The sequence below is a fragment of the Pokkaliibacter plantistimulans genome (genome assembly GCF_003194385.1).
Classification (GTDB): domain Bacteria; phylum Pseudomonadota; class Gammaproteobacteria; order Pseudomonadales; family Balneatricaceae; genus Pokkaliibacter; species Pokkaliibacter plantistimulans.
Genome location: NZ_LAPT01000020.1, coordinates 1 through 102,698, shown reverse-complemented (window position 1 = coordinate 102,698; position 102,698 = coordinate 1). Strand labels below are relative to the sequence as shown.

Here is a 102,698-nt window from a genome sequence, read left to right as displayed (position 1 = left end):
GAAAGCGGAAAGCGGAAAGCGAGCTGCGGTCTCTGGCAGACCGCAGCAGCAAGTGAGGCGGGATTAAATCACACCCAACTCACGCAGACGCTCCTGCAGATAGCTGCCTGCCGTATGGCGCTTGGACAGCACCACATCAGGACGGGGATGCAGGAACAGCGGCAGGGAAATACGTGATTTGGTCATGTCTGCCCCTTCCGGGTTGATGACCCGGTGGGAAGTGGACGGGAAGTAGCCACCCGATGCTTCCTGCAGCATGTCGCCGATATTGATGATCAGGTTGCCGAAGTCGCTGGGGACATCAATCCACTCATCGGCAGTGCCTTTGACCTGCAGGCCGGGCTCATTGGCGGCAGGCAGGATGGTCAGCAGGTTGATGTCTTCATGGGCGGCAGCACGGATAGCACCTGGCTCTTCGTCACCTTTCAGTGGCGGATAGTGCAGGACGCGCAGCAGGGTCTGGTTACTGCCCTGAATCATGCCTGACAGAGGCTCTGAATAGAGTGAGGAAACCTCGACGGGGGAGTGCTTTTCTACCCAGCTCAGCAACTCCGAAGCAAGGCTCGTGGCTTGCTGGTAGTAGTCTTCCAGCTCGGCACGCAGCGGCTCCGGGCACTGGCCCCAGGGATAGAAGTGGAAGTATTCCTTGATGTCCTTGATGGAGAAGCCCTTGGCGGTCTCTGACACGCTGGCAGGGAAGAAGCCATCCTGAGTGCCCTTGTGGTACAGGTACTGGTTTTTCTCGTCACTGTAGAAGAACGCATGCCAGTGGCGATAGATGGATTCGACCAGTTCCTGCTTGATGGGATGGTTTTTCAGCACCCCAAAGCCAGTTGAGCGCAAGGATTCGACAAACAGCTCGGCGGCATTGGGCGCCTGATAATCAACGGCAGTCAGTTTCATTGGCGTTGGAACACTCTTTTGGGAGGTATCGGTGGTGCGCCCCAGCTGCTGAGCATCTGCAGGGCAGTGATTGCCGGTACCTGAAAGTCAGGGAAGACGTGACCGTGGTCTGGTCACAATGCAGCCATTATGGCACCTCGTTAAAATCTGTCCAGACGGTCAAATTGTTCATTTGCTCAGCTGATTTAGCCAACTAAGGAATCGCATTCATGCTTCTCGAATTCTTTCAGGCGGTGTTTCCCGTCATCGTTTGCGCCTGTCTGGGCTGGATGATGAGCCGCAAGACCACGCTGCTGAATAACCCGGCACTGCCTGAGCTGGTAACGCGCATCGGTTTGCCCTGTCTGATCCTCAGCGCCTTTGCCAAGATGGACACCGGCCTGCTGACCATGACCCACACGGTCGCAGCAGCAGTGCTGTTTCTGGCGCTGAGTGCGGCGGTGGCGGCGGTGGGTCTCAAGCTGGCGGGGCTGGAGATACGCTGGTATCTGTCACTGCTGGTTAACCCCAATACCGGCAACCTCGGTATCCCGCTGGTGTTTGCGCTGCTGGGGGAAAAATCGCTGGTGCATGCGGTGGTGATTTCCACGCTGGTGCAGGTCAGTCATTTCACCCTTGGGGTGTGGCTGATGTCAGGCTCGTTCTCACCGAAGAAAATTCTGCTTAACCCTTCCATCATCGCGCTGGTGATCGGCGTATTGTGGACAGCAACCGGCATTGCCACGCCCAAGGCTGTGCTCGGCACCCTGACCATGCTGTCGGGGATGACCCTGCCAATCATGTTGCTGCTGCTCGGGCGCTCGCTCGCCTCCATCGATTTCAAAAGCATGAGCAATCTGTCCGTTATCGGTGGCCTGTCGGTAGCGCGGGTGGTGCTGGGTGTAACGGTGGCCTACGCCGTGGCCTGGCTGCTCAGTCTTGACCCGCTGGTTGCCAAAACGCTGGTTATTCAGGGCACCATGCCGGTGGCGGTTATCACCTATATTCTGGCCAGTCAGTATCAGGGTCCGAAAGATGAGATTGCTGCTGTCATCATGTGTTCAACGGTGCTGTCGTTGCTGACGGTGATGGGGCTCAGTGTGGTGCTGTTGTAACTGTCACTCACTGATAAGTAATAACGGCCCAAGCCAATAGTGCAGGCGATGGGCGCTGCTGCTCAATATCGCTAGACTGGCTGCCTGTCGGGCTTTTTCAGCTTGTCATCCGTCAAGCCTGACAGCTGCTAGTGGCCACATCGTCTGGAAGGAGCGCCTAATGTCTTTTGATCATGCCTATTGGACCGGCCTGCGCCGTGAACTGCATCAGCAGCCTGAGCTGTCCGGAGAAGAAGCCGCTACTGCACAGCGGATACTGGCGCTGTTCCGGCCCTGGCAGGCTGATGAGGTGCACACTGGCCTTGGCAAGGTGGATGGCCAGCCGGGTACAGGCATGGCCTTTGTTTTCAACGGTGCGGAGCCGGGGCCGACGACGCTGATCCGCGGTGAGCTGGATGCTCTGCCGATTCAGGAAAAGGGCCAGTGCCAGCATCAGTCCTGCATACCGGGAGTTGCTCATTTATGTGGCCATGATGGACACATGACCATGGTTGCCAGCCTGGGTGCCACCCTGAGCCGCCAGCGGCCAATCAAAGGCCGGGTCATACTGGCGTTCCAGCCAGCCGAAGAAACCGGTGCCGGTGCGGTCAGCATGGTGCAGGACCCGGACTTTGCCTCATTGCTGCCGGATTATGCCTTCGCCCTGCACAACGTGCCCGGCTTGCCACTGGGTAAAGTGGTGGTCAAGGCTGGCAGCTTCAATTGCGCTTCGCGCGGCATGATTATCCGCCTGACCGGCAAAACCTCTCACGCCGCCCATCCTGAAAATGGCCGCAGCCCGGCGCTGGCGCTGGCGCGGCTGATTCAGTCCTTGAGTGCCTTGCCGCAGCAGCTGGAAGGCTTCAACCGCGTTACCATCATTCATGCCCTGCTCGGCGAGGTGGCCTTTGGTACGTCACCGGGCGATGCCGTGCTGATGGCCACGCTACGCACCGAAACCAATGACGCCATGAACTTTCTGGTCGAAGCGGCCTCCCGGCTGGCGGCGGAGGAAGCCGAACGTGATGGGCTGGAATGGGCGCTGGAGTGGCAGGATGTATTCCGCGCCAGCGTGAATTCAGAAGAGGGCGCGGCTCAGGTCGTGGCGGCCTGCCATCGTAATGGCATTGAGGTGGAAGTCGCTGACAAGGGGTATCGCTGGTCCGAAGATTTCGGCATTTTCACCGAAGTCGCAAAGAATGGCGCCATGTTCGCCCTCGGGGCAGGGGAGCGCAGCCCGCAGCTGCATAACCCGGACTATGACTTCCCTGATGCGTTGCTGCCCATCGGCAATGCGCTGTTTCTCAGTCTGATTCGTCAGATCAACGGCTTGCAGGGAGACTAGGACCCCCTCGGCGTGAACATTTTTTACGCTTGTTGCCAGCAGGTGGCCATGATAGTTTTCCCCCGCCCTGACAGCCGGCATGTCACCCGACGTGGTGGTTGCAGGGGCAGGATAATGCAAAGGATGAGAAGTATTTGCTCGGGAAAATCAGCCAGAAAAGGAAAAGTTCATGGCCTCCACCCAAGCTGCCGTTGCTGCAACGGTAAACAGCAAGGCCCAGACGATCATCGACCTGTGCGAACAGCACTGGGATGCCAACACCCGCAACTGCAGCGGCTTTGTTAAAAGTGTCGCTGCTGACCTCGGTATCCAGCTGACCGGTCAGGCCAATTCCATCATTGATCAGATGCAACGGTCGCCCTGGCGAATCCTGGCCAGCGGTCTGGAAGCGCGCCGCCGTGCCGCCAATGGCGCCCTGGTGCTGGGCGGCCTCAAGGCAGATCCTCATGGTCACGTCGTCATCGTCGTCGATGGACCCCTCAGCCATGGTAAATACCCGACAGCCTACTGGGGCAGTCTGGGAGGTGTGGCCAAGAAAAACACCACCATCAACTGGTCTTGGGGTGCCGCTGATCGTGACAACGTGATCTACGTCTGTCGCGAATGGTAAGGAGACACATCGTGAAGCTTCCAGTGAAATCGCTGCTGTGTTCCTGCCTTGTACTGGCCTCGGTAACGGCATTGAGTGCCTGTGCTGATGAAGCGGCCAGTGCTGCCGGGTCGATAAACGGGCCCCATTGCCCCACCGATAAGGTGCCGTACACCCGGCAGCAGGTTGGTGAATATCAGGTCTATATGTACGAGCCTGACAATGCAGAATCGCCGCAAATCTGGCAGGGGCCGGTGTGCATCGAAGCACAGACGCTGGCCTCGGCTTGTCAGCTGGATCTGGGCCTGATCAAGCAGGTCGGGGCAGGGCAGCAGCCGGGGACGGTCAGCATTACCACCTTCAGTGGTTCCAATGCCACCGAGCATCTGGTGGACCCGGTGAAATGTGCACCCTGATTCAGCAGACCTTCTGAGTGCAGGCTCACCATCTGAGCATCGCCAGCAACACAAAACGCCCTCATCAGGGCGTTTTGTGTTTTTGTTGCCGGCAACCTCTTGCTAATAGCGTCTGGCTGACGGTGCAGCTGCCTAGTTGAGCAGGGCCTTTTTGGCTGCTGCCAGTCCTTCAGCACCATCGGCGGTAGTGACCCCTTTCAGCCAGCTGTCCAGTTGCGCCGGGTTGGCCTTGATCCAGCTGGCGACGGCCTTGTCGGCCGCGGTGCCGTTTTCCAGCACATCAGTCATGACGGTGTTTTCCATGGTCAGGCTGAAGTTGAGATTGCTTAACAGCGCAGCGACGTTGGGGCAGTTATCCTTGAAGCCCTTGCGTGTCAGGGTGAAGACATCGCCAGCACTGCCGAAGTATTTCTCCCCGCCGCTCAGGTAGGCCAGCTCGAAGTTGACGTTCATCGGATGGGGCGTCCAGCCGAGGAAGACGATGCCTTTCTTGCGGTTTACCGCTCGTTTCACTTCTGACAGCATGGCCTGCTCACCGGACTCCACCAGCGTCCAGCCTTTCAGGCCAAACTCATTGTGATCAATCATGGTCTGAATGGACTGGTTTGCTGGTGCACCGGGCTCGATGCCGTAAATCTTGTGATCGAACTCATCGCCATGCTTGGCCAGATCGGCAAAGCTTTTGATGCCTTGCTCGTATACGTATTTGGGGACGGCCAGCGTGAACTCGGTGCCGTGCAGATTCTTGCTCAGCTGCTCGACCTTGCCGGAAGCGACATAGCTGTCGTGGAATTTCTGCTGAGCAGGCATCCAGTTGCCGAGAAAGGCATCCATCTGACCATTGGAAAGACTCTCATAACTCACCGGCACCGACAGCATGGTGATCTTGGCGTCATAACCCAGTGACTTGAGCAGCATGGCGGCTGTGGTGGTCGTGACGTTGCTGTCGGACCAGCCCGGATCGGCCAGATTGACAGTGCTGCATTTGTCAGCGGCATAACCGGCAGTGCTGATCAGTGTTGCGGCGGCCAGTGTCATGGCCCGGGCCAACAGGGAAGTGCGGGTGGTGCTGAGCCAGGAGCGGGAGTGAGAAGTCTTAGTCATCATTTTGCCTCGAATACGTCCGGTTCTAGTGGGGACTGCGGCCAGCAAGCTGGCGCTGTGACCTGCTTACGAGGGTGTGAGCAGGTTCTTCGGTACCGCCTGTGAATGCGTTCACGCTCTGCTGCCCATCGGCTATGCCACGTTGAAGAAAGAATGTGTGGAAATGCCTGTTGGCAGCCCGCAGACGTTGCTTCTTCAGCGCTAGTGCCTTGTCTGGCTTTTGTTCGCGAACACCTTCTTAGTCATTGTTATGTTGCGGTAGACAGGAGCCTGCCGGACCCGCCTTAACACGTTCGGTCAGGGCTGGCAGACTCCCAGGGCGATGTCTTCTATCCAGTTCTGCTGTAAAGCGTTTTCTGCGAGCTGGCTCACTGAGGGCGCGGATAGCGTGCACGCCGCTCCAGATCATCCAGATCAATATGGTTGCGCATATATTGCTGGCTGGCATCGACCAGTGGCTGGTGGTCCCAGCTGGTCAGCTCACCCAGTTTCAGAGCCTCTGCCACAAAGCGACGGCGACGCTGACTGGCCAGCACGGCTGCAGTGATGGCCGGAATATCCCAGGTGGACCGTGCCTCCCGTAGAAACTCCGCCATGACATCCTGATAGTCACTGTGGGTCGCCAGATCGTTCAGCTCCAGCGGGTCATTGACCAGATCGAACAGCATGCAGGCATCCTGTTCGGAGTAGATGAACTTGTAGGGGCCACGGCGGATCATCATCATCGGGCTGATAGTGCCTTCGGCCATGTATTCACCCACAACCCGGTCATGTCCGGTTTCACCGCGTAGATGTGGCAGCAGTGACTGGCCGTCTAAGGGCAAAAGGGGATCCAGCGTGCCGCCTGCCAGTTCCACCAGAGTGGGCAGCAGATCCATGGTCGAGACGCTGGCAGGGATATGCGCCGCAGCGAACTGCTGGGGGGAGTGGATCAGCAGCGGTACGCGGGCTGACATCTCGTACCAGCTCATCTTGTACCACATGCCACGCTCACCGAGCATGTCACCGTGGTCGCCGGAAAATACGATCACGGTGTCATCGGCCAGACCACATTCCTCCAGCGTGGCACGCAAATGGCCGATCTGCTGGTCAACGTAGCTGATAGCGCCAAAGTAGGCGCGGCGGGCCCGGCGAATGGCTTCAGTGGTCAGTGGCTTGTCCCACAGGTCATACACCTTCAGTAGCCGCTGGGACTGCGGGTCCAGAGCATCCTGCGGCAGAGTGACGGTGGGCAGTGGGATGTCTTCATCGTCATACAGATCCCAGTAAGCCTTACCGATGGTGTAGGGATCGTGAGGGTGAGTCATGGAGACAGTCAGGCAGAACGGCTGCTGCTGTTCGCTGCGGGCATAGTCGTACAGGTACTGACGGGCCCTGAACACCACTTCTTCATCAAAATCCAGCTGATTGGTGCGTACGCAGGGGCCAGCCTGCAACACCGAAGACATGTTGTGATACCAGCTCGGGCGCACATCGGCTTCATCCCAGTTGACCGCCCAGCCAAAGTCGGCCGGGTAGATATCGCTGGTCAGGCGCTGTTCAAAGCCATGCAGCTGGTCCGGGCCACAGAAATGCATCTTGCCCGAGAGAGCGGTCTGGTAACCGAGGCGACGCAGATAGTGGGCGAAGGTGGGCGTTTCGGCCGCCAGTTCAGCAGCATTGTCGAAGCCGCCAATTCTGGAAGGCAGCTGCCCGGTCATCAGGGTAAAGCGTGACGGTGCGCAGAGAGGGCTGTTGCAGTAGGCCGAGTCAAATACCACTGCTTGTCGGGCTAGTTCATCAAGATGCGGTGTTTTCAGCTTTTCGCTGCCGAACAGTGCCGCCTTGCCATGCATTGGCAGTATGGGAGCGGCCATCTGATCGGCCATGATGAAGAGGATATGTTTTCCACGCATTTGCTGGTGAATCCTGTCAATCCAAGGGTGACTGAGCTGTTCTGGATATATTCAAATTTGTATCAGTCGGCGTAAACTGGCTGTCACCCTATAACTAAGATAAGCCACACTTATGCCAGATGACTTCCGCCTCAGCTCCCTTGATCTGCTGACTGTGTTCGAGTCGGCTGCCCGCCAGCTCAGTTTTACGGCGGCGGCCAATGAGCTGGGGGCAACGCAGCCTGCGGTCAGCCAGCAGATAAAACGGCTGGAAAAGGAGCTGGGTGTGAGGCTGTTTGATCGTATCTATCGCGGTATTGAACTGACTGAAGCAGGACAGCTGCTGCTTGAACATGCACAGGAAGGGCTGGAGTCGTTTCGCCGGGGCATCAATGAGGTGCGGGCGGGCAGCCAGCACGAAGTAATCAATATCGCCACTGACTTTGCCTTCGCCGCGTACTGGTTAGTGCCCCGCCTGCCGCGCTTTCAGCAGCTGTATCCGGACATTGATGTCAGTCTGGTCACGTCGGAGCGCAACAAGTCGATGCTGCGGGCTGATATTGATATCGCCGTGATCTTTGGTGACGGGCGTTTCCGTCATCTGGAAAGCCATCTGTTGTTCAGCGAAGAAGCCTATCCGCTGGGCAGTCCGCGTCTGCTGGAGGGACGCAACGGGAAGCTGTTTACGCCAGCGGAGCTGGCCAGTCTGCCGATGCTGCACCTGCAACCTGGGGTGCATACCGACTGGTATACCTGGAATTCGTTGCTGGCCGCATGGGGTATACGCGAAGCACCGTCAGTGGCCGGGCTGAGCTTTGACAACTACACCTTGCTGGTGCAGGCGGCGATTGCTGGCAGGGGCATTGCCATTGGCTGGCGTTATCTGACGGATACCCTGCTGGAGCAGGGGTTACTGGCCCGGCTGACCGCCGAAAGTGTTTCCAGCCACTTTGGTTATCATCTGATTCTGCCGGAACGTAAGCGCCGCATCCGGCTGATAGAAGCGTTTGTGCAATGGATTCGTCAGGAAGCCGCCAGTGCGCAGTCACCTGCCTCATCGGGTTCTATCACCCTGACTTACTGATCAGGCAGACTGATGGGCCTGCGCGGGCAGGGCTTCGTCCCAGAAAAAACCGCAGCTGCGGCAGCGAGTCCCCTGCTGCTGTTCACCGGGCGTGGTGCCGAACAGCAGAAACAATACCTGAGTGGTTTTGGCCTGATAGAGCGCAGGTTCAAGCGCGGTGCTACTGCAACGTGGGCAGTGGCAGCTCATGTCTGCCTCCGTGCGCTCCGGCAATTCATCCTGCACGTTTGTTTCTTCGGCCAGGACCCTTAACGCAAGATCCTTGCTTTCCTCCTGAACCTGCACCCGTACTCCGCCTAATGCCTGAGAGTAGATCCAGTGAGTGCTGATGGTGTGCTCATCGGCGATGAAGGCTTCGATTCCGGCATTATCCAGTTTGCCGCGGGCGATATGGGCCTCGTAGGGATAGGTGTAGCGGGCGACGGTAATCCAGCCCATGGCGCCTCCTGTCAGTACTTACCTGTAAATAACGGCTGTCCTGATCAATATTTAGCCATTGAATGCCGCCAGTGCAAATCGCTTCAACGGGTCATACGACGGAGTGGGTGACGGCCTGCTGCGGAAGTTTCTTTCCTAGATGTGTTCAGGCTCAATAATTTCGATTTTTTACATGATCATTGTTGAATGATCTTTTCTTTGAATGGAGAATTGCGCGAATAATCTACCGCCGTAAAAGTTTCCGAGGAAAGATCTGATCATGAGCGACGTGGCCTTTGAGAGGCACAGCTGGCTGGAAGACATTCTGGCCATTGTGCTGGGCACGGTATTTATTGCACTGGGTGCCAATCTGTACCTGAACTGCGGCCTGCTGACGGGCGGTACCGCTGGACTGGCCTTTCTGTTGCACTACCTGTCTGGTTACAGCTTTGGTCTGGTGTTCTTCGTTATCAACCTGCCGTTCTACTATCTGGCCATCAAGCGCATGGGCTGGCAGTTCACCCTGAAAACCTTCTGCTCGGTGGCGCTGCTCTCCGGCTGGACGGAAGTGCTGCCGCATCTGATTCATTTCTCCGATGTGAATGGCGTGTTTGCCACGCTGTTTGGTGGCGGTCTGATGGGGACCGGTTTCCTGATGCTGTTCCGGCATAAGGCCAGTCTCGGCGGTATCAATATTCTGGCGCTGTACGTGCAGGATCGTTACGGCCTGCGTGCTGGCAAGCTGCAGATGGTGGTGGACTGCACCATCGTCCTGCTGTCGCTGCTGGTGGTTGAACCGGAGCGTATTGCCCTGTCAGTGCTCGGTGCGGTGATGCTCAATCTGGTACTAACCGTTAACCACAAACCCGGCCGTTACACCGGAATGAGCTGACATTCCCTCTGCCTGATCTACACTGTCTGACGCCATGCACTGGACATGGCGGGTAACAACAATGATCAGGGAGTGAACCGTATGGCAATTCGTCTTGGCCCCGTGCTGCAGTTTCGTGGATGTACTGGCAGCACCTGGCGCTTCTCTGCACTGATCGTCACTGATATCGGTGACGACATTCCCCCTCTCAAGACCGTCAGCCCGCTGCAACAGGGTAATACCGTTCATCTGGCTGATATTCCCTTCAGTAATCCCAGATATCGTGCCTGGCGCATGGAGCTGAGTGCTGCTCCGGGCAGTGGTGTGGTGACGTTTGAGCTGGCGGGGAGGCGTTATCCTGTGCACATTCCTGCTGTCGGGCAGGCGCCGAAGATGGCCTATGTGTCCTGCAATGGTTTCTCTGACCCCAAGCTGATGAAGTCGGTCACGCATCCCAATGCCAACTGGAGCCGGATGCGGAGCCAGCATGATGAGCAGGGCTATCACCTGCTGCTGATGGGCGGTGATCAGGTGTACTCCGACAGCATCTGGGGCAAGGTCAGTGCACTCAAGGGCTGGCTGGAGAAGTCGGTGGATCAGCGTCAGAAAGTGAAGCTGGCTACTGCCGCGCTCAATCAGATCGACAGCTTTTTTGCCGAGCTGTATATCGAGCGCTGGGCGCAGCAGGAGCCTGCAGCGATGCTGGCAGCCGTACCCACCGTCATGATGTGGGATGACCACGACATTATGGACGGCTGGGGGTCATATCCTGAAAAGCTGCATGGCAGTGACGTGCACAAGGGGATCTTTGCCGCGGCCAGGCGCTACTTCCACCTGTTCCAGCAGCAGCTGAAGGACGGCGGCAACGAGTTTCATCCGGCCAGTATTGACGGCACTATGAACCTGCAGTTTGCCGGTCTGGGGAACGTCAGTATTCTGGCGCTGGATCTGCGCAGCGAACGTCAGCCCAAACCGATGCAGATAATTGCACCAGACAGCTGGGACAAGATCTACGCCTGGCTTGAAGGCTGGCAGCCACAGACCGCCCACGAGCCTGAACCCCAGCATTTGCTGATTCTTTCCAGTATTCCGCTGGCCTATCTTGATCTCAGTTATCTGGAAAGCCTGCTGCAGACGCTACCGGGTCAGCAGGAGCTGGAAGATGACCTGCTCGATCACTGGCGCAGCGAAGCGCATCGTCAGGAGCGTCTGCGTTTCATTCATCGCCTGTTTGATCTGGCCACCGAGAAGCATTGCCGCATTACCTTGCTGTCCGGTGATGTGCATGTGGGGGCATACGCAGTTATTGAGTCGCAACTGGCCCGGCATAGAGAGCAGGGGAAAGCCCTCTATCAGCTGGTCTCATCAGGTGTTGTGCATCCGGTGCCGCCGGCGTTGGTGCGGTATGTGCTGGAAAGCGTGGCCGGGCGTGAGGAGCTGGTGGAGAAAGATATTCGTGCACGTCAGCTACCTCTGACCCGCAAAGGCAACTACCTGCTGGGGCAGCGCAACTGGCTGTCCATCGAACCTGATGAGGAAGCGCAGAAAGGGCGTTTGTGGTGTAAGTGGTATCAGGAAGATGAGGATGAGCCGATCTGTAAAGTGATCAACTGGCGGGAATGAGGGCAGTTCCACAATGACAGTCAGGGGCGCAGTTGCGCCCCTGACTATTTCAGCCAACCGTTAATCTGCTTAGCGGGTTGCCGCAAAACGCTGGCTGACTTCATTCCAGTTGATGACATTCCAGAACGCCTGAATGTAGTCAGGGCGACGGTTCTGATAGTGCAGGTAGTAAGCGTGTTCCCAGACATCCAGGCCCAGAATCGGGGTCAGGCCGTCGGAAATGACGGAGTCCTGGTTGGCAGTGCTGGTGACGACCAGCTGGCCCTGTTTGTCGACAGCCAGCCATGCCCAACCGCTACCGAAACGGGTGGTGGCTGCGGCGTTGAACTTTTCCTTCAGCTGGGCAAAAGAGCCAAAGGTGGCGGTGATGGCATCACCCAGTGCACCGGTGGGCTCACCACCCCCTTCAGGGCTCATGACCAGCCAGAACAGGCTGTGGTTGGCATGACCGCCACCGTGATTACGGATGGCACCACGAATGGCTTCAGGGATGGCATTCATGTCTTCCAGCAGTTTCTCTACTGGCAGAGCTTGCAGATCAGGATAGTCTGACAGGGCCGTGTTCAGACCATTAACGTAAGTCTGATGATGCTTGGAGTGGTGGATCTCCATGGTGCGTGCATCAAGATGAGGTTCCAGAGCGTCGTAGGCGTAAGGCAAGGAAGGAAGAGTATGAGACATGCTGTGCTCCTGCGTGCGAAGGTATCGCTCAGTGAATAGAGGGTCACTGGTGACCCAGTGGCGGTATTGACCGCCGGGCAGGGAAGTATTTAACGCTAATAATAATGATTATCAACTGTTTTATCTGTTTGAATTGAAAGGCGACACGCTGGTGTCAGATTGCGAACGGTGGAGGTCTGAACTGCAGATTTAAAAAAGTCTCAGGGAGAGGAAGAGGTTGATCGGATTGCGAGTCGGGTTCGGGGTGATGCCGAGATTTCGAGGCTGGTTGCCTGTTCTGGTAACCAGCCTGCGGGGAGGGCAATCGCGCTGAGCCGGTTAGGCCAGCACTTTCAAACCGACGACGGAAATGACCAGTAGCAGCAGGCATGCTGCTTTCAGCAGAGTAACGGTTTCGCCCAGCAGCAACATGCTCATCAGTGCCGTTCCGGCGATGCCGACGCCACACCAGACAGCATAAACGGTGCTCAGGGGTAAGTGAGCCATGGCTTTGGTCATTAGCGTGAAGCTCAGACCGGCCATCAGGATAAAGCCAAAGGTCGGCCATATTCTGGTCAGCCCTTCGGACATTTTGAGGAAATAGGTAAAGCCTACCTCGGCCATACCGGCCAGCAGCAAACAGAACCAGGGATTCATTTTTTCTACCTCTGCCCGCGAAAGTAAGCCGGGCCATGACTTCCCGAAGACACCGGAGTGGTGTCTGCCTGAGAATTTGTCTTTCTGGAAAGATATGCTAGCGATAGTTTATCTTTCTGGCAAGATAAATAACCTTTGCAGATTGCAACCTCATGACAGATGAGGTGATTGGCCTGCCCATTTATAGTTGTCCGAGACCAGAAGAGAGAGCACAGATACCTGATGAAGACACATGCACCGGTCGAAACGCTCATTGAGCTGGTGTCGAAATCCTGGCCCCAGGCCCTGCACGCCAAAGCCCCCGGCGTCTGGTCGGTCTATCGTACCTACGACTCACTGATTGCTGCCTATGCCAACGCCATTGCTCCACTGGGGCTGCAGGTCGCCGACGCCGAGGCGCTGGCGGCACTGCGCTCACAGGGTGAGCCTTACATGCTCAGCCCAACCCAACTGTGCTACTTCATGCTGATCAGCTCTGGCGGCCTGACCAAAGTACTCAAACGTCTGGAAGCACAGGAGTGGGTGGAGCGTGTGCCGAACCCTGATGATGGGCGCAGCCAGCTGGTGAAGTTGGCTGCGAAGGGCATTGATGTGCTTGAGGAAGCTGTCATTGCCGTTGCAGCGGTTGAAAAGCAGAGCATGGCCGGTATAACCCAGGAAGAGCATGATCAGTTGCAGCGCCTGCTGGCCAGGATGGCGGCTAATCTCAATCAGGAGCCAACTGGCTGCTAGAAGGTGTGCACGATCGGCTGCGCGTCAGCCAGATCGCGTTGCAAACGCCAGGTATCCTTTATCGCCAGTAATATCATGAGTAAGCGGCGCTTCCTCGGCGCTTTTGCCTTGTCTGGCGCTGGCTTGCGAGAGCGTGAACGTGTTCTGACGTGCGGCAGAACAACAGCAACGAATTTGAAAGCAAGACGCGGAGTGAGTCACCTTCTTGCTATGCGTAGGCTGAAGGGGTGTTTGCCAGAGGATCAATACCATGTCTGCGTCTACTGAAAAATCTCACGCCAGTGTCACCGCCCCTACTGCTGCCGAGCGTCGCTTGCAAAAACGTTTGCAGACCGAGGCGGATCCACGCTGGCAACAGGTAGTGAGTCGCGATAAAGCGGCCGATGGGCAGTTTTACTACAGCGTGGCAACGACCGGCGTCTATTGTCGTCCCAGCTGCGCGGCCCGGACGGCCAGAGCGGAAAACGTTGATTTTTTCCTGACTACCCGTCAGGCAGAGCAGGCTGGCTTTCGCCCCTGCAAGCGCTGCAAGCCTGATCAGCCTTCGCTGGATATGCAGCAGATGGAAAAGGTGGCGCAAGTGTGCCGCCTGATCAAGGAGGCAGAACATGAGCCCTCACTGGACACGCTGGCCGCTACTGTCGGGCTGAGCGTGTTTTACCTGCATCGTCTGTTCAAACGTCTGACTGGCCTGACTCCCAGAGAGTTTGCCGCCGGGGTACGGGCAGAACGTATGCGAACTGCATTACAGGACGAAGCCAGAGTGACGGATGCCATTTATCAGGCGGGTTATCAGTCCAGCAGTCGATTTTATGAACGTGCTGATCAGCTGCTGGGTATGACGCCCAGTCGCTACCGTGCTGGCGGCAAGGATACTCTGATTCGCTTTGCACTGGCCCAGTGTTCGCTGGGTGCCCTGCTGGTGGCGGGCAGTGACAAGGGCCTGTGTGCTATCTGGCTGGGAGATGATGCCGAGCGGCTGCTGTTGCAGCTGCAGGAAGCGTTTCCGGCTGCGGAGCTGATCGGTGCCGATGCCGAGTTCGAGCAGTGGGTGGCACAGGTTGTCGGCATGGTCGAGCAACCAGCGGTCGGCATCAGCTTGCCGCTGGATATTCGCGGCACGGCTTTTCAGCAGCGGGTGTGGCAGGCGTTGCTGCAGATTCCTGTCGGGCAGACCCTGAGTTACAGCGAAGTGGCGCAACGTATCGGTTCACCCAAAGCCGTGCGTGCGGTCGCCAGTGCCTGTGCGGCCAATATGCTGGCCGTGGCCATCCCTTGCCATCGGGTTGTACGTAATGATGGCAGTCTGTCCGGCTATCGCTGGGGGCTGGAGCGCAAAGCCCGGCTGCTGCAGCAAGAGCAACAGGGCAGTGATGTACCCTGACGGCAAGCCAGTTCCTCTCTCCATTTTTCCAGTAAGCAGGTGCCTATGGCGGTGACATCGAACAAACAAGGTGCTGCGATGCAGCTCTGCATGGCATTGCCGGAGAACTTTCGTCGGCAGGACTTTCTGGCCTTTCATCGTCGTGATGCTGATCAGTTGTCGGAGCATGTCACTGAAGACAGCCTGCTGAAAGGCGTAGTCTGGCAGGGGCAACCTGCCTGCCTGAGCCTGTTTTTCACTGAGCGGAATGTCTCCGTCACACTGGATGCCGACACGGCATGGTCTGCCGATGGGCAGCGCACCCTTGAGGCCTGGGTCGGGCATATGCTGGGGCTCACTCAGCCGGTGGCGCATTTCGAGCAGCGTTTTGCTGCTGATCCTGTTGTGGGGTCATTGCTGCAGCGTCAGGCTGGGCTGCGCGTACCGCAATCCGCCAGCGCATTTGAGGCGGTTGCCTGGGCCATCATTGGCCAGCAGATCAGCGTCAGTGTGGCCATTGCTGTACGGCGTAAGCTGATTCAGCACGCCAGCCTGCTGCATGCGTCAGGGTTGTATTGCCATCCTGATGCGCAGACGGTGGCCGGTATGGATGAGGAGCAACTGAAGGCGCTGGGATTCTCCCGCAGCAAGGCGGTGGCCTTGCTGGGTGTAGCCAGAAACGAGGAGCTGGTCGCGCTGCTGGCTCAGCCAGTGGCCACGGCTGAGCAGGCTGAAGCGGTTAGCAGTCGCCTGCTGGCAGTGAAAGGAATTGGCCCCTGGACCGTCAGCTATGCGCTGTTGCGCGGCTTTGGCTGGCTGGATGGTTCGCTGCACGGCGATGTGGCGGTACGGCGCAATCTGCAGCAGTTGCTGCAGCGTCCGGAAAAATTATCCGATAAGGAAACGGCAGAGTGGCTGCGGGCCTTCTCACCGTGGCGCGCCCTGATGGCCGCCCATCTGTGGGCACAGCAGTCCAGTGCCGGATATTGAACTGAACCCCTGCACGCAAAAGCAGAAACAGAATCCCAAAACAAAGAAGCAGTGACCGATTGGCCACTGCTTTTGGCTTCCTGATATGGCTCAGGCGTCGTGGTTGGCGCTGTTAGCCGCCTCCTCACGTCGCCGTTTGACTTCATAGGCGATGGCCAGCAGTACGGTAATACTGATCATGACCAGACCCAGTGCGTTCACCGCAGGGGTGAGCCCGGTTCTGACCTTGGACGCGATATAAACGGTCAGGGTGGTGTCGTAGCCTTTGACGAACAGGGTGGTGTTGTAGTTCTCAAAGGACTGCAGAAAGGCGATGACCGCTGCCGAAATGATCGCGGGCTTGAGATAGGGCAGCATGATACGGCGGAAAATCTGCCAGTGACTGGCTCCCAGACTCAGGGCAGCCTGTTCCAGCGTACGATCAAAACGCTGCAGGCGGGCCAGTACCATCAGCATGATGTAAGCGGCGATAAAGGTCGTCTGGGCGATGACCGTCAAAAAGATACCGCCGGTGACATCCAGACCTTTCCAGAAAATCAGCGTTGAGATACCGATGATGACTCCGGGTGTCAGGAGAGGAGACATCATCAGGGAGTACACAAAGGTTTTGCCTTTACCTTCCACCGTTGACAGAAACAAGGCGCAGGCGACACCGATCGGCAGTGCCACGATCATTACGCCCGCGGCAACCCAGACGCTGTTGCCCAGCGCCTGCCACATACCTTCGTCCTGCCACAGGGCATCGAACCATTTAAGGGTAAAACCCTTCCACGGCATGATGGTGGGGAAACGGCTGTCGTTGAAGGTGGCCGTTGACATGATGATCAGCGGAATAAACAGGTAGATGAAAAACAGGGTCAGGTATGCACGGATACCCCATTTGAGCAGGCTTTGTGAACTCATTTGGCGATGTCCCCCAGACCGACCTTGAACACTTTCATCACCAGTCCGATAAAGCCGATGCAGAGAATCAGCAGCAGGAATGCGTAGGCTGCGCCCTGGTTCCAGTTACCCCCTTCAAAGAACCAGTTGTAGATGATCTGGGTGAACCAGCGGCTGCCCGGTGAACCCAGCAGTGCAGGGACGGCGTAGCTGCCTGCAGCCAGCATGAAGGTCATGATGCAGCCCGTGGCGATACCGGGTTTGGCATGCGGGATGATGATGCGCAGATGGGTTTTGGCCCAGCTGGCGCCGAGATTTCGTGCGGCACGAATCTGATTGGCATCAAGGCTTTCCAGCGCGTTATACAGCGGGAAGATCATGAACAGAATATAGGCATAGACCATCCCCACCATGACGCCGCCATTTCCAGACAGAAAGCGCAATGGCCGGTCGATCAGCCCCAGTGCCTGCAACATGGCGTTGAGTGGTCCGTTGTAGGCAAGAATGATGTACCAGGAGAAGGTACGCAGGATTTCATTGATCCAGAAGGGAATGATTAGCAGCAACAGACACAGTGCCGCTTGTTTGGGGGTCGCCACCTTGGCCAGATAGAACGCCAGTGGGTAACTGACGACCAGCGTCAGTGCGGTGACCATGACACTGGACCAGATGGTCTTGAAGAAGATGCCGAGGTGGATCTTGTTGTTGAACAGGGTGACGTAATTGACCAGCGAATAGCTGTCTTTAGGGCCGCCGATTTCACTGGGCAGCAGGTTGGGGCGGAAAGAGTAGTCCACCATCAGCAGCTGCGGCAGGATCACCAGTGCTATCAGCCACACCAGCAGCAGGGCAGCGATGCCTACGCTGATAGGTGTACCGAAGCGATTGCAGAGTTGCTTAAACATGCGCGCCTCCGACAACGATGGCCTCGCTGGGCTGATAGTTGAAACTGACCTCGGCACCTGGTGTCAGGTCGGCCATATAGGCGTCGGTGTTCAACTGTACCCGCACTCCCTGCTGGTTGGCGTGCAGTCTGGCATCCATCATCACGAACGAGCCTTCAAAGTTCAGCTCATTGATGGTCATACGCAGACTCTGCGGTGTGTCTGCTTCACAGCGACGCAGATACTCCGGGCGCACAAACAGACAGGCTTCTTCACCGACCTTCAGCGACTGGCGAGTGGTGCCTGTCAGCTGGCCAAGCGGGCCGCAATCCAGTGACACGCGGTCATCTTCGACGCTACTGACCTTGCCGGTCAGCTTGTTGTTTTCGCCTACGAACGACGCGGCAAACACGGTTTGCGGATAGCGATACAGCGTCATCGGATCGGCAACCTGTTGCAGCTTGCCCGCCGACATGACGGCGACACGGTCCGACATGGTCAGGGCTTCACCCTGATCGTGGGTGATGTAGATGAAAGTGATACCGGTTTTGCGCTGGATCTCTTTCAGCTCGGTGCGCATGTGCTGACGCAGTTTGAGGTCGAGTGCTGACAGTGGTTCATCCAGCAGCAGTACTCTGGGCTCTACTGCCAGCGCGCGGGCAATGGCGATACGTTGCTTCTGGCCGCCGGACAGCTCAGCCACTTTTTTCTTGCCGCTGTCGGGCAGGGCTACCAGATTGAGCAGGCGATCAGATACCTTTTTGCGTTCACTTCTGGCAACACCACGGACTTCAAGGCCAAATTCGATGTTTTCAGCCACGGTCATCAACGGGAACAGGGCCAGGTTCTGGAAAATCATGGAGGTGGGGCGCTTGTTGGCGGGTACATTACGCATATCCTCGCCACCAATGCGAATGGCACCTTCTGTGGGAGAGAGGAAGCCGCTGACCATATTGAGGATGGTGGTTTTGCCACATCCGGAGGGGCCGAGGAAGCTGAAAAATTCACCTGACTCAATTTTCAGATCAGTGCGGGATACAGCAGTGAAGTCGCCAAAACGCATCACTATCTGATCCAGATGAACACTACTATCCATATTTCCGTTCTCTACTCTCACCAAGGTTGTTGCCAGGGTCGTGTGTGGCAGGTGGGGAACGCTGCCTGACCCGATGTCTAGATCATCCTGTCGCCTGCTGCGGCGAAACCGGGTGTCATGTTGGCAATGCGGCGATGTGAACTATTTCGCCGATGGTTATCTTGTTATGGGCAAAATCATTACAGGTACTGCGAAGTACTCCTCCGCTCGATGAGCAGAGGAGCCGGATGAGGTATCAGATTACGCGGCGGCTGATACCGGGTCAGGCAGATCAGGCTGCCAGATAACGGTCCTGATACTCGTTGCGCAGAGCGACGTACCATGGATCCTGGATGGGCCACCACCACAGGTTCTTCAGATCGGCATCGCTGTAGGAGTCGGTGAAGAATTTCTTGGTGGCTTCTGGCAACAGCTCTGCGGCACCTTTGGAGGTGGAGTTGTAGCCAGTGGACTTGACAAACATGGCACCAGCGTCGGGGGTGTAGTACCAGTTGATGAACTCGTACACGCTATCGACGTTGTTGGCATTTTTGGGAATGACGAAGCCTTCCATCCACGCTAGTGCACCCTCTTTGGGGGCTGCGTAGGCAATGGGCTCACCTTCTGACTGCAGTTTGAAGGCAGTGCTGTCCCAGGTCTGGCCGATGATGGCGCCGTTGGTGCGGAAAGCACCTTGCGCTTCGTTTTCGGTCGACCAGAACTGAGCAATCATGCCTTTGTGTTCGATGGCGACCTTGAGGATCACATCAAAGTTGGCACGCATGGCTTTTTCATTCTTGTACGAGTCCAGCAGCGGGAAGGGCAGTTTTCCGGCCTTTTCCAGCCACAGGCCGATACCTACCAGAGCAGAGTGACCACGGACGGTAACGCCCTGGCCAATCTCGGGATTCCACAGATCACCGTAGCTGATGTTGTTGCGATCGAGCTTGGTTTTCTCGGTGTTGTAGGTGATGGCTTCGGTACCCCAGTCAGACGGAGCGAAGTAACGCTCGCCTTTGACGACTCCACCCACTTCAGAACCGCTGATGGCGCTGTCCAGGCAGCCTTCCCATTTGATGCGTTTGGTGTCCAGTGGCTGGACCAGACCAAAATCAACATAGCCAGGAACACGGTCAACGGTTGGCATGATGATGTCAAAGCCACTGCCATCGGTAGCGCGCAGGCTGTTCATCAGCTCGTCGTTGGTACCGTAGGGAGTGAAAGTAGCGTTGATGCCGGTTTTGGCTTTGAAGTCAGCCAGCATCTCATCAGTGATATAGCCAGCCCAGGCATAGATGCGCAGCTCTTTGGAAGCGGCATAGGATTTGTTGATATAGAAGGGTGCAGAGGCGACTGCACCGGCTGCCAGGGCGCCCTGCACGAAGCGACGACGGGAAATGCTCATACCATACTCCTGTAGAGAAGATTAGTTTTATCGGTCTACAACCACTGACAAGTGGGCCATACGGATTCTGATTCCAAAGCAATACCATGAAGAATGTATGACAGTCCTGAGAAATTACCCATAAAAGTGATGCGTTCGCGCGCTGTTTGGCGCAAATAAATAGATAGGAGTCGCTTTTGAAAATATTTTCCTCGACTTAAAAACCCTGTTTATTTCGTATGAAAATTAGAACAAGGTTTTTAAGTTTCATACGAGTGTTTTTTAATGTGAGTTTTGGCGGCTTTTTGTGGGACTGCGGGTAGCAAAAAAGACGGAAGCGTTCCCTAACCTCTTTCCTGGATGAATAACAGGGCTAGAGTGCTGGCAAAGTGCGGCTCAGGCGCAGTGTCGCCAGAGGATGGGCTGCATATTTATCCTCTGCTTGAAAGTGGTATTGGTTAGAAATGGCATGGGGTAAATACGAAGTGGGCAGAGACGTTTTTAAGGTCAAAAGTACTGAAGTGTGACATAGCGATCACTGTAAATCGTTAAAGTAAGGCCAGTTTGCGCCTATCTGCGGCTAGTCAGATCGAGTTTTTGAATCATTGATAAAAATACTTATAAAAAAGATAATCGTTCTCGTTAACTTTGTTTCAGGCGAGATACGAATCCCCATGATGCTGTTCCCCAGACCTTCTTTGATTGCGCTAGCTGTGCTTGCTGCTCACACTTCTGTTCATGCCGATACCTTGCAACTGGATACGCTCTCTGTGCAGGCCGATGTGGAAGCCAGTTCCACAGTGAAAAGTGCTGCTGGCGATGACAGTCAGGCGTTGACAGTGAATGCCGTTGATCAGAACAAGATCGAAGCCATACAGCCTCGTAATCTGTCTGATGCCATTGATACCCTGCCGGGCATTCAACAAGCGGGGACGAACAACTCTGATTACGTATCACGTGGTTTTGCCCTGACACGCGACAATATGAAGATGGACGGTATGAATGCCTGGGTGCTCAAGGATCAACAGATACCGCTGATTCTTGTGGACCGGGTGGAAGTCCTCAAAGGCGTTGGCTCAATGTACTACGGCAGTCAGGAGCCGGGTGGCGTCGTCAATATCATTACCAAGAAGCCGCAGGCGGAAAGTTACCACGAAATCAATGTGGAAGGGGGTGGCTGGACGTCCTCTTCGACAGGCAAGGGATGGGGAGACAAGAATGTCTCGTTTGACTCGACCGGGACAATCAGTAGCCACCCTTCATTGCTTTACCGGGTGGTGGGGGAGTATGTCGATAGTCAGGGTTTTCGTGACGACGAAAAACGCAGTGGCTATTTCTTCGCGCCAATGCTGACCTGGCAGATTGATGACAAACAGTCGCTGACCGCGCAGGTGGAAGTCACCAGATATCACTACAACTATCAGTCAGGCCTGGTTGCGCCAGGGGCTGATATTCACCGTATTGCTGCCATCACAACTAACTATCTGGGGCCACAGAACTACGCTACTGACGAGGGTATTGCCGCATCTCTGAGCTATGAACGTGAGCTGGCAGCCGGGTGGAAGAATGTCACCAAATGGCGCAGCGTCTGGCACAAGGACGAGCGCGAAAATTTTGACATCAGCAGTGTGAGCGATGATGCCAGCCCGACAGTCGCTCGTTATTACCGCCATCTTTATAACCAGCAGAAGAATCACTCGCTCGATTCTTACTTCACCGGAGAAGTAACAACGGGCCAGCTGTTGCATCGATTGACCCTGGGCGGCACATACGCCTACACGCAAAATGATTTCAATCGCCTGGCGTGGGGCAGTGCCGACAACGCTTTGAGTCTGGATGTCTATCAACCGGCAAAGAGCTATATCGATACCAGTTCCATCAGCAGCGGTGCTGGTTCACATCGTATTTACACCTACGACACATACAGCCTGTATGCACAGGATGTGATTGGGCTGACGGATCGCTGGGATGTGCAGCTAGGTGGGCGTTATGACTGGCAGCACCGAGAGTATGAGAGCCTCGCTTACACCAATGCTAAGGGTAAATATGTAGCTGGTTCATACACTGAGGCTGACAAAGACTATTTCACACCCACGTTGGGCACCAGTTATCGGCTTACCGACAGTATCCGGTTGCATACCTCTTATTCTGAGTCATATGAAACAAGTGCCGTCGATAAGACGGATGTAAACGGCAATAACTTTGAGCCGGAGACTGGTAAGCAGTATGAAGTGGGCTTACATGTGCAGCCTGCTACTAACTGGAATGCGGATCTTGTGCTATTCAATATTGAAAAGCGCAATGTAATTGTGACCGACAGTGATGGTGATGATGCGGCTCTGGGTAAGGTTCGTAGCAGAGGTGCTGAACTGAGCCTGGGCTGGCAGCCTGACCAGAACTGGAATCTGCAGGCGAGTTATACCTTACTGCATACGCGCGTGCTGGAAGGGGATCAGGACACCAGTGACTCGGAAGAGGGGAATGAGTTTATCAACTCGCCTCACCAGCAAATGGTGTTGCAGGCACAGTACCGTGCGAGCAGTGATTTGACTCTGGGAGCACTGTGGCTGGCACAGGGGCGCCGCTATGGTAGTACCGATAACCAGTTGGTGTTGCCAGGTTACAGTAGGCTTGATCTGACCGCGGACTACCAGATCGATAAGAACACCAGCGTGGTGCTATCGGTCAAGAATGCGTTGGATAAGCAATACTACGTTTCTGCTGACAGTGAGACAGCCGTATATGCGGGTGATCCTCGCTATATTTCTGCAAGGCTGAAATACGTGTTCTGATTTTTTGCGTGGGCGACATGCTCTTTGGCAAGGGCATGTCGCACTAAACAGCGCGCAAGGGGTAGATGGCAAGAATCTACTGCAGCTTTCAGATGAGGGTATTTGGGGCGGTTACAACAGCGGGCTTATGACTTCTGGATTGCGAGACTTGAGATATAACAAGGAGAGTTTTCAGCATAGTCCCCCCACCAGGACTCGAACCTGGATCTGCCCCTTAGGAGGGGGCCGTTCTATCCTGTTGAACTATGGGGAGTCAGAACGAGCGCTTTTATATCAATGATTTATATGGCTTTCAAGCCCATACTAGCCAAATGTATCGTGAGGATGCACAGAGCAGGTCGATTCAGACATGAATTACAGAAATGGTGTAGTGGGATAGGTTATTGATTTTGCTGGCAGGTCTGATTCACGCCTTGCCCAGTACATGACTCGCTGCATGATGCGTAGCCTTGCCGCTGGGTGAGTAAACCTGTTTGTCTTGCTGATGACCTTTCAGAATATCGAGGTACTTGGTTGTCACGCTAAGAGTGCGCCCTACAACGGTATTGTTGATATCCGTTTGGCGTTTGCACTCTCCTAAAAGACTTTCCATTGCAGATAACTCTTGCTCGATCGCAGCCTTGTCTTTGAGATCAGCAATCGCTGAAAGAAAGCCGCTACGAGAAAATTCGTTGCCACGATTCTTAACCCAGCTACTTCTGGTGTCGTGGTTTGTTTCCAGACTATGAATAAGTAACTCTTTATGGTCGACGCATTGTGCAAAGGCGTCGAGGTTACGGGCACGCAAATATGATCTTTCCTGAAGCGTTGCTTCCAGAATCTGCTGGAGGAGCGTGTTAGCTTCCTTCATCAACTCAAGTATTTGCATGGTTAAGTAACCTGTCAGCCGAACATGTCGTCAAGGTCAAGCATCTTGTTGGCGATGCTCTGAGAATTAACACTATAGCTGCCATCCGCAATTGCAGATTTGATCCGATCCACTTTCTCCTGATCTACATCAGGTAACTGTCGAACCTGGTCTTCGATGCTCTGCATGGACTTGGCTTCTGAACTGAGCTCAACCTTGTCGCTACTACTTTTCCCTTCGTTATCAACATCTGCAGACTTCTGTTGAGTAGAAGACTGAGACTTGACTCTCGACGTAGTAGCTTGGTTAACACCCAGACCATTGATGTCTATCGACATGATGATCTCCTTAACAAACTAGCATTTACGAATCTGTTATCGACAACGCTATAGAGAACTTTAGAAAAATATTCACGATTTTTGCCCATTCAGTATACCCGATGTCGTCAGGGCAGTAACCCGTCAGTATCCGATGCCAACGGCTTGGGGGCCAATTACTTTGGCTTGAATTTTGCGCTGCGAGGCATTGTTGATGACGGTGATGCTGTCCCCTTCTTGCCCATCACTCAACGCTGTGCCCTGAGTCGTGATCTCGGCTGCACCGGCTTTGGCGCGAATGGTCACGACATCTCCTTTCTTTACTAGCAAAGGCGGTACCAACATCTCTGGACTTAATACCGCATTGGCACTTAGGTGGCGCTTTCCCGTCATGCCAAGCACATCATCAATTTTTTGATAGTACTGTCTTCTGAGGCTGGAAACATCGCGCTCCTCCAGCCGTACATCGTCTTTGGTGACCGGTTGTCCCCTACTGAGATTGCGGCTGAGGATAACGATATCCTGATACAGCTTAATAGTGGCTGGTACGTAGATGGCCCAGGGGGTTGGACCAGGACAGCTTACCTTGACATGCACCCGCCCAATCCAGTCATCTGCATTTGATTCCACCTTCAGTGGCTTGTTGCAGTCAGAGAAGGCCAGGCGTGGATCTATCGTGTCGACAGAGACTTCAATGCGCCCCGTTACCAGAGTGTTTTGTCTCGTCATCTGTTCGCCAATAAAAATCATGACCGCGTTTGATATCTTGTCAGCGCGTACGGCAGCACTGGCTAATGAAGAAAACACCATTGCTACTAAAAACAGAATGTGCACCAGTAGTTGAGAAAATTGCATGTAACTTCCACTTAGGTGTTTATAATTACTGAAATTCTCGCAGATCGTATTCAGGCCAGCAATTTAGGTGCTGCGTCTAAGATCCATCAAGAGGTTGTGGCATGAACCAGAACTCCTATCAAGCACCGGATATGTCGTCGCAGGATTTTGCGGCATTCAAAGACTATCTGGAGAAGGCATGTGGGATCCTGCTCGGAGAGAATAAGCAATACCTGGTCAAAAGCCGCTTGAGTAAATTGATGGCAGAACATCGCTTTGCCAGCTTGGGTGAGTTGTTGAAGCGCTTGCAGAGCAGTGCATTTTCAGGGTTGCGACAGGAAGTCATCAATGCAATGACCACCAATGAAACGTTGTGGTTCAGAGATATTCATCCTTACACTATTATTCAAGAAAGAATTCTGCCTGAATTGGATGAGAAAGGCAGAGGACAGACGTTGAAAATCTGGTCTGCTGCCTGTTCTACAGGGCAAGAGCCTTATTCTCTGAGCATGTTGGTTGATGAGACAAAGCAAAAGCGTCTCGGTAGCTTGCGCGGCGATGTTCGTATCACTGCGACAGATATTTCTACAGCGGTCTTGGAGCAGGCCAAAGCTGGAAAGTACGAGTCTCTGGCACTGGGGCGGGGCTTGTCACCTGAGCGTTTGAAGCGGTTCTTCAGCCAGTGCTCAGACGGCTCATGGGAAGTCAAGCGGGAGATCAAACAGCGCGTTGATTTCAAAACACTCAACCTGAAAGACAGTTATTCGATGTTGGGTCGTTTTGATCTGGTGTTATGCCGAAACGTACTGATCTACTTCTCTCCAGAACTAAAGCAGGACATTCTGCGTCGTATACATAAAACTTTGCAGCCAGGTGGCTACCTCATGGTGGGTGCATCTGAGGCTGTGACTGGCCTGAACGATATTTATGAAATGGTGCAGTGCAGTCCAGGGATTATTTATCGAGCGAAGTAATCTGTTGCCCAAATAATCTAAAGGGCATTCCCTGAAAATACGTATCTCCTTTTCTTCTAAAAGCAGCGCGCTGGTAGTTCAGTGGCTGCTTTTTACATTTTATCTTCCTTCTTTTGGCACATAGTTTGCTCTTTTTAAATCAGTAATGATTGTTGAGAGGTGCAGGTTATGGCTATCGGTTTTGACCAGGCTCTGGGGATTCACGCTGACGCGCTGCTGTATCGCGCCAAGCGAGCCGAAGTATTGGCCAATAATCTCGCCAACGCTGACACTCCAAACTTTAAAGCCCGAGATTTGGACTTCTCGGCGTTCTTAGACCGTGCTAACGAAGCGGCAAGTTCTGTCACACTACGGCAAACCAATGCCATGCACTTTGCCGGTGAGGCCGGATCGATGATGGATGACCAGCTTCTTTATCGTGTGCCGGTGCAGCCTGCGGTCGATGGCAACACGGTTGATCCCGAGGTAGAGAAGTCTAACTTTATGGAGAACGCCATGGATTATCAGGCAAGTTTCATGTTCCTGAATAAGAAATTTGTCGGCCTCAGTAATGCTATTAAGGGAGGTCAATAATCCATGTCGCTGAATAATATTTTCTCGATTGCGGGCTCAGGAATGAGTGCTCAGTCGGTTCGTCTGAATACAACCGCAAGTAATATTGCCAACGCTGACAGTGTCAGCAGTAGTGTTGATCAAACCTATCGGGCGCGTGAACCCGTGTTTGCTGTTGCATTGAATCAGTCTCTTGAAAATCAGGGGTTTGATTATGACAACATGCCTGCCAGCGAAGCGGGCGAGGGTGTAAAGGTATTGGGTATTGTCGAAAGTGAGGCGCCGTTACGTCAGGTCTACAACCCCAATAGTCCAATGGCCAATGAGGATGGCTATGTTTTTTATCCCAACGTCAATGTAGTGGAAGAAATGGCCAACATGATGTCCGCTTCCCGGTCATTCCAGGCCAATGTTGAAATAATGAACACCGCTAAAACAATGATGCAACGCGTATTGACGCTGGGTCAGAGCTAAGGTTGAGGAATAGATTATGAGTAGCAGTGGCGTTAGCGGCCTTGGCAATAGCTTGAGTACAACATCAAGCACCAGCACTAGTAGTAGCTCTGACACGTCGCTTGATTCGGATATGTTCATGCAGCTGATGATTGCTCAGCTGAAGAATCAGGACCCAACCAGTCCGACGGATACGTCAGAATACATGTCACAGCTTGCATCGCTGTCTACGGTGGAGCAGCTGACTAACCTTAATGATTCGGTATCAGAGCTTCAGACGTCATTGCAGTCCAATCTTGCGCTGCAGGCCTCTTCAATGGTTGGGCGGACGGCCTACGTGGAGAGCGACTCTGCTGATCTGGATACTGCCGGCGGAACGGTAAAGGGGATGCTGGATTTGGATAGTTCAGCCTCCGATGTCTCGGTGGGAGTCTATAACTCTTCTGGAGTGCAGGTTGATACCATTGATCTTGGTAATCTGTCTTCCGGCGAGAATGCGTTCACCTGGTCACCTGACACGAGTATTGCAGGTGGGACTTACTACTTCGTGGCTCAGGGTACTGCTGGCTCGACAAGTACCAGCCTGACTACCTACATGGGGCAAAATGTTGATTCAGTCAGCATCAGTAATGGCTCTATGACACTTAACCTTGGCAATGGCGATACCGCCTCCATGTCTGATGTAAAGCGGATATCCTAAGGAGTAACCTATGTCTTTCTCGACTGCTATTACTGGTCTTAAGGCCGCCTCTACAGACCTGGATGTTCGCGGCAACAACATTGCAAACGCCAGCACTACTGGTTTCAAATCGTCCCGTGCCGAATTTGGGGATATATACGCATCCAATGTCGCAGGTGGCGGTTCAACGAACGTTACTGGAAATGGCGTCCGTGTTCAGGACATACAGCAAAGCTTTGCTTCCGGTACCATTGAATCAACCAGCAACAACTTAGACCTGGCCATTGATGGAGAAGGCTTTTTTCAACTTAAAAATAGTGCTGGCCAAGTGACATATACGCGCTCTGGCGCTTTTGAGCTGGTCCCTGAATCGGGAACGTCCAACACGGCAAGTGTAAACAGTGTACTGCGTTCCAACAGTGGTTCTGCTGTTCAAGGGCGTCTCTATAACGATGATGGCGTACTGGTCGGGAGTGAGCAGAATATAACGATTTCTGCCGCTGATAAAACCAGTGCACCTTCAGCGACGTCCAGCGTAGCACTGAGTGTGCAAATCGATTCCAGCCTTGATCCGGATAATCTGCGCACCCCTTACGACCCCACAGATTCATCAACGTATTCATACGGCACTACCCAGACTGTCTACGATAGCCTCGGCAATACCCAGACCCTGGCTTATCAGTTTGTTGAAGTGTCTGATCCTAACGATCCCAGTGCAACTGACGACACGACCTATTACACCGTGCACGTGCTGCGCATAGAAGATGATGGCTCCTACACAGAGCTGCCTGTAGGCATGCAGGATAGCGGAACCACTAATGCGACGACCTATGATCCGAGCTCTAGTAACCTGATTTACGCGTTTGATCGTTCTTCGGGCACATTAACAGGTATTGGTGTTGGTTCTGTTGCCGCTGGCACTACTGGCACTGCACCTGTGTTCACTGATGCAACAGGTCAGGGCATGCAAAGTGCGACTAGTTCGACTTCTCCGCTGGTTTATATCGGTAATGTTGACCCTACCGTTGCGGCGGTAACCACGTTCCCGTCGACGGCTGACATTGATGAACTGGTCTCCTTCGACTCTTCCGGAACAACGCAGTACTCCAGTGACTCTCTGGTGAAAACTACCAGTCAGAATGGATATGCTTCCGGCTCGCTGACAGGAGTCAGCTTTGAAGAGGACGGTGATCTGGTAGCCAGCTATTCAAATGGTCAGTCGAAAAAGATCGCCCAGATTCAAGTTTATACCTTTGATAACCCACAAGGGTTGAAGGCGGCTGGTGATACTGAGTGGGTAGCAACCGCAGATTCTGGTGTGGCAGTGGGTAATCCACCTGGCGTGGGCTTGAACGGTAGCCTGGTCTCTGGCTCTTTGGAGTCATCCAACGTTGATCTGTCTGAGGAACTGGTGGGCCTGATTATCGCCCAGCGTAACTATCAGGCTAACTCCAAGACGCTGGAAACGCAGAACACCATCAACCAGACCATACTCAATATCTAAGTTCAGTCATTCTGGACTTCTTCTGAATAGAGACCCCGGCTTGCCGGGGTTTCTTGTTTCTGGGTCTGCTCATCTGCAGTTACCGCTCGCATCGTTCGACACACCTCTCCTGTTGTAGCCAACCAATAACGCAATTTTGCGCCATTTTTCTCCTTACTCTTGGATTGTTGTGCTTTGAATATTAGTATATTCAAATATTGATATAAGCATATTCCATTTTGTTTTGTTGGAGGTGTCGACGATGAGAGGCCCTGTAGTTACTCCATTTTTTGATGAGTCTACTTTCACCTTTAGTTATCTGGTCAGGGATCCAGACTCCACCAGCTGTGCCATCATTGACTCTGTGCTCGACTTTGACTACGCGGCAGGGCGAACCAGCGTTTCGTCGGTTAAAGCCATGCTGGACTTCGTCAAACTGCATGGATTGAGCGTCGAGTGGATTCTTGAAACCCATGTGCATGCAGATCATCTGTCGGCGGCGCCTTACCTGAAGGAGCATACGGATGGGCGCATAGGGATCGGCAGCCACATTACTGTAGTACAGGAAACCTTCGGTAAAGCGTTCAATGCTGGTGCCGAGTTCACCCGGGATGGCAGCCAGTTTGATCACCTGTTCACTGATGGTGAGTCATTCAAGGTAGGAACTCTGGCAGCGACTGCGCTGCACACCCCTGGCCATACACCGGCCTGCATGACCTACGTCATCGGTGATGCTGCATTTGTCGGTGACACCCTGTTCATGCCTGACTATGGGACCGCGCGCTGTGATTTCCCCGGAGGAGATGCAGCCACTCTGTTTCGCTCCATCAATAAAATATACGCCCTGCCTGCAGATACTCGTCTGTTCATGTGCCATGACTACAAAGCGCCTGGGCGTGAGCACTATGCCTATGAGACAACGGTGCAGGAGCAGCGCGAGAATAATATCCACGTGCACCAGGGAACATCCGAAGCTGATTTTGTCTCAATGCGAACGCAGCGTGATGCCACGTTGAGTATGCCCCGCCTGATTCTGCCTTCTGTGCAGGTCAATATGAGGGCAGGGCATATGCCCCCGGAGGAGAGTAACGGGCAGGTTTATCTGAAAGTGCCAATCAACCTGTTCTGATTGTCTTGAGTCTGTTCGCTCAAGAATAAACAGCAATTTCTCCGGGAGATTCCTATGGATGTTCGTCAGTTAACACCGTTCATCAGCGTTAGTCCGCAGATCAATGTCGCTGATATTGGTCTCGCAGCCTCATTAGGGTTTCGCGCTATCATTGCCAATCGGCCTGAGAAGGAAGGGGAGGACCAGCCTCCCAACGCAGAGCTGGAAGAGGCCTGTCGCATTAATGGGTTGGACTGGCACTACTTGCCTGTCGTGTCAGGGAATATCACTGGTGCTGATGTACAGGCTTTCGCTCATCTGCTGGCCACTATTCAGGGGCCGGTATTAGCTTTTTGCCGTACCGGGACACGCAGTACCACGCTGTGGGCCTTGTCTGAGGCACATCATTTATCTGTTGAGGCTATTCTCAAGACTGCTTCAGCAGCAGGCTACGATCTGTCTGCTCAGCGTGACAGGTTGGGAAGTGCTGCCAGGCAGGAATCGACTCGTCCGAGCGCAATTGTGCGTCACGATGTATTGATTGTCGGGGGCGGTGCGGGCGGGCAGGCCGTTGCAGCGAGTTTGCTCAAGCGCCAGCCGGATCTGGATATCGCCATCATTGAGCCAAATACGCTGCATTATTATCAGCCTGGCTGGACTCTGGTCGGCGGTGGTGTGTTTGAGCGCAAAGATACTGTGCGCAATATGGCCAGTGTGATGCCTGACCGGGTGAAGTGGTATCAGACCGCCGCCAGCCTTTTTCTTCCAGAACACCAGCAAGTCCAACTGGAGGATGGTACGGCGTTGGGCTATCGCACTCTGGTCGTGGCTGCGGGGTTATCGCTTAACTGGCAAGGTATTAAAGGGCTCAAGGAGACGTTGGGGAAGAATGGCGTCACGTCCAACTATCAGTTTGATCTGGCTCCTTACACCTGGGAGTTGGTGCAGAGTACACGTTGCGGCAAGGCTTTGTTCAGTCAGCCACCTATGCCGATTAAGTGTGCAGGTGCGCCGCAGAAAGCCATGTATCTGTCCTGTGATCACTGGTTGCGGCAAGGTCGCCTGAAAGATATCAACGTCGAGTTCTGTACTGCCGGAGCTGCGCTGTTTGGTGTTGCCGACTACGTGCCAGCGTTGATGAAGTATGTAGAGAAATACGGCATTCAGCTCAATTTCCAGCATAACCTGATTGAGGTAGATGGCGCCGCGCGTCGGGCACTGTTCCGCATCACTGCGCCCACGGGGGAAGTGATTGAGGAAGAGAAGCCCTTCGATATGCTGCACGTATGCCCACCTCAACAGGCGCCGGCCTTTATTCGCAACAGCCCCTTGGCTGATGCGGCGGGATGGGTGGACGTTGATACCCAGACACTGAAGCACAAACGCCATGGCGACATCTTTGCGCTGGGCGACTGTGCCAACTCCCCTAACGCCAAAACGGCAGCGGCTGTACGCAAGCAGGCGCCGGTCGTGGCGGAGAACGTGTTAATGGCATTGCAAGGCCAGGCGGCACGCGCCATTTATGATGGTTACGGTTCCTGTCCGTTAACGGTGGAGCGCGGCAAGATCGTGCTGGCTGAGTTTGGTTACGGTGGCAAACTCTTGCCCTCTTTCCCCACATGGCTGCTTGAAGGACGTGAACCCAGCCGCCTGTCATGGTTGCTCAAGGAAAAGATGCTGCCCTGGCTATATTGGGAAGCCATGCTGAAAGGGCGTGAGTGGCTGGCCGCTCCGCAGCTGCTTGAGCACTCTCCTGCCAGCCACAGTTCGCAGCAGGCATGCGACTTTGGCGAACGGAAGTAACGGGTAGAGGAGAATCAGGATGCTAGCCCGCTATCTGCCGATACTCATGTGGCTGAAAACATACAACCGCCACACTCTTACCAGTGATGCTATTGCTGCCGTGATTGTCACCATCATGCTGATACCGCAGTCTTTGGCCTATGCTTTACTGGCAGGGTTGCCCGCTCAGGTGGGGTTGTACGCCAGTATCCTGCCGCTGGTGGCCTATGCGGTCTTTGGTACCAGCCGCACACTGGCGGTGGGGCCGGTCGCTGTGGTTTCGCTGATGACCGCAGCGGCGGCCAGCAATATTGCTCAGCAAGGCTCAGCCGAATACCTGGCAGCGGCGGTTATGCTGGCGGCGCTATCCGGTGCGATGCTGATTGTCATGGGCGTGTTGCGTCTGGGTTTGCTGGCGAACTTTCTCAGTCACCCTGTTATTTCCGGCTTTATTACGGCGTCTGGCCTCATCATTGCTGCCAGTCAGCTCAAGCATTTGCTGGGTATCAAAGCTGACGGTGACACGCTGGTCGACATCCTTGTGCAGTTGTTCGGGCAGCTGCAGCACATTCACTGGCCTACGGTGCTGATTGGGGTTTCTGCCACATTGTTCCTGTTCTGGAGCCGTACCTCTTTAAAGCCATTGCTATTACGCCGTGGTCTGAGCGGTCGTCATGCCGACATTCTGGCGAAAGCGAGCCCGGTGCTGGCAGTGGCATTGACAACACTGGTGACCTGGGGGGGCGGGCTGGACAAGCTGGGGGTGAAGATCGTTGGTGATATCGTGGTTGGCCTGCCCAGTCTGCAATTGCCTGCGTTCACGTCCTCCATGTGGGAGAAGTTACTGGTATCGGCACTGCTGATCAGTATTGTTGGCTTTGTCGAGTCAGTCTCTGTCGCGCAGACACTGGCGGCCAAGCGTCGTCAGCGGATCTCGCCTGATCAGGAGCTGATCGGCCTAGGTGCATCAAACATTGCCTCAGCCGTGTCGGGTGGGTTCCCGGTAACCGGAGGATTCTCCCGGTCCGTCGTTAACTACGATGCCGGTGCAGAAACCCCGGCAGCGGGCGCGTTCACCGCCATCGGCATTGCTCTGGCTGCAGTGCTGCTGACTCCGCTGATTTACTTTCTGCCGAAGGCCACTCTGGCGGCTACTATCATTGTGGCGGTGCTGAGTCTGGTTGATTTCGGCGCGTTGCAGCGTACCTGGAAATACTCCAAAAGCGACTTTGCTGCCATGATGGCAACTATCCTGCTGACGCTGGTCGAGGGTGTGGAGGTGGGTATCATGGCTGGGGTGTCCTTGTCCATTCTGCTCTATCTCTATCGCACTAGTCGTCCGCACAGTGCGATTGTTGGCCGGGTGCCAGGCACCGAGCATTTTCGTAATGTCTGCCGTCATCAAGTGGAGACAGATCCAGCCATTATTACGCTGCGCGTTGATGAAAGCCTCTACTTTGCCAATGCACGCTATTTGGAGGATCTGATTTATGACCTGGTGGCAAGTCAGCCGAAGGTCAGGCATCTGGTGTTGATGTGCCCGGCGGTCAACCTGATTGATGCGTCGGCTCTGGAGAGTCTGGAGGCGATTAATCATCGCCTGCGAGACAGCGGGGTCAGCTTCCACCTGTCAGAAGTGAAGGGGCCGGTCATGGATATGTTGAGGCGCAGTCACTTTCTGGAAGAGCTCAGTGGCCAGGTGTTTCTCAGTCAGTTCGATGCCTGGAAGGCGCTGCATCCTGCTCCATCAGCCGCGAGGACGCTGCACTCTGTGGTCTAGATGACACGCCCGGGCCAGTAACAAGATTGAGAAGTTATCAAGCGAATCAGCCATTTGTGGTAGTGTGCTGATTCGCTGTTTTATTCTCACAAAGTCCATCACTTTGACGTCCATCCCGATTGAATCAGTACTATTTTGCGGCTCATTAGAGTCATCAATAAAAATAGCTGCAAAAAAGTATAGTTTTGCTTTGTCTTTGTACTGGTTAATCTTTGAGCGGGTCCACATAATTCCCTCAGTCATGCACAGACCGAGGGAAGATAATGCATAACAACATTCCCCTGACACCTGAGTTCGAGCTGAAAGACCCCGGTGTCGAAACAATACGCTACCTTGATCATGGGCACCCGAGTCCATTGATTCGCTGGCATGCCCATGATGACTTCGAGCTGCATTTTATTGTAGCCACCAGTGGCAAGGTTTTTGTGGGTGACTATGTGGGTACGTTTGCTCCCGGGCAGCTGATTCTCACCGGCCCCCGCTTGCCTCACAACTGGATATGCCGAAATGACGTTCATGCTGTAGCGGTAAGGGATCGTGCCCTGCAGTTTCCTGAAGAAACCTTTGCCAAAGTGGCTGACATTCTGCCTGAGTTGGGCCAGTTGTCGCCTTTGCTGGAGCGGGCTCGCTCTGGTATTGAGTTCGTTGGAGTTGCCTTTCAGGATGTCCAGCGGCACTTTGACAAGATTCGTGATAGCAGTGGTTTGCATCGGCTTCTGCACTTTCTTGATTTCATGCAGGAGCTGGCGCAATGGAATGACTACCGTTTGCTGTCCACCGTGCAGATGAACAATACCGCCAGTGAGAGCCAGCAGCAGCGTATTAACCAGGTGGTGGAGTACATCAACCAGCATTGTGATCGTCCCATTTCGCTGTTGGAGGTGGCTGAGCTGGTGGGTATGAGTGAAAGTAATTTCTCGCGCTTTTTCCGCAAGGCAACCGGTAATCGCTTTATTGAGTTTCTCAACCGCGTCAGGATCAGCCGTGCCTGCATCATGCTCAGCGAGACCAATGAGCAGATCACCCAGATTTGCTATCAGGCAGGCTTCAACAATATCGCCAACTTCAATCGTCGTTTTCAGGAGTTGAAAGGGGTGACGCCGCGCGAATACCGCCAGCAGGCGCAGCTGCGTTTTACCAGCAAGGTGGCGTGATCAGGTTGTCTGGCTATTCTGCTTCTCGTTCCTTTTTCGTTCCCTTTTCTCTGTGCCATCGGCTAGGTAGCGGGTGGCATAGCTTCATTCCTTTCCCCTTGAGTCAGGGAAAATATCGCTAACTTCATGATTTTGTAAAGCTGGCATTCAAATCGGCACGCCGCTTGCTATCTACTCCGTAGAGATAGTGAAGAGGTGTCCTTATGTCGATGGATAGAGCGTTATACCTGGCCATGTCGGGTGCCAAACAGAACCTTTGGGCACAGGCCATACACTCTAACAACCTGGCTAACGTCACCACTACGGGCTTCAAGCGTGACTTCGAGCAAGCCCGCTCTATGCAGGTGTTCGGCGAATCTTATCCATCGCGCGTGTACAACATGACTGAAAACCCCGGCACAGACTTCACAGAAGGCACGCTGGACCACACCGGACGTGATATGGACGTTGCCATCAGTGGCTCCGGCTTTATCGCTGTCCAGCGTGAGGATGGTACCGAGGCATACACCCGTGAAGGCAACCTGCATACCGATGCCCTTGGTGTACTGCGTAACGGCAAGGGGTTGCCGGTACTCGGCAACGGCGGGCCTGTCGTGTTGCCACCTTCCAGTAAAGTGAATATTGGCTCAGACGGAACAATCTCGGTTGTGGCTCAGGGGGACGAACCTTCTGCCGTAGCTGAAGTGGATCGTCTGCGTCTGGTGAACCCGGATATTCGTGACATGAAAAAAGGTGAAGATGGCCTGTTCACTATGGAGAACGGCACGCCTGCTACGCCTGATGCCAACGTGCAGCTCGCTTCGGGTTATCTGGAAACCAGTAACGTCAATGCTGTGGAGGAGTTCACCAACATTCTCTCTCTATCCCGGCAGTACGAGTTGAATATCAAAATGATGAAGACGGTTGACGACAATGCCAGCGCTGAGAACCAGCTGCTGCAATCGTCTTGATATCCTGTAGCGACATAAGGGGACTTTCATGCTAGCGGCTTTGTGGATCAGCAAGACAGGGTTAAATGCTCAGGATCTGTCACTGTCAACGATTTCCAATAACCTCGCCAACATCAGTACGACAGGCTTCAAGAAAGACCGCGCGAACTTTGAAGACCTGCTCTATCAGATCAAGCGCCAGCCCGGCGGCTTGTCTACTGCGGATACCCGTTTGCCGTCTGGTCTGCAGATCGGTTCCGGTGTGCGTGTGGTGGGTACTGAGAAAATCTTCACCCAGGGCGACATGGATGTAACGGATAACACGCTGGATGTGGCGATTCAGGGAGACGGCTTCTTCCGTGTGCAGATGCCTGATGGCTCTATCGGTTACACTCGCGATGGCAGTTTTCAGCTCGACTCTGACGGCAATATCGTGAACTCTGACGGTTATCTGCTCGACCCGGAGATTAATGTCGCCAACGCTACCCAGATTACCATCGGTACCAACGGTGATGTGGAGGTGGTGCTGAATGGCGACACTGCCAATCCGCAAGTGGCCGGGACCATTCAGATTTCTACCTTTGTGAACCCTGCTGGTCTGCAGGCTGTCGGTAATAACCTGTTCAAGGAAACGGCTGCCAGCGGCGCTCCCAGCGATGGTACGCCCGGGGATGATGGTTTCGGAACGACTTCGCAGGGCATGCTTGAGTCGTCCAACGTCAACGCCGCAGAAGAGCTGGTAAAACTGATCACTACCCAGCGCGCGTATGAAATGAACTCCAAGGTGGTTTCTACCGCCGATGAAATGCTGTCCTATGTGACGCAGCAGCTGTAAGCAGTAAGTGAAGAGAAGTAGGTAGGCAGGTGCAAAAAATGAACGTACGAAAACTCACGCTACCGTTAGGGGTTGTTGTGCTGTCGGTGCTGGCGGGCTGCAATGCGCAGAATGCCAAACCAAATGATCCTGCCTATGCACCCGTGACTTCTCAGGAGATGAACCCTCCGCGAGAGAATAATGGCTCCATCTATCAGCCCGGATATGAAATGGCGTTGTATGGTGATCGCCGTGCTCACCGTGTGGGCGACATTATTGTGATCAACCTGGAAGAAACGACTCAATCATCGAAATCGACGTCCTCCACGGAATCTAAGGCATCATCCGAAACGATCAGTAATCCAACGATTCTGGGGCATGCGTTTGGGGTTGGCGGCCTGAATCTTCAGACGGGGTTGAGCTCCAGTGGCAGCTTCAGTGGCAGTGGTGACGCCAGTCAGCAGAATAACCTTGCAGGTACCATCGCTGTTACCGTATCTGAAGTGATGCCTAATGGCGTGATGCGGATCCGTGGGGAGAAATGGCTGACCCTGACTGAGGGGGATGAATACATCCGTATCACCGGGTTGATTCGCCCAGAGGATGTTTCTCCAAACAACGATATCAGCTCAACCAAGATTGCAGATGCGCGTATTGGCTACAGTGGTAATGGACAGGTACAAAACGCATCCATCATGGGATGGTTGAGTAAGTTCTTTATGAGTGCCTTGTGGCCCCTGTAACGGCATCTTTGAGAGGGTGAGGGCAATGATGAGATTGAAAGATAAAGCACGCCGATTGAGTGTTGTCATGCTGATCATCGGGCTGCTGTTTCCTACTGTCAGTCAGGCTGAGGTAACCCAGCGCCTCAAAGATATCGCCGATGTAGCCGGGGTGCGTACTAACCAGCTGGTCGGGTATGGCCTGATAGTTGGTCTGGATGGTACGGGGGATAAATCCAGTGCCGCCTACACCAGTCAGACGTTCAAGAACATGCTGCAGCAGTTCGGTATTTCCTTAAGTAGTTCGACCACGCCCTCTTCCAAAAATATCGCTGCAGTGGCCGTATCCGCTGATTTACCACCCTTTGCCAAACCCGGCCAGACTATTGACGTGACCGTGTCGTCGTTGGGCGATGCCAAAAGTCTCCGCGGTGGCTCGTTACTATTAACGCCTCTGCGTGGTGCTGACGGTCAGGTCTATGCCATGGCGCAGGGGAATCTTGTGGTAAGTGGCTTTGGTGCCGAAGGCAGTGATGGCTCCAAAATAACGGTGAATGTATTGAATGTTGGCAGGGTTCCTGCAGGTGCTACGGTGGAAAAAGTCGTACCAAGTGGCTTCAATACGGGAGATTCGCTGGTGTTCAACCTGAACCGGCCAGATTTCACTACTGCTAAGCATGTCACCGAGCAGATCAATAATCTGCTGGGCGCTGGTGTGGCCGAAGCCATGGATGCGACGTCTATCCGGGTACGAGCACCGCGTGATCCTTCTCAACGCGTGTCTTACCTCTCGGTACTGGAGAATATGGAAATTGCTCAGGGTGATGAGCGTGCCAAGGTGATTATCAACTCCCGTACCGGCACTATTGTCATCGGCGAGAACGTGCGGGTGTCTCCTGTTGCCATTACACACGGTGCTTTGACTGTCTCTATTACGCAGACTCCACAGGTGAGTCAGCCAAATCCATTATCTGGCGGCAGCACCGTGATTACTCCCCGAGTCGGTATCCAGGTGGATTCTGGCAGTGGTCATATGTTTGAGTTTTCTCCGGCGGGAGCGACGCTGAAAGATATCGTCAACGCAGTGAACAGTGTCGGCGCGGCACCTGGAGACCTGATGGCCATTCTTGAGGCCCTGAAACAGGCAGGTGCGCTCCAGGCTGAGTTGGTCGTGATCTGAGGTCATCATGATTGGGCAGACAACATCTCAGTCTCAAGTCTTTACTGATCTGAATCGACTGCAGTCGCTTCAGCATGAGGTAAAGACCAGTGAGTCTCCTGAAGCCATCAAGAAGGTGGCTCAGCAGTTCGAGTCGTTGTTTGTCAATCAAATGCTCAAGTCCATGCGTGAAGCAAACCAGTCGATCAATCCCGATGGCATTTTTAACAGTTCTGAGATGAATTTCTATCAGGACATGCTTGATCAGCAGATGGGTATCAATATCAGCGAATCAGGTGGTATTGGGTTATCCGACTTTTTAACCCGTCAGCTGACTCACGGCAGCAGCGGTAGTAGTAGCCACAGCGAAAGCAAAAAAGATGTGACTCAGGTAGACAGCAGTATCCGGCACTTTCTGGCTTCTCATGGCAATGCTTCGCCGTCGAGCGGCAATAGTAATCTGGATATGGATGCACTTTATGCCAGTCTGATGGCAAGGCAGGGCGGCAACTCGGTTCAGGGAACCGGCAGTTTTTCTTCTGCCTATTCTTCGGACGGTGGCGACATCGATTCGGCAGATGAGTTTGTACAAGCGCTCTATCCTGAAGCCAAGCAGGTGGCTGATGCGATGGGTGCTGATCCCAAGTACTTACTTGCGCAGGCAGCACTGGAGTCTGGCTGGGGGCAACGAATGATTCTTAACGAGGATGGCAGTAACAGCCATAACCTGTTCGGTATCAAGGCAGACGGCAATTGGGACGGTAAAACCACAGCTACATCCACGCTGGAGTACCGTAATGGCGTGCCCGTCAGAGAGAATGCGTATTTCCGTTCTTATGACACCTACGCAGACAGTTTTGCCGATTACCTGAGCTTCCTGAAGCAGAATGGTCGTTACCAGCAGGCGCTGGCCAATAGCACGAACGGTGAGGCATACGTTCAGGAGTTGCAGAAAGCGGGCTATGCCACCGATCCGAATTACGCCTCCAAAATCAGCCAGATTGCCCGCAGTGATCGTATGAACAGTGCCCTGGGAGGGCTGAATCAGCTGTAATGCGACAGTGCGCTATTGTACTGATGCCATCTGCCGCTAAAGATGTGATTAATACGGCCGCTAAATATGGCACGTATGGAGAGTTGCTATGTCAAGTTCACTGATAAATATTGGGATGCAAGGAGTTCGGGCCAGCCAGGCAGGCTTGGCTGTGACAAGTACCAACATCTCTAATATCAACTCTCAAGGTTACAGCCGGCAAACTGTCACTCAGTACTCAAGCGCTACTTATGGAGTAACGACATCATCTGTCAGTCGTATCGCTGATCAGTATGCGGTGAAAAATTTGCAGACGCAGACGTCGGTCTATCAGGAATCGTCCACCAAGCTGCAGCTTGCTCAGGTGCTGGATGAACTAGTATCCGGCTCCACAACGTCCATCTCTGACTCCATCTCAAGTTTCTTCGCTTCGGTTAATGATGCGATTTCTGACCCCTCCGATAAGACCAGCAGAAGCCTGGTGCTTTCCAATGCGCAGGAGTTGTCGGGTATCTTTAATCAGGTAAACGACACCTTGCTGGGTCAGCAGAGTGACATCAATGACACTATTACCAGCTCCGTAACTTCGATCAACAGCCTGACGACGTCACTGGCTGACTTAAACAGCCAGATCAGTTCTGCCTACAACCAGGGTCAGTCCGTGCCTGATCTTGAAGACCAGCGTGATGAGGTGATTCGTCAGTTGTCTGAGCAGGTGGGCGTACATACGGCTGATGCTGAGAACGGCATGGTCAACGTTTACCTGAATGGGGGCGACGCGCTGGTGGCGGGGGTCACGTCGACCAACCTTAATGTCGTTCAGGGCGAATACGACAAGAACCAGCTGGATATTTCAATCGGCAACTCCACCACCTCGATTTCATCAAAAATTTCAGGGGGGGCGCTGGGAGGGGCGATTGAGTATCGTGATGAAATTCTCAACCCCACCATTAATCAGGTCGGCCAGCTGGCCATGACGTTCTCAGAGAGCGTTAACTCTGTGTTGGAGCAGGGGGTTGACCTTAATGGCAATGCTGGGCAGGCATTATTTGACCCGGCGCTCAGTGGTTCTTATACGGTGAGTAATCGTGTGTTGGCCAGTTCCAACAATGATGGCTCAGCATCGGGAACGCTGACGTTTCCAACAGGGTGGGATCCGTCTACCCTGACATCCAGTGACTACTCTGTACGCTATGACTCCGGTACAGGTGAATACACGATCACGCGCTCCAGTGATGGAAGCGAAGTTGCCTCCGGTGCTGGCCCTGGTTTTACTGTTGATGGCTTTGATCTGTCGTTTTCAGGTACCCCTTCTGATGGCGATACATTTCTGATTCGCCCGACATACAGTTTTGCTGGTGAGCTGAGTACGACAGACATCACCTCGCAAGAGCTGGCGTTTGCCGCGTCAGGTAGTACGACTGATGTAAGTGGTGATAACTCGAACGGGCAGTTACTGGCCGACTTGCAAAACAGCTCCATTGTTGATGGATCTTTAAGTTTTGAAGGGGCTTACTCCCAGATTATTGGTGACGTCGGTGGGTATGCCAGTAAGGCGTCAATGGCAGAAGAAAGTAATGCGACGCTGCTTTCCAGTGCTCAGGATATTCGCGACTCTGTTTCTGCTGTCAGCGAAGACGAAGAGGCGGCTAACCTGATTAAGTTCCAGCAGGCATATCAGGCTGCAGCACAGGTTATTTCTGCTGCTCAGCAAGCATTCAGTACTTTGCTTAGTGCAATTAGTTGAGGGGGATGGTGATGCGTATTTCTTCTCAGCAAATTTATCGTCAAGGGCTTACGTCTCTGCAGAAGAATCAGGAGACAGTATCCCGCGCAAACTTGGAATTAAGCTCAGGCTACAGTGTTATTACGGCAGGTGACGATCCGGCCGCTGCGACACAGGCAAGTCGTATTTCTTCCAAGCTGGCTCAGTCTAGCCAGTATCAGCGCAACAATACCTCTCTTAACAATTCGTTGAGTTATGAGGAAAGTGTGCTGGATAGTGTTGAAACCTCCATGTTAAGGGTTCAGAGCCTGGTGAATGAGGCGGGTAACGGGGCGCTTTCTGACAGTGATCGTGAGGCTATTGCCAAAGAGCTGGAAGATCGCATGACGGAGTTGCAGGATCTGATGAATTCGAAAGACTCATCAGGGAATTATATATTTTCTGGTCACGCGACCAAGACTGAACCATTTACTGCTGATACGACATCTACGACTGGCTATACAACATATTCCTATCAGGGGGATTCAGGAAAAACCAGCATAGATATTTCCAGTTATGTTTCTCTGGCAAAAAATGATCCGGGCGATAGCGTATTCACTTTTGATGAAGTGGATGCAGATGGTAATTCCACAGGGAATAGTACCAATATATTGAATGTGGTGAGTGAGACTATTGATGCACTTCGCAATAGCTCGGGCGATGATATTGATCTGTCAAAGTACCTTAACAATGTTGATGCTGCTTATAACACTGTGCTGGGGACTGTATCTGGGATTGGTGCTAGACAGAATGTGGCAGACAACGTTCAGGCAACTCTGGAGGCGAATGATGTGTCCGATACGGCGCAGCGTGCCAACCTGGTGGAAGCGGACTACTATGAGGCGGTGACCAACCTTACGCAGAGTACCAGTGCTCTGCAAATCGCTCAGGCTTCCTACGTCAAGATCCAGGGGATGAGCCTCTTCGACTATCTCTAATGACATGGACTTCCCAGTCATCACCTGAACTGAAGGGCCGCTTACGCGGCCCTTTGTTTTTCTGGTAAGAAAAAAATAAAAAAATCCTAAAGGAAATAATGGCTGGGTCGATATAAATATTATCAAAGATGCAATATCGCATTTGAAAATTAGAAAGTTTAGGAGAGATTAAAATGGCCTTATATGTAAATACCAACGTGTCTTCATTGAATGCTCAACGTCAATTGAATAGCTCTACCAATGCTCTGGCAACTTCATATGAACGTTTGTCTTCTGGCTATCGTATTAATAGCGCAAAAGATGATGCTGCTGGTTTGCAAATCAGTGATCGTATGACCTCTCAGATCAACGGTCTTAATCAAGCAATTCGTAATGCTAACGATGGTATCTCGGTTGCACAGACCGCTGAAGGTGCGCTGGATGAAACCACTACCGCATTGCAACGTATCCGTACCCTGGCAGTACAGTCACAGAATGGTATTAACTCCAGTGCTGACCGTGCAGCCCTGCAGAAAGAAGTAACAGCGTTGCTGACTGAAGTAAGTCGTATTGCTGTGACTACCCAGTTTGGTGGTACTAACATCCTGACTGGCGGTTACTCTGCCAAGTTCCTGGTCGGCGCCAACGCTGGTCAGACGATTAGCGTGAACATTTCCACTCCTGATGGTTTGAATGGATTCAGTGCAACTGGTCTGGGAATTAGCAGTGTGGATGTGTCCACTGCAGACGGTGCTTCAACCGCTTTGGCTACCATTGATGCTGCAATCTCTGCAATTGGTGGTCAGCGTGCCGATCTCGGTGCGATCCAGAACCGTTTTGATTCAACCATCCGTAACCTGACCAACATTGTTGAGAACGTGAGCGATGCCCGTTCACAGATCAAGGACACAGACTTCGCGTCAGAAACTGCCAGCCTGACGCAGAATCAGATTGTGCAGCAGGCCAGCAGCTCAATTCTCAGCCAGGCTAATTCTCTGCCGCAGATCGCGTTGTCTCTGTTGGGAGGTTAATAAGGGATACAAAAGAATACCCATCAATGAACTTCAGGAGGCTTTGGTGAGAGTTTCTGGGTTCATTGATGGGTTAAGTGGGTCGCTCAATCTCTCCTAAAGTTGAGCTTCATTGGCCAGAGCATTGCTCTGGCCTTTTTCGTTTTATAGTGCAGCACAAAGTGTGCCACAAGCAGGTGTCTGAGTGGTTGGTACGTGGGCACTGATTGAAATATGGCGCCGTAAATTTAAGAGTGCCTTTGTTGCCTACTGTTAAGTTACGCTCTGTAGTTGTTGAGGATAAGAGTTGCCTACTGTGAGGAAATTTTTTGCCTTTAGCGGCAAAAAAAGTCTCAAGTCCTAAAAAGGCCGGTCGATAACCCGAGTAAGGTGAGAGTTTATGTGACGATGTTTCCTTGAAATGTCGTACAGAAAACGACCAGCTTGGTCACCGAGTAGCCGTGTGAGAGTGGCTGCGTTTCTTCAGGAGGCTTAACTATGTCCTTATACGTCAATACAAACGTGTCGTCGTTGAATGCTCAGCGTCAGCTGAACAATTCAACTAATGCGTTGGCTACATCCTACGAGCGCCTGTCCTCAGGCTATCGTATCAACAGTGCGAAAGATGACGCTGCTGGTCTGCAGATCAGTGACCGTATGACTTCGCAGATCAATGGTCTGAACCAGGCCATCCGTAACGCGAATGACGGTATTTCAGTCGCACAGACTGCAGAAGGTGCATTGGATGAAACCACCACTGCCCTGCAGCGTATTCGTACACTTGCTGTACAGTCTCAAAACGGTATCAACTCGAGCTCTGACCGTGCTGCACTTCAGAAAGAAGTGACTGCACTGGTAACTGAGATCAGTCGTATCGCCACAACTACACAGTTTGGTGGTACCAATATCCTGACAGGTGGTTACTCTGCTAAGTTCCTGGTGGGTGCCAACGCTGGCCAGACTATCAGTGTGAATATCTCTGCCCCTGATGGTCTGTCAGGCTTTAGTGCCACTGGCTTGAGTTTGACGAGTGTAGATATCTCTACTGCTACTGGTGCATCTACAGCACTTGCAACTATTGATAATGCAATCTCTGCTATCGGTGGTGCTCGTGCGGATCTTGGTGCGATTCAGAATCGCTTTGACTCAACCATTCGCAACCTCAGCAACATTGTAGAAAATGTGAGCGATGCCAAATCGCAAATCAAAGATACCGACTTTGCGTCAGAGACTGCCTCTTTGACTCAGAATCAGATCGTACAGCAGGCTAGTACGTCAATTCTGAGTCAGGCCAACTCGCTGCCGCAAATCGCGCTGTCGTTGTTAGGGTAAGTTAACCGATAATAGGGCTGGCAGGATATATGCTGGCCCTATTGCAGGAGACTGGTATGGAAATTGATACATCTAAGGCCAATGCTGTTAGTTACCCCTCGTCAATTTCTGTCCAAGGCAGTGATTTCAAGGTGGGAGCAGCAGCTGACGCAAATGACTCCAGTGTCGACAAGGTTGCTGATGCAGGAGCTGAGCAGCAGGCAGAGCCCGCTTCAGTAAGTGACTTGTCAAAATCAGTTGATGACATCAACTCTATCATTCAGGGGCAGAATCGTTCCTTGTCCTTCAGTGTGGATGAAACGAATGGCAAGCAGCCGGTGATCAGTGTTATCGACACGGACACTGGAAATGTGATTCGTGAGATACCATCAGAAGAAGTAAGGAAGTTAGCTACCAGAATTCAGGAGCTTCAGCACGATTTAGGTCAAGCTACCGGAGTAATGGTCGATAACAAGGTTTAGTAAAATATGAGTTATGTACTGGGGGGCTAGAAAATGGCGGTGTCTTCTACACTAGGGGTGGCATCTGGACTGGATTTATCGTCCATTGTTACTCAGCTAGTCTCTGCTCAGTACGACTCCAAGATCAGCGCTAACAAGTCTAGTCAGGATGATGTTCAGGTAAAATTATCTGCGGTTAGTAAGCTGTCATCTGCGCTCAAGACTTTCTCTGATTCCTTGGATACGTTGGCAGATGCTTCAAAGATGGCTGCCAAGAATCCAACCATTACAAACACTGATGATATCGAAGCCTTCACTGCGGATACCACTAACTCCGCGTCGGTGGGGAGCTACGACATTGAGGTGTTGCAGCTGGCGAAAGGCTCAACTGCCACTACGGCAAATGGAACGTTCTCTAGCAGTAGCTCTGTTGTGTCATCAACGGCTGGCGCATTAACGTTCACTGCTGGTAGCAACACGTTCAGTATCAATGTTAAAGCCGGAATGACGGTGGATCAGCTACGTACTGCTGTCAACAGTGCCACTGACAACTTTGGTATCACGGCTAACATTGTTAATACTGGCGACTCTTCTGTTGGCTCTCAATTGGTGTTTTCTTCCAGTATTACTGGTGATACCAGTAATAACCTGGTCATAACCAATAACAATTCAAGCCTTGATAGTGTGTCTACCGTTGCTACCGGAACAGGTACAACAATGTCCGTTACTAATGCGCAAAAGTCGCACATTACTATTGATGGCACCGATGTTTATGGTGACTCCAATGAGTTAGAAGGGGTTATTTCGAACGTCACGTTAAACTTGCTGGCAAAAACAAAAACTGACTCTCCATCAACACTGAAGATTGGTACTGATAAAGAGGATGTACAGGGATATATCGAAGATTTTGTAAAAAACTATAACACCATGATGGGTGTTCTAGATGATTTGGGGAAAACCGGTACTTACACTTCCTCTGGTACTCAGCTTACAGATGGAGGAGATCTCTCCGGCGACTCTCTGATTCGTGGTCTGAAAAGCCAGCTTTCAAAAATTGTTGCCGGCGCAGTCTCTGGTGCAAATCAAAATCTCAATACGCTTTACTCTGTAGGTATATCGATGGATTCAGATGGGAATCTCGAAATTACTGACTCAAATACCTATGGAGGCTCTAGTGGTGAAGACAGGCTGGACAATGCTCTATCAGACCAGTTTGACAATATTGCCTCACTGTTCTCCGGTGACAACGGTATCGCTGGTCAGATGCAAGCATTGCTGAAACAGTATACTCAGAGTGGAAATGGTTTATTAGCAGAGCGCACCACTTCATACAATGATCAGCTAGATCAGTTAATTGATCAATCAAATACTATTTCTGAAAAGCAAACTAGCTATGAGGAGATGCTCACCAAGAAGTACACAGCTCTTGATATAGCTCTTTCTAAAATGACTAGTTCTTCGTCTTATATAACGTCTCTTTTAAGTAGTTTGTGACACCGGGAGTTATCATGTATCAGAATGCTATTCAGGCGTACAAAAAGGTCGGTGTCACTAATGTGGTCGCTGATGCCGATCCTCATCGCGTCATTCAAATGCTGTATCAAGGTCTTTTGGAGAATATGGCCTATGCCAAAGGCTGTATTGAAAGAAAAGATATGGTCGGGAAGGGAAAACACTTATCCAAGTCAATGTCCATTATTTTTGCTCTGCAATCAGCGCTGGATATGGAGGTTGGTGAGATCTCATTGAATCTCTACAATCTCTACGATTATATGCACCGCCAGTTGACCGATGTGCTTGTGCGTAATGATACAAAGAAAATTGATGAGGTTGTCTCGCTGCTGGTACCAATAAAAATGGCATGGGATAAAATTCCTGACGAAGAAAAACAGCGTGGTTATAAGATGCGAGAAGAAAAAGGACAGTTTCGCTCCTCAGCATCTGGCCACGTTTGAAATGTCAGATACATCTGAGGAGTTTCTGGAGAAACTATCCTTGCTGGACGAAGCCATACTTACTTTGCTCAGACAGTTTGATGACTCTAGTGATGATGGTGTTTTTCGACTTTTATCGGAGAGAGACGCCTATATCAGATCAATGCCTCTCGATTTACAGTCAAATAAAGTGTTTCTTCATGCAGAGTCTGAGAAAGAACAGCAATTTATTGAATTACTGCGAGCTAGTAAGAGTGATGTTGAGGGGAGGTTAGGGATGCTAAAAAGAGGGAAAAAAGCTATCAAAGCGTACCGTTCGCGCTGATCTGAACGTTAATATATCTGCGATCCCTTCTGTGGCTTGGTCAGTGATCAGCCTGTCTTCAAGCTCTCCGTCTAGAAGTACTATATAGATTGCATGTCGCTCGTCTTGCCATTAACGTGGCCTTACAACGTGTTTACTCTAGCTAAGGTTGTCGCATGCTAAGGAATATAAGCCAGCAAATTCATCAAGATGGTGAGGCTCAAGAAGCCATCGAGGCTTCACTTGCTCAGACTTTTGCGGAGAGAAAACAACGTAATTTAGCGGCTTTAGCTCAATATTATCCTCAATTATTAGATCATGTGCATGTAGGATTCTCAGAGGATTGCTTGTCAGTTTTCTGTACTAAGGCCGCACAACCCAATCTGGTGGATTTTGCCTCTGGCAGGTGCTGGTACGGCGTTGACGGAGAGGCTGAAGTAGCTCGGGAGGTTGATGCTTATTTAAGCAAGGCATTTAAGATCAATCTGCATGATGATGACGTAATCGCGCCGCAAGAAGCGCTGAGTCATTATGGTGGTACAACTTTTGTGGATGTACGGTCCTGGTGTGATCAGCGAGTCAGTCCAGGCCCTTTACCACATACGGTTCCTCTGATGATTTGCTTCGGTTTAGGGCTGGCCACTTATTTAGACCTGTTTGATAGAGCGCGATCAGTAGAAGCTTACCTTGTCTATGAGCCTTCTGTAGATGTATTTAACACTTCTCTTCAGACTTATGACTGGGCAGGCTTTTTTGAGAGAGCTATTGAACAGGGAAGAAAGGTATATCTTCAAATCGGAAATAATGCCGGGTCATTAGATGACGATTTAAAGTATATAAAATCAGCTCATGATATCGAAGAAGCCTTCGTCTATAGACATAGTTGCCATCCAGAGATGGATGCATGCTATCAGTATTTGATTTCTCGGAACTATCGTTGGGGAGATCTCATAGAGGGTAAGGTTGATTTATACCCATTCCACCATCCTTTGGATGATGTTTCACCTCGTAGTGAAGATGTCTATTATTTATGTCGGCCTTCCTTGAGTATTGAGGAGCAGGAGAAGTGGCGTGAGGCAAAAATGCGCTTCTTCAACAATATTCAGGCATTCATGCAGTACTATCCAAATATTGCTGAAGCGTTCTATAGTTACACTCCTTTAGCATGGCATCTTTTTCTTGATAAGGAAGGATGTTGGAATATCTACAATTCCAGTCGTGGTGTTGCATTATATGGTTACAATGCTAGTGAAGCCGTAGATCATGAAGTAGAGTGGTTCAGGAAGTTTCCGAATAAAGAAGATGCATTGCTTGATAATACCGGCGGAAAGCTTTGGTGGTATAGGCATTTCTTCTATGTGAATCAGTTTAGAAGGATGTGTAAGTCCGATGAGCGCAAGCTCTCTTCAATGCCGGATTATGTACCTGGCCTGATATTGCTTGGGATGGGGCTTGGATACCAGCTTCAGTCACTCAGTCAGCTACACTCTTTGCAAAATATCTATATTTGCGAACCCAATCACGACTTTTTTTACGCATCATTGTACGTTGTTGATTGGGATTCAATACTATCTTCAACCGACAAGAATGGTGGGCGGTGCTATCTTAATTTAGGCGATGATGGTTCCCATTTATCTTCCGATTTGGTTGGTCAGTTTTCTAGAATCGGTGTTTATAACGTTATAAACGCTTACATATATCAATCCTACTATCACCCTGTATTGCAGAAGGCCGCATTTGATCTGCGTAATGAGTTAAAGGTCTTGGTGTCAATGGGTGAGTATTTCGAGCATGCAGCTTATGGTCTTAGTCATATGCAGCATGTTTTCGCTCAAGGGCGCACGTATCTAGCTAGAAGGGATATTGCGTCTCAATGTTCTGATAGCCTGGGTGTTCCAGTTATCGTTGTGGGTAACGGACCATCATTAGATGAAAATATATCTTTTTTGAAATCGAATCGTGATCGGTTTATTGTTGTTTCCTGCGGCACCGCATTAAAACCATTATATAAAAGCGGTATTAAGCCTGATTTTCATGCTGAAGTTGAACAGACTTATTGTACTTATAAATGGATAAGCTCTATCAAGGATGACGATTATCTTTCAGATATTGTGTTGCTGACAATTAATGGTGTTCATCCTGAGACTGCCAAATTGTTTGGTTCTGTCGCTATGGCTCTCAAAGTAGGTGAGGGCTCAACTCATGCCTATGAAAAAAGCGTTTGCCCTGAGTCTGAGTTTCTGTCAGTCGAATATTCATTTCCAACAGTATCGAACTGTGCACTATCTTTACTTTCACATTTCGGTTTTAAAGAAGTTTATTTGATGGGAGTTGATCTAGGTTATATCACTCCCGGCGAACATCACTCCAAACTTTCCGATTATTATGTAGAAACCTCTGAAGGGAGTCGACTGGAGGTTTACGATTTCGCGAAAGCTCATGGAATGATTGCGGTACCCGGAAACTTTCGTGACTATGTTTATTCCAAACATGAGTTTCGTATTTCAGCTCAGATTATTGAGCGCCTGTTGTCTTGCTCGCCACATTTACAATGTTTTAACTGCAGTGACGGTGCGAGAATCAATGGTGCAATGCCGATGAAGGCAGGTGATATTGCCACTTCGGAAGCGTTTGATCGACAGCAGTGGATGTCTGATTTTTTACAGAGAGGCTTTCATCAGCCGGAACGGTCGCTGGGATTGTTTACGGGGTTTAATGAATACTATAACAGCATGATGTTTCACGCAGATGTTAGAGCTTTCCTAAGTTGGCTCAAGCGGCAAGATATCACCTCGAGAAAAGAGCTGGAGCTGTTTTCGGTCAGACAAAGAGAAATTTTTAGCCAGTCCTTGATAAGAAAGCACTCATTGTTCTTCTATTTTTACTGGGGCAGCATGAGTTATATAACCGCTTTGATAATGAAGCTGGGCTATTTGGTAGATGATGAAGCGTTATGTATGGAGAAGGTAAATCAGGGTATTGGTCTATGGATCGCATACGTTGAAGATACGTATCAAAGATATGTGATTTACCCTGAGAAAGTAGAATCTACCAATGTCGTGAATCCCAATTGGTAAGGAGATGACATGTTCAATAATCGGTCTGTCTTAGTCACAGGCGGTACGGGGTCATTTGGACATGCCTTCGTCAAACGACTGCTAGCCAATTATAAGCCTTCAAAAATAGTTGTGTTCTCTCGTGACGAGCTTAAGCAGTTTGAGATGGAACAAACTTTTAATGATCCGCGTATGCGCTATTTCATCGGTGATGTCCGTGACCTTGAGCGCTTACGAACAGCGATGCGTGACATTGATTACGTGGTTCATGCCGCAGCGCTCAAGCAGGTGCCTGCTGCTGAATACAATCCAATGGAATGTATCAAGACCAATATACTGGGTGGGCAGAACGTCGTAGATGCGGCCATCAGTAATGGGGTGAAGCGTGTAATTGCACTTTCTACCGATAAAGCCGCAAACCCTATTAATTTGTACGGAGCGACCAAACTGGCCTCCGATAAATTATTTGTAGCAGGTAATCATATTGCAGGTGGTAAAGGCCCACGTTTTTCTGTTGTTCGTTACGGTAATGTGGCGGGTTCACGTGGATCGGTGGTGCCATTCTTTCAGCAGAAATTAGCACAGGGCTGCCAGGTACTGCCGGTTACCCATCCCGATATGACCCGTTTCTGGATCACCCTTGAACAAGGTGTTGATTTTGTAATCAAGAATTTTGATCGCATGCACGGTGGTGAAATTTTTGTACCGAAAATACCGTCGATGCGTGTTCTTGATCTGGTTGATGCTATGACGGGGAGTCGTGCACACGAATGCGTGGGTATTCGTCCGGGTGAGAAGCTACATGAGATTATGGTGCCAGGCGAAGTGTCTCACCAGGCGCTTGAATTTCATGACCATTATGTAATCCAGCCCACCATTGCCCTGTTTGAAAAAGTCGATTATCGCTTGAATCGCCTTGGCGAAGTGGGGACTCCTGTCGCAGATGGCTTCGAGTACCACTCTGGTACTAATCCAGACTTCCTCAGTGTCGATCAGCTTAAGGCATTACTATGATCCCTTACGGTCGCCATTCGATCGAAGCTGAAGATATCGATAAAGTCGTAGAGGTTCTGCAACATGGGAATCTGACTCAGGGAGATCAGGTACCCGCTCTTGAGCAGGCGTTGGCTGAGTATGTCGATGTGCCTTATGTCTCTATGGTGAATTCAGCGACATCTGCGCTGCATCTTGCTTGTGTGGCGCTTGGCGTTTCCCGGGGCGATATTGTCTGGACATCACCATTATCTTTCGTTGCCAGTGCGAATTGTGCCCGTTATTGCGGTGCTGATGTCGACTTTGTCGATATTGACCCCGAGACACTGAACATCTCCCTCCCACTGCTTGAGAGAAAGCTAGTTCTGGCGGCGTCAGAGCAGCGGCTGCCCAAAGCGATTGTAGTGGTGCATTTCACCGGACTGAGTGTGGATATGCAGGCATTACAGCAGTTGGCTGGTGCTTACAGGGTGGCTCTGATAGAGGATGCCTCCCATGCTTTGGGGGCAGACTATCAGGGCAGGAAGGTGGGCTGTTGTGATTTTGCCGATGCTGTGGTGTTCAGTTTTCACCCAGTCAAAATGATTACTACCGGTGAGGGCGGTGCGGTTCTTACACGTCACTGGCAGCTACATGATCATGTCAGGCGTTTGCGTAGCCATGGCATAGAAAAGAACACGGCGGCTATTCAGTCTGGCGACTGTCCACCCTGGTATTATGAGCAGCATGAGCTCGGATTCAACTATCGCATCACCGATGTGCAGGCGGCTCTTGGGTTAAGCCAGTTGCAGCGTCTGGATGAAATGGTCGCGCGCCGCAGGCAGTTAGCCAGCCGCTATGACCACTTGCTTGGCGATCTGCCTTTGGTGCTTCCCCCGCGTGGTAATGAAGCTAGTCAGAGTAGCTGGCATCTGTATGTGATACAGCTGCAGCAACCTCAACTTCGTGCCGAGTTATATGCGTTTTTGCATGCCCATAACATAGGGGTGCAAGTACATTACATTCCCATTCACTGGCAGCCCTACTATCAGCAGCTGGGTTTCTCCAGAGGACAGTTCCCTCTTGCCGAGGCCTATTATGAGCAATGTCTGACGTTGCCGCTCTTCCCCGGCCTCAGTGACGAGCAGCAGAATGAGATCGCGCGTTTGTTACATCTCTTCTTTAAGCAGTCGAGTGCGGAGTTGAGTCTGTGAGTAGTGCAGTTGCGATTATTCCTGCACGTGGCGGCAGTAAACGCATTCCACGGAAAAACATTCGCCATTTTGCCGGTAAACCTTTAATTGCGTATTCCATTGCAGCGGCACAAGCGAGCGGTGTGTGTGACAGGATCATAGTGTCTACGGATGATGATGAGATCGCAGAGGTCGCCGCGAGTTATGGGGCAGAGGTACCTTTCAAGCGTCCAGCTCAGCTTTCCGATGATTTCACGGGGACCGGCGCCGTCGTGAAACATGCACTGGATTGGCTTGGTGCTGAAGGTGAAAAGCCTGATTTTGTGTGCTGTATCTATGCAACGGCACCTCTGATCAGTGCTGAGAGTATTGCTTCAGGCTATCAGCAATTGGTCTCCCGGCTCGATATGCAGCATGCCTTCAGTGTTGGCCGCTTCAGTTATCCTGTGCAGCGTGGTCTATTGCGAGAAGGGGAAGGCGTCCGCATGATGTTTCCTGAGCATGCCAAAACCCGTTCACAAGATCTGCCCGAGGTGTTCCATGACGCAGGCCAGTTCTACTGGTCTCGCCTGCATAGCGCTTCTGCTGAGCCGATGTTTGGACCGAAATCCATTGCCATATTGCTGCCAGACTGGCGAGTCAAAGATATCGATACTGAAGAAGATTGGCGCCATGCCGAAATACTCTACAAAGTCTTGCAGGCAGAAGAACCCTCTTTATGAATATTCGGATCGGTGATTATCAAATCGGAGCTGGACAGCCTCCTTTCATTATTGCTGAGCTGTCCGGCAATCATGACCAGTCACTGGATAAGGCTCTGGCAATGGTAGATGCGGCTGCCAGGGCGGGCGCTCAGGCAATCAAGCTTCAGACCTACACAGCTGACACCATGACTCTGGATGTTCAGGAAGGCGAATTCCTGATTCAGGATGCTGAGAATCTGTGGAAGGGCAGCAGCCTGTATCAGCTCTACCAAAAAGCACATACACCCTGGCACTGGCATGAAGCTATTTTTGCTCGCGCCAGGCAGCATGGATTAGTGGCTTTCAGTACGCCTTTTGATGCTTCAGCGGTGGAGTTTCTCGAATCCCTGCAGGTGCCCTGTTACAAGATCGCTTCCTTCGAAAATAATGACCTGCCTCTCATTCGTAAGGTTGCGGCCACGGGGAAGCCCATCATCATGTCTACGGGGATGGCAACCGCAGGCGAGTTAGAGGAGGCCGTTGCCTGTGCGCGTGAAGGGGGATGCGAAGAGCTGATCCTGCTCAAATGTACCAGTGCCTATCCGGCACCCGCTGATGAGGCGAACTTGCTCACGATTCCCCACATGAAATCCATGTTCGGTTGTGAGGTCGGGCTGTCGGATCATACCCTGGGGCTTGCGGTGCCCATCGCCGCCGTTACGTTGGGAGCCACTGTTATCGAGAAGCATTTTGTACTGGATCGTAGCGAAGGTGGGGTTGATTCTGCTTTCTCGTTGCAGCCGGAGGAACTGTGCCAGCTGGTTGAGCAAACGCGCATTGCTGCGGCCGCTCTGGGGCGTGTGTGTTATGGCGGTAGTGCCAGTGAACAACCCTCGAAGAAATTCCGAAGATCACTCTATATCGCTAGTGACATCAAAGCGGGCCAGGTCATAACGGCAGAGCATGTCAGGGTGATCCGTCCGGGATCCGGGTTGGCGCCTCGCTATCTGCAGTCTGTCATCGGCAAGCGGGCGCGAGTCGATCTGCTCAAGGGGACGCCCTTGAGTTGGTCCGTTCTGGAGTAGTGCGTTGTGCGTGTACTGTTCCGAGTCGATGCCTCTGATGTGATGGGGGGAGGGCATTGGTTGCGCTGTCTGGTACTGGCAGAGGAAGTTCTGCTGCAGGGTGGCGAGGTACAGTGGTGCTATGTTTCCACTGCCCCTGCACTCCTTCAACGTCTGCAATACCTTGATATTCCGTCTTCGCAGCTGGTGGCCGAGAGGGCCAGCGCTGAAGATGCGCAACAGACACGAGACCTGGCAGAGCAATGGGGTGCTGACTGGCTGATTGTGGATGGTTACCATTTTTCTGCTGACTATCGTGCGCAGTTACGTTCCCTCAACTACCGGTTGATGGTGGTTGACGATCTCAATGATTCTGGCCCGATGCAGGCCGACGCTGTACTCAATACCACGCTGTATGCCTCCGAGCTGGTTTACCAGCCTGCCAGCCTGGACGTTCTGGCAGGCGCGGATTTTGTATTGCTGAGCCGGTCTTATACCCAAACTCATCACATCCCTTTTCAACAGCGGACTCATCTTTTCGTTAACTTTGGGGCATCGGATGCTGCCGGTCTGACCTTGCCTGCTCTGGAGCTGTTGGCTGCCAGTGGTATCAATTTCCCTGTCATGGTCGTCACGGGGCCTGCGATGCAGCAGCATGAGCAGGTGGCTCAGCTCTGTCAGCGCCATGGTTTTGAACACCGGCATGATGTGCCTTCCCTGTATCCCGTGCTCAATCAATGCCGACTGGCGCTTACCGCAGCCGGTTCGACGCTGCATGAGCTGGCCTGTTTGGGTGTGCCCTCGATCTTTATGGTGGTTGCTGACAATCAATTGCGGTCAGCTCAGGCGCATCAGCAGCATGGTTGGTGCCGCTGGTTTGATGGCCGGAGCGCGGGTGGTTTGGATGATGCGGTGGGGATGGTAAAACCCTGGTGGGAAGGCGTTGAGCTCGATCAGCGCTCAGAGAGGGCTCGGCAACTTATCGATGGTCTGGGTGCGGGCCGAGTGGTGCAGTATTTACGCTCTAAAGTGCAGTAGTAGTTTGATCAGACTAGGTCCGATGTATGGATGATATTCACTTTAATCGCTACGGCATCGACCTGACCTCATTGCAGAGTGATGAGATCGAAATGGTGCGTCAGTGGCGGAATGATCCCAAGATTGCCAGTCTGATGCTGGATCAGACTTACATTACGGAAGCGATGCAGCAAGCCTGGTTCATACGTATGCGTCAATCGAGCAACCAGTGCTACATGTTGGCTCGCTTTCGCGGAGAGCCCATAGGTGTCGCATCGTTGACGGCTATCGACATGCAGCAGCGCAGCTGTGAGCCGGGGATGTACATCTACCCCGATCACTACCGCAACAATATCCTGCCGTTTTGCGTGGCCTTTGCCCTCAATGATCTGGCGTTTGAACAGCTGGGTATGCAGCGCCTGTATGGCAAGATATTCGACGAAAACACCGCTTCAGTGCGCTTTCATGAAGCATCGGGGTATATCCGTTATGACGGTAACGAGGCAGGGCTGAGTCTCTATATGCTTGAGCAGGAGCCATATCTGGCTGCGCGTGCTAAGATTGCTCGTTTTATACGTTATTGATTTTAATGATTTTTTCTTGGGCGGTGAGAGATGACACTGGAACAGTTGTTTGCAGAAAGCTTGGGTGTGGCTGTTGATCTGGTCCATGACGATCTGACCTATCAGTCCATCCCGCAATGGGATTCAACGGCGCATATGTTGTTGATTGCCCGTATGGAAGATGAGTTCGGTGTGATGCTGGATACCGATGACATCATTGACATGAGTTCTGTTGCGAAGGCCCGACAGATTCTCGCCAAGTATGATGTGCAGTGCTGAAAACGTACTGAGTTCAAGTGGGGTGTAGCTGACGCGCTGGCCTGAATTGTGAGGTATACCATGAATACTGCGTCCTCCGTATCAGGCATGCTCTCGGGTCAGAAGGTGCTGATTACCGGTGCAGCCAGAGGCATTGGTGCGGCCATTGCTGAACGATTCGCCAGTGCCGGTGCTACGCTCTGGTTGAACGGGAGGGATGGGCCATCTGTCAGTGCTCTGGCAGAACTCCTCAACCAGCGTTATGGCGTCAGCTGCTCACCCCTGATTTTCGACGTCGCTGATGAACAGCAGGTCAAGGCCGGTTTTCGTCAGCTCTTCAGCCAGTCCAAGACACTGGATGTACTGGTGAACAATGCAGGTGTGCTGGATGATGCGCTGCTCGGCATGGTCACCCAGCGTCAGATACAGCAAACCTTCGCGGCCAACACATTCAGCACCCTTTACTGTAGTCAGTATGCCGTACGCATGATGCAGCGTGCGGGTCATGGCAGCATTATCAATCTCAGTTCCATTATTGGCCGGGTCGGCAATAGCGGCCAGGCGGTGTACGGCGGTAGTAAGGCGGCCGTCATTGGCATCACCCAATCCCTGGCGAAGGAGCTGGCGAGTAGCAATATTCGCGTCAATGCGATTGCGCCGGGTTTTATTGATACGGCGATGGCGCATTCGATCGGTGAAGAACGCTTTCAGCAACGTCTCGACAGTATTGCCATGGGGCGAATTGGCAGTGCAGACGAAGTAGCAAAGGTGGCACTGTTTCTTGCCAGTGATTTGTCCAGTTATGTGACCGGTCAGATCATCGGCGTTGATGGGGGAATGCTGATATGACCGTCTCCCAGACGCTTGATGCCAACTGGTCACAATTTCACTCGAATGTTGCTGTGATCAGCGCTGAGGGAGAAAGGCTGACCTATCAACAACTGGCTAGCGAGACTGACGCCATTTTCCCGCCAACGGAGCGCAAGGAACTGGTTCTGCTGGTTACAGACAATTCCCCGGCAAGTCTGATTGTCTATCTTGCTGCGTTGCGGACGGGCAGGGCAGTAATGTTGCAACCTGCCACCATCGCTGCCGATCGCCTTGACGACCTGATCACCTGTTATCAGCCAGACTGGTTATGGAAAGCGGGCAAACTCATCTCATTGCAGTCCAATGTAGCCAGGGGGGCGCCGGTTCACCCTGAGCTTGCCGTGCTGTTGTCAACATCCGGTAGTACCGGCTCACCCAAGCAGGTGCGTCTGAGTTATACCAACATTCATGCGAATGCCCGCAGCATCGCCAGCTATCTCCAGCTGACCCCCCATGAGCGACCGCTGGCTCATTTGCCTATGTCCTATTCCTATGGGTTGTCGGTCATCAACTCTCATCTTCTGGTAGGAGCCACCGTGCTGCTGACAGCTGATTCCATGATGGAGCGTCGATTCTGGCAGTTCTGTCGTGAGCAGCAGGCCACCAGCCTGTCCGGTGTCCCCTATCACTACGAGATGCTGGAGCGACTGCGCTTTCAACGTATGGATTTACCTGCCCTAACCACCCTGACTCAGGCCGGTGGGCGACTGGCCACTGACAAGGTACAAGCCTGGGCTGAATGGAGCCGCAACAATGGTAAGTGCTTCATTCCTATGTACGGTCAAACGGAAGCGACCGCCCGCATAAGTTATCTGCCAGCAGAAATGGTGTTGGAGTTTCCTCAGTGTATTGGTATCGCTATTCCTGATGGGCGACTGCAGCTTCAGGATGAAGACGGCGCTGAAATTACCGCAGCCGATCAGCCCGGGGAGCTTATCTATCAGGGGTCTAATGTGATGATGGGCTATGCCAGTGGTCGTGATGACCTGATGCGTGGTAACGAGACGCCGGCACTATCGACAGGTGATATCGCCTGTCGTAACAGTCGTGGCCTGTACTACATCGTTGGGCGTAAAAAGCGCTTTATCAAACTATTTGGTGTGCGAACCAGTCTGGATGAAGTAGAGCAACGACTACGGCAGCAGTGGGCGGCTACCAATACACTGGGTGTCGAACATATTGCCTGCTGCGGTCAGGATCAGCAGCTGTGTATTGCTGTGGCAGGTAAGGGCATCGCTGCTGATGCGTTGCAGCAGTCAGCCAGCCAGTATCTGGGAGTCCATCCAAGTGTGGTGCAGGTAAAAGTACTTGAAGAGCTGCCTGTGACTGAGGCAGGTAAGATCAACTATGTGCTTCTGCAATCCTGCTTCGATTCAGATGACACTCCTTCAAGGGGTGCGCCACTATGAGCATGGAGCTTGAGCTGGACTTGCCGGTGTATGAATGGGCGGCCACAGAGAAACAGCTGTGGCTGATGCGGCAGCTCAATGCGCTGACCCGGCTGCACCATGAACATTGCCTGCCTTACCAGCGTTTGCTGGACAGCCAGCGGGTGGCTCTTGAGGTTCAGGCCAGAGAGGACTTGTATCCACTGGCGGTAAGACTGTTCAAGCACAATCGTCTGCAGAGTATTGCGGATGAAGACGTCTTCCGCGTGCTGACCTCTTCGGGAACCACTTCGCAGCAACTCTCCCGCATCTATCTGGATAAGCTCACGGCATCGCTGCAATCGCGCGCGCTTGTGCGCATTATGCAGTCCTGGCTGGGTAGAGAGCGGCTGCCGATGCTGATTATCGATCACCCTGGTGTCATTACAGATCGTCAGCAGTTCTCGGCACGAGGAGCAGGCATTCAGGGCATGCTGATTTTCGGACGCCAGCCGGTCTATGCCTTACATGAAGACCTGAGCCCGAACTGGGATGTGCTTGACGCATTTTTTGATAAGTGGCGCGGGAAGCCAGTGCTGTGCTTTGGCTTCACCTTTATGGTGTGGCAACTGATTCAGGCTTTGCAGCTTCAGCAAAAAACACTGCCCTTTAACGAGGGGGTATTAATACACAGCGGTGGCTGGAAAAAGCTGCAAGATCTGGCTGTAGACAACCCGACTTTCAAAAATGCGGTTGCGCAAACGCTGGGTGTTCATCGGGTGCACAATTTCTATGGCATGGTAGAGCAGGTTGGTTCGGTGTTTGTCGAATGTGAACAGGGGCATCTGCATACGCCGGTTTTTGCCGATGTAGTGATCCGTGACATCGTCAATGGTCACGTACTGGGCGTGGGGCAAACGGGTGTAATCGAAGTGCTGTCGGCATTGCCCCGCAGCTATCCCGGTCATGCCTTGTTGACTGAGGATCGTGGCACATTGCTGGGTGAGGATGATTGCCCTTGTGGCCGTAAAGGGCGTTATTTTTCCGTCAATGGACGTATTCCCCGTGCAGAGTTGCGTGGTTGCAGTGATACGGTTGAACCGAAGATGGCTGGCCATATCCCCTCAGTTCTGCCAATACCGCAGCGCAACGGTTGAGCACCAGTTGAGAGCCCCTATGCAGATTGTATTCCCCTGGCAAGCTGGCAATGAGCTGTTGCAGCGACTAGCTCCAGCCACTCCCTTTCATTCTGACTCGACTGCCTTGCTGGAGATGCTGGGGCGGTCATGCCTGCATAGTCAGAGCGCGCCATTGGCGGCACTGGGATTTTGGCTACGGCCTGCTCATCTTAAACAGATGCAGTTGCACGCTGTGCAAAATATCCGGCCACGAGGTCGTGTCGTGCAGATCGCTCCCGGCAATGTCGACACCTTATTCATTTATGTTGCGCTGCTGGCACTGTGGCTAGGCAATGTGGTGGTGGTCAGGCTGTCTTCACGAAGGGGAGAAGATGAAGGTGAGCTGCTGATGCTGCTGGAGGGGTTAAGGCAGCAGCCGCAATACGCTGACGTCTTGAGTCGGCTGGTCTTGCTGCGTTGTGAATATGAGGATCCCGAATGGCTGAAGTGTCTGACCGCTGCAGACATGCGCATATTCTGGGGGAGTGATCAGACCCTGCTAAAACTGGCTAGCCTGCCTAAGGCCCCTCATTGTCAGGATCTGGCTTTTGGCCACAAACATTCTCTGTGCCTGCTCAATGCTGCCGCCATTCTCGCTGATAGAGACGGCGATTGGGCCGGGCGCTTCGTTCGTGACACGCTGGAGTTTGAACAGCAAGGCTGCACCTCGCCCCGGACACTGATCTGGCTGGGCACACCTGCTGCTGTCAGCGAAGCGAAGCAATGTTTCTGGAAGGGCGTGAATACCTTCATACGGTCACAGCCTAAAGAAAGTGCGGCAGCCCGCCGTTATCAACTGAGTGAAGCCGGTGCCATGGAGCGCCTGATTGGCTTGCAACAGTTAGCTTTGGATGGGGCATTGATGGTCGCCAGCCAGCAGCAAGGTCGCTTCGTTACGGTTCCCGTGGATGGATTGAATCTTTCACAAGAGCAGGGCCATCCGGCACAGGGTGTCCTGTTCGAGTGGCAGATTGACAGTTTATCCATGCTGCTGCCTGAGCTACGGCCTCATCATCAGACCCTGGGATTCTATGGTTTCCAGCGGGATGAGCTGGTGGCCTGGGCTGTCAGCCATGCAGCCGCCGGGCTGGATCGGATTGAGCCTTTGGGGCAGGCACTGGTATTTGATCCTATCTGGGATGGGAGCAATTTGATTCAGCAACTGGTAAGACAGCTTCGCTGAATATAGCGCCAGAGATTTGCAGCAGGAGTGATAAGAAAGATGAAAGTCAGTGTGCTGGTGCCGGTCTACAATCTTGAGCGTTTTGTGCTTCCCTGTCTGGAAAGTTTGCTGGCGCAGGAAACGGATTTTGACTTTGAAGTCATTGCCGTCGATGACTGTTCACCAGATAACTCCTATGCACTGATGCTTGAGCTGGCTTCACGCGAGCCGCGTCTCAAGGTGTATCACAATGAGCAAAATCAGGGGCTGGCCAAAACCCAGAAACGGTTGCTGTCGTTGGCCTCCGGAGAGTATCTGGCCTACCTTGATGGCGATGACCTTGCGCTCCCGGGCAAACTGCAGCTACAGGCTGACTATCTCGACAGGCACCCCAGTTGCAGCCTGTGTTACCACGAATCCGAAATGTTTGATGATGAAAGCGGACGCTTTATCAAGCATTTCACCGCTGATTATTACAACGCCAGGTATCTGTCGAATGTCGCCGGAGTGGAGCAGCTGATTAGCTACGGTGCCTCTGTGAATGCCAGCTCCATCATGTTTCGCCGTCACCCGAACCTTGCAGATGCTATTGATGAAGGCTGCAAGATCATTCTTGATCACCCCTGGCATATCCTGATCCTTTGTCTGGGGGGCGGCACTCTGGATTTTATTCCTGAGGTATTGGGCCGCTACCGTGCTCATGCCAACAGTTTTGGTGCCCAGACCTCTCGCTCCTCTGCACGTCGTGAACAGTCTCTGGCAGATCTGATTCGTGCCTGCGACAACGCTGTCAATTACGGTGTGGATGCGCTGCTGGTGGCAAAAGGGCGTGCACATCATTACTACTCAGCAGCACTTTATTTCCTGTTCCGTAACGACGACGTGCGCTTTGTTGAGTTGCTGGAGCGGGCTCGTTCCACACTGCCAGTGACCAGTCAGGACTGGTATTTCGATGCACGCCATCGATTTGCTTTTGAGCATCGTCAGGATGCGGACGCCGTTCGTCGGTTTTTAAAGGCAGGCACCCAATGAAACCCTTTGATGTCATCGTGGTCGGTGCTGGCATTTCCGGTGCCGTCATTGCTGAACGCATGGCCAGCCAGCTTGATCTGAGCGTGTTGGTGATTGATCAGCGCGGCCATATTGGTGGTAACTGTTTTGACGAGCTGGATGCTGATGGCATTCGTATTCACCGATATGGCCCCCACCTTTTTCATACAGATCGTGAAAACGTCTGGCAGTATCTGTCCAGTTTCACCCGCTGGCAGCCTTACGAACACCGTGTGCTATCGAGTATCGATGGCGAGTTGGTGCCGATTCCTTTCAATCTGACCAGTATTGAGCGATGTTTTCCTGAAGAGAAAGCCCGGCTGATGATTGATGCGCTGATCGCGCGATTTGGTGAAGAGGCGCGGGTGCCAATTCTTGAGCTGCGTAAAGAAGCGGATCCGCTTTTGGCAGAGCTGGCGGATTTTATCTATCAGAAAGCCTTTGTGAACTACACCAGTAAACAGTGGGGGGTGGCTCCCGAGGCAATTTCTCCTGCAGTGACAGCGCGTGTTCCCGTCGTTGTCAGTCGTGATGATCGGTATTTCACGGACCCCTGGCAGGCGCTGCCTGCTGAAGGCTATACCGCGATGTTTCGCTCGATGCTTGATCAGCCCACTATCGAGGTGCGCCTGAACACACCGATGAGTGAAGTGTTGCGCTTTGACTGGCAGCACCAGCACATTTATCGGTGTGAGGCAGGAGCGGAGTCGCTCTTTAAGGGTAAGGTGATATACACAGGTATGATCGATCAGCTCTTTGCTGCCGATCAAGGCGCACTTCGTTACCGCTCCCTGCGTTTCAGTTTTGAGCGTAAAGGGCAGTCCTGGTGGCAACCTGCCACGACAGTAAATTACCCCAACGAGCATGAGTACACTCGCATCACCGAGTTTCGTCATCTGATGAAACCAGAGCCTGCTGCACAGGCCACCACGGTTGTCTATGAGTTCCCGAAGGAGTTTGACCCTACGACGGAAGATGAGCCCTATTATCCCGTCTTTACTGAGGAAGGGCAGCGTCGCTTCAAAGACTACGCTGAGCGTGCTCAAGCTATGTCGCAGCTGCACTGTCTGGGGCGCTTGGCTCAGTACAAGTATTTCGATATGGATGATGCCGTGGCCAATGCACTGGAGACATATCATCGATTGAGAATTGAATATGCCTAAGGTTTCTGTTGTTTTACCTGTGTTTAATGCAGCACCCTATCTGAATCAGTGTATTGACAGTATTCTCAATCAAACACTTCAAAATATTGAGCTTGTTATCGTTGATGATGGCTCAACTGACGAGTCTGTTGATATTGCCAGATCTTATCTGGAGAAAGACCGCAGAGTAAGGCTGCTTCAAAATAAGAAGAATATGGGGCTGATTAATATATTGAATAGAGCTCCAGAGATCTGCCAGAGTAAATATATTGCCCGTATGGATGCTGATGACTGGTCAGTACCGGAGCGTCTGTTATTGCAGTGTGATTATCTGGATGCCAATTCCGAGATTGATGTCGTAGGGTCATGGATTAAATTGTTTGGTGGTCGAAACGAGGTTTGGCACTATAGAGCGCAGAATGATTTTATAAAGGCGCTTCTTTTATTTAAAAATAATGGTATGCCAAATAACTCTATTGTTGTTCGCCGTGAACTGTTAGAACAATTTAAGTATGATTCTTCATATATTCATGTTGAAGATGCCGAATTCTGGACTCGTGTAATGATTGAGAGGCCTGATGTTCGATTTGCTAACCTTCCCAAAGTGCTTACCCATTATCGAATTCACAATACTCAGGTGAGTGAAAAGCACAGGGATGTGCAGCAGTTCCAGTATAAAAGAATCGTCAGGCGCCTGGTGGAGTTTGTGGCTGGTTCTGTAACAGAGGATGAGTGGTTGTGCCACTGGTCACTCATTGAGGATACTGGACAGGAACTGGCCGCTATTGCCCGATGGGTTAATAAATTAATTACTGCATACCAAGGGAAGTTTGGATATGGAGAGTATGCGATTGAGGAAAAGTGGCTGAATATTTGTATTAAAAGAAATCGATTGGCTGATGTAAGGTGCTTGGTCAATATGCCAGAAAGGTTCTTTTTTATAAAAGAAAGGGAAGTCATCATTAATGAATGAATCACCATTGGTTCAAGTGCTTCTGCCGGTTTTTAATTCAGAAGATTACATTGAGGCTTGCCTGGACTCTCTGCTTAAGCAGACCTATGTAAAATTTTCCGTATTGATTCTTGATGATTGCTCCACTGATTCGACAGTTAAAAAGATTTTGCCTTATCTCAATGATGGAAGATTTCGCCTTCTGCGTAATGAAAGAAATATAGGAATTATTCCCTCTCGTAATGTCTTGCTTAAAGAGGCGACCGCGGATTTCGTTGCATTCATGGATGCAGATGATATTTGTATGCCTGACAGGTTTGCTGAACAGGTTAATTATATGTTGCGTCATCCCCACATAAGTGTGGTGGGCTGCTGGTATAAACGATTCGGAGCAGTTGACGGAGAGGTGCGCCCGCCAGTAGAGCCATTGAAGATAAAAGCAGCGCTGAGATTGGATAATGTAATCTGTAATCCGTCTGTTTTGATTCGTCGCGAAATAATTGTGGAAGGTGGGTTTTTCTTCGATATAGCGTATCAGGGGGCTGCGGATTATAAGTTTTTTTATGATATTGCTCAGCATCACATGATTGCTAATATTCCCAAGTTTCTGCTTGCATACCGTACACATGCGCAGCAGGAAAGTAGTCTGAATAATGACCGGCAAAAAAAGGCTCATGCAAGGGTGGTTGAAAATGCCTGGGCTGATATGGGCGTCGAGGTAAAGTTCAGTGTGTTGCAGCCCCTGGTATGGCCTCATCAGGCCTCTTCTGCGTCATTACTTTCTGCAGGGCGCTGTGTGGCTAATCTGTTTAAAAAGACGTTAATCACTGATCGGGCGTTAGAGGGCGAAATAAAAGCGTTTATTGAGTTAAGACTCAAGAGTTTCTGCCGACAACATGGTATCAAAGGGCTGATTGCTTACCTGAGAACCCTGGGTTTCAGACAGCTTGTGAAAGGCCGAAATATCGGCCTCAGCTTCACATGCGATTGCATCAAAAAACAATTTCTACATTGAGCTATAAGTATGAAAACTATCGTTTTCGGCGGTGATGGCTTCTGTGGCTGGCCAACCTCTTTATATCTCTCTGAACAGGGCCACGATGTCATGATCGTGGACAACCTCTCCCGTCGTCGCATAGATGAAGAGCTTAACGCCTCTTCATTAACACCTATTGTCTCGTTGGATGATCGTGTAAGCGCTTGGCGCGAGGTGTCGGGGAAGACAATCAGCGTTCAGTATCTCGACCTTGCTGTGGATTATGAAAAGGTTGTCAGCCTGCTGAAAGAGTGGCGGCCTGATGCTGTTGTGCATTTTGCAGAGCAACGTGCAGCACCTTACTCAATGAAAAGTCCACGACATAAGATCTATACCGTTAACAACAACCTGAATGCTACTCACAACCTGTGTAATGCTATCGTCGAGTCCGGTCAGGATATCCATCTGGTGCACCTGGGCACTATGGGCGTATACGGATATGGCACAGCAGGGATGAAAATCCCCGAAGGATACCTGCAGGTCGAGCTGGCGAACGGTGCAACTGCAGAGTTCCTGTATCCGGCCAATCCCGGCAGCATCTATCACATGACTAAATGCCAGGATCAGCTGTTTTTCTTCTATTACAACAAGAACGACAAACTCCGGGTTACTGACCTTCATCAGGGTATTGTCTGGGGAACTCAGACAGAGCAAACAAAACGGGATGAGCGTCTGATTAACCGTTTTGATTACGACGGTGACTACGGAACGGTGCTGAATCGTTTTCTGATGCAAAGTTCTGCAGGCTATCCGTTAACAGTTCATGGCACCGGAGGGCAGACCCGTGCGTTTATCCACATCCGTGACACGGTGCGCTGCGTTGAGATTGCACTGTCTCATCCGCCGGTAAAAGGCGAGCGGGTCAAGGTCTATAACCAGTTGACGGAAACGCATCGTGTTCGGGACCTGGCTCAGATGATTTCGCATATGACTGGAGCTGAGATCAGCTATCTTCACAATCCGCGCAATGAAGCACCTGAAAATGATTTGTATGCCTCCAACGACTGCTTTCTGCGTGATGGCCTGAAGCCAACCTTACTGAGTGAAGGTCTGATGGAGGAAGTCATGGAAATTGCCCAGAAGTATATCCATCGTGCTGATTTGTCGAAGATTCCCTGTGTGTCTACCTGGGTAGCGGAGCATCATGACAGTAAATAATGACGAGTTTGACATCTGTGTAGGTGTACCTACCTACAATGAAGCTCCTTATATTGTTGATACATTGGCGTCACTGGCCGCTCAGCGTGGCCAGTCTTATCACTTCATGATGCTGGATAACGCCTCATCGGATCACACTCTTGAGATTGCCAGAGAAGCTTTCGGTCACGATGAGCGCTTCTCATTTCATCAGAATGATAAAAACCGGGGAGCCAACTACAGTTTTAAGGCGCTTCTGGATAACGCCCCTTCCTCACGCTATTTCATGTGGCTGGGAGGGCATGATGCCGTGTCCCCCGGGTATCTTGAGACCGCCATGACACTGCTGGATGAGGATGAGTCTCTCGCGATGGCGTGTGGCATGCCCTATAAGGTAATGAAAGAGCTGCCAGAGCCTGAGTTTCTTGAGCTTGATGTGTATCCCTATTCTCACAAGCGTCTTGGTCGTTATCTGCAGTCCATCAGACATCGTTCCCATTGCAGCATTATTCATTCGGTGTTTCGACGTCACTTGCTGGATGGCTTTCCCTTTAAGTTGGTTATTGCTGGCGACCTGGTTCTTATCAGCCATCTACTCTGGCACGGCCAGGTCTATTACATGCAGGACGAGCGGTATTGGAGACGCTATTTCCGTGAGGAAGATATCGCCGAATCCTTTACCAGAAGGACTTCTGCCACCGACGATTACTTTAGTCGGTATGAACTCATCTGCTATTACCTGGATAGTTTCGGGGCGCTCTACAAAGGTGACTCGCGGATGAAGACGTACATTGAACAGCAAATGATTGAGGTTTTTCAGCACCGGTACGGTATTCAGTCGTTAATACCTAATGATGAGATCTGACGGAGGCATGCGATGAAAGCAGTCATTCTGGCAGGCGGGCTCGGCACCCGTATCAGTGAAGAGTCTCACTTAAAACCCAAGCCTATGATCGAGATTGGTGGTAAGCCCATTCTCTGGCACATCATGAAGATTTACTCCGCCCATGGCGTCAATGATTTCATTATTTGCCTGGGCTATAAGGGCTACGTCATCAAGGAATACTTTGCAAACTACTTTCTGCATATGTCGGATGTGACTTTCGATATGGCCAATAACCGTATGGAGGTTCATCACAACCATGCAGAACCCTGGAAGGTCACGCTGGTGGATACGGGAGAACATTCTCTCACTGGTGGACGGCTCAAACGTGTCAGTGAGTTTTTGCAGGGTGAGGAGGCGTTTTGCTTTACCTATGGTGATGGCGTCAGTGACATCAACATTTCTGCACTTATTGATTTTCATCGTACCCACGGCAAGCTCGCTACTGTGACCGCTGTGATACCTCCCGGGCGCTACGGCGCTCTGACGCGTGACAACGATCAGGTAGTTGGCTTTATGGAAAAGCCAAGAGGCGATGGCGCAGTGATCAATGGTGGCTTTTTTGTACTCTCCCCCAAGGTGATTGACCATATTCGTGGCGATATGGAAAGTTGGGAAGGCGAGCCGCTGGTTAAGCTGGCAGAAAGTGGTGAGCTGATGGCCTATGAGCACAATGGCTTCTGGCAACCCATGGATACATTACGTGAAAAGAATATGCTGGAAGATCTTTGGCAGAAGGGGAATCCACCTTGGAAAGTATGGGCGTAAGCCCAGTGGCCAATTCCGGTTTCTGGCGTGGTAAGCGTGTTTTAGTGACGGGGCATACAGGCTTTAAAGGTAGCTGGCTGACGTTATGGTTGGCGCGTATGGGGGCGCAGGTAACAGGCGTTGCCTTGAAGGCAGAGTCGCAGAGTTTGTTTGTCGCCGCAGACATTAAGGCACTGTGTCAGGATATCACGTTGGATATCCGTGACCTGAACGCCGTAAAAAACGCGGTACGGCAGGCTGAGCCTGATATCGTCTTTCATCTGGCGGCACAGGCACTGGTGCGGGAAAGCTATCGTCAACCGGTGGATACCAGCAGTACCAATATTGTGGGTACGGTCAATGTACTTGAAGCCCTTCGTGGCTGCCCTTCGGTAAAGTCCGTGCTCTGTATTACCACTGACAAGGTGTATCACAATCGTGAATGGCCCTGGCCTTATCGCGAAAGTGATGCTTTGGGTGGGCACGATATTTACAGCGCCAGTAAAGCTGCATGTGAGCTGATGGTGTCCGCCTACCGTAGCTCTTTTTTTGCCGAGAAGGGGATCTCGCTGGTTACTGCACGTGCTGGCAATGTGATTGGTGGCGGAGACTGGTCTGCCGACCGGCTTATTCCCGATGCGATTCGAGCGTGGAGCCACGGCGACACTGTCGATATTCGTCGCCCCGATGCCGTCAGACCCTGGCAGCATGTGCTTGATTGCCTGAATGGCTACCTTATCTATGCCGAGCACTTAAGCCACAGGCAAGACTGCCCCCAATCACTGAACTTTGGCCCGGATGCTGCTGGTATGGCGACCGTACGCGAGGTTATCAGCATCGCCAGTGGCATTTTTGATGGTGCTCGCTGTCGTTTTCATGAACAGCCTGAAGGCCCACACGAAGCAGGACTGCTGATGCTTGATCCATCTCTGGCGCGACAGTCATTGGGGGTTCATAACCATTGGCGGCTCGAGCAAACGCTTAACCGCACCATGCTATGGTACAAGCGCTACTATGCTGGCGAATCGGCGCGGGCTTTATGCGAGGCCGATATCGCGGAGCTGGAGGCGGCATGGCGTCCCTGATTATTACCGCTACGCCTGTTGCCGGTGTGAAAGTCATTCAGCGTGTCTCTCGTGGTGATGAACGCGGTTCTCTGGCACGCCTTTTTTGCCAGAAGGAGCTGGCTGAGGCAGGCTGGCACAGCCCGATTGTGCAAATCAATCACACTCTCACAAGAGAGCCGGGTATGGTGCGTGGTATGCATTTCCAGCATTCACCTCATGCGGAAATGAAACTGGTGAGCTGCATTCGTGGTGCTGTGTGGGACGTAGCGCTGGATTTACGTGCAGACTCGACAACGTTCTTGCAGTGGTATGCCCATGAGCTGTCCGCCGACAATGGCTGCGCCTTGCTCTTGCCGGAGGGGGTGGCCCATGGCTTTCAGGTGCTCCAGCAAAACTCCGAGCTGATCTATTGCCACTCTGCCTTTTATACGCCTGAGGTCGAAGACGGAGTTCATCCTCTTGATCCTGAGCTGGCGATTGAGTGGCCCTTGCCACCCCATGGATTATCTGCACGAGATCAGCAACTTCCCTTTATAACTCGTGCCTTTTCGGGAGTGAGATGTTGATGAAGTGCCGTCACTGTGCTCATCCTTTACATCACAATTTCATTGATCTCGGCTTTGCGCCCCCTTCAAACGCTTATCTTACGAAAGAGCAGCTACATCAGCCGGAAAAGTATTTTCCGTTACGGGTGAAAGTCTGTGAGCACTGCTGGCTGGTGCAAACAGAAGATTATGCTGCTGCCGATACGTTGTTTGATCAGCATTACGCCTATTTCTCCAGCATCTCAAAAGGGTGGCTCGCCCACGCACAGAGCTATTGTGATGAAGTCGAGAAAAAACTGTCGCTTGATCACGAAAGCTTTGTTGTCGAAGTAGCATCGAATGACGGCTACCTGCTTCGCAATATGGTTGCAAAGTCGATTCCTTGCCTGGGAATTGAGCCTACTGAAAGCACCGCAGGGGTGGCGCGGTCCTTAGGGATTCCCGTGCTTTCTGCATTTTTTGGCGAGGCACTGGCGCAAAAACTCACCCGGGAAGGACCGCAGGCAGATCTGATCATTGGCAATAACGTTCTGGCTCATGTGCCTGATATCAACGATTTTTGCCGTGGGCTTGCCACACTCCTCAAGCCTGGCGGAGCTATTACCCTTGAGTTCCCTCACCTGCTTGAGCTCATTTCGCTCGGACAGTTTGACACTATTTATCATGAGCACTTCTCGTATTTATCGCTGCGCGCGGTAAGTACGATTCTGGCGAGTGCCGGGCTTAAAGTATGGAATGTGGATTGTTTGAGTACCCACGGTGGCAGCTTACGTGTGTGGGCATGTCATGCGAATGATCATCGTGCTGTAAGTGCAAATGTTGCGCATATGCTGGAGCGTGAGGCGCTGGCAGGGCTTGGCTCACTGGCTACCTATGCAACATTCCAGCAAAGGGCAGATAACATCAAAAACGAACTACTAAGTTATTTACTGGAGCAGAAGCGGCAAGGTCGGACAGTCGTTGCCTATGGCGCGGCGGCAAAGGGGAACACGCTGCTTAATTACGCAGGGGTCAAGCCTGATCTTTTACCCTATGTCTGTGATGCTGCGCCCTCAAAACAAGGCAAGTACTTGCCAGGTAGCCATATTCCCATTGTTGCACCTGACGTATTGGCCGATGTGCTGCCAGATGTGGTGCTGATCTTGCCCTGGAATATTAAGGCAGAAGTGATGCAGCAGCTGAGTTTTCTACGAGAGGTGGGAACCAGTTTTGTCACCGCGGTACCCATGCTGGAGGTGTTATGAACGAGCGGATTGCCTATACCAGGCCTTCCATCACCGCGCTTGAAGTAGGTTATGCCACCGATGCTGCAGCCAATGGCTGGGGCTCTCATTGCTACGACTATATCCATAAATTTGAGCAGCTTTTTTGTCAGCATCTGGGTGTGCGCTACGCGATTGCCACCTCAAGTTGCACCGGCGCTTTACATATGGGAATGGCAGCACTTGGTATTGGTGAAGGCGATGAGGTCATTCTGGCCGATACCAACTGGGTTGCGACGGTATCACCGGTGGTGCAGTTAGGCGCAACTCCTGTGTTTGTTGATATTCTGCCGGATAGCTGGTGCCTTGATCCTGAGCAGGTGGAAGCGGCCATTACGCCCAAAACCCGAGCCATTATCGCTGTGCACCTCTATGGCAATCTCTGTGATATGGACAAGCTACTGGCGCTTGGAGAGAAACACGGTATTCCAGTGATTGAGGATGCGGCAGAAGCCATAGGCTCAGTCTGGCAAGGCATGCGCGCTGGGGCGATGGGGCGCTTCGGTGCGTTTTCATTTCATGGTACTAAGACTATCACGACAGGTGAGGGTGGGATCTTCGTTACCAATGATCCTGAGTTATATGAAACCGTGCTGACGCTTAGCAATCATGGTCGTGCACGAGGGCAAACCCGGCAATTCTGGCCGGAAATGATGGGTTTTAAATACAAGATGTCGAATATTCAGGCGGCCATTGGCTGTGGCCAGCTTGAGCGCATTGAGGAGCTGATACAGCGCAAACAACAGATCATGGCCAACTATCGCCAGGCGCTGATGGGAGTGTCGTGCATTCAGTTAAATCCTGAACAACCCGGCGCTACGATTGGCGCCTGGATGCCCAATGCGGTGTTTGATAAGGAAAGTGGTATTACTGATCAGGCGCTGATACAGGCCTTTCAGGCAGCCAATATCGATGCCCGGCCATTTTTTGCGCCGCTGAGTACACTGCCTATGTTTGCAGGTGCTTTCCCCAAACCGGTGGCGGTGGATATTGCCGGGCGGTCGATCAATTTACCTTCCTATCATGACATGACCCATCAGCAGCAGGAACGTATCGTTCAGGTATTAGCGGGGATGGCATAACACAATGGCTTATCTCAATGACGAGCAGCGCGACCAGTTCCAACGGGATGGCGTGCTGGTGGTGCCCCAGTTTTATCCTCTTGAACAGGTGCATCAGGTTCAGTGGGGGATTTACCAGATCATCGGGCAGGTAATGCTCCGTCACGGCGTTGAGGATACGCGTGATGCTTTCTCGCCGGACACCTTTGATCAGGCATTTATTGAGCTGATAAAGCGCAATCGTGCCTGGGGTGGTGAGATATACGATGCGGTAAAGCAGGTACCGGCATTTTTGCGTTTAGTCGCACATCCTGCTCATGAAGCGCTGTTTAACGAGTTGCGTGAGAACGCCATTCCGGGGATGGCAGCAGGCGGTTATGGCATTCGTATTGATATTCCTTTCGAGGACAAATATCGCGCTATGTGGCATCAGGAGTATCCGGCCCAGCTGAGAAGTGTGGATGGCCTGGTGTTCTGGAGCCCGCTGGTGGCTATCACTGAAGCGCTTGGTCCGGTAGCGTTTTGCCCTGGATCCCACCAGCGCGGAATATTGCCGGTTTATCAGACTGATCCACAGGGCGCCGGACGTTCAGGAGCCTATGCGCTGCGTATCCGTGATGAGGCTGATGTCCTGGCGCATTATCCGCAGGTGGCGCCCCTCACCGTTCCTGGTGATCTTGTCATTATTGATTTCGCTGTCATGCATTGCTCCGGGTTTAACCTCTCAAACCGGGCGCGCTGGTCTATGCAGTTCCGCTATTTCAACTTTGCCGATCCTGTTGGCCGCAACCATGGCTGGAAAGGGTCGTATGCGGCCGGGGTCGACTTCACCACTATTCACCCTGAGCTGTTTTGTTCGGAGTCTCCCGATGAAGTGTAATGTTTGCCATGAGTCTTTTGATGAGCCCGTCTACCGCTCTGGCAGCCATACGTCACTGACCTCCTTGTGTGAGCTTCGCTCAGGCCAGGTCAGTGTATGGAGTTGCAGGCACTGTGGCCATCTGCAGAGTCAGACACTGGACGATGAAGCCTCCTACTACAAGAACGACTACAAGATATCCCTGACCGAAGAAGATGAAGATCAGATATATGAAGTCGTTGACGGACAGTCGCTCTTTCGGACAGACCATCAGCTGGCGGTGTTACTGCGTAAGTTGTCAATCAAGTCCGGTGCGCGCGTGCTCGACTTTGGCTGTGCCAAAGCTTCAACGACGCGCAAGTTATTAGCCGTGCGTGAGGATGTGCAGCTTCATCTCTTCGATGTGAGTGACATGTACAAACCGTACTGGAGTAGTTTTGTTGCCTCTGACGCCTGCGCCACCTTTGCCATTCCCCCAAGCTGGAACGCACGGTTTGATGTCGTTACGTCATTCTTTGCACTGGAACATATCGGTGAGTTGTCAGATACCCTGGCGACTATCTGGCAATTGCTTGAAGTCGGCGGAGTATTCTACGGCGTTGTGCCGGACACCTTTGGTAATGTAGCGGATTTTGTGGTGGTGGATCATGTGAACCATTTCACTGTTCCCTCGCTTCACTTCTTGCTCTCTGGCTCAGGCTTTACCGACATTGAGATAGATGCACAGGCGCATCGTGGTGCTCTGGTGTTCACTGCCACGAAAGTGCGGGAGGTGCTGTCACCGTCATTGACTGATCGTGACGATGTTCACGAGCGTGCGGTAGCCCTTGGCCAGTATTGGCAAGGCATAGACCGATGTATTGCACAGGCAGTGGCTCAGCACGGCGCCGGTGAGGTTGCCATCTATGGTGCAGGTTTTTATGGGGCATATATTGCCAGTGCCATCAGGTCAGACTGCAATCTTGTTTGCTTCCTTGATGCCAACCCTTTTCAGCAAGGAAAAACGCTCTTTGAGGCTCCGATTCTGGCGCCTCAGTCGCTTCCTGAGAGCGTGAGTACCCTGTTTGTTGGCCTCAATCCGGCCATTGCCCGGCAAGTAATTGAAAGTATGCCGTGGCTTACGGCACGGGGGCTTTCTATCATTTATCTGGACAACTGCTCTCATGATTGAAGGTACTGACATCCGCCTGAGGCCGTGGTCAGAGCGTGACTTCGACGTACTTCAGCAAATGCGCAATGACATTGCCCTGCAGACGCAATTGCTGGCACGGGTACGTGGCAGTAGTGCCAGCAGTGTGCGTGAGTGGCTGCAGCAGCGATCTGCCAGTAGCTCGGATATTTTTCTGATAGTAGCTAGCTTCAGCACAGATGAACCTCTAGGGTTTGTCCAGTGTCGTCAGATGGATCTGATCAGCAGAAATGCTGAAATGGGTATTGGCTTGGTCGCAAGTGCGCAAGGTCAGGGCATGGGGGGACGTGTACTGGCGCTGCTGAAAGATTATGTCCGGTTGACCTGGGGGATGCGGAAACTCTGGCTCAAAGTCAGTGCCGATAATCACGCGGCTATCAGGTGTTATGAAAAGGCCGGCTTTTATCAATGTGGCAGACTTCGGCAGCACATTTTTATTGATGGGCGGTGGCAGGATGTCCTGCTGATGGAGACGTTTCTGGCGGAGCCTGAGGCACCATGAACATCGTTATCTCCCAGTCGATGTTGTTTCCCTGGGTGGGGATGCTGGAGCAGGTTCGTCTTGCCGACATTTATGTGCATTACGATGACGTGCAGTTTTCCAAAGGCAGTCTGGTCAATCGAGTTCAGGTGAAAATGCCTCAGGGCACTCGTTGGATGACTGTTCCGCTGAAAGGTCTGCATTTGGGTCAGGCAATTCAGGACGTCAGTATCGCCGACGATAAAGACTGGCGTTCACTGCATTTACGGTTGTTGCATGAGAGCTTTGCTTCTGCGCCTTTTAAAGAAGAAGCATTGTCTCTTGTGGAGTCGGTCTATGCTGAGCGTTATACCAGCCTGGCGGCGCTATCCCGAGCCTCGTTGCTGGCGTTAGTGAAGTACTTCTCACTGGATCAGCAGTGCCAGTTTCTGGATGTCACATCCCTGAATATCCCTGGAAGTAGTACCGATCGCGTCTTCGACATTGTCAGGCATTTGTCTGGAGATACTTACATTACCGGTCACGGAGCACGCGCTTATCTTGAGCATGAGCGCTTTGCTGCCGCAAACGTGAATGTAGCGTATATGAACTACCAGCGGACGCCTTATCCACAGTCGCATGGTGTTTTCACGCCTTATGTCACCGGGCTTGATCTGGTGGCGCATTGCGGTAAAAAAGGCGTCGACTACATCCATTCTGAATCCATTGACTGGCGAGAATTTCTACAGTGAATCCACATGAGCTTTTTCAAGAAGAAGTGAAGTCCAATATCAAAGGGCTTGGCGATGATCAGGACATGCAGGCTCTTTCCAGAGTGTGGATCCGGGAAGTGGCACGGCATAAATGGGCTTATAATTTTTCCTGGTTAGGTCGCCCGGCGATTCAGTTTCCCAATGATGCCTGGGGGCTTCAGGAGATTATCTGGAAGGTAAAGCCGGATTTGATTATTGAAACAGGCATTGCGCACGGTGGTTCTTTGATTTTTAGTGCCTCGATGCTGGCAATGTTGGACTTGTGTGAGGCTATTGAATCTGGACAAATCCTTGACCCTAAAAACTCTTCTCGAAAAGTTATCGGTATTGATATTGACATCCGTAGCCATAACAGGGAAGCCATTGAAGCACACCCTATGGCATCCAGAATTACCATGTTGGAAGGATCTAGCGTTTCAGAGGATATTGTTGCTCAGGTGCACAAGTTGGCAGAGGGGTATCAATCGGTCTTGGTATGCCTGGATAGCAATCATACACATGATCATGTGCTTGCAGAACTGAATGCATATGCGAAGTTAGTTACTCCCGGAAGTTACTGTATCGTCTATGACACGCTTATCGAAGATATGCCTGCCGATATGTTTCCGGATCGCCCCTGGTGTCCTGGAAATAGCCCTAAAACAGCGGTCATGGAATTTCTGAAGAGTAATGAAGAATTTTTTGTTGATAAAGATATTCAGCATAAGTTGCAAATTACAGTGGCAGTAGATGGGTTCTTGTGCAGGTCGAAATAATTCAGAATCTGTTTGCTGCTGTTTTAGTTTGTAGTTAGCTAGTTTTTATGTTTTTAATTTTTCATAAGAGAGAAAGAGCGCCGAATATCTCTATGCTTTTTAGTTATTACTATGAATCATGATAGTTTTTAAGGTGGGCTAATGAGTTCCGAGCGTGAAATAGTTGATTTTTTTGAGTCGATCAGAAGAAAAAAACAAGGCATGCAGGGGCAGGATTTTGACAGCCTGCCCGATGTTTCTCTGAGCGAATTAAAGTATCTGGCCAGTTTGCTAGCATACGACACAACAATGCTTTCTTTGCGTGATACGTCAAAGCGTTGTGTTTGGCATGTTGCTATGCCGAAGAGTGGTTCTACCTGGGTGACCAAAGTGATGGAAAAGTATCTTGTTGGTCGAGGGTGGAAAGCGGGGTGGCCTTGCCATACGGGTGGAAGATTTCAAGACCTGTCCATGCCTGAGTTTTACAGGCAAAAACTATTAGACGATGATATTTTCCTAATGCATATGCATGTTTTGCCAAATGAGTGGAATGTTTCATTTGCCAGACAGCTAAATGCAAAGGTCATTCTTCAGATAAGAAATATTCAAGATGTTTTGGTTAGTCTCATGGATCACTATGAGAAAGAAAAGAGCCTGCTCCCTTTTGTGTCTGTAGACCACAAAATATGGGAGACATTTTCTGAAAATGAAAAGATTGACTTTGTCGTAGAGCAGATAGGGCCCTGGTATATTAAGTTTTGGGCATCCTGGTTTTACTTTATTGATAATAAGTCAACGCTGGATATTGAGCTGGTGCGATACGAAAGCCTGGTCGATGATAGACAGTCTGTATTCTCGAAGATTGCTGATTTTTGTGAGGGAGAAAACGTCATTGAAAGAGAGTTTGATTACACTGGTTTTACACGTTTTAATAAAGGTGTAGTCGGTAGAGGAGGAGATATTTCTCAGCAATCTGTTTTTAAATTAAAAAGGATGACTGAAATATATCCTGATGTTGACTTTTCTTATATAGGGTTGTGACGGCTGAGTGAAAGGAGGCATCATTTTGATTTTATATTGGGTGGTGCTCCATAGAAATGCGTTGGTAATGGTTTTTCAGAAAGTGAAGCAAGGTCTGCTTGAATGGGCATAAAAGCTGATGTTGAGATTTGCCACGAGTAGCCAGATTCGATTTTTAAGTGTTTTTCTTGGGTGTTTGATTTTCTGTATTAAGAGTTTTTATTTTTGAGCAGTAAATGGAAGTGTTTTTTTCATGACTGGAGTAATAAGAGCAGTTCAGGTGCTTATTGTCAGTCGATAACCCCGGATAACTGCAGTCCCCTCCTGAGGGCAGTGTCAGGCTGTCTACAACCCCCCCATCCATCCCCAGTTCGGCCACTTCCGTCCACTGCGGTACCCACTGGTCTACTTGTTCATATCGACGATAAGCTGCGTAGAACCCAGACCGATTCGAATTCCAGATTAATACTGGTCCGCCAATACGGAACCCTATCGGCAGCCATTGCCAGTCGCGATAGGGCGGTGTTGCCGTACCCCAGAGGCCTTCAGTGATCTTGGTATCTTTGTTGTCTCTGCGTAGCAGGCAATATGCTTTTCCTGTCTCATCGAAGCACAAGCCGTGCTCATTGGCATACTGGTTCTCAAATTCCTCCAATCGGTGGTATTGCCACTGGCCATCCAGGGTCCACTCATACCAGAAAAGGCCTTTTGTACCTCCCGTACCATAAGCCAGACCATAAGCGGTGTCCTGATACCAGGTGATTCGCCATAGCCAGTGATTAGGCTCTGCAACAGGGGTTCCTGAACTCCAGTGTTCTCCATCGTTGCTGGTCCAGTAGTGACACTGGTGTTTAATCGGGCCTTCCTGATAAGCCGCGGCGCTGAGCAGTATCAAGGAATTGTCAGGCCCAATGCTCAGCTTGGCATCACGCAGGTCGGCATCAGGAAGGGAGATAAGTGCACAGCTTTGCCATTCGCCCTTTACGTCCTTAAGAATGCGTATGGCTCCATCAGCGGAGACGTGCGCACTGCCTTCACGGAACGCCATGAAAAGACTTCCATTGAAGGCCTGTAAGTCGGTAAAGGCGTTGTGCTCGGCATGATCCCAGATCAGTTTGCAGTCGAGTAGTTTCATTGCGCTCTCTCCGGGATATGCTAGGTTGGTACACAGCAATGCTGGCAATATGTTTATTAAGCCTTTAAATTCAAAAGCTTAGAATGACGAATTTGATTTGTTGCAAGGCCATATAGCACTCGGCATGTAATAATACTCACAACTACCTTATGGGTTGAAGGTGATGACAAGCAAAGGTGATAAGGTTTCAGCACCATCCCAGGGGCAAGAGAATAATGCTGAGCAGGATGTTCTGCAGCGACAGCTGCTCTTGACGACTGCTTTTACTGAGTTCAATCAGCTGGCGGGTGAGCTCAGTCAGCGTTATCAGGCTCTTGAGCAGGAAGTGCTGCAACTGCGTGTGCAGTTAGCTGAGCAGCAGCAGCAGCAGCAGCGTGCCGAAAGTGATCGACTTGCAGTCACTGAGCAATATGAAGCTTTGCTCGATATCTTGCCTCTTGGCATGGTGATGATTGATAACCGGGGTCAGATTCGTCGTGCGAATCCCACCGCTTTGGCACTGCTCGGTGAACCGCTGGAGGATGAGCTGTGGTTCAACGTGATTCGGCGCAGCTTTGCTCCCCGCAAGGATGATGGTCATGAGATTTCCCTCCGTTCTGGCCGACGGGTATCGGTTTTGACCAACTCTCTTCCGGATCAGGCAGGCCAGATTGTCTTGCTGCATGACCTGACAGAAACCCGCCTGCTGCAGTCCCGGCTGAGCCACCATGAGCGCCTGACGGCCATGGGGCAAATGGTCGCCGCCCTGGCTCATCAGGTACGTACTCCCTTGTCCGCCGCTCTACTCTATGCCTCCCACCTGCAAAACCCGACTCTGGCTGAACAGCAGAGATTGCAGTTTGCCGGGAAGCTGCGCTCCCGACTGCTTAATATCGAGCAACAAATCAAGGATATGCTGATATTTTCCCGTGGTGAGACTCAGCTCAATGATGTGATGACGGTGAATCAGCTACTTCGTGCCATTGAAGATGCACTGGATGTGCCACTGACAAGCCATGATGCTGATTGTGATATTCGTGATGACAGCCAGGGGGCAGTGGTTCAGATCAATCGTGAGGTGTTGATTGGTGCCGTGTTGAATCTGGTCAACAACGCGTTACAAGCCTGCCCGGCGGGTGTTGAGCTGCATCTGGTAGGCGAGAGGCTGGGTGAACAGGTCGCTATCAGTGTGATTGATCCAGGGCCAGGCATCAGTGCTGAACATATACAGAAGGTGCTTCAACCTTTCTATACCACCAAAGCTCAGGGAACGGGTCTGGGCTTGGCCGTAGTGCAGGCCGTTGCCAAGGCACATGGAGGACGCTTCGAGCTGAGCTCAAGGCCGGGACAGACCTGTGCACGTATTATCCTGCCTTGTTATCAGGGTTCCGTGGCATCTTCGTCTATTGATGAGCAAGATCCGCGTTCGACTGTTGGAGAATTAAAATGAGTCAGGCGAAGCTGCTGCTGGTGGAAGATGACGCCAGCTTGCGTGAGGCGCTGGAAGATACTCTGGCCATCGCCGGGTACCAATTTGTGTCAGCGGGCAACGGTGAACAGGCGCTGGTGCAGCTCGAACAGCATAGTGTCGATATGGTGATCAGTGACATCAACATGCCAGGGATGGACGGTTACGAGTTGCAGCAGCGTCTGCGCCATCAATATCCCTACCTGCCGGTGTTGCTGATGACGGCCTATGGCGACATCAGCAAAGCCGTCGAGGCCATGCGCAACGGGGCGGTGGATTATTTGCTCAAGCCCTTTGAGCCTGCCGCACTGCTCACTATTGTTGACCGCTATTTGTCTGGCAGGTTACCCGTCACCGAGCAGGAAGAACCTGTTGCCGAAGACCCGTCAAGCAAGCGGCTGTTCCAGCTGGCACGTCGAGTTGCCGGGTCAGATTCCACCGTGCTGATTTGCGGTGAGTCGGGGACGGGTAAAGAAGTCATGGCGCGTTATATACATCAGCACTCTGTGCGTGCCGACAAGCCTTTCATTGCCATCAACTGTGCCGCTATTCCAGAAAATATGCTTGAGGCCACCCTGTTCGGCTATGAAAAAGGCGCATTTACAGGCGCCTATACCGCCATGCCGGGCAAGTTTGAACAGGCGAACGGTGGAACCATTTTGCTGGATGAAATCAGTGAAATGGCGCTGGAGCTGCAGGCCAAGATTCTGCGCGTATTGCAGGAGCGGGAAGTCGAGCGACTTGGTGGCAGAAAAACGCTGCAGCTGGATGTGCGTGTGCTAGCAACAACCAACCGTGATTTGGCCGAGTACGTCAGTGAAGGGAAATTTCGTGAAGACCTCTACTATCGCCTGAATGTCTTTCCGTTAGAGTGGATGCCGTTACGGGAGCGTCCTCTGGATATCAAGCCTTTGGCTGAGCGCCTTCTGGCCTTACACAGCCGTAAGCAGGGCAGAGCCAATGTACTTCTCAGTGCTGCTGCCGTCGCCGAGCTGTCGGCCCATAAATGGCCCGGTAACGTGCGTGAGCTGGATAATTGCATTCAGCGTGCATTGATTCTGCAACCGGGGTCTGTCATCGAAGCTGACGACATCTGCCTTGACATGTCGCAATTCAGTCGCTCCCCCAAAATCAGCGATATAGTGCAAGGGCACGGTGATGCCGATGATGAGTCGTTATTAGGCTCGGCCATTGAGAGCAGCAGTGCGCTCGGCGCAGACATGATGCAGCACGAGTTTCAGTTAATTCTTGAAGCGTTAAAAAGTACTCGTGGCAGCCGCAAAGAAGCAGCAGAAAAGCTGGGCATCAGCCCCCGCACCTTGCGCTACAAGCTGGCGCGTATGAGGGAGGCCGGGATGGATATACAGGACAAGCAATGGTCGCCCTGGTAATCGTGTTATCAGTGGCAGTGCTTCAGTGTCAAAGGAGAGCGACGTGAAAGGCATCTACATATCCGGAACCCATCAATACGGTGCTGCTGATGCTTTCATGACTGCGCTGATGGACGAGCTTGGGTTGCTGGGAGTGGTGCTGGAGGTCATCCCATTTGATGATCTGGCGACCAGCTACTCACGCTATCAGGATGAAAAAATTGATTTTGTCCTCTCGGTCAACGGTATCGGTGTCAAGGTGCCTGTCTCGGCCAGAGGATCCCTCGCCAGTAGTCTGAATTGCCTGCACATCAGTTATTACCTTGATCATCCGCTTCATCATCTGGCGCGATTCTTTCAGGCTCCTAATCATCTGGCGCTCTGTGTCGATCTGGATCACTGTGATTTTGTCACCATGGTAGGAGGGCGCGCCCGGTTTTTTCCTCATGGTGGTAGTGCCACTGTTGATCCGGGGAACATCGATCAGCTGAAAAGCATCATTGCAGATAAGACAATCGATGTGTTGTATCCGGTGTCATACTTCGATTACGCGAAGCAGTTGCAGCCCATTCGCACTGCGGCTGCGTTTATGGCCGATGCCATAGAGCGTGGAGAGGTGACGACCCTGCGGGATTGTCTGGTCAGACTGAAAGTTATGGCTCCCAAAGGACAGCCAGCCACGCCCCTTACCAGTCAATTATTGGCCGCGCTGAGGCAAATGGACCTGTGTATTAGGGCGCGTAACCGGGAACGGGAAATCAAGGCGTTTACGGCTGCTGGTATTCGCCTGACGCTGGTCGGCAGGCATGTCGATCATTATGCTCATCTGGGTGATCATGATTACCTTGGTGAGGTGAGTTTCACTGAGGCTCTGGCGTTGATGAAAAAGTCCCATTGGGTACTGCATAACTCACCGGGTTTTGAGCACGGCTTGCATGAGAGGATCACTTATCCATTGATGAATGGGACGAGGGTGATTACCCGATACAATTCCTATCTGGACGACCACTTGGGCAGCCTTTCTTCTCTGGCGTTCTATCGCACTTCGTATGAGTTGAGCCCAATTATTGCTGCGGGTCATAACTATGATGTGCAGAAGCTCGCTGGTGATATGGCTGAGGCTACCAAGAAACTGAGCTGGAAAACGAGAGCGATGAGTTTCAAAGGCATCATTGGAGAGTTGTGTACCGCGGCATCGGCGAAGTAGAGATCACTGATCTCAGGCAGGTTGCTGTGAATCTGGCTATTGGCTGGAATCTGTTCCGTTGATCGCAAAGTACCGGTTCGTCTCTGCTACAAATAAGTCACATATCGACGGCTGCCACCCCTGCTGGCGCAAATATACCAATGTCTAATTATTGCCCCTGTTGCTCGGGGGGTATAACAGCCATCAAGCAGCTGGTGCGGGGATGGCAACAGCCCATAACTATAAAGTTCATGTACACACTGGCTCGGAATCAGGCGGGGCGCATCTATAGCGTTAAACTTGTCCGTGTTTCGGAGTCAGGCCTGCAACTCTTTCAACGACAATAATAGCTAGCAAGGGCATGACCATGAGTGATATCAAGGTGTATCCGGTAGACAAGGAAGGGGCCAAGTCGGCCTGGATCAATGAAGAGAGCTATCAGCAGTTATACCAACAATCCGTAGACAGTCCCGATGTATTCTGGGCAGATCAGGCCAAACGGCTGGACTGGATTACTCCTTTCACCAAAGTTAAAAACACCAGCTTTGATCCGCACAATGTCAGTATTCGCTGGTTTGAGGACGGCGAGCTGAACGTCAGCCAAAACTGCCTTGATCGTCACCTCGCTACTCGAGGAGATCAGGTCGCTATTATCTGGGAGGGTGACAGCCCGGATGAAAGCCTGAACATCACCTACAAAGAGCTGCATGAGCAGGTGTGCAAGTTCGCCAACGCGTTGAAAGCACAGGGCGTCAAGAAAGGTGATGTTGTTACCATTTATCTACCGATGATTCCTGAAGCCGCCGTGGCAATGCTGGCCTGTACGCGTGTAGGGGCTGTTCACTCGATTGTCTTTGGTGGTTTCTCTCCCGATGCACTGGCAGGTCGTATTGAGGATGCCGGTTCTCATTTTGTAATTACCTCCGATGAGGGATTACGCGGTGGTAAATGCGTTCCGCTGAAAAAGAACGTGGATTTGGCATTGAATAATCCCAATGTCAAAGTCGAGCACGTTGTGGTGATCAAACGGACCGGAGGCGATGTTGCCTGGAGCGAAGGGCGTGATCTCTGGTATCACGAGTTGATGGCCACGGCATCAGCGGATTGCCCTGTAGAGGTGATGAATGCTGAAGACCCGATGTTCATCCTCTATACGTCCGGTTCTACCGGCAAGCCAAAAGGCCTGAAACATACCACGGGCGGTTATCTGCTTTATGCTTCTATGACGCATCAGTATGTCTTTGACTATAAAGACGGCGATATCTACTGGTGTACGGCTGATGTGGGTTGGGTTACTGGTCACTCCTATATCGTCTATGGGCCTCTGGCCAATGGCGCCACGACCCTGATGTTTGAAGGGGTTCCCAGTTATCCCGATAGCAGCCGCTTCGGTAGGGTTATCGAAAAGCACAAGGTGAATCAGTTCTATACCGCACCAACCGCGATCCGCGCGCTGATGCAGCAGGGCGAAGATGTGCTGGGTGACAGCGACCTGTCCAGTCTGCGTATTTTGGGTTCGGTCGGTGAGCCCATTAACCCTGAAGCGTGGGAGTGGTACCACCGTATCTTCGGTAAAGGACAGTGCCCAATTGTTGATACCTGGTGGCAGACCGAAACCGGCGGCATCATGATTGTACCTTTGCCTTATGCCACCGCTGCCAAGCCGGGCTCTGCGACACGTCCGTTCTTCGGTGTACAGCCCAGGCTGGTCGATAACGAAGGTACTGAGCTGGCAGGAGCGACTGAAGGTAATCTGGTCATCGCTGATAGCTGGCCAGGTCAGGCCCGCTCTATCTGGGGTGATCACGAGCGCTTTGTGCAGACCTATTTTTCCACCTTCAAAGGGTACTATTTCACCGGTGATGGTTGCCGCCGAGACGGTGATGACTACTACTGGATTACCGGACGTGTGGATGACGTTATCAACGTATCCGGCCACCGTATGGGAACGGCAGAGGTAGAGAGTGCACTGGTGGCTCATCCCAAGGTGGCTGAAGCCGCTGTGGTAGGCTACCCGCACCCGATCAAAGGGCAGGGTATCTACGTGTATCTGACGCTGCAGGCGGGAGAGGACGGCTCCGAGGAGTTGTCGAAGGAGCTGAAAGCGTGGGTGCGCAACGAGATTGGTCCGATTGCGACTCCAGACCTGATCCAGTTTGCTCCCGGTATGCCGAAAACGCGTTCAGGCAAAATCATGCGCCGTATTTTGCGCAAGATCGCAGAGGATGATTTCGGTGCACTGGGCGACACTTCGACCCTGGCTGACCCCAGTGTGGTAGAGGATCTGATCAGTAACCGGCAGAACCGCTTACGCTGACAGGTTGATTTGATCGAGCACTCCCCTGTTATGGGGAGTGTTTGTTTTATAGACATCCCACTGAATCGATCTCGGAAAAAGCGCGGTGTCGTAGCGTTAAGTCATTCAAAATGTAACATTTTTGCTATTTTTTTCAGGGGCTCTCGGCTACTGTATGTCGGATTAAGTGGGCTCCAGGCGGCATGTCCAGCCATTTGCACACTATTTTGCGGGAATGATCGAGTACAAGGTTTGAGTCGTTGAACCATACGTAGTGCAGTGGATTGTATTCACTACCACGGGCACTCGCGGCAACGGTCTGATCACGCCTGGTAGAACTGTTTTTAAATCTAGGGGATTGCTAATGGATGCAAATAACAAGATTCTCATCGCTGATGACCATCCGCTGTTCAGAGCGGCGTTGAAGCAGGCGGTGCATCAGGCGGTTCCCCACGCCCTTGTTGTTGAAGCCGATACTCTCGAAGCGGCACAGAATGCCGCAGATGAGCACACTGATGCTGATCTGATTCTGCTGGATTTGCACATGCCGGATGCCAATGGTTTTTCTGGTCTGGTTTACCTGCGTGGCCAGCACCCCGGTATTCCGGTTGTGATGGTGTCCGGCAGCGAAGAGCCGCATGTGATTCGTAAAGCTATGGATTACGGCGCTTCAGGCTTTATCCCCAAATCCGCTTCTCTTGAGGTCATTGCCGAGGCCATTCAAAGCGTGATGGATGGTGAAGAGTGGCTGCCTGTGGCCATTGACGATCTGGATGATCAGGTAACGGAAGAGGAAGCGCGTTTTGCTGAAGCGCTGGCTACGCTGACACCGCAGCAGTTCCGTGTACTGATGATGCTGACCGAAGGGTTATTAAACAAGCAGATTGCTTATGAACTGAACGTGTCAGAAGCCACTATCAAAGCCCATGTAACCGCCATTCTGCGCAAGCTGGGTGTTCATAGTCGTACCCAGGCCGTAATTGCTGCCAGCCAGCTGTTAGTGGACAAGCCAAAGGCCGAGTTGGAGTAATCCACTCTCTTGTGTCTGGATCGGTGTCCAAAACAAAGCGACCTTTACGGTCGCTTTGTTGTTTCTGGGTTTTTGCCAGCGTGTTGATCACAGTGATGTTGCGGGAGGTTCCACCTTGCTGCGATGAATGCCGTGGCGTGAAATTAACGCCCTGAGTGCGGCGGGTTTGACGGGCTTTTGCAGGACAAAAGCACCGGTCTGATGAATTTCATCCTTTATCTCATCGGTACGGTCAGCGGTGATAACAATGGCCGGAATAGCATGCTGAAGACGGCTGCGCACAGCGTTGATCGTCATCACGCCGGTCAGATCGTTATCGAGATGGTAGTCCGCAAGCAAGATGCCGGGCTTCCATTCAGGATCATTATCCAGAATATCCAGCGCCTGCTGCTCCGACAGCGCACAGCGCACTTCACATCCCCAGCCTTCCAGCAGAGCTTTCATGCCGTTCAGGATAGGCTGCTCATTGTCGACTACCAGCACATGCAGCTGATCCAGACCGCCTTTGCGGCGGCTGGCGATGCCACCGCGTTTACTGACATTTTGAACTTTATCCGTTTCACCCAAGGGGACCCGGATGGAAAATACCGTGCCTTTGCCAACCTGCGAGCGAACCTGAATGCTGTGTCCGAGGATCCGTGCTATGCGGTCAGTGATGGCAAGGCCAAGCCCCAGTCCTTTGACGTCAGCATGCTGTGGGTTGTTGAGGCGTTTAAATTCTTCAAAAATCTCATGAATCTTGTCTTCGGCAATACCTACACCGCTGTCCCAGACCTCAATGCGAATAGCGTCACCAGTGCGGCGACAGCCCAGTAGCACCTTGCCACTGCGGGTGTAGCGTATGGCATTGGAGAGGAAGTTCTGGACTACCCGGCGTAGCAGCTGGCTGTCACTGTGGATGACGACCTGGCTGTTCACCAGATGGAATGTCAGTCCCTTTTCCTGAGCCAGTGCTGTGAATTCTGCCTTGAGTGCATTGAACAGCCGTTCCACCGGGAAGTGGCTGAGATTGGGCTGCAGTGCTCCGGCATCCAGCTTGGAAATGTCCAGAATAGTACTGATCAGCTCTTCCGCTGCTTTGAGCGAACCATCCAGATTACCTACCAGCTCATGGGTCATTTCGTCGTAGTGACGCTGTGACAGCGCGGATGAGAACAGGCGTGCTGCGTTCAGAGGTTGCAGTAAGTCATGGCTGGCTGCAGCGAGGAAGCGGGTCTTGCTGAGGTTGGCAGCCTCTGCTTCCCCTTTGGCCTGTCGCAGCTCGTCTTCGATCAGTGAGCGAATAATATTTTCCTTGCGCAGCTCCTGGTTGACGATGGACAGAGCCTGAGTGCGTTCGTGTACCCGTGTTTCCAGATCCTCGTTGGTCTGTTGCAGTAACATCTCGGCTTTGCGGCGCTCGGTGATGTCTATATACACGCTGAAATAACCGATGATGTGCCCTTCTTCATTGATATGGGGCAGATAGGTTACCTGTGCGTAGCGTTCATGATCATCGTCCAGTGGTGGCAGAGTGATCTCGAAAGTCTGGCGCTGGCCTGCCAGTACATTGCTGATGTACGGCTCGCGCTGGGCATATTCTGCAGGAGGTAGCACGTCATAGCAGGGAATACCTGCAATGCTGTTGCGATCCAGACCGAACATGTCTTCATAGGCCTGGTTGATAAAGCGGTAGCGGCGTTCGCTGTCGAAGTAGGCGATCAGTGCCGGGACGTTATCAGTGTAAATGCGGATGCTGCGCTCACTTTCGCGTAAGGCGCTTTCCGTTCGCTTGTACTGGGTAATATCCGTATAGGTAGTGACATAGCCTCCCCCCGGCATCTGATTGCCTCTGACCTCAAGAACTGTGCCGTCTGCACGATGACGCTCGTAGCTGTTGGAGCGGCCCTGCTTCAGTAACTCCATCCTGCGATGCACATGCTCCTCAGGATCTCCGGGGCCAAATTCACCTTGCAGTGCCAAATGGCGGTATACCTCTTCAATGGGGCGTCCGACGCTGATGAGGCCCGGCGGGTGGGAGAACATCGCCAGATAGGCGCGGTTCCACACCATCAGGCGCTGCTGGTTGTCGACAACGGTGATACCCAGACTGATGTTTTCAATGGTGGCTTGCAGCATGCTGCGGTTGAATTGCAGCGCCTGAGAAGCTTCATCGACAATAGTGACGACATCACCGATCTGCATATCGCGACCGCGCAGTGTCGAGCCGATAACAATGCGTGCGGATGAGGCCCCAATCACGCCTCCCAGCAACCGTTCACAGAAATGGATCAGGTCTGATGGTGCTTTCTCATTGGCGTTAGGCAGTCGCTGATGACGTTCATGATAGAAACTTCGGAATGCGCGCTGGGTACGCTCAACGCCGAGGAAGCGCTCAGTCAGCATTTGCAGATCACCGACACTGATATGTTCCGTCGGATTGCGCGAGGAGCCAAGCTGACCATCATCCAGGGTATCGACAAAGCTGCTGGACTGAATCCGGTCGATCAGACGCTGGTTGGAGTGTTTGGATATCCAGACATAAAGGCAGGTGTTGACTAGCAAACTCCACAGTGTGCCGTGGGTGATAGGATCGAGTCCTGTTAGTCCAAACAGTGCATGCGGCTCCAGCCATGGCTGTCCAAAGGGGCCATGCGCAAGTAAGGTTGGGCTAAGCAAGCCGGTCTGGATCAAGGCAGGAATCAGCAGGGTGTAAGCCCAGATGGCAAAACCGGCTAGCAGGCCCGCCATCACGCCCTGATGACTGCCCTTTTTCCAGTAGAGACCACCAATCAGGGCTGGTGCGAACTGTGCCACGGCGACAAAGGACATCAGGCCGATGTCCGCCAGCGAGGTGTGTGCTCCCAGCAGACGGTAGTAGAAATAGGCCAGCAGCAGCAGGCAGAAGATAGTCACCCGTCGGGTGTTGAGCAGCAGCGCGCCGATGTCCTCTTCGTTGGATAAGCGGCTGCCGCGCAGCTTGAACATGATCGGCATGATCAGGTCATTGCAGATCATGGTGCTGAGCGCCACGCTGGCTACGATGACCATGCTGGTTGCGGCCGACAGTCCGCCTATATAGGCGAAGACGGCCAGTCCATCGGCTTTGGCGCTGAGGGGCAGGGTCAGTACAAAGCTATCTGCGTTGACAAAGCCGGAAGGGAAGGTGGCCATCCCGGCAGTAGCAATAGGCAGCACGAACAGGCTCATCAGAATCATATATAGCGGGAATAGCCAGCGTGCAGTGCGCAGATCCTGCGGATGGGTATTCTCGACAATGGTCATATGGAACTGGCGTGGCAGACAAATGACGGCCAGCACAGCAAGGAAGCATTCGGTAAGGAAGCTGCCTGCAAACAGATCTTTCTTAAAGTTGTTGTTGTCCGCCAGTTGCACCGATGCTTTGAGGTACAGGTCTTCAAAACCGTTATAAATGCCGAATACCACAAAGAATCCGACAGACAGAAACGCTGTCAGTTTGACGATCGACTCGAAAGCAATGGCCAGCACCATACCACGGTGGTGTTCTGTCGCATCGATCTGCCGGGTACCGAACAGAATGGCAAAGATAGACATCAACAGCGCAACAAAGAGAGCGGTATCGCTGCCATTCTCTGCACTCTGACTGGTGCCGGTCAGGACATTGAAGCTCATCGCCACCGCTTTGAGCTGCAGCGAAATGTACGGAAGAATGCTGATGACGGTCATGCAGGCAACGACAGCGCCTAGGCCCTGGCTTTTGCCGTAGCGCGAAGCAAGGAAGTCCGATACGGAGGTTATATTCTGCTTTTTACTGACCTGTACCAGCTTGCCCAGTAACCGGATACCAAAAACAAACACCACCACAGGGCCGATATAGGTAGCGAGGAACTCCCAGCCAGTCGATGCGGCACGCCCAACGGCACCATAAAAGGTCCAGGAAGTGCAGTAGGCTGCCAGAGACAAACTGTAGATCACCGGCTGGCTCTTGTTGCTGACCTGGCGTCTGACCTGTTGATCACCCCAATAGGCCAGGCCGAACAGTAGCCCTACATAAGCCAGTGATATCAGGATTACTAACCATCCTTGCAACATGTGTTCACCCACTGCTGAATTTGCCCCCGAGAGTATAAAGGAAATACGGGCTATAACATTGTGCGCTGTAGCTACCTTCAGTCTAGGTATGCGAATGACGACCGGAAGCAGTGACCGCTTTTGATGCTGGCGCATTGTAAGGGCATCGCTGTTGGAATGCCTGCCTGATTTCAGGAACGTGCAAATAAAGGTCAAAAACGCAGATCTTGTTCACGCTTTTGCTCCCTTTGGCTGGGTATCGACTATAGTCTATTCATTGCTAATATTGGTTTATATTATTGAATTTAAAGAAGTTTTTTATTGTTTTTGGGCTGTCGTTGAGGCTGTTACAAGTCGTTGCGACTAAAGTTGATCTGTGCAGTTTGCAGACCTTTGCTAGATTGAAATTGCAATTGTGCACTCCCTGAATTGGTTTGCTATGCAAAGGAAAAGTCCCATGAGCTTAGATAAAGATAAAAATAACGCGAGGGCCTATTGGAAAGAGAACGTCAGAATCATTCTGACCTATCTTGTCATCTGGTTCCTGGCGTCCTTTGGTTGCGGCATCATTTTTGTTGAGCCGCTGAATACCGTGCAATTCTTCGGATTTAAACTCGGATTCTGGTTTGCCCAACAGGGCTCGGTATATATCTTCCTTATTCTGATTGTGGCCTATGCCATCAGCATGAATAAGCTGGATGAGAAGTACGACGTTCACGAATAAAAATGCTGTTATCAGCATTAGGCAAAGCTGTACCTATCAAACAAATAACAATAATTAATTAATCTTGAACGGAAGGGTATGACGCTATGAGTTTGGACGTATTAACCTACTTATTTGTGGGGTTGAGTTTCGCGCTCTACATAGGCATCGCTGTCTGGTCCCGAGCCGGCAGCACCAAGGAGTTCTACGTCGCTGGTGGTGGTGTGTCACCGATGGCGAACGGTATGGCAACCGCTGCTGACTGGATGTCAGCCGCCTCGTTTATCTCTCTTGCGGGGATCGTTTCTTTTATCGGCTATACCGGTTCTGCCTATATCATGGGTTGGACTGGGGGCTACGTATTACTAGCATTGCTGCTGGCTCCCTACCTGAGAAAGTTTGGCAAGTTCACCGTGCCTGACTTCGTTGGTGATCGCTATTATTCCAGTACTGCCCGAACAGTCGCTGTTATTTGTACCATCTTTATTTCCTTTACCTACGTTGCAGGACAAATGCGCGGTGTGGGTATCGTATTCTCTCGCTTTCTGCACGTATCCATCGATATGGGCGTCGTCATCGGCATGATCATTGTATTCTTCTATGCCGTACTGGGTGGGATGAAGGGGATTACCTATACACAGGTCGCGCAATACTGCGTATTGATATTTGCCTATACCGTGCCAGCTGTATTCTTGACCATGCAGGTTACCGGACACTTCCTGCCACAGACAGGCTTGGGAGCAGCTGTAGATCCTGCATTTAATAGCACACTGGGTGGTAAGCCGGTGCTGGAGGCTCTCGATGGCTTAGTGGAAGAGTTGGGCTTTACGGCCTACACCACGCAGGGAACAGATAATCTGTTTAATATCTTCTTCTTCACTGTTGCTTTGATGGCGGGTACTGCCGGGCTGCCACACGTAATCGTGCGGTTCTTCACTGTTCCTCGTGTGAAGGATGCTCGTGTTTCTGCTGGTTGGGCGCTATTGTTCATCGCTGTTCTTTACACTGTCGTACCCTCTGTGGCGGCAATTGGACGTTTGAATCTGATCAACACTGTCAATGGTGCTGATGGAAAAGGAACGTTGTATGCAGAAATGCCAGCCTGGTTCAAGAACTGGGAAAATTCTGGCCTGATTGCGTGGCAGGACGTTAATGGAGACGGAAAAGTTCAGTACGCAAACGGTTCACCGTTTAAAGGGGCTAAGCCCGAGTTTGATGGTGACAAGCGCGCTGAAGATGGGCATCGACTGGTGTCCAATGGACTGACAGGTGATGAAGCGAAGTTTGATGCAGCCAAGCAGCCTTTCGCCAATGAGGTCTATGTTGACCGAGACATTATGGTGTTGGCGAATCCGGAAGTTGCTCAGTTGCCTGACTGGGTTATCGCTCTGGTAGCAGCAGGTGCTATTGCCGCTGCGCTATCCACCGCGGCGGGTTTGCTGCTGGTAATCTCCACTTCTATCGCTCACGACCTGTTCAAGAAAACACTGACACCGCATATGTCAGAGAAAAATGAGCTGTTGGCGGCGCGAGGTGCGGCAGTCGTGGCAATTCTGGTGGCGGGCTACTTCGGCCTGAATCCTCCGGGGTTTGTTGCTCAGGTTGTCGCCCTGGCGTTTGGCCTTGCTGCTGCGTCTTTCTTCCCTGCAATCGTGATGGGTATTTTCTCCACACGCATGAATAAAGAGGGTGCAATCAGTGGCATGGTGGTCGGTCTGGTGGTGACCGCCTGCTATATCACTTACTTCAAATTCATGGGCGGCACACCGGCACAATACTTCATGGGACTTACACCTGAAAGCTTTGGCACAGTGGGTATGATTCTGAACTTTGTGGTCGCCTTCATCGTGTCTTCCATGACCCCCCCTCCACCTGCGGAAATTCAGCATGTGGTCGAGGATATCCGTATTCCTCGCGGTGCCGGGGCAGCTCATAGCCACTAAGCTGGTGTAGGTAAATCACCTCTGCGCACACTCCCTTCGGGGAGTGTGTTGTTTTGAGAGCACCATTGGCCAAACAGCGTTGAAAAGACTATCTGAGTGCTTTTCCAGGCTTGCGAACGAGGTCGTGAACATGCGCTGAGCGTCATAGTCTGCGAGAAGGGAGTTCCATGACAACGGCATTCAATACATCGAAGCCCCCATTCAATCTGCTTTCTCCCGCAGAGTTGGGGGTGCTGCAGAATAATCTGGATATTGCCTATTTTCAGGCAGGTGAGGTGATCATCAAGGCCGGTGAACCTCCCGAAGGATTGCATATATTGCTCAAGGGGCGTGTTGCTGAGGAGGATGAACAGGATGTTGCTCGTCCTGAGGAGCTGCGACATACCTATGTGCACTACACCGCGGAAGATTATTTCGGTGCCTGGTCATCCATGCGTGGTCGTGCCATCCACAATTTTGTTGCGGTAGAAGAAACCATCTGTCATATCCTGCCTACTCGCATCCTGCTGGAGCTGGTCGATAGCAATCCTGTCTTTGGGGACTACTTCCGCAACAGCTTTGCGGGTCGCTTTCAGCTACGCAGCAATGGCAATGTAAGTCAGGATATGACCGAGTTCATGTTGGCTCGGGTGGGCGACTCCTGCATGCGTGAGCCTCTGATCCTATTGGAAGGTACCTGTATTCAGGATGCCTTTGCCTTGATGCGTGAGCGCAAGGTGGACTGTCTGCTGGTCAGGCGGGGAGGGCGCTACGGCATGGTGACGGGGACTGACATGCTGACGGCATTACTGCAACAGGGATTGTCTGCTGCCACAGACGTGGCAGACATTGCATCTTACCGGCTGATTCAGGTGGGTCATGATGAGTATCTGTTCAATGCTCTGGTTCTGATGACTGAACACCGTATTGAGCGTGTGGTGGTCAAGGATGATCAGGAGTTAAAAGGCATTCTGGAGCTGACCGATGTCCTCAGTTATTTCTCCAATCACTCCCATGTGCTGGGCTTGCGTATTGACAGGGCTCAGACCGTGGAGGATCTGGAAGAGGTGGCAACGGGGCTCAACGATCTGGTGCAAGGTCTCAATGTGCATGGCGTGAAGGTCCAGTTTGCCATGGAGTTGATCGCCACCATGAATGAGAAGGTGATGGCGAAGCTCTTTAACCTGTTAGTGCCGGAAGATATTCAGCCGCACGTGTGTCTTATCGTCATGGGGAGTGAGGGGCGTCGGGAGCAAATCCTCAAAACCGATCAGGACAACGCGGTGTTGATGCGCAATGGCCTGTCGTGGCCAGAAAAGCAATCAGTACTTGAGGCGTTCTCGCGTATTCTGGCGCGCTTTGGTTATCCTCCTTGTCCCGGGGGGGTCATGGTGTCCAATCCAGAGTGGGTCTTGAGTCTGGAGCAATGGACTCAGAATCTGCGCCATTGGTCACAGCAGGCCAGTGGAGACAATCTGCTTCGACTTGCTATTGCTGTGGATGCTCATGCGGTTGCTGGCAACGCGGCGTTATTTAAGGCGGCGCGGAACTGGTTCTTCCGGGAAATGTCGAGTAACCAGATTTTCTTTTCTCACTTCGCCAGGGCCGCTCTCAATTTCTCTACACCGCTCACCTTTTTCGGTGGCATCAAAAATAAAGAGCATGGCCTGGATATCAAGAAGGGGGGAATATTTCCGATCGTGCATGGCATTCGTACTTTGGCACTGGAGCATAAGGTGCTTGAAACGAATACGTTCAAGCGTATTGATCAGCTTATAGATAGCCAGCAGTTACCAGAGAAACTGGGTCTCGACCTTGTTCATGCGCTCGGTCTTTTTATTCAGCTGAGATTGCAGCAGCAGTTGGAGCGTATGAAAAGCGAAGGGGCATCCGACAAAGACGCCAACATGCTGGTAGTAGAGCGCCTTGATCGTCTGGATAGGGATCTATTGCGTGAAGCTCTTCATGTCGTGAAGGAGTTCAAGCAGTTTTTGACCCAGCGCTATCGGCTTGAGGGTTAGTAATGTCGTTATTCAGGTCTCTGCGAGTCTGGCGTGAGCGCCGTCAACATGGTGATGGCCCTTTTGCCGCCTTGTTTGAACCCTATGAGGGTGACGAGATTGTTTCTTTGGATTGCGAAACCACCAGTCTCAATGTGGCGGAGGCTGAGATTCTCACGATTGGTGCTGTCAAGATTCGTAAGCAGCGACGAGTGATGCTCAGTGATCGTCTGGATATCAAGCTGAAGGCTCCAGCCAATTTCAGGCGTGAATCGGTGCCTATCCATAAAATCCGGGCTATGGATCTGGCGGACGGTGTAGATATGCACGAAGCATTGCAGATGTTGCTGGCCTACATTGGCAATCGCCCTTTGCTTGGATATTACGTTAATTTTGACCTGCGGATGCTCGATAAGTACATGCGGCCCCAGTTTGGATTTGGCTTGCCGAATAAGGCGATTGAACTTTCTGAGGTATATAACAACATCATTAAATGGCGTTACCCGGGCGGGCATGTGGATCTGCGTTTTGACACTATTGCCAGCAAGTTGGACCTGCCGATTATTGAGCGCCATACTGCATTGGGAGATGCCATCACCGTAGCCTTGATGTATGTGCGCCTGACGCAAGGCGATTGCGGTGTGTTATAGGGGATTTCGTGACAGCAGCTTGAACGATTCAAAACCAGTCTCTTGACCCTTGGCAGACAGTAAACTTTTTATTTTTTAACAATTTAAGTAAGATGCCAAGACCGGGTAGCAGACCCGGTATTGCTGTATGCGGCAACAAAACTGACAGAGGAGGCGAGCGTCATGGCAGATAGAGCTGATATTCAGTCCGTTCTTTCGCAGATGCGTACGTTGCAGGCACAAGTACAGAAGACATCTGTACCCAAGCCGGATGCTCAGTCCGTTGATGCCGTTACCCAATCCTCCGCATTGCCTTCTTTTGCAGATATGTTGAACCAGGCCGTGAACTCCGTGTCTGAACAGCAGAATAAGGCCAACTCTATGTCCACCGCCTATGAGCAGGGCGACCCTAGCGTCGATCTGCCTCAAGTAATGATCGAATTGCAGAAGGCCAGCATTTCTTTTGATGCCATGACTCAGGTCCGAAACCGGCTGGTTGATGCATATAAAGAAATCATGAGCATGACGGTGTGAAGTCGTCTATGACATGTTGGGCAAGCTCACACTGTGCCATGGGAGAGGTAGTAGATCGTGGCTAAGGCGGGAGCAGATAATCTGTCCGGTGGTACTCAGCAGGGAGGGTTGTTTGGCTCTCTGATGCTCGGGTTTGGGCAGCTCAGCATTATCCGTCAGGTTGGCCTGATGGTGGGTTTGGCCGCTAGTGTTGCTATCGGCTTTGCCGTCGTGCTGTGGTCACAGGAGCCCAGCTATCGTCCTTTGCTGGGCAGTCTGAATAATCTGGATGCAGACCAGATTATGCAGGTGCTGCAGACCAATCAGATTCCCTACAAAATTGACACTAACAGCGGTGCTCTGCTGGTGCCTTCTGAAATGGTTAATCAGGCGCGTATCAAGCTGGCGGGTGATGGCCTGATAGGCGATAAGACCGTCGGTTTTGAGCTTCTGGACAAGGAGCAGCCGCTGGGTAGCAGCCAGTTCATGGAGGCGACCCGCTATCGTCGGGGGCTTGAGGGAGAGCTGGCGCGTACCATTTCCAGCATATTGGCGGTCAAGTCTGCTCGGGTGCATCTTGCCTTACCCAAAGAGTCGGTTTTTGTTCGTGACAGCCGTAAACCAAGGGCCTCTGTTTTTGTTGAGTTGTATGCCGGACGGACGCTCGAAAAGGACCAGGTTACTTCTATTCTCAATCTGGTCGCATCCAGTGTTGCAGGACTTGATCCAAAAGATGTCACGGTAGTGGATCAAAAAGGGCGGTTGCTGTCTGAAGAAAAAATTGACACTGATGCTGGGATGGCGGCTGAGCAGTTTGAGTACACCCGAAAAATCGAGCAGACTCTGGCGCGTCGGGTTGGCAGCATATTGGAGCCGGTTGTTGGAGCGAATCGCTATAAAGCGGAAGTCTCCGCAGATATTGACTTTACGGCTGTCGAGCAGACTGACGAGCAATACAATCCAGATTTGCCGTCATTGCGTAGTGAGCAGGTACTGGATGAGGAAAAAAGTGCCTCTAGTGCATCCGGTATTCCTGGGGCCTTATCGAATCAGCCTCCTGCAGAAACCTCTGTTCCTGAAGTGACTAATGGCAGTGCCGCCAATGCTTCGTCATCCTCTTCTCCAGTGACTTCGAGAAAGCAGTCTACACGTAACTACGAATTGGACCGAACCATCAGTTATACCAAACATCAAGTCGGTCGGGTCCGTCGCCTCTCTGTGGCGGTTGTGGTTGATGATCTGGTATCTGTCGATCCGGCTTCCGGGCAAACCAAACGTATTCCCTGGACTGAGAATGAGCTACAGCGCCTGACAGTATTAGTACGTGATGCTGTGGGCTACTCGGCAGAGCGGGGTGATAGCGTGAACGTGGTGAATTCCCCCTTTGTGCAGTCAGAGGACATGTTCACCTCCGAAGATATTCCTTTCTGGCAGACCTCCTGGTTCTGGGATTTGGTCAAGCAAGGCGGGGCGGTGCTGTTTGTCCTTATTCTGGTATTCGGGGTATTGAGACCGATTCTGCGCAGCCTGTCATCGGTAGGGCAAAATCAGGCGGCTGCCAGTGACGCTGAACTCAAAGCGCTGGAAGGGATTGATGATGATCTGTCAGATGAAGCAGTCACTCTGGCGAGTGTAGATGAAAGCCTGCTTCCTGGTCCTAACGAAAGTTTTGAGAAGCAGTTGAATGCCATTCGTGGTCTGATTGCGGATGACCCCGGTCGTGTAGCTCAGGTGATCAAGAGTTGGATAAGCGATGAGTGAGAAACCAAAGCTCAGTCAGTTGGAGAAAACCGCAGTCCTGTTGATGACTCTGGGCGAGAATGATGCGGCAGAAATTCTCAAACACATGGGACCGAAGGAAGTACAGAAGATTGGCTCTGCCATGGCGCAGTTGCGCAGTGTGCAGCAAGACCAGGTAGAAACTGTGGTAGCCGAATTTCTGGGCCAGGTGGGTAACCAAACCGGCTTGGGTATCGGTTCTGATAGCTACATCCGTAGCATGCTGACTCGGGCGCTCGGTGAAGATAAAGCAAGCGGCCTTATTGACCGCATCCTTTTAGGTGGAAATACCAAGGGGCTAGATACGCTCAAGTGGATGGAAGGAAGGCAGGTCGCCGATATCATTCGCTATGAGCACCCCCAGATTCAGGCCATTGTGGTGTCCTATCTAGATTCTGATCAGGCTGCTGAAGTGCTGGCGCATTTCGATGAAAAGGTGCGTCTTGATATCCTCCTTCGTGTTGCATCCCTGGATACGGTGCAACCTGCGGCTCTGCAAGAGCTGAATGACATTCTGGAGCGTCAGTTCTCTGGTAGCTCGTCGTCGCAGACCACCAACATTGGTGGTGTCAAAGTGGCTGCTAATATCATGAACTTCCTCGATAGCAACATTGAAGCCACATTGATGGACTCTCTGAAAGAAGTCGACGAGGATCTGGCCGAGCAAATTTCTGACTTGATGTTCGTCTTTGATAATCTCAGTGATGTGGATGATAGAGGTATTCAGACCCTGCTAAGAGAGATTGAGCAAGACACCCTTATTGTTGCCCTGAAAGGTGCAGATGTGAATCTGCAGGAAAAATTCTTCAAGAATATGTCTAAACGTGCGGCTGAGATGATGCGAGATGACCTGGAGGCTCGCGGGCCTGTGCGGGTTAGCGATGTTGAAACCGCGCAAAAAGAAATTCTTGGTATCGCCCGCCGCCTGGCCGATGACGGCCAGATATCACTCGGTGGTGGCGGTGAGCAGATGGTTTAATCCGTGAGTAATGTTGAACAACAGCCCCATCGTATCCCCGCAAGTACCGGTAAGCAGTACGAGCGCTGGCAGTTACCTGAGGTTAGCGATGGCAAGGAGCACCTGTCGCTTACTGAGCATGGTTTAACTTTCAAGCCAGAGCCTGTTGCCGATCCTGAGCCCTTGCAAGCGCAGATACTGGACACTGAACCTGCGGAAGAAGAGGAGTTCCATGTTGAGCCTCTGACGCTGGAACAGGTCGAGGCTATTCGTCAGGAAGCCTGGGACGAGGGCTATCAGGAAGGGAAAACGCTTGGCCATGCTGAGGGTGTAAGAAGAGGCTTGGAAGAAGGTCGTAAGCAAGGTCTGGAGGCGGGTCATACAGAGGCATATCAAGCTGAGTCTCAGCGAATTGAGCAGGCGGAGGCTCAGTTGTTGGCTCTGGTCAATGCTTTTGCAGAACCCCTTAAGCGTCAAGACAACGAGCTGATCGAAGGTATGGCAGCGCTGGTGAAAAAAATGGTTGAGGCCGTGCTGGATCACGAACTCAGTAGCAGTCCTGCCCACATACAACAACTGGTAAAACGAATTATGGAGGAGCTTCCTGACCCCTCTTCAGGCACTGCTGTTAGAGCCCATCCTGCCGATTTACCGTCAATTCAGGTACTTTTACAGCGTGAAGGGTATGACTGGCGAGTTGAGGAGGATGCTAGTCTGTCTCCTGGTGGGGTCATCGTTCGTACTCCGTTTAGCTATGTCGATGCTGCTATTGAACCGCGCGTTGCCCATGTGCTGCAGGGGTTTGCGCAACAGCATCGGATATCGGCAGAGCGTCTGGCTAAAGAGACAGAAGATGAGCCCCTTGCTGAGCAGGGTGGCAACATTGATGCAGATGATACCGCGTCATGAGTCAGGCGCAGCTTCTGTCCTGGCTGAGTGATCAGCAGCGTATTCTCTATACACCACTGCGGCCCAGGGCAGCAGGGCGGGTTACTCGTGTGGTTGGTTTGACACTTGAGGCGACCGGTTGCCGCGTTGCTCTCGGTGAGTTTTGTCAGGTCAGTGTTAAGCCTGGTTATACGGTGGAAGCGGAAGTTGTTGGCTTTCATGGGGACCGTGTTTTTCTGATGCCTGTTGATAGCGTTGAGGGTTTACTTCCAGGGGCAAAGGTCCAGCCGACAGGTTCAACGAGCCTTGTCCCGGTGGGAATGGGGTTGCTTGGACGTGTCTTGAATGGTGTCGGTAAGCCACTGGACAGTCTGGGCCCTCTGAATGCTGAGGCCTATGTTGACTTGCAAGGTGAGACCATTAACCCATTGGCACGGCAGCCAATTCGTGAGCCGATGGATGTGGGCATTCGCGCGATCAACTCTCTGCTAACCGTCGGGCGAGGGCAGCGGCTTGGGTTGTTTGCAGGAAGCGGGGTTGGTAAAAGCGTTCTTTTGGGGATGATGACTCGATTTACTACGGCAGATGTGGTTGTTGTAGGTCTTATCGGAGAGCGTGGTCGAGAGGTCAAAGAGTTTATTGAGGACGTATTGGGTGAGGAGGGATTGCGTCGTGCTGTTGTCGTCGCTTCACCCGCAGATGATTCGCCCCTGATGCGTTTGCGTGCCTCTCAGTTAGCGACGCGTATTGCGGAGTATTTTCGTGCACAAGGGCTTGATGTGCTTCTGCTGATGGATTCTTTGACGCGCTATGCCCAGGCACAGCGTGAAATCGCTCTCGCCGTCGGTGAGCCGCCGGCGAGTAAGGGTTATCCACCCTCGGTATTTGCCAAGCTGCCAAAGTTGGTGGAGCGGGCTGGCAATGGTGAAAAAGGGGGAGGTTCAATAACCGCCTTCTATACCGTGCTTACTGAGGGGGATGACCAGCAGGACCCTATTGCGGATTCTGCTCGTGCAATTCTGGATGGGCATGTGGTGCTGGCCCGAAGGCTGGCAGAAGAAGGGCATTATCCCGCCATAGATATCGAAGCTTCGATTAGTCGTGCTATGCCGCAAGTGGTGACACCTGAATACCTAAAGCAGGCGCAGCGGTTCAAGCAGCTTTATGCTCGTTACCAGCAGGTACGTGATCTTTTGAGTGTAGGGGCTTATGCCAAAGGCAGTGACCCCGACACAGATCGCGCTATTCAGCTGATTCCCGCCATGCGTATGTTCCTTCAGCAAGGCTTGCACGAGCCCGTGCGGTTAGCTGTCGCTCAAGACCTGGTTGGAAAACTCCTGAACATTCAGTAGGTATAAGCTTTCATGGCTTTGCGTTCTCAACGCCTTCACATTGTTCTGACGCTCGCGCAACGTGATGAGCAGAAAGCAGCTCAGCGCCTTGCAACTCAGCGCCAGCGTCTATCACAGACTGAGGTGCAACTGCAGCAGCTCCAAGGTTATCAGCTGGAATACATCGAACAGTTACACCGTAAAGGTGAGGCTGGCGTGTCGGCACGCGATTGGTTGAATCAGCAACAGTTTATGGCACGATTGGAAACAGCATTAGGTCAGCAGGGGCGTGCAGTGGCTCAGCAACAGGCTGAAGTAGAGCGGCATATCAGTAACTGGCAACAAGCTCGCGCGCGAGTAAAGGCTATCGAGGCCTGGCTGGAAACGATTAAGGCACAGGAACAGTTAGAGTTGGGCCGGAAGGAGCAGAAAGCTCTTGATGAGCTCATTCAACACTATCGTTCCAGAGGTGATATGGACTGATGAGGTGAATATGCCTCTGAGTGGCAAATCATGCGTTGTTCATCACTCTCCGGGAGTATGAATCAAAGTAGCGAAGCATGGCGGCAAAATGAGCTTGTCAGTATTCCTCGCAATAGCTATACCTAGGTGATGTGTACTTACGGTAAGGGCTCCACTTACGACTAGTCTTTCGTGTATTTTAGACGAACAATAGGGGGGTGGATTCTGATAGCGTATAGTAGGGCAAGTGGTTTGGCTAAAGCAGGCGACCCGGTACAGGAGTTCAGCAAAACCGAGACGTTATTTAGCCGTTGTCTGATCTTGTGATGCCGATGATGACCTGTCGCTAGTGACGTGGTTTGAATGAAGAGGTGAGTAATGGCAATCTGGTCCCAGCTTTCCAATGACGGTAAAGAATTGACCATTCGTATTCAAGGACGCTTTGACTTTAGTGCACACCAGGATTTTCGTGAGGCCTATGAAAGTGTCGGTGAAAAACTGCCGCGTGTTTTCATCATTGATATGAAGGAAACCACATACCTTGACAGCTCTGCGTTGGGGATGTTGCTGCTGTTGCGTGATTATGCGGGTGGTGATGGTGCTGATATTCGAATTGTAAACTGTAATATGGATGTTAAAAAAATCCTGATAATTTCCAATTTTGGCCAACTCTTCAATATTTCCTGACATCATGCATTTTGCTGACGGTGCGATGGATGCGCAGGAGCACCAGGATACCTCGTTGCGTATCCTGGTCGCTGACGACAATACCAGTGATCGGATGATCCTGCGGGCAATAGTCAGAAAGCAGGGATATGAGGTATATACGGCGCAGGACGGCAGTGAGGCAGTAGAAGCATTCAAACGCTACCGGCCGCATATCGTTCTCATGGATGCGTTGATGCCAAATATGGATGGGTTTGAGGCGGCTCGCCAAATTAAGCAGATGGCTGGCGAGGAGCTGGTTCCGGTTATATTTCTGACATCACTTAAAGATACTCATTCTCTCGTCGACTGCCTTGAGGCTGGCGGTGACGATTTTCTTTCCAAGCCATATAACCCTACGATTCTGCAAGCAAAAATCAATGCATTTAATCGGATGCGGCGTATGCATCACGTATTGCAGCAGCAGAGGGACGAAATATCTCTCCATAACAAGCGCTTGCTGCATGAGCAACATGTGGCCAAACGGGTGTTTGATAACGTGGCCCACAGTGGTTGTCTTGATGCTAGTAATATCAAGCACTTGCTTTCACCGTTAGCGGTTTTTAATGGCGACGTGTTGCTCGCCTCTCGTACACCTTCAGGTAATATGTTTGTGCTGTTGGGGGACTTTACCGGGCACGGTTTGCCTGCTGCTATTGGCGCTATGCCTATGGCAGAAATTTTCTACTCTATGGCGTCAAAGGGATATGCCATGGGAGATGTCTTGCGTGAGATCAATCAGCGACTCAAACGTATTCTGCCGACAGGGTTTTTCTGTTGTGCAGCAATGCTTGACTTCAATTTCAATAAAAAAACGGTAGAAGTGTGGAATGGTGGTCTGCCAGATGGTTTGATCTTTCACTCAGAGAGTCGCCTATTGACGCAACTCAAATCAGCCCATCTACCATTGGGCGTTGTGGGTAATGAACGATTCAGCGATGAAACGGAGCGTTATACGCTGAGGGATGATGACCGTGTCTATCTGTACTCAGATGGCATACTGGAGGCTGGTAACGCAGAGGATCAGATGTTCGGGGAAGAGCGATTGCATGAGGTTTTCTCTCGCTGTATTAACCCGGAGCGGTTATTCGAGACAATAGGTGAGGCTGTAAATGAGTTTGCGGGTCAGCAAGGTGTTAAAGATGATTTAACACTGGTAGAAATTCGCATGTGTGATGTCGCAGAACTGGTGGATTTGGCGGAGCCTTTTGTCAGTAGTCGCAAGTATGGTCCCAGTGACTGGTCGTTTACTTACACTCTCTATCCTAATACCTTGAAAACTTACAATCCGCTGCCGCTGTTGCTGCAGGTCATTATGGAGGTACCTGCGTTACGTCGTTTTAGTGGACAAATCTATATGCTCCTCTCAGAGTTATTCTCTAACTCGCTGGAGCACGGTCTACTCAGGCTAAACTCTCAAGCGAAATCAGACATTGTTGGGTTCTCCGAGTATTACACTGAGCGAGATAGACGCTTAGCGTCGCTTGAGGATGGCCGAATCGTTTTTCATATAGATCATCGGTTGAATCAGGATGGAGGTGTCTTGAAAATCCGTATTGAAGACAGTGGGGAGGGGTTCAATGTTGATGCCTTACATAGCTCACTGGCGCAAAAGGGCTACGCAGGTCGAGGGCTGGCATTGATTCATTCGCTCTGTGAATCAGTGCGCTTCATCGGCATGGGCAACAAGGTGGAGCTTGTTTTTAAGTGGCGCTTTGAAGAATAGAGTGCTTATCAACTAGTCAGACTGCTAGCAGTATCGGGTGAGACGCTCTCAGTATTGGGAAGGGCTTTGTTGCATAAATAGAGCACAGCTTACAAAGCCCCTTTCCCCAGACGAATTTATGGCATACGCACCGTCATCGGTGTCCCAAGCTGCGTGAAGCGGTTCAGGATGGCTGCTCGCACCTGCAGTTCGGCCACCTGACGGTCGAAATCTTTCGCCATGACCCGCTCACCCAGCCGCTTGAAG

General features: G+C 51.9%; 94 protein-coding genes, 1 tRNA gene and 1 pseudogene. 79 read left to right on the top strand and 17 right to left on the bottom strand.

Annotation, left to right across the window (positions count from 1 at the left end):
• Positions 1-63: 63 nt before the first annotated feature.
• Entirely contained in the window at positions 64-903 is an 840-nt protein-coding gene (locus tag WH50_RS04980; protein ID WP_110186320.1) for a 2OG-Fe(II) oxygenase family protein, read from the bottom strand.
• 209 nt (positions 904-1,112) lie between these two features.
• On the opposite strand from WH50_RS04980, the gene WH50_RS04975 reads away from it, so the two are divergent.
• From WH50_RS04975 to WH50_RS04960, 4 genes are all read left to right on the top strand, one after another.
• On the top strand, positions 1,113-1,997 hold the full coding sequence (locus WH50_RS04975) for an AEC family transporter (RefSeq protein WP_110186319.1): 885 nt from the start codon (positions 1,113-1,115) through the stop codon (positions 1,995-1,997).
• 160 nt (positions 1,998-2,157) lie between these two features.
• On the top strand, positions 2,158-3,321 hold the full coding sequence (locus tag WH50_RS04970; protein ID WP_110186318.1) for an amidohydrolase: 1,164 nt from the start codon (positions 2,158-2,160) through the stop codon (positions 3,319-3,321).
• Between the two features lie 169 nt (positions 3,322-3,490).
• Entirely contained in the window at positions 3,491-3,931 is a 441-nt protein-coding gene (locus WH50_RS04965; protein WP_165838306.1) for a hypothetical protein, read from the top strand.
• 11 nt (positions 3,932-3,942) lie between these two features.
• Positions 3,943-4,326 (top strand): hypothetical protein, encoded by a 384-nt coding sequence (locus tag WH50_RS04960; RefSeq protein WP_110186317.1) that lies wholly within the window; start codon positions 3,943-3,945, stop codon positions 4,324-4,326.
• 132 nt (positions 4,327-4,458) lie between these two features.
• Here the strand turns inward: WH50_RS04960 and choX are convergent, their stop codons facing one another.
• Both choX and betC read right to left on the bottom strand, forming a co-directional pair.
• A complete protein-coding gene (gene choX / locus WH50_RS04955) occupies positions 4,459-5,430 on the bottom strand; it encodes a choline ABC transporter substrate-binding protein (protein ID WP_110186316.1) in 972 nt (323 codons plus the stop codon).
• A gap of 368 nt (positions 5,431-5,798) precedes the next feature.
• Positions 5,799-7,325 carry a choline-sulfatase gene (gene betC, locus WH50_RS04950; protein WP_110186315.1) on the bottom strand — a complete coding sequence of 509 codons (1,527 nt, stop codon included), beginning with the start codon at positions 7,323-7,325 and terminating at the stop codon, positions 5,799-5,801.
• Between the two features lie 112 nt (positions 7,326-7,437).
• Here betC and WH50_RS04945 point away from each other — a divergent pair, with 112 nt between their 5' ends.
• A complete protein-coding gene (locus WH50_RS04945) occupies positions 7,438-8,388 on the top strand; it encodes a choline sulfate utilization transcriptional regulator (RefSeq protein WP_110186314.1) in 951 nt (316 codons plus the stop codon).
• Here WH50_RS04945 and WH50_RS04940 read toward each other — a convergent pair whose 3' ends face one another.
• On the bottom strand, positions 8,389-8,826 hold the full coding sequence (locus WH50_RS04940; protein WP_110186313.1) for a putative signal transducing protein: 438 nt from the start codon (positions 8,824-8,826) through the stop codon (positions 8,389-8,391).
• A 253-nt stretch (positions 8,827-9,079) separates the two neighbouring features.
• Between WH50_RS04940 and WH50_RS04935 the strand changes: the two genes are divergently transcribed.
• Complete coding sequence (locus tag WH50_RS04935) at positions 9,080-9,697, top strand: YitT family protein (protein ID WP_412053318.1); 618 nt, start codon at positions 9,080-9,082, stop codon at positions 9,695-9,697.
• An 81-nt stretch (positions 9,698-9,778) separates the two neighbouring features.
• A complete protein-coding gene (locus tag WH50_RS04930) occupies positions 9,779-11,299 on the top strand; it encodes an alkaline phosphatase D family protein (protein WP_110186328.1) in 1,521 nt (506 codons plus the stop codon).
• Positions 11,300-11,368: 69 nt separating this feature from the next.
• Here the strand turns inward: WH50_RS04930 and WH50_RS04925 are convergent, their stop codons facing one another.
• Complete coding sequence (locus WH50_RS04925; protein WP_110186311.1) at positions 11,369-11,980, bottom strand: superoxide dismutase; 612 nt, start codon at positions 11,978-11,980, stop codon at positions 11,369-11,371.
• 318 nt (positions 11,981-12,298) lie between these two features.
• Positions 12,299-12,616, bottom strand: coding sequence for a DMT family transporter (locus tag WH50_RS04920; protein ID WP_104152533.1), 318 nt, complete (start codon positions 12,614-12,616; stop codon positions 12,299-12,301).
• A 222-nt stretch (positions 12,617-12,838) separates the two neighbouring features.
• Here WH50_RS04920 and WH50_RS04915 point away from each other — a divergent pair, with 222 nt between their 5' ends.
• The 3 genes from WH50_RS04915 to WH50_RS04905 all read left to right on the top strand — a co-directional run bounded on the left by WH50_RS04915 (position 12,839) and on the right by WH50_RS04905 (position 15,701).
• Positions 12,839-13,348 carry a MarR family winged helix-turn-helix transcriptional regulator gene (locus WH50_RS04915; protein WP_110186310.1) on the top strand — a complete coding sequence of 170 codons (510 nt, stop codon included), beginning with the start codon at positions 12,839-12,841 and terminating at the stop codon, positions 13,346-13,348.
• 250 nt (positions 13,349-13,598) lie between these two features.
• Positions 13,599-14,732 (top strand): bifunctional DNA-binding transcriptional regulator/O6-methylguanine-DNA methyltransferase Ada, encoded by a 1,134-nt coding sequence (gene ada, locus WH50_RS04910; protein ID WP_110186309.1) that lies wholly within the window; start codon positions 13,599-13,601, stop codon positions 14,730-14,732.
• 51 nt (positions 14,733-14,783) lie between these two features.
• Positions 14,784-15,701 (top strand): DNA-3-methyladenine glycosylase family protein, encoded by a 918-nt coding sequence (locus tag WH50_RS04905; RefSeq protein ID WP_243410000.1) that lies wholly within the window; start codon positions 14,784-14,786, stop codon positions 15,699-15,701.
• A 90-nt stretch (positions 15,702-15,791) separates the two neighbouring features.
• Here WH50_RS04905 and WH50_RS04900 read toward each other — a convergent pair whose 3' ends face one another.
• The 4 genes from WH50_RS04900 to WH50_RS04885 all read right to left on the bottom strand — a co-directional run bounded on the left by WH50_RS04900 (position 15,792) and on the right by WH50_RS04885 (position 19,947).
• Entirely contained in the window at positions 15,792-16,604 is an 813-nt protein-coding gene (locus tag WH50_RS04900; protein ID WP_110186308.1) for an ABC transporter permease, read from the bottom strand.
• Positions 16,601-17,488, bottom strand: a complete 888-nt coding sequence (locus WH50_RS04895) for an ABC transporter permease (protein ID WP_110186307.1) — start codon at positions 17,486-17,488, stop codon at positions 16,601-16,603. The genes WH50_RS04900 and WH50_RS04895 overlap by 4 nt, the downstream gene beginning before the upstream one ends.
• A complete protein-coding gene (locus WH50_RS04890; RefSeq protein WP_110186306.1) occupies positions 17,481-18,563 on the bottom strand; it encodes an ABC transporter ATP-binding protein in 1,083 nt (360 codons plus the stop codon). Before WH50_RS04890 ends, WH50_RS04895 begins: the two co-directional genes overlap by 8 nt.
• Before the next feature lie 271 nt (positions 18,564-18,834).
• Positions 18,835-19,947 (bottom strand): extracellular solute-binding protein, encoded by a 1,113-nt coding sequence (locus tag WH50_RS04885; protein ID WP_110186305.1) that lies wholly within the window; start codon positions 19,945-19,947, stop codon positions 18,835-18,837.
• 653 nt (positions 19,948-20,600) lie between these two features.
• Here WH50_RS04885 and WH50_RS04880 point away from each other — a divergent pair.
• Positions 20,601-22,718 (top strand): TonB-dependent siderophore receptor, encoded by a 2,118-nt coding sequence (locus WH50_RS04880; protein ID WP_110186304.1) that lies wholly within the window; start codon positions 20,601-20,603, stop codon positions 22,716-22,718.
• 180 nt (positions 22,719-22,898) lie between these two features.
• Here WH50_RS04880 and WH50_RS04875 read toward each other — a convergent pair.
• From WH50_RS04875 to flgA, 4 genes are all read right to left on the bottom strand, one after another.
• Positions 22,899-22,971 (bottom strand) — tRNA-Arg (locus tag WH50_RS04875).
• Between the two features lie 153 nt (positions 22,972-23,124).
• Positions 23,125-23,586, bottom strand: a complete 462-nt coding sequence (flgN, locus tag WH50_RS04870) for a flagellar protein FlgN (protein ID WP_110186303.1) — start codon at positions 23,584-23,586, stop codon at positions 23,125-23,127.
• A gap of 14 nt (positions 23,587-23,600) precedes the next feature.
• Positions 23,601-23,903: a flagellar biosynthesis anti-sigma factor FlgM gene (flgM, locus tag WH50_RS04865; protein WP_110186302.1), complete on the bottom strand. Its 303-nt coding sequence runs from the start codon at positions 23,901-23,903 to the stop codon at positions 23,601-23,603.
• 123 nt (positions 23,904-24,026) lie between these two features.
• Complete coding sequence (flgA, locus tag WH50_RS04860; protein WP_110186301.1) at positions 24,027-24,737, bottom strand: flagellar basal body P-ring formation chaperone FlgA; 711 nt, start codon at positions 24,735-24,737, stop codon at positions 24,027-24,029.
• A 101-nt stretch (positions 24,738-24,838) separates the two neighbouring features.
• Between flgA and WH50_RS04855 the strand changes: the two genes are divergently transcribed.
• The 51 genes from WH50_RS04855 (at position 24,839) to WH50_RS04600 (ending at position 76,361) form a co-directional block, all read left to right on the top strand.
• Complete coding sequence (locus tag WH50_RS04855) at positions 24,839-25,690, top strand: CheR family methyltransferase (protein WP_243409999.1); 852 nt, start codon at positions 24,839-24,841, stop codon at positions 25,688-25,690.
• A 168-nt stretch (positions 25,691-25,858) separates the two neighbouring features.
• Positions 25,859-26,263, top strand: a complete 405-nt coding sequence (gene flgB / locus WH50_RS04850; protein WP_110186300.1) for a flagellar basal body rod protein FlgB — start codon at positions 25,859-25,861, stop codon at positions 26,261-26,263.
• Between the two features lie 3 nt (positions 26,264-26,266).
• Positions 26,267-26,716 (top strand): flagellar basal body rod protein FlgC, encoded by a 450-nt coding sequence (gene flgC / locus WH50_RS04845; RefSeq protein ID WP_104152521.1) that lies wholly within the window; start codon positions 26,267-26,269, stop codon positions 26,714-26,716.
• 16 nt (positions 26,717-26,732) lie between these two features.
• On the top strand, positions 26,733-27,395 hold the full coding sequence (locus tag WH50_RS04840) for a flagellar hook assembly protein FlgD (protein ID WP_110186299.1): 663 nt from the start codon (positions 26,733-26,735) through the stop codon (positions 27,393-27,395).
• A gap of 10 nt (positions 27,396-27,405) precedes the next feature.
• A complete protein-coding gene (locus tag WH50_RS04835; protein ID WP_110186298.1) occupies positions 27,406-28,878 on the top strand; it encodes a flagellar hook protein FlgE in 1,473 nt (490 codons plus the stop codon).
• A gap of 241 nt (positions 28,879-29,119) precedes the next feature.
• Complete coding sequence (locus tag WH50_RS04830; RefSeq protein WP_110186297.1) at positions 29,120-29,986, top strand: MBL fold metallo-hydrolase; 867 nt, start codon at positions 29,120-29,122, stop codon at positions 29,984-29,986.
• Positions 29,987-30,040: 54 nt separating this feature from the next.
• Positions 30,041-31,768 (top strand): bifunctional protein tyrosine phosphatase family protein/NAD(P)/FAD-dependent oxidoreductase, encoded by a 1,728-nt coding sequence (locus WH50_RS04825; RefSeq protein ID WP_110186296.1) that lies wholly within the window; start codon positions 30,041-30,043, stop codon positions 31,766-31,768.
• 19 nt (positions 31,769-31,787) lie between these two features.
• Complete coding sequence (locus tag WH50_RS04820) at positions 31,788-33,527, top strand: SulP family inorganic anion transporter (protein WP_110186295.1); 1,740 nt, start codon at positions 31,788-31,790, stop codon at positions 33,525-33,527.
• Between the two features lie 263 nt (positions 33,528-33,790).
• On the top strand, positions 33,791-34,681 hold the full coding sequence (locus WH50_RS04810) for a helix-turn-helix domain-containing protein (protein ID WP_104152515.1): 891 nt from the start codon (positions 33,791-33,793) through the stop codon (positions 34,679-34,681).
• A gap of 203 nt (positions 34,682-34,884) precedes the next feature.
• Positions 34,885-35,631, top strand: a complete 747-nt coding sequence (gene flgF, locus WH50_RS04805; RefSeq protein WP_341476823.1) for a flagellar basal-body rod protein FlgF — start codon at positions 34,885-34,887, stop codon at positions 35,629-35,631.
• 28 nt (positions 35,632-35,659) lie between these two features.
• On the top strand, positions 35,660-36,445 hold the full coding sequence (gene flgG, locus WH50_RS04800; RefSeq protein WP_110186293.1) for a flagellar basal-body rod protein FlgG: 786 nt from the start codon (positions 35,660-35,662) through the stop codon (positions 36,443-36,445).
• A gap of 38 nt (positions 36,446-36,483) precedes the next feature.
• Complete coding sequence (gene flgH, locus WH50_RS04795) at positions 36,484-37,167, top strand: flagellar basal body L-ring protein FlgH (protein ID WP_110186292.1); 684 nt, start codon at positions 36,484-36,486, stop codon at positions 37,165-37,167.
• Between the two features lie 67 nt (positions 37,168-37,234).
• Positions 37,235-38,326, top strand: a complete 1,092-nt coding sequence (locus WH50_RS04790; protein WP_243410001.1) for a flagellar basal body P-ring protein FlgI — start codon at positions 37,235-37,237, stop codon at positions 38,324-38,326.
• A gap of 7 nt (positions 38,327-38,333) precedes the next feature.
• Positions 38,334-39,359, top strand: coding sequence for a flagellar assembly peptidoglycan hydrolase FlgJ (gene flgJ, locus WH50_RS04785; protein WP_110186291.1), 1,026 nt, complete (start codon positions 38,334-38,336; stop codon positions 39,357-39,359).
• Positions 39,360-39,447: 88 nt separating this feature from the next.
• The gene (gene flgK / locus WH50_RS04780; protein ID WP_110186290.1) at positions 39,448-41,085 is read left to right on the top strand and encodes a flagellar hook-associated protein FlgK; all 1,638 of its coding nucleotides are present in this window, start codon (positions 39,448-39,450) and stop codon (positions 41,083-41,085) included.
• Positions 41,086-41,096: 11 nt separating this feature from the next.
• On the top strand, positions 41,097-42,041 hold the full coding sequence (flgL, locus tag WH50_RS04775) for a flagellar hook-associated protein FlgL (protein ID WP_165838305.1): 945 nt from the start codon (positions 41,097-41,099) through the stop codon (positions 42,039-42,041).
• Between the two features lie 173 nt (positions 42,042-42,214).
• A complete protein-coding gene (locus tag WH50_RS04770) occupies positions 42,215-43,051 on the top strand; it encodes a flagellin N-terminal helical domain-containing protein (protein ID WP_110186288.1) in 837 nt (278 codons plus the stop codon).
• 477 nt (positions 43,052-43,528) lie between these two features.
• On the top strand, positions 43,529-44,362 hold the full coding sequence (locus WH50_RS04765) for a flagellin N-terminal helical domain-containing protein (RefSeq protein WP_110186287.1): 834 nt from the start codon (positions 43,529-43,531) through the stop codon (positions 44,360-44,362).
• 56 nt (positions 44,363-44,418) lie between these two features.
• Positions 44,419-44,823, top strand: coding sequence for a flagellar protein FlaG (locus WH50_RS04760; RefSeq protein ID WP_165838304.1), 405 nt, complete (start codon positions 44,419-44,421; stop codon positions 44,821-44,823).
• 33 nt (positions 44,824-44,856) lie between these two features.
• The gene (gene fliD / locus WH50_RS04755; RefSeq protein ID WP_110186285.1) at positions 44,857-46,296 is read left to right on the top strand and encodes a flagellar filament capping protein FliD; all 1,440 of its coding nucleotides are present in this window, start codon (positions 44,857-44,859) and stop codon (positions 46,294-46,296) included.
• Between the two features lie 14 nt (positions 46,297-46,310).
• Positions 46,311-46,757 (top strand): flagellar export chaperone FliS, encoded by a 447-nt coding sequence (fliS, locus tag WH50_RS04750; protein WP_110186284.1) that lies wholly within the window; start codon positions 46,311-46,313, stop codon positions 46,755-46,757.
• Between the two features lies 1 nt (position 46,758).
• On the top strand, positions 46,759-47,061 hold the full coding sequence (locus WH50_RS04745; RefSeq protein ID WP_110186283.1) for a hypothetical protein: 303 nt from the start codon (positions 46,759-46,761) through the stop codon (positions 47,059-47,061).
• Positions 47,062-47,216: 155 nt separating this feature from the next.
• Positions 47,217-50,117, top strand: coding sequence for a 6-hydroxymethylpterin diphosphokinase MptE-like protein (locus WH50_RS04740; RefSeq protein ID WP_110186282.1), 2,901 nt, complete (start codon positions 47,217-47,219; stop codon positions 50,115-50,117).
• A 9-nt stretch (positions 50,118-50,126) separates the two neighbouring features.
• Positions 50,127-51,110: a UDP-N-acetylglucosamine 4,6-dehydratase (inverting) gene (gene pseB / locus WH50_RS04735; protein WP_110186281.1), complete on the top strand. Its 984-nt coding sequence runs from the start codon at positions 50,127-50,129 to the stop codon at positions 51,108-51,110.
• On the top strand, positions 51,107-52,282 hold the full coding sequence (pseC, locus tag WH50_RS04730; RefSeq protein WP_110186280.1) for a UDP-4-amino-4,6-dideoxy-N-acetyl-beta-L-altrosamine transaminase: 1,176 nt from the start codon (positions 51,107-51,109) through the stop codon (positions 52,280-52,282). Before pseB ends, pseC begins: the two co-directional genes overlap by 4 nt.
• Entirely contained in the window at positions 52,279-52,983 is a 705-nt protein-coding gene (gene pseF, locus WH50_RS04725; protein WP_110186279.1) for a pseudaminic acid cytidylyltransferase, read from the top strand. The genes pseC and pseF overlap by 4 nt, the downstream gene beginning before the upstream one ends.
• Positions 52,980-54,029: a pseudaminic acid synthase gene (pseI, locus tag WH50_RS04720; protein ID WP_110186278.1), complete on the top strand. Its 1,050-nt coding sequence runs from the start codon at positions 52,980-52,982 to the stop codon at positions 54,027-54,029. The genes pseF and pseI overlap by 4 nt, the downstream gene beginning before the upstream one ends.
• 6 nt (positions 54,030-54,035) lie before the next feature.
• Positions 54,036-55,046 carry a UDP-2,4-diacetamido-2,4,6-trideoxy-beta-L-altropyranose hydrolase gene (gene pseG, locus WH50_RS04715; RefSeq protein ID WP_110186277.1) on the top strand — a complete coding sequence of 337 codons (1,011 nt, stop codon included), beginning with the start codon at positions 54,036-54,038 and terminating at the stop codon, positions 55,044-55,046.
• A 26-nt stretch (positions 55,047-55,072) separates the two neighbouring features.
• Positions 55,073-55,609 carry a GNAT family N-acetyltransferase gene (locus WH50_RS04710; RefSeq protein ID WP_110186276.1) on the top strand — a complete coding sequence of 179 codons (537 nt, stop codon included), beginning with the start codon at positions 55,073-55,075 and terminating at the stop codon, positions 55,607-55,609.
• Positions 55,610-55,639: 30 nt separating this feature from the next.
• Positions 55,640-55,867, top strand: a complete 228-nt coding sequence (locus WH50_RS04705; protein ID WP_110186275.1) for an acyl carrier protein — start codon at positions 55,640-55,642, stop codon at positions 55,865-55,867.
• Between the two features lie 60 nt (positions 55,868-55,927).
• Positions 55,928-56,695: an SDR family NAD(P)-dependent oxidoreductase gene (locus tag WH50_RS04700; RefSeq protein ID WP_207780182.1), complete on the top strand. Its 768-nt coding sequence runs from the start codon at positions 55,928-55,930 to the stop codon at positions 56,693-56,695.
• The gene (locus WH50_RS04695; RefSeq protein ID WP_110186274.1) at positions 56,692-58,125 is read left to right on the top strand and encodes an AMP-binding protein; all 1,434 of its coding nucleotides are present in this window, start codon (positions 56,692-56,694) and stop codon (positions 58,123-58,125) included. Before WH50_RS04700 ends, WH50_RS04695 begins: the two co-directional genes overlap by 4 nt.
• Positions 58,122-59,240, top strand: coding sequence for a LuxE/PaaK family acyltransferase (locus WH50_RS04690; RefSeq protein ID WP_207780181.1), 1,119 nt, complete (start codon positions 58,122-58,124; stop codon positions 59,238-59,240). The genes WH50_RS04695 and WH50_RS04690 overlap by 4 nt, the downstream gene beginning before the upstream one ends.
• A gap of 19 nt (positions 59,241-59,259) precedes the next feature.
• Positions 59,260-60,444: an acyl-CoA reductase gene (locus WH50_RS04685; RefSeq protein WP_165838303.1), complete on the top strand. Its 1,185-nt coding sequence runs from the start codon at positions 59,260-59,262 to the stop codon at positions 60,442-60,444.
• Positions 60,445-60,483: 39 nt separating this feature from the next.
• A complete protein-coding gene (locus tag WH50_RS04680; RefSeq protein WP_110186272.1) occupies positions 60,484-61,455 on the top strand; it encodes a glycosyltransferase family 2 protein in 972 nt (323 codons plus the stop codon).
• Positions 61,452-62,636 carry a UDP-galactopyranose mutase gene (gene glf, locus WH50_RS04675; protein ID WP_110186271.1) on the top strand — a complete coding sequence of 395 codons (1,185 nt, stop codon included), beginning with the start codon at positions 61,452-61,454 and terminating at the stop codon, positions 62,634-62,636. Before WH50_RS04680 ends, glf begins: the two co-directional genes overlap by 4 nt.
• A complete protein-coding gene (locus WH50_RS04670; protein WP_110186270.1) occupies positions 62,629-63,588 on the top strand; it encodes a glycosyltransferase family 2 protein in 960 nt (319 codons plus the stop codon). Before glf ends, WH50_RS04670 begins: the two co-directional genes overlap by 8 nt.
• The gene (locus tag WH50_RS04665; RefSeq protein ID WP_110186269.1) at positions 63,581-64,582 is read left to right on the top strand and encodes a glycosyltransferase family 2 protein; all 1,002 of its coding nucleotides are present in this window, start codon (positions 63,581-63,583) and stop codon (positions 64,580-64,582) included. Before WH50_RS04670 ends, WH50_RS04665 begins: the two co-directional genes overlap by 8 nt.
• Before the next feature lie 9 nt (positions 64,583-64,591).
• Positions 64,592-65,761: an NAD-dependent epimerase/dehydratase family protein gene (locus WH50_RS04660; protein WP_110186268.1), complete on the top strand. Its 1,170-nt coding sequence runs from the start codon at positions 64,592-64,594 to the stop codon at positions 65,759-65,761.
• A complete protein-coding gene (locus tag WH50_RS04655; protein ID WP_110186267.1) occupies positions 65,748-66,605 on the top strand; it encodes a glycosyltransferase family 2 protein in 858 nt (285 codons plus the stop codon). The genes WH50_RS04660 and WH50_RS04655 overlap by 14 nt, the downstream gene beginning before the upstream one ends.
• A gap of 12 nt (positions 66,606-66,617) precedes the next feature.
• Positions 66,618-67,391: a glucose-1-phosphate cytidylyltransferase gene (gene rfbF / locus WH50_RS04650; RefSeq protein WP_110186266.1), complete on the top strand. Its 774-nt coding sequence runs from the start codon at positions 66,618-66,620 to the stop codon at positions 67,389-67,391.
• The gene (rfbG, locus tag WH50_RS04645; protein ID WP_110186265.1) at positions 67,382-68,455 is read left to right on the top strand and encodes a CDP-glucose 4,6-dehydratase; all 1,074 of its coding nucleotides are present in this window, start codon (positions 67,382-67,384) and stop codon (positions 68,453-68,455) included. The genes rfbF and rfbG overlap by 10 nt, the downstream gene beginning before the upstream one ends.
• Positions 68,443-69,003, top strand: a complete 561-nt coding sequence (locus WH50_RS04640) for a dTDP-4-dehydrorhamnose 3,5-epimerase family protein (protein ID WP_110186264.1) — start codon at positions 68,443-68,445, stop codon at positions 69,001-69,003. Before rfbG ends, WH50_RS04640 begins: the two co-directional genes overlap by 13 nt.
• Positions 69,003-70,226 (top strand): class I SAM-dependent methyltransferase, encoded by a 1,224-nt coding sequence (locus WH50_RS04635; RefSeq protein ID WP_110186263.1) that lies wholly within the window; start codon positions 69,003-69,005, stop codon positions 70,224-70,226. The genes WH50_RS04640 and WH50_RS04635 overlap by 1 nt, the downstream gene beginning before the upstream one ends.
• Complete coding sequence (locus WH50_RS04630) at positions 70,223-71,326, top strand: DegT/DnrJ/EryC1/StrS family aminotransferase (RefSeq protein WP_110186262.1); 1,104 nt, start codon at positions 70,223-70,225, stop codon at positions 71,324-71,326. Before WH50_RS04635 ends, WH50_RS04630 begins: the two co-directional genes overlap by 4 nt.
• Before the next feature lie 4 nt (positions 71,327-71,330).
• The gene (locus WH50_RS04625) at positions 71,331-72,185 is read left to right on the top strand and encodes a phytanoyl-CoA dioxygenase family protein (protein ID WP_110186261.1); all 855 of its coding nucleotides are present in this window, start codon (positions 71,331-71,333) and stop codon (positions 72,183-72,185) included.
• Positions 72,175-73,335, top strand: a complete 1,161-nt coding sequence (locus tag WH50_RS04620; protein ID WP_165838302.1) for a class I SAM-dependent methyltransferase — start codon at positions 72,175-72,177, stop codon at positions 73,333-73,335. Before WH50_RS04625 ends, WH50_RS04620 begins: the two co-directional genes overlap by 11 nt.
• On the top strand, positions 73,328-73,855 hold the full coding sequence (locus WH50_RS04615; RefSeq protein ID WP_110186259.1) for a GNAT family N-acetyltransferase: 528 nt from the start codon (positions 73,328-73,330) through the stop codon (positions 73,853-73,855). Before WH50_RS04620 ends, WH50_RS04615 begins: the two co-directional genes overlap by 8 nt.
• Complete coding sequence (locus WH50_RS04610; RefSeq protein ID WP_110186258.1) at positions 73,852-74,565, top strand: WbqC family protein; 714 nt, start codon at positions 73,852-73,854, stop codon at positions 74,563-74,565. Before WH50_RS04615 ends, WH50_RS04610 begins: the two co-directional genes overlap by 4 nt.
• Positions 74,562-75,341, top strand: coding sequence for a cephalosporin hydroxylase family protein (locus WH50_RS04605; protein WP_243409998.1), 780 nt, complete (start codon positions 74,562-74,564; stop codon positions 75,339-75,341). The genes WH50_RS04610 and WH50_RS04605 overlap by 4 nt, the downstream gene beginning before the upstream one ends.
• A 141-nt stretch (positions 75,342-75,482) precedes the next feature.
• The gene (locus tag WH50_RS04600; RefSeq protein WP_110186257.1) at positions 75,483-76,361 is read left to right on the top strand and encodes a sulfotransferase domain-containing protein; all 879 of its coding nucleotides are present in this window, start codon (positions 75,483-75,485) and stop codon (positions 76,359-76,361) included.
• A 154-nt stretch (positions 76,362-76,515) separates the two neighbouring features.
• Here WH50_RS04600 and WH50_RS04595 read toward each other — a convergent pair whose 3' ends face one another.
• Positions 76,516-77,475: an exo-alpha-sialidase gene (locus tag WH50_RS04595; protein WP_110186256.1), complete on the bottom strand. Its 960-nt coding sequence runs from the start codon at positions 77,473-77,475 to the stop codon at positions 76,516-76,518.
• A 250-nt stretch (positions 77,476-77,725) separates the two neighbouring features.
• On the opposite strand from WH50_RS04595, the gene WH50_RS04590 reads away from it, so the two are divergent.
• From WH50_RS04590 to WH50_RS04570, 5 genes are all read left to right on the top strand, one after another.
• On the top strand, positions 77,726-78,904 hold the full coding sequence (locus WH50_RS04590; RefSeq protein ID WP_243409996.1) for a sensor histidine kinase: 1,179 nt from the start codon (positions 77,726-77,728) through the stop codon (positions 78,902-78,904).
• On the top strand, positions 78,901-80,313 hold the full coding sequence (locus WH50_RS04585; RefSeq protein ID WP_110186254.1) for a sigma-54-dependent transcriptional regulator: 1,413 nt from the start codon (positions 78,901-78,903) through the stop codon (positions 80,311-80,313). Before WH50_RS04590 ends, WH50_RS04585 begins: the two co-directional genes overlap by 4 nt.
• Before the next feature lie 43 nt (positions 80,314-80,356).
• Positions 80,357-81,499, top strand: a complete 1,143-nt coding sequence (locus WH50_RS04580; protein WP_110186253.1) for a hypothetical protein — start codon at positions 80,357-80,359, stop codon at positions 81,497-81,499.
• Positions 81,500-81,845: 346 nt separating this feature from the next.
• Complete coding sequence (gene acs / locus WH50_RS04575) at positions 81,846-83,795, top strand: acetate--CoA ligase (RefSeq protein WP_110186252.1); 1,950 nt, start codon at positions 81,846-81,848, stop codon at positions 83,793-83,795.
• 343 nt (positions 83,796-84,138) lie between these two features.
• A complete protein-coding gene (locus WH50_RS04570; RefSeq protein ID WP_110186251.1) occupies positions 84,139-84,804 on the top strand; it encodes a response regulator transcription factor in 666 nt (221 codons plus the stop codon).
• Positions 84,805-84,891: 87 nt separating this feature from the next.
• On the opposite strand, the gene WH50_RS04565 is transcribed toward WH50_RS04570, so the two are convergent.
• Complete coding sequence (locus WH50_RS04565) at positions 84,892-88,857, bottom strand: hybrid sensor histidine kinase/response regulator (protein WP_110186250.1); 3,966 nt, start codon at positions 88,855-88,857, stop codon at positions 84,892-84,894.
• Positions 88,858-89,293: 436 nt separating this feature from the next.
• Here WH50_RS04565 and WH50_RS04560 point away from each other — a divergent pair, with 436 nt between their 5' ends.
• The 12 genes from WH50_RS04560 to WH50_RS04505 all read left to right on the top strand — a co-directional run bounded on the left by WH50_RS04560 (position 89,294) and on the right by WH50_RS04505 (position 102,452).
• Entirely contained in the window at positions 89,294-89,560 is a 267-nt protein-coding gene (locus WH50_RS04560; protein WP_104152468.1) for a DUF4212 domain-containing protein, read from the top strand.
• 86 nt (positions 89,561-89,646) lie between these two features.
• Positions 89,647-91,482, top strand: coding sequence for a sodium:solute symporter family protein (locus WH50_RS04555; RefSeq protein ID WP_110186249.1), 1,836 nt, complete (start codon positions 89,647-89,649; stop codon positions 91,480-91,482).
• A gap of 167 nt (positions 91,483-91,649) precedes the next feature.
• Entirely contained in the window at positions 91,650-93,482 is a 1,833-nt protein-coding gene (locus tag WH50_RS04550; RefSeq protein ID WP_110186248.1) for a putative nucleotidyltransferase substrate binding domain-containing protein, read from the top strand.
• Between the two features lie 2 nt (positions 93,483-93,484).
• Positions 93,485-94,111 (top strand): 3'-5' exonuclease, encoded by a 627-nt coding sequence (locus tag WH50_RS04545; RefSeq protein ID WP_110186247.1) that lies wholly within the window; start codon positions 93,485-93,487, stop codon positions 94,109-94,111.
• Between the two features lie 162 nt (positions 94,112-94,273).
• Complete coding sequence (gene fliE, locus WH50_RS04540; protein ID WP_110186246.1) at positions 94,274-94,624, top strand: flagellar hook-basal body complex protein FliE; 351 nt, start codon at positions 94,274-94,276, stop codon at positions 94,622-94,624.
• A 57-nt stretch (positions 94,625-94,681) separates the two neighbouring features.
• Positions 94,682-96,364: a flagellar basal-body MS-ring/collar protein FliF gene (gene fliF / locus WH50_RS04535; RefSeq protein ID WP_110186245.1), complete on the top strand. Its 1,683-nt coding sequence runs from the start codon at positions 94,682-94,684 to the stop codon at positions 96,362-96,364.
• Complete coding sequence (gene fliG / locus WH50_RS04530) at positions 96,357-97,361, top strand: flagellar motor switch protein FliG (protein ID WP_110186244.1); 1,005 nt, start codon at positions 96,357-96,359, stop codon at positions 97,359-97,361. The genes fliF and fliG overlap by 8 nt, the downstream gene beginning before the upstream one ends.
• Positions 97,362-97,364: 3 nt before the next feature.
• On the top strand, positions 97,365-98,249 hold the full coding sequence (locus WH50_RS04525) for a flagellar assembly protein FliH (RefSeq protein WP_110186243.1): 885 nt from the start codon (positions 97,365-97,367) through the stop codon (positions 98,247-98,249).
• The gene (fliI, locus tag WH50_RS04520) at positions 98,246-99,580 is read left to right on the top strand and encodes a flagellar protein export ATPase FliI (protein WP_110186242.1); all 1,335 of its coding nucleotides are present in this window, start codon (positions 98,246-98,248) and stop codon (positions 99,578-99,580) included. The genes WH50_RS04525 and fliI overlap by 4 nt, the downstream gene beginning before the upstream one ends.
• Positions 99,581-99,592: 12 nt before the next feature.
• Entirely contained in the window at positions 99,593-100,042 is a 450-nt protein-coding gene (gene fliJ / locus WH50_RS04515) for a flagellar export protein FliJ (protein WP_110186241.1), read from the top strand.
• Between the two features lie 357 nt (positions 100,043-100,399).
• Positions 100,400-100,708, top strand: a complete 309-nt coding sequence (locus tag WH50_RS04510) for an STAS domain-containing protein (RefSeq protein WP_110186240.1) — start codon at positions 100,400-100,402, stop codon at positions 100,706-100,708.
• Positions 100,709-100,712: 4 nt separating this feature from the next.
• On the top strand, positions 100,713-102,452 hold the full coding sequence (locus tag WH50_RS04505) for an ATP-binding SpoIIE family protein phosphatase (protein ID WP_243409995.1): 1,740 nt from the start codon (positions 100,713-100,715) through the stop codon (positions 102,450-102,452).
• 116 nt (positions 102,453-102,568) lie between these two features.
• Here the strand turns inward: WH50_RS04505 and WH50_RS04500 are convergent.
• A pseudogene (locus tag WH50_RS04500) lies at positions 102,569-102,698 on the bottom strand (IS5/IS1182 family transposase); the annotation flags it as partial.

Excerpts from the sequence above, each read along its gene's own strand:
- fliG (WP_110186244.1), top strand. The coding sequence starts at position 96,357 with ATGAGTGAGAAACCAAAGCTCAGTCAGTTGGAGAAAACCGCAGTCCTG.
- WH50_RS04640 (WP_110186264.1), top strand. The coding sequence starts at position 68,443 with ATGGCGTCCCTGATTATTACCGCTACGCCTGTTGCCGGTGTGAAAGTC.
- WH50_RS04940 (WP_110186313.1), bottom strand. The coding sequence starts at position 8,826 with ATGGGCTGGATTACCGTCGCCCGCTACACCTATCCCTACGAGGCCCAT.
- WH50_RS04615 (WP_110186259.1), top strand. The coding sequence starts at position 73,328 with ATGATTGAAGGTACTGACATCCGCCTGAGGCCGTGGTCAGAGCGTGAC.
- WH50_RS04900 (WP_110186308.1), bottom strand. The coding sequence starts at position 16,604 with ATGAGTTCACAAAGCCTGCTCAAATGGGGTATCCGTGCATACCTGACC.
- WH50_RS04810 (WP_104152515.1), top strand. The coding sequence starts at position 33,791 with ATGCATAACAACATTCCCCTGACACCTGAGTTCGAGCTGAAAGACCCC.
- WH50_RS04980 (WP_110186320.1), bottom strand. The coding sequence starts at position 903 with ATGAAACTGACTGCCGTTGATTATCAGGCGCCCAATGCCGCCGAGCTG.
- WH50_RS04695 (WP_110186274.1), top strand. The coding sequence starts at position 56,692 with ATGACCGTCTCCCAGACGCTTGATGCCAACTGGTCACAATTTCACTCG.
- WH50_RS04835 (WP_110186298.1), top strand. The coding sequence starts at position 27,406 with ATGTCTTTCTCGACTGCTATTACTGGTCTTAAGGCCGCCTCTACAGAC.
- pseI (WP_110186278.1), top strand. The coding sequence starts at position 52,980 with ATGAATATTCGGATCGGTGATTATCAAATCGGAGCTGGACAGCCTCCT.
- WH50_RS04625 (WP_110186261.1), top strand. The coding sequence starts at position 71,331 with ATGGCTTATCTCAATGACGAGCAGCGCGACCAGTTCCAACGGGATGGC.
- flgJ (WP_110186291.1), top strand. The coding sequence starts at position 38,334 with ATGATTGGGCAGACAACATCTCAGTCTCAAGTCTTTACTGATCTGAAT.
- flgH (WP_110186292.1), top strand. The coding sequence starts at position 36,484 with ATGAACGTACGAAAACTCACGCTACCGTTAGGGGTTGTTGTGCTGTCG.
- WH50_RS04930 (WP_110186328.1), top strand. The coding sequence starts at position 9,779 with ATGGCAATTCGTCTTGGCCCCGTGCTGCAGTTTCGTGGATGTACTGGC.
- WH50_RS04685 (WP_165838303.1), top strand. The coding sequence starts at position 59,260 with ATGCAGATTGTATTCCCCTGGCAAGCTGGCAATGAGCTGTTGCAGCGA.
- WH50_RS04545 (WP_110186247.1), top strand. The coding sequence starts at position 93,485 with ATGTCGTTATTCAGGTCTCTGCGAGTCTGGCGTGAGCGCCGTCAACAT.
- WH50_RS04635 (WP_110186263.1), top strand. The coding sequence starts at position 69,003 with ATGAAGTGCCGTCACTGTGCTCATCCTTTACATCACAATTTCATTGAT.
- pseB (WP_110186281.1), top strand. The coding sequence starts at position 50,127 with ATGTTCAATAATCGGTCTGTCTTAGTCACAGGCGGTACGGGGTCATTT.
- flgC (WP_104152521.1), top strand. The coding sequence starts at position 26,267 with ATGTCGCTGAATAATATTTTCTCGATTGCGGGCTCAGGAATGAGTGCT.
- WH50_RS04915 (WP_110186310.1), top strand. The coding sequence starts at position 12,839 with ATGAAGACACATGCACCGGTCGAAACGCTCATTGAGCTGGTGTCGAAA.
- WH50_RS04670 (WP_110186270.1), top strand. The coding sequence starts at position 62,629 with ATGCCTAAGGTTTCTGTTGTTTTACCTGTGTTTAATGCAGCACCCTAT.
- WH50_RS04565 (WP_110186250.1), bottom strand. The coding sequence starts at position 88,857 with ATGTTGCAAGGATGGTTAGTAATCCTGATATCACTGGCTTATGTAGGG.
- rfbF (WP_110186266.1), top strand. The coding sequence starts at position 66,618 with ATGAAAGCAGTCATTCTGGCAGGCGGGCTCGGCACCCGTATCAGTGAA.
- WH50_RS04760 (WP_165838304.1), top strand. The coding sequence starts at position 44,419 with ATGGAAATTGATACATCTAAGGCCAATGCTGTTAGTTACCCCTCGTCA.
- WH50_RS04920 (WP_104152533.1), bottom strand. The coding sequence starts at position 12,616 with ATGAATCCCTGGTTCTGTTTGCTGCTGGCCGGTATGGCCGAGGTAGGC.
- fliJ (WP_110186241.1), top strand. The coding sequence starts at position 99,593 with ATGGCTTTGCGTTCTCAACGCCTTCACATTGTTCTGACGCTCGCGCAA.
- WH50_RS04570 (WP_110186251.1), top strand. The coding sequence starts at position 84,139 with ATGGATGCAAATAACAAGATTCTCATCGCTGATGACCATCCGCTGTTC.
- fliE (WP_110186246.1), top strand. The coding sequence starts at position 94,274 with ATGGCAGATAGAGCTGATATTCAGTCCGTTCTTTCGCAGATGCGTACG.
- WH50_RS04585 (WP_110186254.1), top strand. The coding sequence starts at position 78,901 with ATGAGTCAGGCGAAGCTGCTGCTGGTGGAAGATGACGCCAGCTTGCGT.
- WH50_RS04620 (WP_165838302.1), top strand. The coding sequence starts at position 72,175 with ATGAAGTGTAATGTTTGCCATGAGTCTTTTGATGAGCCCGTCTACCGC.
- WH50_RS04705 (WP_110186275.1), top strand. The coding sequence starts at position 55,640 with ATGACACTGGAACAGTTGTTTGCAGAAAGCTTGGGTGTGGCTGTTGAT.
- WH50_RS04765 (WP_110186287.1), top strand. The coding sequence starts at position 43,529 with ATGTCCTTATACGTCAATACAAACGTGTCGTCGTTGAATGCTCAGCGT.
- fliI (WP_110186242.1), top strand. The coding sequence starts at position 98,246 with ATGAGTCAGGCGCAGCTTCTGTCCTGGCTGAGTGATCAGCAGCGTATT.
- WH50_RS04660 (WP_110186268.1), top strand. The coding sequence starts at position 64,592 with ATGAAAACTATCGTTTTCGGCGGTGATGGCTTCTGTGGCTGGCCAACC.
- WH50_RS04610 (WP_110186258.1), top strand. The coding sequence starts at position 73,852 with ATGAACATCGTTATCTCCCAGTCGATGTTGTTTCCCTGGGTGGGGATG.
- WH50_RS04710 (WP_110186276.1), top strand. The coding sequence starts at position 55,073 with ATGGATGATATTCACTTTAATCGCTACGGCATCGACCTGACCTCATTG.
- glf (WP_110186271.1), top strand. The coding sequence starts at position 61,452 with ATGAAACCCTTTGATGTCATCGTGGTCGGTGCTGGCATTTCCGGTGCC.
- fliS (WP_110186284.1), top strand. The coding sequence starts at position 46,311 with ATGTATCAGAATGCTATTCAGGCGTACAAAAAGGTCGGTGTCACTAAT.
- WH50_RS04770 (WP_110186288.1), top strand. The coding sequence starts at position 42,215 with ATGGCCTTATATGTAAATACCAACGTGTCTTCATTGAATGCTCAACGT.
- flgM (WP_110186302.1), bottom strand. The coding sequence starts at position 23,903 with ATGTCGATAGACATCAATGGTCTGGGTGTTAACCAAGCTACTACGTCG.
- WH50_RS04655 (WP_110186267.1), top strand. The coding sequence starts at position 65,748 with ATGACAGTAAATAATGACGAGTTTGACATCTGTGTAGGTGTACCTACC.
- ada (WP_110186309.1), top strand. The coding sequence starts at position 13,599 with ATGTCTGCGTCTACTGAAAAATCTCACGCCAGTGTCACCGCCCCTACT.
- WH50_RS04840 (WP_110186299.1), top strand. The coding sequence starts at position 26,733 with ATGAGTAGCAGTGGCGTTAGCGGCCTTGGCAATAGCTTGAGTACAACA.
- WH50_RS04690 (WP_207780181.1), top strand. The coding sequence starts at position 58,122 with ATGAGCATGGAGCTTGAGCTGGACTTGCCGGTGTATGAATGGGCGGCC.
- WH50_RS04825 (WP_110186296.1), top strand. The coding sequence starts at position 30,041 with ATGGATGTTCGTCAGTTAACACCGTTCATCAGCGTTAGTCCGCAGATC.
- WH50_RS04820 (WP_110186295.1), top strand. The coding sequence starts at position 31,788 with ATGCTAGCCCGCTATCTGCCGATACTCATGTGGCTGAAAACATACAAC.
- fliD (WP_110186285.1), top strand. The coding sequence starts at position 44,857 with ATGGCGGTGTCTTCTACACTAGGGGTGGCATCTGGACTGGATTTATCG.
- WH50_RS04945 (WP_110186314.1), top strand. The coding sequence starts at position 7,438 with ATGCCAGATGACTTCCGCCTCAGCTCCCTTGATCTGCTGACTGTGTTC.
- flgK (WP_110186290.1), top strand. The coding sequence starts at position 39,448 with ATGTCAAGTTCACTGATAAATATTGGGATGCAAGGAGTTCGGGCCAGC.
- WH50_RS04600 (WP_110186257.1), top strand. The coding sequence starts at position 75,483 with ATGAGTTCCGAGCGTGAAATAGTTGATTTTTTTGAGTCGATCAGAAGA.
- WH50_RS04790 (WP_243410001.1), top strand. The coding sequence starts at position 37,235 with ATGCTGATCATCGGGCTGCTGTTTCCTACTGTCAGTCAGGCTGAGGTA.
- WH50_RS04890 (WP_110186306.1), bottom strand. The coding sequence starts at position 18,563 with ATGGATAGTAGTGTTCATCTGGATCAGATAGTGATGCGTTTTGGCGAC.
- flgF (WP_341476823.1), top strand. The coding sequence starts at position 34,885 with ATGTCGATGGATAGAGCGTTATACCTGGCCATGTCGGGTGCCAAACAG.
- WH50_RS04595 (WP_110186256.1), bottom strand. The coding sequence starts at position 77,475 with ATGAAACTACTCGACTGCAAACTGATCTGGGATCATGCCGAGCACAAC.
- flgL (WP_165838305.1), top strand. The coding sequence starts at position 41,097 with ATGCGTATTTCTTCTCAGCAAATTTATCGTCAAGGGCTTACGTCTCTG.
- WH50_RS04970 (WP_110186318.1), top strand. The coding sequence starts at position 2,158 with ATGTCTTTTGATCATGCCTATTGGACCGGCCTGCGCCGTGAACTGCAT.
- WH50_RS04740 (WP_110186282.1), top strand. The coding sequence starts at position 47,217 with ATGCTAAGGAATATAAGCCAGCAAATTCATCAAGATGGTGAGGCTCAA.
- WH50_RS04830 (WP_110186297.1), top strand. The coding sequence starts at position 29,120 with ATGAGAGGCCCTGTAGTTACTCCATTTTTTGATGAGTCTACTTTCACC.
- WH50_RS04555 (WP_110186249.1), top strand. The coding sequence starts at position 89,647 with ATGAGTTTGGACGTATTAACCTACTTATTTGTGGGGTTGAGTTTCGCG.
- flgB (WP_110186300.1), top strand. The coding sequence starts at position 25,859 with ATGGCTATCGGTTTTGACCAGGCTCTGGGGATTCACGCTGACGCGCTG.
- rfbG (WP_110186265.1), top strand. The coding sequence starts at position 67,382 with ATGGGCGTAAGCCCAGTGGCCAATTCCGGTTTCTGGCGTGGTAAGCGT.
- WH50_RS04550 (WP_110186248.1), top strand. The coding sequence starts at position 91,650 with ATGACAACGGCATTCAATACATCGAAGCCCCCATTCAATCTGCTTTCT.
- flgA (WP_110186301.1), bottom strand. The coding sequence starts at position 24,737 with ATGCAATTTTCTCAACTACTGGTGCACATTCTGTTTTTAGTAGCAATG.
- WH50_RS04880 (WP_110186304.1), top strand. The coding sequence starts at position 20,601 with ATGATGCTGTTCCCCAGACCTTCTTTGATTGCGCTAGCTGTGCTTGCT.
- WH50_RS04745 (WP_110186283.1), top strand. The coding sequence starts at position 46,759 with ATGTCAGATACATCTGAGGAGTTTCTGGAGAAACTATCCTTGCTGGAC.
- pseC (WP_110186280.1), top strand. The coding sequence starts at position 51,107 with ATGATCCCTTACGGTCGCCATTCGATCGAAGCTGAAGATATCGATAAA.
- WH50_RS04505 (WP_243409995.1), top strand. The coding sequence starts at position 100,713 with ATGCATTTTGCTGACGGTGCGATGGATGCGCAGGAGCACCAGGATACC.
- WH50_RS04925 (WP_110186311.1), bottom strand. The coding sequence starts at position 11,980 with ATGTCTCATACTCTTCCTTCCTTGCCTTACGCCTACGACGCTCTGGAA.
- flgG (WP_110186293.1), top strand. The coding sequence starts at position 35,660 with ATGCTAGCGGCTTTGTGGATCAGCAAGACAGGGTTAAATGCTCAGGAT.
- betC (WP_110186315.1), bottom strand. The coding sequence starts at position 7,325 with ATGCGTGGAAAACATATCCTCTTCATCATGGCCGATCAGATGGCCGCT.
- WH50_RS04975 (WP_110186319.1), top strand. The coding sequence starts at position 1,113 with ATGCTTCTCGAATTCTTTCAGGCGGTGTTTCCCGTCATCGTTTGCGCC.
- WH50_RS04700 (WP_207780182.1), top strand. The coding sequence starts at position 55,928 with ATGAATACTGCGTCCTCCGTATCAGGCATGCTCTCGGGTCAGAAGGTG.
- WH50_RS04855 (WP_243409999.1), top strand. The coding sequence starts at position 24,839 with ATGAACCAGAACTCCTATCAAGCACCGGATATGTCGTCGCAGGATTTT.
- WH50_RS04965 (WP_165838306.1), top strand. The coding sequence starts at position 3,491 with ATGGCCTCCACCCAAGCTGCCGTTGCTGCAACGGTAAACAGCAAGGCC.
- WH50_RS04665 (WP_110186269.1), top strand. The coding sequence starts at position 63,581 with ATGAATGAATCACCATTGGTTCAAGTGCTTCTGCCGGTTTTTAATTCA.
- WH50_RS04885 (WP_110186305.1), bottom strand. The coding sequence starts at position 19,947 with ATGAGCATTTCCCGTCGTCGCTTCGTGCAGGGCGCCCTGGCAGCCGGT.
- WH50_RS04680 (WP_110186272.1), top strand. The coding sequence starts at position 60,484 with ATGAAAGTCAGTGTGCTGGTGCCGGTCTACAATCTTGAGCGTTTTGTG.
- choX (WP_110186316.1), bottom strand. The coding sequence starts at position 5,430 with ATGACTAAGACTTCTCACTCCCGCTCCTGGCTCAGCACCACCCGCACT.
- flgN (WP_110186303.1), bottom strand. The coding sequence starts at position 23,586 with ATGCAAATACTTGAGTTGATGAAGGAAGCTAACACGCTCCTCCAGCAG.
- WH50_RS04895 (WP_110186307.1), bottom strand. The coding sequence starts at position 17,488 with ATGTTTAAGCAACTCTGCAATCGCTTCGGTACACCTATCAGCGTAGGC.
- WH50_RS04560 (WP_104152468.1), top strand. The coding sequence starts at position 89,294 with ATGAGCTTAGATAAAGATAAAAATAACGCGAGGGCCTATTGGAAAGAG.
- WH50_RS04510 (WP_110186240.1), top strand. The coding sequence starts at position 100,400 with ATGGCAATCTGGTCCCAGCTTTCCAATGACGGTAAAGAATTGACCATT.
- WH50_RS04630 (WP_110186262.1), top strand. The coding sequence starts at position 70,223 with ATGAACGAGCGGATTGCCTATACCAGGCCTTCCATCACCGCGCTTGAA.
- acs (WP_110186252.1), top strand. The coding sequence starts at position 81,846 with ATGAGTGATATCAAGGTGTATCCGGTAGACAAGGAAGGGGCCAAGTCG.